Here is a 115,343-nt window from a genome sequence, read left to right on the forward strand (position 1 = left end):
TGCTGCACCCCAAATACCTAATGAAGGTATCAGGAAATAGTAGCTTAGTAATGCGCCAATCGCACCAATTATAGTAGCGTAGAGTTGATACTTTGTTTTGTTAGCATACATATAGCCTAGTTTAAAGAAATCACCATAAGCCTGTATGAGATAAGCAAGGGTGATGAGTGGGATAAACATGGATGCAATATGAAAGCTTTCATGGGCCATTATTGATATCACCATGGGTGAAAACAGACCAATGCCGAGCATTACTGTGCAGACACAAGCAAATATTAGGTAAAAATGATCGTTAAAAAAACTGTTGCTTCGTTGCTCTTTAACTGCGCGGTAGGCTAGTGGTTCCCACGCCATGGATAATGGACTCCATGACACTAGAAGTACAAGAAATCCAAATTTATAAGCCAAGGCATACACTCCTACGGCACTTAAATCCAGGTAATGATGTATAAAGAATCGATCTGAATAGGCAATAATAAATTCAATGCCTGCTCCCAGTGCAATGGGTAAGCTGAATGATACGATAAATTTAGCAATATTTAAGTTAGGTTTGAATTGATAATTCTTGATGATATAGAAGGCCTGAAGAAGGATAAGTGTTAGCCCTGTGAGCACTGAAGAATAAATAAATCCGATAACACCCAACTTTAAAATAGCAATAAAATAAATATTTAAGGATATTTGCAGGGTTAGTTTTATCATGCTGAATATCAAGTAGTTTTTAGCTTTTTCGGAAGCACGTAAAATAGCAAAAAACACTTCGCTGAGAATCATTGAAAATAGACTAAGAACAAAAATTTGCAGCATCAGCGTATAGTCAGCCGTTCCCAAAAGTTTGATAGAAAGACTGGTAGCACTAAAGTAAAGAATACCCATGCCAATAGCTGACGATATTATGCCCATTAGATATGCGGTAGTGACAATGGCGGAACGATCATGTTTTTCTTGAAATAACCGGATGATTGAAGGTGCCAGTCGCAGACCAATAATCAGGGCGACTACATCGATGATCATGCTTAATATTTCAATAAGGCCATAGTCTTTTGGTGTAAGGAACTGCGTATAAATTGGCAGCATTAAAAAACTTGCGGCACTTCTTGCGTATATGGCTATGGCATAAAGAGAACTGTTTTTTAACATGATTACGCCGTGCCCATATAAACGTGTTTTGACAATTGCTGTGTCATATACGCGGTTGTGAATTTTTCTGGCAAAGCAACTTGTCCAGATTCAGTCGTTTTGTGAATAGCATCAAGACATTTATTGACGAAATTTTCATCCAAAGAAATACACTTCGTCAGCTTCAGCTCGTTAAACGGTTGAATATCACGAGTGATCATTGGTTTTCCTAATGCCAAAGATTCAAGTAGAATCATTGGCAGGCCTTCATGATCGGATAACAACATAAGTAAATCCATTTGCTTAATAAAGGGATAGATATTGTCAATGTGTCCATGCAGATGAACAGTATTATTAAGTTTTTTATCGTTAATAGCCTGCTTTATTGCTGGCTTTTCAGGTCCATCGCCAAATAGGTGAAAGTGAATGTCTGTGGTAGCGCCTGCTGCTATATCTAAAATTAAATCAATACGCTTTAATGAAACAAAACGACCAAAAAAACCAACATTTATAGCATTACTTTGAGTAATAGGAGCAATGGACTGCAATGACTCTCGCTGAATGTTGTCGACATTAACGGCATTATAGATCACCGACTGAGGCATGCTGTTTAGTGGCCAAATTAAAGATTCTTTTAATTGTGGAGCGACTAAAACTAAATGCTGCTGCAAGAGTTTTCCGGTGATTGCATCGATAACTCTAAGTATTTTGGTTTTTAAATGACTGGTATGTTCCGGTGCACCATGAAGGGTTCTAACGCATCGGGCTTTGGTACTAAAGAAGTTTGCCAGACTGCCAACAATATTCTCTTTGGTTCTATGGGTGTGAATAATATCCGGTTTGTAGTGCATAAAAAGCTTGGTTAAGCTTTTTATGATACTAAAAAATGAATGTTCAGACTCATCAATGATGTGAATTTTGATGCAATTGTCAGCCAGGCGTTGAGACAATACACCAGCGTTTAACAAGCAAACAATAACCTGATGCTCTTTATTCAGCTCAAGCAGAAGATTATAAGCTTGCACTTCTGCGCCAGCCCATAAGTCACCGGATAAAATATGCAGGATTTTCTGTGGCATCATTGCGATAGTTGTTGCTCGGTCATTCCATGATTAGTGGTTGCTAGTGTATAATATTCAGCGATTTTACTAAAGTCCTTATTGGATTAACTCACTGTTTTGAGAAGTATTTTTATATGAATAAAATGCTCAAGGGAATGATAAAAGCCGGTATGGTTGAGCTGGGTGCTCGCTATGGCCAGCATCGAAAGAAAGACACCACACCACGTCTATGGATTATGATGTACCATCGTGTATTGCCCGAGACAGACTCTCAATATGCTATTGAAGAGCCCGGTATGATGGTCACGCCGGAAACACTGGATATGCATTTTTCTGTGCTAAAGCAAGAGTTTACGCTAATTTCATTACGTGAATGGCTTGAGCGTGTACAAGCTGACAGGCCTTTACCTGAAAAAGCCTGTGCGATCACGTTTGATGATGGATGGCTCGATAACTATCAATACGCTTATCCGATTATCCAACAGCATCAGGTGCCAATAACTTTGTACGCAGTGTCTGATATGATCGGTACCCATCAAACGTTCTGGCCTAATCGGTTAGCGAAAATTTTGACAAGCTCAAATCAACAGCTGCAACAGCTGGATTGGTTAAGACCATTGCTTCGCGATCTCGATGGGCAGCAAGCAACGAGTAATGAGTACACGGCCAGTGTTATTTACCAGATGAAATCGTTTCAAGATGACCAACTGCTCAACTGGCTTGATGAAGCAGAAAATACGCTGGGTATTAGCGAGCCAGAATCTCCAGTGCTGATGAATTGGTCACAACTGTCAGAAATGTCGCAAAATGAATTAATCGACATTGGTGCTCATACCTGTCGGCATTTGCGTCTTTCAGCTCAGTTACCCTTGGCGGTAGCAGAAAGTGAAATAGTTAAGAGCAAGCAGCAATTAGAGCAGCAATTGGAACAACCCGTTGAGTTATTTTGCTATCCGAATGGTGACTTTACCGACAAAGTCACGGAGATAGTTTCCCAGCATTACCAGTCAGCCGTGACGACTCATCGGGGCATCAATAGGCTCAGCTCATTATCACCTTATCGACTCGACAGAATTGGTTTGCACAACGATATTAGCAATACACCGAAAAAGTTACTGGCGCGAATTGGTATGGGCTTTTAAGGTAAATGTTTAATGATGTGTGGGCCAATAACGTTAGCGACAGAAACGGGTAGTTTTTGCCAAGCCTGAATAAGCATCTGATATTTACGATTACTGTGATTTAATTGCGGCAAAGCCTGGTTATTATTCAATAAATAATACCAATACAGTTGTGTTGGCTGTGCTCCCCACTGCTTTTTAAATTTAAGCGTTCCGGCATCTTTTGAAGATCGTCCAAAATCGAAGGTTTTCAAACCGGACTCAATGGAGTGGCTTAAAATGTTCCAATATAAAAACATATTAATGCCTATACGATTATAATCTCGGACGGTAGAAGCCCAGGGGATTTCCCTAATGCCGTTATGATCAACAAGAAAGCCAGCACCTGCGGGTTGATCATTCACATACGCCATGGCAATTGAAACTTTTTCCGGAAATTGTTTCAGTATATTGTTAAAGAAATTTTTATTGTAGACGGGTGTGCCTAAATCTCGCATGTTTCGGGCAAATACATCGTAAAAGTCTTGTAACAGCTCTTGCTTGCCAATTTTGAAATGCGCACCTTCTCGTATCGGACGCTTAACTTGTGCACGCCGTTTAGAGCCTATGGCTTTCCATAACGCCTCTGGTTCATCAGGAAGGTCGAGAAGCATAGTGATTTTATCGGTTCGGCATCTATCTTGTTCAAGTAGTGGATTATTTTCTGAGGAGAGTGAGTGTCTTAACTCAACATGCTTTGCATTAAGAGATTGTTGTAAATCCACAGCTTTTTGTACCAGCATTTGCTCGGCTTCAACTGTTTTAGCACAAACGCCGCCGTAATTAAAAAAAGGTACGCTAGTGAGATAATTTCCAAATAGCGCGCTTTTTTGCTGTACCAGAGGAAGAATGCCCTGCCATTGATTATTGGCATCGACGACGTAGAAATAATAACAGTTATGACCAAAACTTTTTTCAATGATGGTTTTCCAGCCTGTTAAAAGATAAACAGGAGCGCCTTGCTCAATCACAAACTGATCCCATTGAGCGTTTATATCTGAAGTGTAAGGTTTAATATAAAGTGTCATATTTAAAACTGAACTGGTCTTGATTGTAATGATTCGACGTTTAACGTATTGATGTATTGCTGCATGGTTGTGAAGCTAAATTGACTCAACAGTTTTTGCAGTCGTACAGCGCATTGATCCAGATTATTGTAATGCCTAAATTTTGAAAACCAGCTTACGTCTACTTTGGGCTGATCCGGATCTATCTCCCATGGATGTAAATAAAATATAAAGGGATTATTCTGCTTTACCCGTCTGTTATAAAACCAGCGTGACAGCCAGTAGGGGTAGAGTCTAAAGTAACCGCCTCCGGCAATCGGCAATGTTTGCCCTAAAATAGACTCGGTAGACAGTGGCAGCTCTAATAAAGTATTGCCAGAAGCCGTACGAATAAAATAGGGCTCTGTTGGGGTATTTGGTATGCCATAGCGATCATGCACTATAGGAAAAATACTTGAGTCATACTGGAAGCCAGCTTCAGCCAGAATATCCAGTGCCCAGAGTGACTTTCGTGTGACTGAATAGCTGGCTGCTCGATATCCTAAAACAGGTTTACCTATTGCGTCTTCCAGCAATGATTTACTTTTTAAGGTTTCTGCTTTAAATACAGCCGGAGTCTGCTGATAAATCAATTGATGGCTAAAGCCATGGCTGGCGACCTCATGGCCGCGTTTATCGATTTCTTTCACCAGCTCCGGATAACGCTCGGCAACCCAGCCAAGAACAAAGTGCGTTACTTTCACATTGTGTTGATCAAAAATATCCAATAGCTTATGAGTGTTTTGTTCAACGCGAGTGGGTATAGAAGACCAGTCGTTATAATCGATTGATTCTGCGAGAGCTGCTACTTGAAAATAATCTTCGACATCAACTGTCATGACGTTTTGCATGGGGCTATAGTCCTTTACAACGCTTTATCGTGATATTATATCAGAATAAATACAGCAACAGCTATTAGAGAAACCAACCTTGCAAGGAAGATTAATATGTTGTCGGCATTACGCCCGGTAGGTGAGCGCTTTCCACTGCGTTTTGCCGCTAGTGATGAAAATGAATTGGGAAATATTCCCGATTATCAATTTCATGGTTTTGCCAGTGGTACTCAAGCACTAGCGGCGGCTATTCTTCATGTGCGTAAGCAGCGAGCAGATTGCACTGAGCCAGAAGTTATTATTCCAGCTTATACATGCCCTGATGTGGTTAGTGCTTGTGTTCGTGCCAAGGTTAAACCCGTATTGGTTGATTTTGCTGAAAATTCCACACAGTATGACTTAGCCAGCTTAAAGCAACGAGTAACCGACCAGACGATAGCGATTATAGCGATTAATTTTTTAGGTATACCCATTGATATACCTGAGTTAAGAAATGTAATAGGTTCTAAAAATATTGTTGTTATTGAAGATAGTGCTCAATATTTTCCCCGTGATATAACAAAACATGATTGGCAGGGTGATCTGGTAACCTTGTCATTTGGTCGAGGAAAGCCGCTTAACTTATTTTATGGCGGCGCTGTGCTAAGTCATTCAACTGTTTCGTTTGATACAGGCTTTGATTTTTCTGAAAATATGTTGAGTCGCCAAAAGTTTGCCTTTAAGCACCGACTTTACAATACACTAATGCATCCAGGACTTTATTTCTGGATCACACAACTTCCCGGCCTAACAATTGGTCAAACGCACTATCAAACCTGTTCGCTTATTGAATCAATGAATTCTGATGCTCTGGCTGCTTTAATCGAACGCATCAAAGAGTATAAAACGACAGAGTGTAATACAAAGGTTCTCGACTGGGCAAAAGCCATATCATTTAACGGTCAATTAATAAGTCATCGTTCCTATAAGTATTTAAGGTTGCCGTTTCTTGTGGATGATGCTGCTAAGCTGGAGTTTTGTGAGTCAAAATCTGAATTTTCAAAACTTGGACTCAGTCGAATGTACCGTAAAATCTTGCCGGAGTTTGATGATATTCCTTTAGACTTGGGTAACTCTAAAGACTATCCAAATGCTCTAAGCTTTTCTCGCAGGCTTTTTACTTTACCTGTTCATGGCGATGTAAAGTCACATCACTTAAAAAAAGTGGAGCAGTTACTGAAGAAAATGTAGCGGACGATTAAAAAATAGTGTTATGAACATATTCAAAACTTAAAATAATCGCTTCGCTGTTGATATTGGTTCTATTTCCATTAAAGAAGTATTGAAAGGCATCGCGCTTCACATATTGTAACGATGTATTAAACGCTGGCGAAAATTGGTGTGAAACTGTAAATACGTGTTGTTTCACATAATTTTCATTTACCACTGATATACCTGGTTCTGCGTCCAGTTCATCCTGGGTAAAAAAGCTGGAAATTCTGGTTTGAGCGTTTTGAATGCTGCTTGATCCTAGTGCCATTTGTATGAGCAAGCCTTTATTTCTGGTTACTTCCTGAGATGGGATAAAAACACCCTTGAGCTGACTTTCAAAATAACTGGTAGTAATACCAAACCGTCCCATGGTGATATCATATTGCATACCACCGCCTTCTGCTGTTTGCGCTTGTGATATGGAGTCATTTTGTTGGTTTACAAAAATTTCACCGGTGGTGCGATCAAGAGTAAATAAGCTGGCGACACCTTTATTGAGCTGGAGCCTTAGACGTTGTTGAGTATTAATTTGTCGATTAAGAATTAATTGGCCATTTTCATCTTCATACTGTCTGCCTAACAGATCCTTCACTCTAGAGTTACCGATTTCCAGATTGATTGTTGTGGTTTCGGTTTCACCTTGCCAGGAGGCAATAATGTCATACTGAAAATAATCGGAGTTTTCCAAATTATTTTCATCTTTAAAGTCGGTATCTTTCTTTTGAAAACGCAGTTGTAGAGTATTATTGCTATTTAGCTTATTAGAGAGTGAAAATAACGCTTGTTGCTCTTCTCTGGATGCATCCTGTAAACGAAAAGTGGGGACGTCACTGTCCACCGAAAATTTTGCATGTTGATAATCAAAGCCAAACTGAGTTTTGCCCGATAATCGTATAAAGTGATTACCAAAAATAGCGGAAGTCGATGCTTCTCTTTGATTGTTAACTTCTTGTGCTTGAAAGCGGTTAATTGGGACTTGGGATATATCGCTAAAAACGCCAACGGAAGAGTTAATATCAGTAAAAAAATAACGACTGGTTAAGGCAAGTTCGTATTGAGTTTCGGAACTTAAGTTTTCAGGCGTGTAGTAAAAGCGACTGATCGATGAGTCTATATCGAGCTCAAAATTTCTATAATTATTTTCTTCAAGCTCAAAGCGAAACAATGACTCGTAGAGATTTCCTTCTGTTCCATTGTTTAATTGGGATATATTAGTGCTAGTTCCGCCAGAAAGACCCAGGCCAACTTCAATGTTAGACGCTAAAATATCCGTTTGGCTGAAGCCAAGAGCTAGTATTAAAAAGTACTTTTTCATCGTCTTCAAAAGTTATTCAGCACCAGGCCAGACAGTTTTTCTGCACCAATAAGCACAGAGGCTTTTAGTATTTGTTCTTCGGAGCATCCACCGTAAGGGACAACTAAAATAACCTGATCGCATAGCTCTGCGAGAATTCTGGCTTCTGCTGATTCTAAAATGCTTGGTGCATTTATAATAGGAAAGCGATCTGGATAACGATTAACCAGCTCATGAATAAGCGATTGCATTTTATCTGAGGTAAAATATTCAGCTGCATTTTCTCGAACAGTACCACTGGGTACGACACCCAGTCGTGCGATCCCCGACTTATGAAGAACGGTACCCGAGTCGAGCTCATCAGATTCCAGATAATCGATAAGACCTTGCTTCCCTGACATATCAAACGTTGAATTTAAACCTGGATCATCGATATTGGCCTCAATTAACATAGATGTTTTTGCTTCATCGAGCGCAAAGGTAGCGGCTAAATTTGCGCTCACCAACATCGCTTCTTTATCCGGCACAACAGGAGTAACCATTGTGACAAAATTTTCTTTTTTGGTTGTGGATAATAATCGAGTCCGCAAGTTTCTATAGTGGTTCAGTGTTTTTTGATCACTCATGGTGCTGTAGATCAGCCTGCGAGCGGTTAATTCAGCTTTTGTAAAACGTTCTGGTTGATCGATATTTGCGATACTGCGGCGTGACGATGATAGCTGATTCGGATCGTGCTTTTTTTGCGGTACAGGAGGTAAATCCAAATCATCGGCTAAGTCTTTGTGTGCGTCATCATCGCCTTTTTTGTCGGCAATCGATTTAAGAAACGCTTTTTCTACAGTGCTCATAATTTACCCTTGAGTTCGCAAATAGATTGCGGCGGCATAAATACTCCATACTGCAATCAAAGAGATGGCCATGGTTGTTATTTTGGCGGTTAATAGCGACTTGTCTTTAATCGTTTTTAACGTAGATACATTGGCTAAAACTGGGATATCAAATACTTTTTGTATGGTAAGTTCAGTTCTTACTTTCTGGTCAAGAAGTGTAAGACCATAAATAATGGCAATTGGGATAGCCAGGCTTAAAACCAGTCCAGCTAAAATAATGTGTGAAAAGTGCAATCCTTTTGGCGTTACAGGAACCGAAGCTGGCTCTTGAACTTTTAAAGTTAGGCCCTGATTCTGTAAATCTATATTCATAGAGATACGAGCGTTTTCACGCTGATTAAGTAAGTTTTGGTAGTATCGCTGATTAACTTCATAATCTCGTGTTAACTCAGCTATTTCAGCTTCAACGGAGCTGATTTTATCCAGTGTCTGACGCTCGTTATCCATTAATGATAACAACTGTCTTTGACGGGCTTTGAGAGACGCCACTGTATTTTCTACCGTTGAAATTTGTGAGCGAATAAACTGAGCCGTTTCGCCTGTTGGTTTTGATACTGAGGAAGTGCTTTGTTCGGCATTGCGGCGTTGAACTTCAAGATCCACCTGTTTTTGTAAGTCCGCAATTTGACCTTTGAGTTGAATAATATCAGGGTAGGTGTCGTGATAATTTAATTTTAATTCAGCTAACCTGGATTCAAGTGCGGCAATACGTTCATTCAACTGGTTTTCACGGGCTATACTGGCTTGATCAGTAAAACTGGCTTTACCAGCAAGCTGGCTTTGATAATTGCTGAGAGAGGATTCCGCGGTCGATAAATCAAGTTCGACCGTTTCAAGCTCTCTTTTTAATTCAATCAGGCGTTCTGTTGCATTTTGTTTGGCTGTGCTTGAAGCATCAATATTTTTTGAACGAAACTCTTTTATTGCGCTTTCGGCTTGTTTTAATTTTTCTTGATATGATTTTGCTTGGGTATCAATAAAATCAAAAGCATCGCGACTTTCTTTTCGTTTAGTCGTGATACTGTCTTCAATAAAAATATCGGTCATTAACTGTGTTGTTTGATAGGCTTTAATCGGATCTTTATTGGTATAGGCAATCTCAATTATATTCTCACCGGTGTTTTTAATGGATGTTGCGCTACTAAGCCGCTGCCCCATTGATTCAATGTCTTCAGAAGTTATTTCACCATCAACCAGATGTTGCCAAGTTTCGGATTCCAACAGTTTGCGAATGGTTCGTTGGCTAAAAATAATTTTTTTCGCCATTGCAGCCCGGCTTTCAACTCGAGTTGTTTCTGCGGTGCCTTCCATTAACGGACGTAGGATATTTTGTTGATCGACAAGCACAGAGCTTGAAGAGGTGTACACTTTTGGCCAAAACCATGCTGCTGCTAAAAACAGCAGTGAGGTGGTGACATAAATAGCAATAACCAGTCGTCGGCGTATCCAGACTTCTTTTTGAATAATGCGTACGATGGAGAGAGTTTCTGGGTTCATGTTTATCGTCCGATGATTTAAAAAACGCGTTCGGGTATGGAAAGGATATCACCCGGCTGTAATGCGTAGTTGGTGGACATATCGCCTTCGCTTAAAATATCCGTTAAATTAATTTGATAGGCTTTAACGTCATTGCCTGTGCGCCGAAATAATTTTGCACTGGCGCCTGCGGCAAACTCATTCAGTCCACCGGCTTCTAGAACCGCATCCAGCACGGTCATACCTTGTCGGAAATTCATAGAAACAGGAAGTCTTACAGCGCCTGTTACTCGTATACGAGACAAAAACTCATGACTGTTAAGTTGTTGAAGAATTACCGATACTTGGGGGTCTCGAATAAAGCGAGAAAGTTTGCTGGTGATTTCTGAGGCGACAACGTCAGGTGCTCGACCACCAGCGACCACTTCGCCCACCAACGGCACCGAAATTTTGCCATCAGGGCGTACCGGAACGACAATTGAAAGATCGGGGTTTTTCCATACATTGACTGAGACAACATCGTCAACACCAATGTAATATTGTTCGACCAGCATTTGGTTTTTGTCTACATTGGGCAGAGTGGAGGGTAAATTCACCGCTTTTGAGCCGCACCCGACCAATAGCAACGAAAATAAAACAGCCAACAGTTTCATATCAATTTCCTTATGTACCATGCAATGGCTTATGCACTTCTCTAACGAAGTATAGCTTTAAATACAAGTAAGATGTAGATGCTGGAGAGTAAAACGAAGCAACAAAGGAAAGTGATTCACTTGCCAGATACCATTCTTTGTAACTCCATTTACACGCTTAGATATCTACAAAAGCGATGCATAATGCTACTTGATTCACTCATTTTCTGTCAATAGAGCTGTTTGAATCTTAACCGAAAAGTGAGTGAGATATGTCTTAAATTTGGGTGAGCCAGATGTCGGTCGGTAAGCGTTCCGTTTACAGCCGTCCGTGTTAGCTGCAAATCAGACAACTTCGATTGCTTATGACTGGGTCTTTTCAGCCACAAACTCAACTAATGAGCCAACGGTTTCAAATATTTCAGCCGTTAAATCATCGTCTTCTGCGGTAAATCCAAAGGTTTCTTCCAGGCCTGTGATCACAGAAACAATCGCCATAGAATCAAACTCGGGGAAGTTTCCAAGTAAAGGCGTATCGTGGGTTAGCTCATCGACTGTTAAGTCGAGTGACAAAGTCTCGATGAGTTGCTGCCTGACAGTCTGTGAAATGTTAATCGAGCTCATAAGCAAGTCTTCTACCAAATTTGGCGCGATTCTATCAGTTACCGCCGTGCTTTGCACTTTCCAATTATCCCTTGCGGTCATATTCCACATATGTAGGACTAAATAACCGAAGGATTGTTGGTGGCTATTCCATTCGTGCCACTTTTTTCTTAATCTAGGGGTTCTATGACCCTGCAGGAGTTTATCGGTGAGCTTTCAAAACACTTCGTTTGATAAAGAAAAAATTAAGATTGTATTGTTGGAAGGTATACATGCCAGTGCGGAGAAAGTGTTTCGTTCAGCCGGTTACACCAATATAGTGACAGCCAGTAAGTCGTTGCCGAAAGACGAGCTGGAGCAAACGTTAGAAGATGCCCGGTTTTTAGGTATACGCTCGCGTACACAAGTGACCGATGCATTGCTTGAAAAAGCACCAAAATTGGCGGCCATAGGGTGTTTTTGCATTGGAACGAATCAGGTGGACTTGCAAGCGACTAAACTGCGCGGCATACCGGTATTCAATGCGCCATTTGCAAACACTCGCAGTGTTGCCGAGTTGGTATTGGCCGAGATGATTCTACTACTTCGAGGCGTGCCACAAAAAAATGCCGCTGCTCATCGGGGCGAGTGGTTAAAGTCAGCGGCGGACTCCTATGAAACCCGCGGCAAAACATTGGGTATTGTGGGATACGGCCACATAGGGACACAAATTGGTATTCTTGCAGAAAATCTGGGCATGAATGTTCAATATTTTGATATTGAAACCAAATTGGCGCTGGGCAATGCTCAGGCGGCCGAGAGTTATCATGCATTACTGGCCAGTTCCGATGTGGTGACCTTTCATGTACCCGAAACACCACAAACCAAAAACATGATGGACGCCGAAGCTTTTGCGCAGCTTAAGCCGGGCGCTATATTAATTAACGCGTCGCGCGGTACGGTGGTGGATATTGATTGCCTTGCCCAGGCACTTGAAACCAAGCAGGTAGCCGGGGCGGCCATTGACGTGTTTCCTGTGGAGCCTAAGTCAAACCAGGACGAGTTTGAATCGCCATTGCGCCAGTTTGATAATGTGATTCTGACACCCCATGTAGGCGGCAGTACCATGGAAGCGCAAGCCAATATTGGTATTGAGGTGAGTGAAAAACTGGCGAAGTACAGTGATAATGGTTCAACCTTATCCTCCGTTAACTTTCCGGAAGTGGCTTTGCCATCGCACGAAGGCAAGCATCGAATCTGTCATATTCACCGCAATGTTCCGGGGATACTGGCCAAAATCAACGACATCTTTTCATCCAACTCGGTGAATATTTCTGCGCAGTTTTTGCAAACCATCGACAGTGTGGGTTACGTGGTGACCGATATTGATCAGTCGTCCAGCTTAAAAGCATTTGAAGAGTTAAAGACAATAGAAGGCACGATAAAAACTAGGATTTTGTACTAGAGTGGCGATGAGTTGCGAGTAACGAGTTTCTAGTTTCGAGTAAAAAAAACGCCAAGCACTGCTTGACGTGTATAAATCGGTGAGAAACTATATTTTCGCAACTCGCAACTCGCAACTCGCAACTCGCAACTCGCAACTCGCAACTCGCAACTCGCAACTCGCAACTCGCAACTCGCAACTCGCAACTCGCAACTCAGCAAGTCATGGTTTTCACGCCGCCTTTGCTAGCTATCAGTAATACATCAGCGCCACGAGCGGCAAATAAGCCATTGGTCACCACGCCAACGATTTGATTGATTTTTTGCTCGAGTGCAATCGGCTGGATGATATCGAGATTATGAACATCAAGAATGTGATTGCCATTATCGGTGACAACGCCTTGTCGATACACAGGATCGCCGCCCAGTTTAACCAATTCACGGGCAACGTGAGAGCGGGCCATAGGAATAACTTCAACCGGTAACGGAAAATTACCCAGTTTTTTGACCAGCTTGGATTCATCGGCAATGCAGATAAAGCGTTCCGCCACTGCCGCAATAATTTTTTCACGTGTCAGCGCTGCACCACCGCCTTTGATAAGCTCAAGTAAGTGGTTACTTTCATCAGCGCCGTCAATATATACTGGCAGACGATCAATTGCGGTTAACTCAAAAACTGGAATACCGTGCTGTTTAAGGCGCTCGGTGGAAGCGTCTGAACTGGATACGGCACCTTTAATAAGATGTTTTTTCTGAGCTAAGGCATCAATAAAAAAATTCACCGTTGAACCAGTGCCTACGCCAACAATTTCATCTTCTTCTATGTATTGCACCGCTTGTTCGGCAGCAAGCTGTTTCAGTTCATCTTGGGTCATGGGCTGGCCTTAAATTGGTTAAGTGAGTGATCATTGTTTTAAAGAACCAGTGTTGCTTACTGGATCAACGAGTTGTACATATTATAACGGCTTTGCGGGTTTAGTTTTACCTTTCTTATTGATTTGCTCGGACTTATCTGGCTACTCCAGCGACAGAATATATCGCCACTGATCAACACTGACTGGCATTATCGACAATCGCGAACCCTTCCGGGTTAATGCAAAGTCACTGTCCAACAAAAACGCTTGTTGTTTCAGTTCAGACAGGGGTATTTCACGTTTTAATGCTCGATGGAAGGCCACATCCACCATATACCAGCGGGGCGACTCGGGTGTTGATTTGGCGTCAAAATATTTTGAGTGGGCATCAAACGCAGTGTGATCCGGGTAGCCATCACTGACAATATCTACCACACCTACTATGGCCGGTACTTTGCAACTCGAATGATAGAAAAACGCTTGATCGCCTTTTTTTATATCGTCCCGCAGCATGTTTCTTACCTGATAATTACGTACGCCATCCCAGTGTTCCGTTTGGTTGGGGCGTGATTGCAAGTCATTCAGGCTGAACGCATCAGGTTCGGATTTTAATAGCCAGTAATTCATGGGTTTCCCCTGTGAGCGAATACATAGACATTTTGTTGGTTATTTCTTCAGGTTATTATAACAAGGTATGAATTTTTATGGATATTGACCATTTTTAGTGCTTGCAAAGGCTATACAACTCATTGTACAGTAACTGCCCACTGAGCACTGTTTGAACAAAAACAAGGTGTTATAAGGCGTTAAGCTTTTATAGAACCAATAGTCATCAGGTTTAGTGACTAGGGATAAACAACAATGTAAGGGAGCTCGAGTAAATCAATAATAAAAACCCAAGTTAAGGGTTTGGAGAGCACCATGAAGAAAAAGCCAGACATACTGGTTGTTCTGGCGGCAATTTTGGGGTTGGGCATTGCAGTTTCCAGCGTTGGTCATTCAAATGATAATAATCAAAAAAATGCCAAGCAGAAAAATGTTCACGTCGCCAATATAGACCAGTAATTAAAAAGATGTACCCCGCGCAGTCGCGGGGTTTTTTATGTCTGCTCAACCGGATTAATTTCAATCAAGCAATAGTTTAATTTGCAAACAACTTTATATTTCCTTTTAACGGTTAAGTCACAAGTCTTTTGATTAACTGGCAATGAGTTGTCGGCTGTAGCGTCCAAAAACCTTTTTACCAATACTTGCCAATAGGCAACACGCCAGTAACGCAATGGCACCACGAGCAAACCAGAGCCCTAAACTGGAAGGAACCTTTTGATCACCAATAATGATTTCGATTACAACGAAGAAATAAATGTGACAGAAAAAAATGGTAAAGCTGTATTGCGCGAGCGTATCCAGCAGTCGACCATTCAGGTTTGGAAATCTTCGCAGTAAGCCAATAACCAGAAAACACATAAAGAGTTTTTGTAATAACTGAAAATCAAACCAGCCTTTTTCACTACTGTAGGCGGTTTTCGTCACCAGTGAGCCGTGGTAATGACTGAATAAAAACTGACTCATTATTAATACTGTTACTAGAGTCAGCAATACCCACCAATATTTTTCAAACCAGGGCTCAATTTGTGTTTTGTATTGTGAAATAAACATGCCGGTTATGAATACCGGGATAAAATAAAACACCTGCCGCATGACATCGACAATCGGTACCGGACTGCGATGGATAAACCATGCCAGAGCAAACATCGGCAACAATACCCAATAATGAGAAGGTTTTTGTAGTATCCAGGCGAGAAATGGAGCCAGAGATACAATTACCAAAATCATTGGCATAAACCATAATGCGTAATTGACATGGGCACCGCCCAGGGCATAGTGCATCAAAACTTGTTCCAGCAAGTTGCCCGATTGAAATACTTCCAACTCGCTGTAAGTGGGGGCAATCAAAACCGTAAAGGCGATAGCCGGTGCCGATAATATAATGTAAGGAATTAACAGATTTTTGAATTTTGACTTGTAGTATTGTGAATGGCTTTGTCTTCCGTGTAAGTGCTGAAATAAATACCCGGATATAAATACAAATAATACCGTTCCATTACTCAGTATGTCCTGAAGCAAATAAAACAATGTTTGATTGTTTGACCAATCGAATTGAAAATAGAGTGCATGTCCAAACACGATAAACGCAATGGCAATGCCTCTAAAAGAGTGAATGTACTCGAGCTTCATCGGTATCCCTACCTAACATTGAAAAATCGTCAGCGATGGTAATGGATAGTGGGTAGCCTGTAAAGAAAACGGTAAGTCATTTGGTGGCGTATTGATGTGAGTTTGAACGGCAATAAAAGTCAGGCTGACTTTTTCGTCAATTAAATAATTGATAAATGTGGCGGCTCAATTTATTCCACAGAGTTAACGCGCTGGCGTATTAAATTCAAATATCTTCTCGGAAGTTACCACCGCATCCAATGGAATGTCCCATTGTTCTGTCGGCAGCTCACTAACCTGTTGCTCGGGGTGGGCAATACCCACAAATAGTGGGCGTTTGTTTTTATGAATTAAATGTTCAAACGTACGATCGTAAAATCCGCCGCCCATTCCCAGGCGACCGCCTTTGTTATCAAATGCGACCAGAGGAAATAACACCAGATTTAACTGGCTGGCACGGCAGTTCAGTTGCGGCGTATTGTTGGGTTCAGGGATATTGTACCGATTTGGCTGCAATTTGGTGCTGCGGTGGTAGGGAGCAAACCACAATCGATTGGGAGGTAAGGGACGTAATACCGGTAGAAAGGTTTGTTTTTGTAGATGCCAGCAGTGTTTTATTAATGGATCCAATGATAACTCGCCATCCTGAGCCAGATACATCGCTAACCGATCGGCGGATTGAAAGACTGACCATTGTTTTAGATTGTCGCAAAGTTGGTTGGCGCGATCAGTCTGCACTTGCTGAGTCAGTTGATGGCGAGCCTGACGCATTTTATTGCGCAGCTGGGATTTTTTATTGGCCTGCAGAGTCAGCGAATCAATGGTTGTCATAACTTTTCAATCAGGTAGCGTTTCAATCAGGTAGCGTTTCAAGTCATTGACGAAAAAGACATTGTATTGCAAATATTAAGGTACGGTATTGCTATTTAGAATAAGACTAATAAAAGTCATTCAAACCAAAGTTTAAATTAAATAACGACAGATGATAAATGAGAACAGTCTTCATTTCTGAATTATGGTGAGAAATTTAAAGTGCGCTACCCGGAATGCCGTTGCAGGTATTGGCCCTAGAACCCATGGCTCTAGGTGGGTGTCTTGGTATTGGATCAGGCTTTCCGGTACATGCCGGACTTGCACAACACCAATAACTGCCCGACTCCCTGATACAGTATTATCGGCTCAAGGACGTTCTCCGCTTGCGAACACCCCAGGCAGCACTCGGTCCTGTTAACCTAAATCAACAGGCCTGTGTCTATGTTAACTCTAACTGGCTGTCGGATGCCAACACTTCTTCAATACGATATTTAAGTTGTGATAAGCGGGAGCTATCGGCCGATGAAGTGTTTTTATCATCGTTTAATAACTCAAATGCGAGATTGAGGGCGGCCATAACCGCAATGCGTTCGGTACCAACGACACGGCCGCTGTCGCGAATTTCTTTCATACGACCATCGAGAAAACGCGCGGCGTTCATCAGCTGATCGCGTTGTTCAATGGGGCTGGAAAACTGATACTCGCGTTCAAGTATGCGCAATGTAACGGAATTTTTGTCTTGGCTCATGGCAGACTACTCCATGGTTTTCAGTCGAGTAACGATGGACTCGATCTTTTCGGTGGCCAGCTTGTTCTTTTCAAGCAGGCGTGCGCGGTCGGCGATCAGCTCGTCTTGTTTCACTTTCAGCGAGCGGTTTTCCTGCTGAATTTGATGAAACCTTTCTAAAAGCTGGTCAACGCGCCCTTCAAGTTGAGAAATTTCTGAGTTTTCCATAGCAAGCTGTTGTTTTTTCTAATGGTTTAAATATAGAGCCACGGGCAGTTCGGGTCAATGATATAATCGCATCTCAACGCAGAAGAGTGGCAAAAAGAGACGAATAATATTTATGATTGGTGAGCAATTACTTACTTTTGACGACTTGGAAGACATATTGGCCGAACATGAGTGCGAAACTCAGGCGAGTGAGTTTCAGGGTATGATCTGTGGTTTATTTGCCGGTGGTCTGGGCAACGACGGTAAAAGCTGGAAGTCGCCTGTGATGCAGCACCTGAACGAAGGTAAGCTGTTTCCTGCCCCTGTTATGTCACAGCTGGATGACTACATTCAATTTCTCGGTGAACAGCTTGAAAAGGATATTTTTGAGCTCGATTTGTCCATGCCGCCCGAAACAGCATCCATTGAAGAGCGACTTAACAGTATTTGTCAGTGGAGTCAGGGATTTTTGCTGGGTTATGGTATGCAACTGGGGAATCAGAAGCTTAACAGTGAGGAACTCGACGAAGCGCTGGAAGATCTGATGGAGATTTCACAGGTGGATCTGGCTGTTGAAGAAACCGAAGAGATGGAACAAGCTTTGTATACGGTTATTGAACACGTTAGAGTTACGTCGCAAGTGATTTATCTGGAAACCCGTGGTCAACTGCAGGCCGCGTTGCAACAAATGCAATCCAGTAAACAATCCATTCATTAACTTTATAATCCTCAATCTGTTGGGAGTCAGTTGTGATCACTAAGCAAGAATTTGCCCGTCGCCGCCATAATTTAATGCAAACAATGGAACAAGGCAGCATCGCCATAGTGGCCTCATCTCAGGAGCTGGTTCGCAGTCGCGATACCCATTTTATGTTTCGTCAGGACAGTGACTTTCACTATCTGTGTGGTTTTCCGGAGCCTAATGCCGTTCTGGCGTTAATACCCGGTCGCGAACATGGCGAGTTTGTGCTGTTTTGTAATGATAAAGATCCTCAGCAGGAAACCTGGCATGGTCGGCGTATTGGGCCTGAAGCCGCCTGTGAAAAATACGGCGCGGATGATGCTTTTCCAATTGATGATATCGATGAAATATTGCCCGGAATGATGGAAGGGCGCCATCGTATTTATTATGAAATGGGCAAGAATACCGGACTCGATAATCAGATTATGAGTTGGGTGAATAAAATTCGATCGCAGGTGAAAAAAGGCGCTCAGCCTCCCGGTGAATTTATCGATTTGCGCCATGCGTTGCATGATATGCGACTGATTAAATCGGCGGCGGAACAGAAGTTAATGAAACAATCCGCGGAGATTGCCGCAGATGCTCATAAACGGGCCATGCAAGTGTGTAAACCGGGCATGACCGAGCTGGAAATTGAAGCTGAACTGCATTACGAATTTACCCGTCAGGGCGCTCGTTTTCCGGCCTACTCTTCGATTGTTGCCAGTGGTGATAACGCCTGCATTCTGCACTACACCGAAAATCAGAGTAAATTAAAAAATGGCGAAATGTTGTTAATTGATGCAGGCGCCGAGTATCAGGGGTATGCCTCGGATATCACACGAACCTTCCCCATTAATGGCAAGTTTACCCCGGCACAGAAAGAGCTGTATAACTTGGTACTGGAAGCACAACTTGCCGCCATTGAAACCGTAAAGCCGGGCAATCACTGGATGCAGCCTCATGAAGCCGCGGTGGATGTATTAACTGAAGGTATGATCGGGCTTGGTATACTGGAAGGCGACAAGCAAACACTGATCGAGCAGGAAGCCTACAAACAGTATTATATGCATAAAACCGGTCACTGGATTGGGCTTGATGTTCACGATGTGGGCGATTACAGCATTGATGGTGAACCCAGAATGCTGGAGTCCGGAATGGTGTTGACGGTGGAGCCGGCCATCTATATTCCAAAAGACGATGAGGCGGTTGCTAAAAAATACCGCGGTACCGGTATTCGAATCGAAGACGATATTGTGGTCACCTCAGACGGGCATGAAGTCCTGAGTGCGGGAGTGGTAAAAACCGTTGAAGAAATTGAAACCCTTATGTCTATGAGTGCCTAAGTCAGTCGCAATGGTTTGCAGAGAGTACAGAATGTATCAAGAGCCTTATAGCCGTTGAATAGTTCCAGAGTTAAAGATTTCTTGAGTTAAAGTATCGTAGGGTATGGATAAGGAAAACAGTGTGCAGACCGATAACAAGGTTGAACAGCCAACACATTTAGTCGATACAACACATTACGATGTGATCATTGTTGGTGGCGGCATGATTGGTGCCAGTATGGCTCTGGCGCTATCGACTGTTCAGTCACATCAAGACGACCAGTTTCAAGGCGATCAGGCACTGTCCATTGCCATGGTGGATGCGGTAGCGTTTCAGCAGTCGCCTTCTCCCAGTTTTGATGATCGCAGTGTCGCGCTGTCCTACGGATCAAAAAAAATATTCGAAACATTGGGTATCTGGTCGCAACTGTCGAGCGTGTCTGAACCCATCGAGCATATTCATGTGTCAGACAAAGGGCATATGGGGATGTGTCGGCTGCATGCAGAAGACTATGAGCAAGAGGCCCTTGGGTATGTGGTAGAAAACCGGGCGCTTGGTCAGGTTTTGCATCAGCAGTTGACGCAACGAGGCATCGACATTATTGCGCCCGCCGAAGTGGTTGCTCTGGATCATAAACAGCACAGCCAAAATACAAAGCTATCTATTATCACGTTAAAACAGCAACAACAAAGGGTTCAATTATCCAGCCCGTTAATCATTGCTGCCGATGGTGCTCAGTCACCAATGGCAACACGGTTAAACATTGCAAAGCAGCGGTTCGATTACCCGCAAATGGCGGCAATCTGCAATATAAAAACCTCACAGCTTTTAAGTGGTTGGGCGTTTGAACGTTTTACCGATACAGGACCTCTGGCACTGTTACCTTTATCGAAAAACCGCTATTCGGTGGTCTGGACCTTTTCTGCCGAACAACGCCAGTCGATGGAAAGCATGGACGATGAATGTTTTAAAGCGGCGTTGCAACAACGTTTTGGTTATCGGGCGGGCATTATCGAGCAGGTGGGTAAGCGGATCATTTATCCTCTGAGTCTGCAAAAATTACAGCGCGGTTATCGGCACAATACCGTGTTTATTGGTAACGCTTTGCACAGTGGGCATCCGGTGGCCGGACAAGGTTTTAATTTGGGCTTACGTGATGTGGCACAGCTCGCAGAAACCATTGCTCTGGCTCGGCATTATAATCTTCCTCTGGCTGATCAAACTCTTCTGGAATATTTCTGGCGACAAAGGCAGAAAGACATTGATGAAACACTGGCCATAACCGATGCCCTGGCGCACCTGTTCGCCAATCGCAATCGTTTGCTGGTACTGGCCCGAAACTTAAGTTTGAAATGGCTGGATATTATTAAGCCGGCAAAACACCGGTTTGCGGAAAAAGCCATGGGACTGCGAAACGATATGCCAATGCTGGCAAGGGGATTAGCACTAAGTAATATTCATAAAATGCCGGTGCCCGAAGTTTTAAATAGCTTAATCACCCAAAGCCAATTGTCATCGCTTAACCAGGATCATAAAAAGGAGTCTTGCCTTGGTGCATAAAGTGGATGTGATGATCAACGGTGGCGGTATGGTTGGATTGGCGCTGGCTAACTTATTACCCGAGTCAGTCTCAGTGTTGGTGATTGAGCCTTTTCCGTCGAAGTCGGTAGACGATTGCTTAACCGACTTGGCTGATCAGTTTGATTGCCGTGTTAGTGCTATTTCAAAAAAGTCTCAACAGATTTTGGAAAAAACTCAAGCCTGGCAAGCAATACCCGAACAGCGCATAACGCCTTATCAGAATATGAATGTGTGGGAGGCCAATGGCAGCGCTTCATTGCAATTCAGCGCGCAGCAGATTGCAGCGGAAAATCTGGGCAGCATTGTTGAAAATAAATTATTGAGAGCGGCGTTAATGCAACAGGCGAACAAACGTTCCGGGCTTACGGTGATGCCTTCTAAAGTTACGTCATTTGAAAGAACCGATTCAAAGGTTCTGGCCGAGCTTGAAACGGGTGATCGGATTGAGGCCTCATTGATGGTTGGCGCTGATGGTGCTTTGTCAAAAACGCGGGACGCATTTAATTTTGAAACCAGTGAACAGGATTACCAACAGTTGGCATTGGTGGCTAATATTGAAACGGAACATCCTCATCAGTTCACCGCATGGCAACGTTTTTTAACCAGTGGCCCCATAGCTTACTTGCCTTTGCCAGATACAAAACAATGTTCCATTGTCTGGTCGGCCAGTCAGTCATTGGCGAGCGAACTATTGGCGTTACCAGAAGCAAAAATGCAATCACGCATTGCCGCAGCGCTGGATTATCGTTTAGGCAAAGTTCGATTGCTTACACAATGTCAGTCCTTTCCATTGGTTGCTCGCCACAGCCACCAATATTTGCAGCCACGAGTGGCGTTAATTGGTGACGCTGCACACACCATTCATCCGCTTGCAGGACAGGGTGTTAATTTGGGCTTTGCCGATGCCGCGCAACTGGCGGAGCAAATCAGTCAATTACACCGTAATAATAAAGACATAGGATTACTGCTGAATTTACGACCTTTTGAACGGGCAAGAAAAGCCGATAATCATCTGACACAAAAAGCCATGACCGCACTTAACTGGGTCTATCAACAACAACACCCAGTCATTGTGCTAGCAAGAAACCTGGGTGTTAGTACGATTAATAACAGTCCGGTATTAAAAAATCAGTTAGTTAAACAGGCGATGGGTCTATAGCGATACTTGTGTAGTGAAAACACTGAAGCGAATACTCATAAGTGATAAATCGGAAACGTCAGCTCAGAAATAATAGTTCTGAAATGATTGTTCTGTAATGATAGCTCTGAAATAATTGTTCTAAAAGACGCTAAGGAAGGTGAGCATTGTGTTAAACAATACAAACAAACTTGATAAGCAAAACATTTCAACCGAAGACTTAGCAAGACGCAAGCAAATGATCGGGCTGATATTATTAGGATTATTATTGTTGCTCTCGGTTATTGCTCTAGCTGTAATGGGTAAGTTGGCACAAGATCCGAATTACCACTTGTTTTCAGACAGTGTTATTTATTTCTCAATTCCCAATGCACTGAATGTTTTGTCGAATATACCTTTTGTACTGGTCGGTGCGATTGGAGTAATTTTACTGTTAAAAAATTCAAAACAACGTCGGATCGCACAAAGTAATCGATTAGGTTATTTAATTTTCTTTGCCGGAATTTTTATGGTCGGCCTAGGATCGGCTTACTATCATTGGGGTCCGAATAATCAAACATTGGTGTGGGACAGGTTGCCCATGACCATTGGATTTATGGCGCTTTACTCTGTAATTGTTACTGAGTTTGTGTCAGAAAAACTGGGGCGAATATTATTGTTGCCACTGTTGGTGTTGGGTATTTTTTCCGTTCTTTACTGGTATGTTACCGAGCTCAATGGCGTGGGCGATTTGCGCTACTATATTGTTGTTCAGTTTTTTCCTATTTTAACCATACCTGTCATATTAATATTTTTTCACAGTGAATACTCAGGTAAAGCCGGTTATTGGTTATTGATTGCATTTTACGCCCTATCCAAAGTGTTTGAATATTACGACAAGGAAACTCACGATGCGTTTGTGTATTTGAGTGGTCACAGCATTAAACATATTCTATCGGCATTGGGGATAGCATTGCTGTTAAAAGCATACTCTAATCTTACTGCTAAAGAACAATAGCATTGTTGTTCTTGTCAGGGGTTAAGCACAATTTGCTTGCGATAAGGTTCTCTATTTGAGATTATTGGTCTGATAAGGTTATAAATTAACCAGTTTAAGCCATACTTAATATTGATTTTATTCAATCAATTTAAGACGAATTAATCCACGAGGAGCCCCTCATTATCGTAGCGGACTTTTTTGCAAAGCTTAGGGTCATTGTGTTGGCAGGGTTAATCGTTTCTTTGTCGAACGCTTCTCTGGCCCAACAGATGCCAAATGCAGATTTGTCTTCAGAACTGAACACAGCGCTTGAGGAACATGAAAACTCTCCTGATCAGTTGGCGCAATCACTTAAGTTTATTTACGCAAAAGCGATTCTTGATAATAATCTTTATATTGCCGAACAAGCATTATATTTAAGAGCTTTAAACCTACTCTATGCTCAACAATTTGATGAGTATCAAAACTGGCTGGCGGTGTATAAAAGTTTTTACCGACAGCATAACAATGCAAAAACCAAATTTTATATTGAGAAGTTAGAGCTAACCCGACTGTTTTATCAACTGGATTCTCTATCGTTAATTCAACGTGGGGAAGCCCTGTTGCAAGAATACAATGTACAAGATCTTTCAGAAAAGACGGATCAGGGCGAGCTTAGCATTCATATAACCGATATTGCTGATGTAATAAACTTCATAGGCTTGGCGGAGCAGGACTTGGGCAGTTACGACAGTGCAATTGAGCGATTTACCAATGCACTGGAGATATATGAAAGGAGTGGCGATAAAGAAAAAGTAGCGGTTGTTTATGGCAATATTGCAACGGTTAATGCAGCGATTGGCGATTTAGACACGGCTATGGAATACAATGAAAAATCGATAGAAATAAGTCTGGTAGAAGAGTCTATTTATGGTTACTTCCAGAATATGGCAAACCAAGCGAGCTACAATATTTCAAAAAAGAACATATCTTCCGATGGTGAAAGTAAAAAATTCTATCGCAATCAGGCTGAATCCATTTTACTCGACGTAAAAAATGATGATCGACTAGAACAGTATCCTCGAATTAAAAGCGATATTCTTTACTGGCTGACGTACTTATATCTTGATGATGGCAATTTAACATTAGGTGAAAGCTATTTATCGGATCTTTATAAAAGCATTGAGAACAGAGGTGAGCAAGGATACTTAAAACAAGTTAAAGAACTGGAAGCTTACTTGTTGTTAGAAAAAGGTAATTTTAACAAAGCATTGGATATTTATCAGGATGCTCTTAGCTTTTATCTGGATAACAAAAAGTACGATAAAGCGCTTGTGACCTTGCAAGATTTAATATGGGCCACTGAAAGACAGCAAGATCATGAGAAAAGTATCGACTATCTTAAGCAGTATGTCGATCTTATGGGGCAGGTGTTCAATGAAAAGCGCGCTCAAGTACTGGCGGTTGAGCAAGAAAAAAATAACGCCAAATTAAGAGAGCATAAGATTGCTTTGCTGGCGGAACAAAATAGAAGCGCAGAACTGAAAATTGCGAATAGAAACTTATGGTTAAAAATGTCCAGTGTTATTGCTGTTCTTATTATTTTGATTATCTGGTTACGATTACGGGTTAAGCATAAATTATCTGAGCAATACCAGAAAATGAGTTATAAAGATGCGTTAACCAATGTAGGTAATCGATTGTTTTTTCATGAGCATATTGAGCGTGAGCTGGCAAAAGTTTTAAGAGCGCGCGATCGTCAGTCGGATCAACGGTTGGCGCTGATAATTCTGGATATCGATCATTTTAAAGCGTTTAATGACCAATACGGTCACGATGCTGGCGACAGAGTGTTGATAGAGTTTGCAGCACGGTTAAATAGTTCTATCAGGGAAACCGATTTGCTAGCGAGATGGGGTGGAGAAGAATTTGTTATTGCTGGGAATGTTAGCAATCAGCAGGAAACATCAAACTACATAAACCGAATACTAACTGCTATTAATTCGAAGCCATTTTATATTGCGGGAAAAAAACACTCAATCAGCTGCTCCATAGGCGCTGTTGCTTATCCGTTCTTTACTGAAGCGGAAAAAGAGCCAAAATGGACATCTTTATTAACTCTGGCGGACTTCGCTTTATATCGGGCAAAAAATACAGGCAGAAACCGCTGGTGTTTATTTGAAAATACTGGCATTAAACAGCACGATAGTTTACAGGCGATAATTGATCAAAAGGTAAGCGTGGAGCAGGCTTTATTAAGTAAACAGATCACAGCTATTGAGTCAGAGTGAATCAATCCAGTCTGCTTAATCTAAAGTAGACTTTTAACCATTCATTTTTCCTATAAGTTATGCACAATATTATTTTTATTGAAACTATTGTTAGATATAATGCTGAAGGGAAAAGTTAAGATAAGTATCAAGGTAACTATTTAAAATAGCTATCACTTTGCAAATCTATCAAGAAAAAATATCAATCAAGGACAGAGTTAATATGTCAGGCAACACCCTCCCGTTTTCAATTACCGACTTGGCGATCGACTATTGCCCAGCGGATCCGGACAAGCCAACATTTGTGTTTGTTCATGGGAATACACAAAACAGCAGTTGTGGCGAAGGGCTGATTAAGTTTTTTGCTGAACGCGATCACAGTACTCTTTGTTATGATCTGCCCGGCCACGGCCGTTCAGCACCCGCGCCAGATCATTACCATTTTAATGATTTAATCCAATTGAATGCCGAACTACTGGCACATTATTCATTGCAATCGCCCATATTAGGTGGCCACTCTCTTGGTGGAATGATTCAGGCTGCTGCTGTAGCGAATGATTTAGTTCAGGCCAGATCATTGATTCTGTGCGGATCACTGGATCAAAATCCTCTTGATGCCATGCAAGTATTTAATCGCGAGCAAGCGCAGAGTATGGCCCTGTATCTGGATGACTATATGAATTCTGGCTCGGTGTTGTATAAGCGTCAAAAATATTATGATTACTTTGCAAACCGTCATCTGGACGATGCATTTTTAGAGATTATTAATCGTCGTTACAATCAGCCCCATGCCAGTAACAATAATCTATCGACACTGACCGGCTTTACCGTAAGAGAAAAGCTTTGTCAGAAAGAGATTCCTATTTTGGTGATCCACGGTGAAGATGAAACGGTGATCCCAAAACCCCTTGTGGAAATCATGAGTGAGCATTATAAAACCATGCAGATTGAATGGTTGACGGGTGGTGGCCACAATGCATTTTTCCAACAGGCTGAGCAAACCGAAGCAATTTTAAAAAAACATTATGAGCGATTAACTTAATCGTTCTTTAAGCTTTGCCTCACAATTCCATCGAAAATCCACTTGTCATCGATAACTGTTTTACTTATCTTAAATTTATCATCCGTGCTAAAAAAAGGCTGCCCGAAGGCAGCCAAAGTGTTGGAGTACACACTGAAAACAGATAAGGAGATTATGGTTGGTGAGGTGAAGAGTCTACTTTTGCGACTGGCTTTATCAGCCGAAGAATTTTTTCAAAGGGTGTTAGCACTATGGCATTGCCGCTGAGTACCAGTATAAAACCTAAAATGGTCGACTGATGCCAAACAAATCCTTCGTAAAGCGTACTGAATACCACTGCCACCAATGGGAATAACACGATTACATAGCTGGCTTTTTCTGGCCCAATGTTTTGAAACAACATAAAGTAGCAGGCAAAGGCAAACACGGTTCCGAACAGTGATAAATACAATAATGACACCCAATAACTGGTCTGGCTGGCAAAAGTAAATTCTGAACCATTGATTAAGGCATAAATTAATAAGGCAATGGTTCCGTATAACATGCCCCATGTGTTGCCCTGGATCACCGAAATTTTATTTGCGGTATTGCGGACACTGACCATATTACCTAGAGAAGCCAGAAAGGTACCAAACAGGGTAAGCATTAAACCAATTATGGCGGTACTTGAAATGTTGAAGTCTTGTAAATCTTGCCAGAACAAAGCAATGATCCCGATAATACCGAGCAGGGCGCCTATAATAATTCTCCCTGCTATTGGTTTACCAAAAAAGATTCGGGTATTAACGATATTCATTAACAGTAAGGTTGAAAAGGCGATGGATGTCATGGCCGATGTCAGGTAGTTTTGTGCCCAGTAGAGCACAAGGTAATTCATACTGAAATTCAGCAGGCCAAGTAAAAATATAAAACTGTGATTTCTTAATGACAGTGCAAGTGGAACTTTTTTCCACCAGCAAAATCCCCACATAAGTATTGCCGCCAGAGCAAAGCGATAAAATAAAGAAATCTCTACCGCCACTTCGCCAAGCTGAAACTCAATGGCAAACCAGGTGGTGCCCCAAATTAAAACCGTTGTCAGGTACAGCAAAGTGTTTTTCATAATGAAAACTCATTCTGGTTTCAGCCAGTCATTAATTTTTCGATTTATTTTATGGCAGTGATTGAGTATGTAAGTGATTAAGCCACTAATCGATGATAGAGGTATAGTGTAGAGATTTTCTGTTTATATAACATATACAGAAAAATAAAAATGTAACCTATACAGATTGGCGTTATACTTAGACGTAATAAGTTAACCTGTAATGTAATGAGATGCGATTATGTCCTTTGCCGTTGAACGGGAAACCGAAGATTTTCTATACCAGCAGGTAATAAACCTGATCCGGGATATGAAAGCCCAACAAACACTACGGCCCGGTGATAAGCTGCCATCACTGCGCGGCTTGGCTGATAAATTAAAAGTCAGTGTGCCTACGGTAAAACAGGGCTATCAGGAACTGGAACGGCTCGGCGATATTGAAGCAAGGCCAAAATCCGGCTATTACCTGAAAGCTGCATCGTCCGATCATCATCCGCCGAAACGCATACGTCTGGCGCGTCAGCCGGTAAAAGTTAAGCGCCAGTCTTTAATTGAACAGGTTTACGACGCTATTCATACCCCAGGCGTGTTGCCACTTGGCATTGCCAATCCGGTTGCAGCGTTCCCCTCGGATAAAACCTTAGCGCGAACCATGCGCCGGGTAATGGCGATGGCCGGTACGCAGGCCATCAGTTACGGCCCCATGGATGGCTTTGCCCCATTAAAACGACAATTGGCCTATCGATATCTGGATTTTGGTTTAAAAGTGGATCCTGATGATCTGGTGATCACCAATGGCGCGCAGGAGGCTCTGGCCATTGCACTACAATGCGTTGCCAAGGCAGGTGATGTAATTGCCGTGGAGTCGCCCTGTTATTTTGGCATATTAGAGCTTATTGAAAGCCTGGGTATGATGGCCTATGAAATTCCGGTTTGTCCCGACGATGGTATCTGGATAGAGGATCTGGAAAAAGCCATTGAACAACAGTCGATAACCGCCTGTGTTTTTTCGACCGCCATCAGCAATCCTATGGGCAGCTGTATGCCCGATGAAAACCGGCAGAAAGTGGTGGAGATCCTTGAACAAAAGAATATTCCATTGATTGAAGATGATGTTTACAGCGATCTGTATTTTACCGATAAACGTTGTATTCCTGCGCAGGGTTATTCAAAAAAAGGACTGGTGATCACTTGCGCCTCTTTCTCAAAAACTGCCGCACCCGGTTATCGGGTTGGCTGGATGATAACTTCCAGGTACAACGACAGCGCCCGGCGCTATAAACGGGCATTGTCGTGTTCTTCATCGCTCATTAATCAGTGGACGTTATCGGAGTTTATTGCCAGTGGTGATTACGATCGTAATATGGTCAAGCTGCGTCGAACCTTATGTTGTAATAAGGAGAGAATGATTGCGAGCATCAAGCGTTACTTTCCAAACGAGATTCGTGTCAGCGACCCCCAGGGAGGTGGTGTGCTCTGGATAGAGTTACCAGGCGGCTGCGATACGGTCAATTTATTTCATCAGGCATTATCGAAAAATATCAGTATTGCTCCGGGCGCTATATTTTCACCAACCAATAAATACTCACGTTGTTTTCGAATCAGCTTTGGTCTGCAGTGGAGTAATGAATTAGACATGGCCATTAAAACCTTAGGTGGATTGACAAAGCAGCTTATACAAGAGTCGAAAAATTGATTGGTCATGGTTTTGATGTGCCACTAAATGATGAATTTGATTCTAAAACTTTAACTATGAATGTTTATTATGGAATTTTTGGGTCCAATCGGTAAATTCTTCAAAAGGCATGGCTTTGGTAAAGTGGTAGCCCTGAATAAAATGACAGCCCAGTTGATTCACAATCTCCAACTGCCCTTTTTTTTCTATGCCTTCGGCAATCACTTTTTTATTAAGCGACTTGCCTAGGTTAACAATGGCTTTGGTTATAATTTTATCATCGTCTTCATCATCAATATCCGATATAAACGAACGATCCACTTTAAGTGTTGATACAGGAAATTGCTTTAAATAGGACAGCGACGAATATCCCGTACCGAAATCATCGATCGCAATATCAACGCCCAGCTGATCCAGCATGGTCAATCTTTCAATCACGTCTTCGCCAATTTCCATTAAGGTTGTTTCTGTGATTTCCAGTGTGACATGTTTGTGATTAAGTTGAATGGAAGCAATGGCTTTGCTGACAATGGGGATTAAGTTTTCATCACGAAACTGCAGAGGAGATAAATTAACGGTGACGCCAGTATCTTTCAGTTGCTCGATGGTTTGCCACTGTTTGCAATCGCGACACGCTTGCTGCAGTACCCATTCGCCAATGGTGATAATCATGGAGTTTTTTTCGGCCGCAGGAATAAACATTGCTGGTGGCAGTAATCCTTTTTTGGGGTGTTGCCAGCGAATTAAAGCTTCAGCCTTAACGACTCGACCGGATTCGGTATCGATAATAGGTTGATAATGCAGTACAAACTGATTGGAATCGATGGCCAGTTGCAGCTCGGTTTGCAATTGCTTGGTTTGTGTCAGTTCCAGCTCGAAAACAGGATCATAATATCGGTAGGTGCTGCGGCCGCCCCGTTTAGATTTGTACATGGCCAGATCGGCACTTTTTAATAAAGCTTCTGGTGAAATGCCATCGTGCGGATAAATGGCAATACCAATACTAACTCCGGTATTTATTTGATGGCAATCCAGTTCCAATGGCTCGGCAAGTTCTTCAATTAATCGTTCGGCAATATTGGCTGAACCTTCCGCAATATTATTGAACTCGGCAATAATGACAAATTCATCACCGCCGAGTCGAGCAATCATATCGATGTCTCTTAAACTTTTTTGTAGTCTGCGAGCGGTTACTTTTAATAAAGTATCACCGGTTGTATGGCCGAGTGTGTCATTCACTTCCTTGAAGTTATCAAGATCAAGCAGCAATACCGCAAACTGTGCTTGTTCACGTCTGGCGTATTGAATTTTATCGGACAGAGCCATATTAAATTTAACACGGTTAGCCAGTCCTGTTAATGGATCGTGTTGCGCCATGGCAATCAGTTCTTCTTCGATGGATTTACGACTTAGTGCGTATCGAATGGAGCGCTCTAACATAGAGGCACTGAGCTCTTGCTTTATCAGGTAATCCATAGCGCCTGATTTCGTAGCTTCCAGATCAATCTTGTGATCATCAAGACCTGTAAGCAATATTACAGCGTTGACCACAAACGTACTGGAAGTAATTTCTTTGGTTAGATCCAGTCCATTTTGTTGACCGAGATAATAATCAATCAAATAGATATCGTAACTGGATTGGGCAATAAATTGTTGTGCCTTTTCATAGGTGTCTGCCCAAGTGATGACGATATTACCGTCATAAGCCTGATCAAGATAAGACTCGACTAACACATAGTCATCTTCATCGTCCTCGACCAGTAATAGCTGAATGACTTGTGAGTTGTCTTTTTGTGTTGCTGGTGACGTCATGAGTTTTCGGGAAGTTTCACTATTTTAAACCAATAATTCGAAAGCTGTTTGACTAAATCAACCAGTTTTTCAAAAGTTACTGGCTTGGCGATGTAGGAGCTTGCGCCCAAGTTATAACTTTTGAATATGTCTTCTTCATGCTTCGAGGTAGTTAAAATAACTATGGGGATGTGACGAAGGTTGGGAGTATCTTTAATATCTTTTAGTGCCTCTCTACCATCTTTGCGTGGCATGTTTAAATCTAGCAATATAATGTCTGGCAACTCCTTGTCATGCAGTTTTTTATAGTCACCTTGACGATTTAAAAAGTCCATGAGTTGTTGACCGTCCTCGGTAAAACTTATGTCATTTATTAAATTAGCTTCAGCGATGGCATCTTCAAACAGCAGCCGATCGTCAGGATCATCATCACACATATGGATGTGGATTAAGTTTTCCGAACGTTCCATTGACTTACAAATCCTCTCTATTCCATTGTATTGGTAACTCGATAATAAACTCGGCGCCCTCACCGGGCTGGCTAATAACATCAATGGTTCCGCCATGTCGTTCAACAATTTTCCGACAAATGGCTAGACCAATTCCTGTGCCTTCGTATTGGCTGCGGGCGTGCAGTCGCTGAAATACTTCAAAAATGCGATCCGCGTATTTGGGATCGAAACCAATACCATTGTCTTTGACATAGATACAAACCTTAGAGTTATCTTGACTAAGTTTAGACCAAATGTTGACAATGTGCTGCTTATCTTGTTGTCGAAATTTGATGGCATTACCCACCAAGTTTTGCAGTAATTGACGAAACTGTCCTTCATCAACGCTGAGCTCTGGTAAAGGTTCTCGCTTAATGAGGGTGTTAGATTGTTCAATTGCGACTTCAAGATCAGAGAGCACACCATCAAGAATGTTATCGATAGACTGTTGGGTAAAAGGGCGCCCTCGTGTAGCTACTCGAGAGAAAGCCAGCAAATCGCTGATTAATTGACTCATTCTGCTGGCAGCCTGCTGCATTCTACTCAAATAGTCGAAGCTTTTGTCGTCCAGTTTATCGGCCATCCGTTCTGCAAGCCGATCGCCAAAGGCCTGAACCTTTCGTAAGGGTTCCTGTAAATCGTGGGAAGCAACGTAAGCAAATTTTTCCAGCTCACTATTGCTACGTTTTAGTTCAACTTCTTGTTTTTTCAGGCGACTTTCAGTGAGCCGTCTTACTTTTATTTCCTGATTAAGCTGCTCAGTTTGCCGTTTAATGCCGGACGACATTTTATGAAAATGTCGTGCCAGTACGCCCAGCTCATCATGACGCTGAACAGGAAGAGCACCAACTTGTTGAATATCGCCAAATTGTTTCATGCTATTGAGTAATTGTTTTACTGGTTGTGCTAGCGTCCGCATCATTAAGAAGGCTGTGGCACCAGCAATAAGCGCAATAATAAAGCCAGTGGTTAACAAGCTGATATTAATGTTCTGTGTAATTTCATCAATTTCTTGATATGGCTGAACAAGTGCCAGAAGCATATATCTATGTGGATTAAGCGAATCAAAAAAAACCTGTTCCGTTACTATAGCCATTTTTTGTTTATCGGTTTTGTAAACCGTTTCTCGATTGATTTGTTTGGGAACAGTAATCAGTGCTTCGCTATCCGTAAAATCCTGTTGTAGGGTGTACTGGGCTTTGTCTTTAAATTCAAAAGAAAAAGTTTGTTCGTTATCAGGATGGTGAAAGTAATAACCATCAGAGCGTAATGCGTAAAACTGTTTAGGAGGCGTAATAATTTGTGTCAGCTGATGAAACATTTGCGTGACATCCATGCTGATAATTATAAAGCCATGTAACTTTTGTTTATGAAAAATTGGTGCAACCGCCCGTAATGTGGCTGTTTTAGGTTCGCTAATAACACCAAATTCACGGTTTAATGACAACTCAGATAACAATGTTTGGTTGGGTTTTAATGATAATGCATTTTGAATATAGCCGCGGTGAATTTTTTCCTGCAGTTGATCATCAGGCAACTGTATAACACTATTATTTTGTCGTCTTATCACCAGCAACTCTTTGGCACTGGGTAAATTGGTGCCTTTTTGATAGCGAACATAACGTACTTTAAAGTAGTGTGAGTTAGCGGCCAGAATTTGGTTGAACAACACCGTAAGGCTTTCTTTCCATTCTTCTTGTTCAATTAAACTTAAAAAACTATCGATATTATTGTTATTGGCAACCACGCTTTTTATCAGTCGCGAGTTGGCGATTATATGGGCGTCTTCAGTGAGTTGTTTGATGTCTTTGTTCAGACTGCTGGAAATAAAGGATAAGCTCTGGTGCAACTCGTTGTATTTTTGATTGGTCAGTTGATCGGTCAGTTGAAAGGAAACAACTACCACTGTGGTTAACGAGGTAATCGTTACCAGTAAAAGGGTTAAGGATAAAAATTTACTTTTTAGGCTCCAGTTGAATTCCATGGCTGCGGTTTTGTGTCTATATTTTTATAGTCAGGTTAATGAGCGCAGCATCATGGTTTGATATTTAGCCTGAGCACTGCGAGACAGATAGTATTTAACACTTTGATAAGTATAGATTAATTTATCTATCCCGCTAGTTTAGTATTTATAGAGCTTAGGGTTTGCTTTTTTTCTTAAAAATATTACGACTGTCGGCTTCTAAATCTTCTTTTGGAGCGCCTTGTTGAATAAGAGCCTTAAACTGTTTAAATTCATTACTGTGAGGGGGCATGCCCGCCAGTTTTAATATTTCATCCAGTCCTTGGCGACGGTACTGTATAAAGCTTTCTATAATTTTATCCCAATCATCACCTGTGGCTTTTTCAATGGCTAATACTGCGTAAAGATCGGCCACCGATAACTCCAGGTTCATACGCGATCTCATGATTTTTTTTTCAGATACTTTGAATTGTTTTGCCAGTTCTTTTACTGCCTGCATCTGATCTTTACGGGCGACATAGTCAATATTGACCAACCATCGATCAATCTGTTTGTCGCCCGTGTTAAAGTTGGCTGCGAAGGTTAAAGGACTGAATAAACATAGCAAAATAAAAGAAAAAATAAGTTGTTTCATGTGTAAATCTCCACTTTTGACCGTTCCATTAAAACATAAAGTCAGGTTTTAGGTTGTTGTTTATATTGCCATTTATGGCTGCAAAGGTTTGTGAACGCCTTGGCAAGGGTGTTACCTTTGCGGCCGCTTAGGTACTAATTACCAAATTGGTGAATAAAAAGTCACCTTTCCGGTGTGAAACACGTATAATACGCGCCTCGAAATTTATGAGAGAAGTCCTGTGATAGAGAAGTTAAGAAATATAGCCATTATAGCCCACGTTGACCATGGTAAAACCACGCTGGTTGATAAGTTACTGCAGCAGTCCGGAACCTTGTCGGATCGTGCTGAGCCAACCGAGCGAGTAATGGATTCCAACGATTTGGAAAAAGAACGTGGTATTACCATTTTGGCTAAAAACACCGCCATCAGCTGGAGCGATTATCGTATCAATATCGTTGATACGCCGGGACACGCCGACTTTGGTGGTGAAGTGGAACGCATTATGTCGATGGTTGATTCGGTACTGTTACTGGTTGATGCGGTTGACGGTCCCATGCCACAAACGCGTTTTGTGACCCAAAAAGCTTTTGCACAGGGCTTAAAGCCAATCGTTGTGATCAATAAAATTGATCGACCCGGTGCGCGTCCTGACTGGGTTATGGATCAGGTTTTCGATTTATTCGATCGTCTGGGTGCCACTGATGAGCAGTTGGACTTTCCGGTTATTTACGCCTCGGCATTAAATGGATTTGCCTGTGATGATCCAGAAACCACTGAAGGCGATATGACGCCATTGTTTCAGGCGATTGTCGATATTGTTGAACCACCAGCGGTGGATTTGGACGGCCCGTTCCAGATGCAAGTCTCTCAGCTTGATTACTCAAGCTATGTGGGCGCGATTGCGATTGGCCGAATTAAGCGCGGACGCGTTAAACCGAATCAGCAGGTCACTATTATTAATCGTGACGGCGATACCCGAAAAGGCAAAGTAGGTCAGGTTCTTGGTTACATGGGACTTGAGCGCTCAGAGGTAACTGAAGCCACTGCTGGCGATATTGTCGCCATCACCGGTATTGATGCACCAAAAATTTCTGATACCTTTTGTGCGCAGGATGCGGTTGAAGCATTGCCTGCTCTGACGGTTGATGAGCCTACCGTCACCATGACGTTTCAGGTCAACACCTCGCCGTTTGCTGGTAAAGAAGGAAAGTTTCTAACCTCACGTCAAATTCTTGAGCGTCTGGAGCAGGAGCTTATCCACAACGTTGCATTACGCGTTGAGCAAACCGATGATCCGGATAAATTCAAAGTATCGGGTCGTGGTGAGTTGCATTTATCGGTACTGATCGAAAACATGCGACGGGAAGGATTTGAGCTTGCGGTTTCGCGACCAGAAGTAATTATGCGCGAAATCGATGGCGTATTAATGGAACCTTATGAAAATTTAACCATCGATATAGAAGAAGTGCACCAGGGTTCCATTATGGAAAAACTGGGTGAGCGCAAAGCAGAAATGCAAAACATGGTGCCGGATGGCAAAGGTCGAATTCGTCTCGACTTTATTATTCCATCGCGCGGATTAATCGGTTTTCAAACCGAGTTTTTAACCGCAACGTCGGGCTCGGGTTTGATATATCACACCTTTGAACGTTACGACGTGGCTATTCCGGGTGCGTTGGCACAGCGCCATAATGGTGTCTTGATCAGTAATGGTCAGGGTAAAGCCTTGAGTTACGCTCTGTTTGCACTGCAGGAACGTGGCCGATTATTCCTTGGCCATGGTCTTGAAGTGTATGAAGGTATGGTGCTGGGTATCCACTCTCGCGATAACGACTTAACGGTAAACCCATTAAAAGGTAAGCAGTTAACCAACGTTCGTGCCGCTGGTACTGATGAGAATCTGGTATTAACGCCGCCGATTGTGTATACCTTAGAACAGGCACTTGAATTTATTGATGATGATGAACTGGTTGAAGTGACGCCGAGCAGTATTCGTATCCGTAAGAAGTGGTTAAAGGAGCACGAACGCAAACGCGCCTCACGTCAGTCATCTTAAAGGAGAAACTATGACGTTATTTGGCAAGCAATTGAGTACTGCGAACACTAAAACCGGCTTAGGTCTTAAAGCGGGGTTCAGTGTGTTAGTGAGTTTGACACTGTTTGCCTGTGCCAGCGACTCTTCGGTGACACCGCTTAATGTGACTCGCATGTTGTTTGGCTATATCGAACCGCCAAAAGCGGAGTCGGTTATGACGTCATTAAGAAAAGAATACAATCGCTGTATGGCGATTGATGATTCTCGAAATTGTGTGCAGCTGGCCTACGATCAGGTTCGGGTGACTCAGGGGCTGGATCCCAAAGCCATCCCAGAAGGTTATGTTATCGTGGTTCAGGAAGAGATCGAAAATCCTAAACCATCCAGCGAGCAATCTTCAGACAGTCAGTAATTTCATAGAATCAAAAAAAACCGGCCAGGGAGGCCGGTAATTGTGTCAATATTTGCAGGTAGGAGATTGACACTACACATTTTAGGGACTGAACAAATAATAATCTGTAAGCCTGTCGTGCAATTCCTTGTAAGACAAGTTCCATTCTTTTCATATAAATCTCGTATTTATGCAGACCTCCATTTCATTCTCTGGTTTTTATCGATCAAGTTCACATAGTGAGATATTTTGTTCGGGATCCGCTATTTGCGAGATTTGCGTGCTAACATTAGTGAAACGCTTTAAGGCATTGTCACATCAACGATTGATACGCACACAGAGTGTTATGGAGAGATATGCAGCTCTTATACCCGGAAATTAAAGCCTATGCCAAGCATCATATGGATGTTGGACACGGCCATGAAATCTACTACGAAGAAAGTGGCTCCGAAGATGGTACTCCGGTTGTTTATGTGCACGGAGGACCGGGGACAGGGTCGGTCAGTTATCACCGTCGTTTTTTTGATCCTGAAAAATACCGCATTATTTTAATTGACCAGCGCGGCTGTGGCTTATCGAAAGCAAAAAATCCTTTAGCGCAAAACACCACCGAACATCTGTTGGATGACATGGAAGCCATTCGCGAAAAATTAGGAATTAATCGTTGGGTTGTATTTGGCGGCGGCTGGGGCGCAACCTTATCGTTGTTGTACGCACAAAAATATCCGGAGCGTGCTCTGGGGCTAATACTGCACAGTGTGTTTCTGGGACGTCAGCAAGATATCGACTGGATATTTGAAACCGGTGTTCCAAGGCTGGTGCCCGATTACTGGGAAGAGTTCACCCAGTCGCTGCACGCCAGTGATACCAAAAATCTGCTTAAAGTATTTTCTGATCGACTGGAAGGCGACGATGATCTGGCCCGTATGTCGGCGGCAAAGAGTTGGGCCGTCTGGTATGCGCGCAGTAGCCTGTTGCATCATTCCAGTGCCTGGCTTAAGCGTTTTAATGATCCCCATGTTGCCAGTACCACTGCCCGGATCCAGGCGCATTATTTTCGTCATGATTGTTTTATTGAGCCGAATCAGGTGTTGCAACATTGTGAGCAGTTAAGCGATGTGCCCGGCATTATTGTGCATGGGCGATTCGATTTACTTTGCCCGCTCGACTGTTCCTGGTTATTGCAACAGGCCTGGCCGGAGGCCGAACTTCACATCATTCGTGACGCTTGTCACGCCAACCTTGATCCTGGCATAACCGACGCCCTGGTTCGTGCCGCTAAAGAAATGCATAAAATAGTGACCCATGATTGCTCTGATTCAGCGAGTGACTAACGCCGACGTCGTGGTAGACGGAGAAACGGTAGGTGCCATCGACCAAGGGATAATGGCACTAATTGGTGTGGAAAAGGGCGATTCGGAAGCGCAAATAAAACGCTTATCGGAACGATTGCTCGGTTATCGTATTTTTTCTGACGCTGAAGGTAAAATGAATTTAAATTTACAACAGATCGGTGGCGGCTTGTTATTGGTACCACAGTTCACTCTGGCGGCTTCAACTGAAAAAGGTATGCGTCCCAGTTTTAGCTCTGCGGCAACGCCAGATGTGGGTCAGCAGCGTTTTGAACAGTTTGTTGAAGTCTGTCGGGCGAAACATAATCCGGTCGCTACGGGCGTATTTGGTGCCGATATGCAGGTGACTCTGTGCAATGATGGCCCGGTTACTTTCTGGTTACAGGTGGATCCTTAGCGCTAGTTAAATAGTGCTAGAAGAGATCAAAGTATACTGATTAGGGTTTCATTTGTTTGAGATAGCTTCTATATATTTTGAACGGTGGTTTAAATAACCTCCGTCCGTTCAAACAATACTATTAATTATAAAAAAATTTATTTGTCAGGAGATTGTATTATGTCGCTACCGGCACAATATGATGTGTTACTCAGTGGCGAGCTGAGTCAGGAAAAAGCTGAGGTTGTTGCTGCACTGTCTAAGTTATTTAAAAAAAGTGAGCAGCAGATAGATGCATTGCTGAATAAAGCGCCGGTTGCCGTGAAAAAAAATGTTGAAGAAACCGTGGCGCAACAATATAAGCAAGCGATTGAAAAGCGTGGCGCTTTGGTGATCCTTGAGCAACAAAAAAATGCGCTGCATGACAGCTGGAGCCTTGAGCCTACCGACGAAGAAGCTGAAAAAAGTGTAACTGGAAAAGCGTCCTACGTTGCAAAGGATATTGAGTCAGATTTTCAAGCCGCTCCACAGCGGTCATCCGCATCCGTTTCCGATGAAGAACACGTCAGTGCCCATTCAGAGCATACGTCTTTACCCGATGAGTCTTTTGAGTCTGATAATGACGACATAGTCTCGAAAAAAGACGACCTAGAATCGAATAGTGACAGCATAAGTGCGGATAACGATCCTCATCATGAATCTGACGAAGCTGAGTCGTCAGGCTGGAAGTCAAAAATAAAAGGTTTGTTTAATAAAGACTAGAAGACTGCTCAAAAGTAGCGAGCGAAGGTGAGACAAGGCAGGTTCGAGAAAGCAGTGTTTACACACAGTAAAAAAATATTTTGAGTCGAAGTTTAACGCTGTATCATCACAGCCATTTTTGACATAGCTTCTAATACAATCTGAAGAAGTCAGATTACTCTAAAGATTCACATCTAAAGAACTTTCATAAAACAACTATCATATTGGCTAAAGCAGCATATTTTAAGTGCTGCTTTAGTTATCTGTTTTATTCCTGAGTTGCTTTTGTCGGGGCACTTTGTTGCTCCACCAGGTTAGCCAGTTGTTGATAACTGTAATTGGTTTGACCTTCCATTGAAAATTTAAATAAGGGCAACAGTGAACGCCAAAACAAACCTTTGGGTTTAACGGTGTTGTTCGACACAATAAGTGTTTTATCTTGTTGTTGCTTAAAGTGAATATCCACTTCGTTAACAAGCATTTCGTTTTCTAAGGTAAAGGAAAACTGCTTACCGGGTACAATGGTATTGACGGTTTCAAGCATTTCCATTTCTTCTCCGTTATGAATCATGACCAACTTCCACTGACTGCCCTCGGTCATTGGCGCGCCTTTCACTGGCTCAAACCGAATAAAACCGGGTAACCACTTGGCGGTATTACTCGGATCGCTAAAAACAGCGAAGGTTGTGTTTCGATCTGCATTGACCAAGGTTTCTGTTTGGTAATCAAATTCTTCTATAAAAGCACCAATGCTAAAGAAAATTAAAATCAGCGCCGTCAAAACCTGTATGGTTCGAATTATTTTTTTCATAAGTTACACTCGATATTATTATAATATTTTTTGTAAAAACGGTTGTTTACTAAGGTGTTTGTCCTCTTAGTTCAAATACCTTGTTAAACAGATAGTTTGATGTTGCTTTATCAGCCGGTACAGGCTCGGCAATGGTAAAACGAATTTTTGACCAGAATCTTCGCGGAATGGTCCCCATGGCAGGACCATCTTTGCGACTGAAAAAACTGCCCCACAAACCGCTTAATGCCATGGGAACAACCGGTACCGGTGTGCGCTGAATAATCTTATCAATACCGCCTCTAAACGGAAGCATATCACCGGTTGATGTAATTTTTCCTTCGGGGAATATACACACCACTTCCCCTTCCTCCAGATATTCGGCAACTTTATCAAACGCTTGATTCATTAGCTCGGGGTTTTCTTTAGCCGATGCTATGGGTATCGCCTTGGCAGTTCTAAAAATAAAGCTGAGAATCGGTGTTTTAAAAATCCGGTGATCCATAACAAAGCGAACCGGGCGACGACAACACCCAGCGATTATTAACGCGTCCATAAAGCTGACATGGTTGCAGACCAGAACACAGGCTCCCTCTTCAGGAATTTTATCCAGTCCTTTCAGTTTTATGCGGTAAAGGGTATTAACCATAATCCACACCAGAAAGCGCATAATAAATTCTGGTACCAGAGTAAAAATGTAAATTGCAACAATTACATTTAAAACGCCAGTGATTAAAATGATCTCTGGCACAGTGACATTGAAAGAAATTAATATCATCGCCATAGTGCCAGATAAAACCATGAAAAATGCATTTAGAATATTATTCCCGGCGATGACACGTGAAAGGTATTGACGATCACATCGCTGTTGGATCAAGGCGTATAACGGCACAATAAACAAGCCGCCAAATGCACCTATAAGACTGGCATCAATTAATACGCGCCAGTTGCTCCAGTGTTGCAAAAACTCTGATGCGGATAACTCAGGTAATGCGCCTGTTGCATGATTGGCAAAAAATAAATCTATACTAAACAGTGTCATTCCAAAGGCGCCTAAAGGCACCAATCCTATTTCAACTTTTCGACCAGACAATCGTTCACAAATAAGTGAGCCAATACCAATGCCTAATGAAAAGAAGGTCAGAAGCAACGTAGTAACACTTTCTTCTCCACCCAAGGTGTGTTTGGCGTATGTGGGTATTTGCGCCAGTATGGTGGCGCCAAAAAACCAGAACCATGAAATACCCAGTACCGACAGAAATACCGTTCGGTTTTTGGTCATAAATGAAAAGGTACGCCAAGTTTCAGTAACAGGGTTCCAGTTAATTGTCAGTTGAGGGGCAACGGCTTCTGCACTTGGAATACGTCGTGCACTTAAATAACCTGTAATAGCAATGGCAACAATAACTATGCAAACAATAGCGGGTCCAAAATTATCAATGGCAATTAAATTACCACCGACAATAGTGCCAATCAGTATGGCTAAAAAGGTCCCCATCTCAATTAAAGCATTACCGCCTACCAGCTCTTTTTCTTGTAGATACTGCGGAAGTATGCCGTATTTAATTGGGCCAAACAGAGTTGATTGAAGTCCCATCAAAAATAAAATAAGCAATAAAAATGGAATGCTTTGTAAATAAAAGCCAACACACGCCAGTAGCATAATGCCTATTTCTAATAGCTTTATTCGCCGAATGGCCAGAAACTTAGGGTATTTTTCTGCCAGTTGTCCACTGGTAGCAGAAAAGAGAAAGAAGGGTAAAATAAATATAATTGCCGATAGGTTTATCAGTAATCCTACATCTTCGGCAGCACCACTGGAGAGTTGATAGGCAAACAAAATAAATAAAGCATTTTTATAAACATTATCATTAAATGCGCCCAGTGCCTGGGTAATAAAAAAAGGTGAGAATCGTTTTTGTTTTAATAATTGAAACTGACTGCCAGACATAGCTTCTCCAAATAGCTAATGCGTAGTTAAATTATAAGACCTATGTAGAGGTTAATAGTTTTAGGATTTTTTTACCGCGCTTAAATCCACAGGCCAATCAAAAAAAGTTGCGCTGTTCAGTGTGGTAATTGCCGCAATAATTTCGTGATCAATATTGCGCGCTTCTGCTACTCGGCGGCAAACTTCTGGGAGATAGCAAGGTTCATTACGATTGGATTTGGCTTTAATGGTTTTCGGCATTAAAAAGGGCGCATCGGTTTCTATCATTAATCGATCATTCGGGATCAATTCGATAGCATCAAGCAGCGACTGATTTCGCCGGTCGTCACAAATCCAGCCAGTAATGCCTATGTACATATCCAGCTCAAGATAGGCTTGCAGTTGTTCTTCGTCGCCAGTAAAGCAGTGCAATAACATTTTATTCAGCTTGGCTTTGTACTGGTGCAATATGCTGACCATTTCGTTATGGGCATCGCGTTCGTGCAGGTAAACCGGTAATTGATGTTTGCAGGCCAGCTCAAGCTGGGTGGTAAATACATTTATTTGTTGATTGGGCTCAGAATAATTACGGTTAAAGTCGAGGCCGCATTCACCAACGGCAACCACAAAAGGGGATGCGTAGAGAGACTCCATCATCTGCCATTTTTCATCGTCCATTTCCTTGGCATCGTGTGGGTGGCAGCCGACGGTACAGCGCAAATGCATCGGATATTTTTCGCAAAGTTCAACGGCGCGTTTGGAGTGATCAAGATCGGTACCTGCCAGCACCATACGAGACACGCCCGCATCTATGGCGCGTTGTATAACTTCATCACTGTCTTTGCTAAATCGGCTGTTGGTCAGGTTGACGCAAATATCCGTCCAGATATTCATGCAGGAGTCCCCTGTTTTATTATTGTGGTGCAACGCTGCACTGGCGCAACAAATATTCGCCCTGTCTGCAGCTCTATATCCATTAAGCAGTAGCTCACTGCTATTGAAGCACTGCCCAGTCCATGCTGCAAGTAAAAACTCGGTATTGAGTAGGCTCAGTTAGCTATTGCTGCAGTAGAGTGGAATTTGCGCATGATTGCCCTGCCAGTGGCTGATGTCGTAATGCAGGTAATCACCATCGTCTGACCATTGGTGCAGGCCGTTATTGGTAAGAGCTTTAAAATGCAGTGATGGACTGACGAGCTGATACTGGTCACTTTGCTGCAGGTGGGTAAGGTAAAGACTGGTTAGCTTGTTTGATTGACTCGAAAGCGTCGCTTTAAAACGCACAGTCACCGGATAAGGGCAGCGATTGATAAAGGAGATGCTATTGGTTAATAGAGAATCGCTATCCGGCAAGGATGTTGATTGAATGTATTGATGATGAGCAAATGGGTAGCTCGCCGCCATAGCAATTTTATCCAGTGCAGATAGCTTTAGTGTGGGCTCCAAATCGTGCGATCGGTCTTCGAGCCATTTTGCCTCGGTGGGGTAATTCATAATAGAGTGATCATCATAGGGGAACCACCAGCTGGTGTGCGCATCAAGCGGACGATTGACAGACTCACAACGAGATTTGGCATCGCTTACTTCGTCGCTTAAACGTTGCTGACAACTGACTTGTTGTTGCTTCAGCCAGTGATTACCGTAAGGCCAGTGTGGGTGGCGGTACTCGTGTTCGAAACCCAGTACATGACCAAGTTCGTGCAGCGCAATACGGTTTTTGTAATCATCAGAAAGGTGACTGGAAGCCAAACTATTGAGATACATGGTGGCTGTATTGTCATGGATATCGCTGTGAGCACCAAAACGGGTGCCATCGTAACGGCTAAAGGAAATACGTAGGTGACTGCCATTGTCTGGTTTTTGCCGAGTAAATCGAAAGGAAATATTGCCAAACCGGCTCCAGGTTGTCGCCGCACGCTTAACAATATGTTGCATGTCAGGTGTGCCGTCGAGAAACCACACGGTGAGTGTTGAGCCATTGGGCCATCGTTTGTCTGGCGTTATCACCGCTGCTGACAGGGGCAGAAAACAGGCGGTGATAATAAGAAAAAGCAACTTGCGCATTAACAGCCGATTTATTGGGTAATGAAACGAATTAACGTAGAATATACCATTCTTTTTTAAACTGTGAGATTGAACCATGCAACAAACGCCTGTCATTGCGCCATCCATATTATCTGCTGACTTCGCCAGACTGGGTGAAGAAGTTGAAACTGTCCTTGCCGCCGGTGCTGACTGGGTGCACTTTGATGTGATGGACAATCACTACGTACCCAATTTAACCATTGGCCCCATGGTGTGCCAGGCATTGCGTGATTACGGTATCAAGGCGCCCATCGATGTGCATCTGATGGTAAAGCCAGTGGACAGAATTATTCCTGACTTTGCCAAAGCAGGTGCCAGTTATATCTCTTTTCACCCGGAAGCTTCGGAACATGTGGATCGCACCATTCAGTTGATCCACGATAATGGATGTAAAGCGGGTCTGGTTTTAAATCCGGCGACCTCATTAAATCATCTTGAGTATGTGCTCGATAAACTGGATATGGTGTTGCTGATGTCGGTGAATCCCGGTTTTGGTGGGCAATCGTTTATTCCGCATACGCTGGATAAATTGCGCCAGGTACGCGCGCTTATTGATCAATCGGGGCGTGATATTCGATTAGAAATTGATGGCGGCGTTAAAGCCGATAACATTGCCGATATCGCTGCCGCCGGTGCCGATACTTTTGTTGCGGGTTCCGCTATTTTTAACGCCGATGATTATCAGTCAACCATCCAAACCATGCGCTCAGAAATTGCAAAATCGCAAACTGCATAATTACAAAACGCATCGTTACAAGTTGGATAATTACAAGTTCGATAGTTATATTGGATAGCTTCAAACCATATAGTTAAGCTTTTATAAGCCACATGCAATTGACAAGCAAACGAACAACACGTCAATTGCATCGGTTGCTGCCCGTCTGAGCGTGAGATAGCCATGTTGTTGATGATCGACAATTACGATTCGTTTACTTTTAATCTGGTGCAATATTTCCAGCAGTTAAAGGCCGAGATAAAAGTAGTACGAAACGATCAAGCATCGCTGCAACAAATTGAGCAATGGGCGCCGGAAAAAATTGTGATTTCACCCGGCCCCTGCAGTCCCGATCAAGCGGGTATTTCTTTATCGGTGATCGGTGAGTTTGCCGGAAAAATCCCTATACTCGGCGTTTGTTTGGGGCATCAGGCCATTGCCCAACATTATGGTGCTTCGATTGTCCGTGCTGATGAAGTGATGCACGGTAAAACATCCGATATCCACCACACATCAACGGGCGTTTTTCGTGGTTTAAGCAATCCATTCAAAGCCACACGTTATCACTCACTGGTGATTGATAACGATACACTGCCAGATTGCTTTGATGTCACCGCTTGGAGTATTTGCCAGCAAACAGGCGACAGAAATTTAAATAAAAACAATAAACATCAAACCTATATTATGGGCATCAAACATAAAACGCTGCAGCTTGAAGGCGTACAGTTTCACCCTGAATCGATATTAAGTGAGCATGGACACCAGTTGTTGCAGAATTTTTTGGGGTATTAAGGATTTGTTGTCACGCTTTAAATATAAGCGCATGTTTGTAGTGTTAGTAGGGTGCGCATTTTGCGCACCACTAGCAACTACCATCGTTTCTTTCGCGTCCAAAGCCAAATGCCACTAATCGCCATCAGTAAAAATAAAATCGCGGCGGCATCCATAACCCAGGGGCCTAAAGGGCTAAACAGTCGGCCTTTGTGAATGTCGATTAATACCCGCTCCCAATTTAATGCCTGCCCACGAATGTTTTGTTGTAATGTTTGCCAATGTGACTCTGGCAGTTTAACGTTGGTTATCCATTCAGGGGCTTTAAAAAAGTTAATACTATTAAAACTATCAAAGTTCTCAGAAGCCGCAAACATTCCGCGATTGGTTCCTATAATGAGCTGCTCCCCTTCTACGGCTATTCCGTTTACGGTACCAATTTTTTCTTTAGGAAGAGATTTCTGATCAATTAACTCTCCGTTCAGAGTAAATAAGAACAGTGAACTGGATGTTACTGCCACAATAAAATTATTTAAAGCTGCAGCTCCTTTTAAGCCGCTAATATTATTGTTCGAAACCTGATGATTAAAGTATAAAGAACCTTCTGAGGCAGTAATGTAATCTGCTCCTACGACAAAGCTGTTGTAATCCTGTGGTGGCTTAATATTATATTGGTTGAGCAGCCATTCATTTTTCACATAAGATTTCGATAAACCGAGTGATTCAGCATTGTTTAAAATCAGTTCGGTAAGCGTCAATATAACCAGTAAAAAAACGCAGATAATTGCGATCAAACGATAGAGGGGACTTAATAACCTTTTCGTTTCAGGATGTTGTTCTTGCGGATTTTTTTTCATTTAAGATCCTTGTTGCTTATTATTCGAAACCAAGAAGTATTAGGAACATGGTATTTTGAGTATAAAGCAATTGAGAACTATATTATTAATCGAGTTGATGAGTGGTGTTGGGAGGTGCTGAATCCTGATGAACTTTTTTATGAGAAAACATGGAATATAATTTTTTTCCCGAAGCTTTTAAAGGATTCCAATATAAACCGGTCAGTGTGTCGTGCTCGGTAAAGTTTTTCCCGACACCAAAACGTATACGCCCACAGCCATGAGCAAGCACTAATGTTCCGGCCATTCGATCCCAAATCGCCAGTGCTGATCCCAGGTTGCGATCAAAATGTTTGGGGTTGTCACTGTGATGGATCTGGTGTTGCGCCGGACTGATAAACCAGTGTTCCCATCGTTTTCCCCAGGATAACCAGATATGTGAATGACGTAAGTTTGAACCCATCACATTAAAAACAAAAACAAAAATATTGGCTCCGGCAAGTTCAATAACCGACAGTTGTGTGCCAAATAAATAAAAGCCAATTCCAACCGCAACGCCCTGAGCGACCGCCAGCCGACAGGCAAACAGATAGTTTTCAATGGGGTGAGATCGATAAATGGTTAGTGGGGTAAGCACTTTTGCCGAATGGTGGACTTTGTGGATCTCCCAGAGAAACGGAACTTTGTGCAATAAAAAATGCAATATAAATCGCGACAGATCATCCAGAACAAACAGCAGCACAGTAAAGCTGCTCATTACGATCCATGTTGTTTCCGATATGGGGACAATTGGGCCAAACGCCCACTCAAGCACTTCGGTAAGCGCCAGAGCAATGGGCACCATGGTTAAAATTACCGGGGCCAGCAAAACTCCGCGTATGATTCTGTTGACCACCAATAAAACATAATCCTGACGCGCCGATGGTGCCCACCAAATTTTTCGGGGAAACAGAAACTTTATAAATCCGCGAAAGGAAGATGATTCTTTTCGAAGCAGGTAAACCACCAGAGCCAGTACTAATGCGCCTATCAGGTAGAGGGCAAAAATACGCTGACCTGCGTCAAATAGATATTGACTCAGCTCATAAAGGCTATTGCTCAAAGGTTCAAATATTGACATGGTGACTCAAGTGGCGATTAAAGCTCATGGTTAGTTTAATACCAGCTCGCTCTATTCGCCACATTTGTATTTTGCAAAGTATAAATAATGCGTTACCAGCGGTATTTATAGCCCATAAACCATTGTTGTGGTTTATTCGGTCTTGCGCCATAGGGGCGTCGGCTGACTATGGTCTTTTCATCGAACACATTGTCCAGCTTAAAATAAAGACTGCCGGAATTGATAAAATCATAGGCTGCAGAAATATCGGTGATCCACATAGGTTCGGTACTAACGCCAGACAATGTCACACCATCGCCTGCGGCTTCATAGAGTTCACTGGTATAGCGTGCCAGTAGATTGATGCGCCATTGATTGGCTTCCATTCCGGCAGTGAGTGTGAGCTGATTTTCCGGCATATACGGAATCGGATCGCCGGCGTCTACTTCACCCCACATGGCATAATCGGAGTTAAAGGCTTCTTCAAACTCTGCATTATTATAGGTGTAAATTACCGAGAACGGCATATCGAAGTCTGAGCTGATCGATAGACGATCAGAATAACTTAACTCAACGCCACTGACTTTAGCGTTGCCTGAGTTGAACTCTTGATCAAGGATGTTAATACAATTGGATGCAGTTGAGGCGGTGCAGCTTTCTTTCAGGTTTTCGAAATCGCTGAGGAAACCGACGATTTCAAAGCGGGTGCCATTATTAGCGAAACGATAGCCCAGTTCTGTATTAACACTTTCTTCAATAGCTATTTCAGGAGACTGTTGTGGACTGGTTGGAATAAAGCCACGATGAACGCCGGCAAACACGCCCGAGTTGTTATCGATGGAGTAGAAAGTACTGACGCCGGGCAGCCATACTTCGGTGGTTTTCTTTAACCAGTCGAGTTCCTTACCTTCCAGATTATTCTGGTAATAGCTGTCAATTAATTCACCACGAACACCCAGAGTCAGCTCCCATTGATCCCAGGCCAGTGTGTCCTGCAAATACAATGACCAGGCTTCGGCGCGTTCGGTATTGGCCGTCGTCAACTGCACCGGGTTGCCAGTGCTCACCAGGTTACCGGATACCATGTTAAAGCTTTGCTCGGTATGAAAGCGCTGAATTTCGTCTTCATGAAAGCGTACACCCACTTTAAAATGATGTTCCCATCCCCAGAGGTCACTTTGCCAGCTCGCATCCGATTGAATACCTTGCGAATAAAATTCGCGATCGTTGGTGCCAATTAATAATTGTTCGTAACTTTCTTCACTGTCTCTCTGTCCTGATAACACTTCATAATAAATGGCGTTGAAGCTATCGGTTGGCGATTGAAGAATTTGTTGTAATGAACGTCTTGTTGCCGGATTTTTTTGGTTATTGAAATTATTCAGTTTGCGCCAGGCGCGTTCAAAGTTATTGCGATAAACCCTTGTAATCACATCAAAGCTATCACCGGATAAAAAATGATTTACTTGAAACTGATTATGCGTCCAGTCCATTTGACCTAATTGAGAGGCGGCGTAACGTCGATAGGGATTGGCTGCAAAATCTTGATCGGTTAATCCGAGATAGGTTTCATCGGACAGCTCATCGCTGTAGCCCAATTTAATTTCGATAACTTGGTTGTAGTCGTGAGAATCAAGGTTATAGCGAAGCTTGCCAATAAAATCGTTTTTGCTGAATCCAGTACCTTTCGAATAATCACCACCACCATCAAGTTGTTTGAAACCATCGCTGTTTACGGTTAACCCTTCGAGTAATACACCGAAGTTTCCACTGGACTCGTTTATGTAGGCGTGGCCTTTTTGATAACCGTCGGCACCGACGGCAACATCAACCATGCCTTCGTCGTAGGCGCTAACCTGACGGGTTTGTAAGTTTAATGTACCTGCTACTGTATTCGGCCCATATAAAATAGCCGCAGGCCCTTTAAAAACTTCGACATTACTTAGTCGACTCACCATGGGAAAATAATAGGCGGCTGGTGCCGAATAAGGCGCAGGGCCAATTAAGATACCGTCTTCTAAAATATTGATTTTTTTACTTCGTTCGGGCGTTACACCACGAAAGCCAATGTTTGGTCGTAAGCCAAAGCCGTCTTCCTCACGAATGTTGACACCGGGAACTTGCGCTAAAATTTGATGTATATCGTCGTACTCAAATTTTTCCAGTTGTTGTTCGTCAATCACTGTTGCCGATCCGGCTTCGGTATTTAACCCTTTGGCTTTGCCGACAATCAGCATTCGTTCACTGTATTTGTCTGATTTTTTTTCGTCGCCTTTTTGCTCTTGCGACAGACCCGTTGTTGCTATTACTACCACAGCGGTAAGTAAACTTGTGCGAGAGAAAGTTGTGTTCGTTTTTATCATAAATTTGACCGGTTAAGGCACCCTAAATAAAACGTTAAATAAGATTGTTTTGCGCAATAATTATTTGCAGTGTTGAGCTTTTAATCGTTATCACCCGCCGATGTTGCTGGCAATTCTAGCGCTAACTGATTAATAAAATCGGTTTTCAGCTGATCGGTAATGGCTTTTACTTTACGATGTGTTTCACGAACCTGAGCATCGTTATTTTGAAGCGTCAAAGACAAGTTTTGCTGATAGGCTTCGACGTCTGCAATGGCTGCATCTATCGCTGTTCGCATATTGTTGGCTGTCATAGTCGCGCCTTCTTCAATCAGGTAATCATCAAAGCCGGTGGTGTCTTCTGAGTTGTTGACTTCGCCGGTGAATAAGCTTTTTAAACTGATCAGGTTGTTGCGGATATGCTCAAGAGATTGATAGGCAAATTGTGATTCAAGATCTTGTGGGCAAAGTGACTGCTGACAATCGTTTTCAAACAGCCCAAGTGGAACGCCCAGTTTGCCATCTTTAGTGACGCTGTCGATATAAAACATAGCGTCTGATACGCGATTAACCGCTTCGTGCGCATTGGCAAAGTCACTGCCCGGCTCATTGGCGGCGTTCAACAATGAGGCGGCATAACCATTGGCGCCATCCCATGCATTGAGTAATATTTGTGAACTTTGGCCAATGTCGCTGGCAACTTCTGTCGCAAATTCACAGCGTTGTTGTCTGCGTTCTGCACTGGTTAAATTATCCCAGCCATCAGGGGCGGTTGTTGAAGAGCAGGAGTGTTCAAGGTTTTCATTAAATAACAGATATTCCAGAGCATCGAGGCCGCGACGGGTAGCAACCCGGTTGGCAATGTTGTAGGGCTCGCCGTTAATGCTTCCTTGATTAAAGTAAACAACATCTTGATCCACGGCGCAGGTACTGGTGACGGGCCAGGAATAAATCTGATTGCGTAACAGGCTCTGATTTTCAATTAACGGCCCCAGTTGCATCACTTCTATTTTTTGCCATTGTTCCATGGAGTTGTGCCAGGATTGTTGTGCCGCCGCTAATTCATTATCGCGTTCTGCCGCAGTGGCTGAACCATTATTAAATGACGTTTCTACGCTGCAGTATTGATCAACGGCCAGGTGAAGTTGGTTGGCGAGCGTTTCAAAATTTAAATAGGCTGGCGTAATTACATTATTGGTCAGATTCGACAAAAGTGCGGTTTCATTGAATGTTGTTGTTCCGCCATTGTTGCCACCTCCGGAATTGAAATCTTCACCGGCAGTACTTTGTACACTATCACTGCAGGCACTGAGTATTAGTGCTGATGAAACAGCAACGGTAATCGATTGTAAAAACTTGCTTGTATTCATTTTTGATGCGATCCAATTAGCTAAAACTTTGAAAAAACGACCCATTATCAACACGCAAAAAGGCTAAGTGTTACCACTTAACCTTTTTGCGTTCATCTGTGGCTTTCCGTTAGAAAGCTCAAACGAGATTTACCAGTTAGCAACGTGCTCGCTATCAAAACCATAAGCGGCTTCTAAAATATCTCTCGCTTGTAGCAAGTCGGCTTTGTATTGTTCTAAATCCGCTTCGGGACTTACAACAGGAGCGTCTTGCATCAGAGTGTGTAGCAATGCGTAGTCTTGATCGGTTAATGGTGAGAACCGGTTAAACTGAAGGTTAAGCGCAAAGCCTTTCATTTCTGACCAGTGTTTTGCCAGATCATCGTAGTTGAAGTCTGCTGTTTCTAAAGCATTTAAGTCTGCCAGTGTGTCATTGATGTAATGAACCACAGTTGCAGAAATCGATTTTTCCCAGTACTCAACCACAATGTCTCGTTGTGCAAGTAGATCATTCATTTGCGCATCGGTCAGTTCGCTACCAATGTTGTCGTTAATGATCTTACGGCCTGCTAACAGTGCATTGAAAGCGGTTGTGGAATAGTCGGTTGGGCTGGTGTGTGATGCGGTACCGCGATCACGTTTCGCAGCGTTGACCGAGTTACCAAAGTTAACTTCTGATAGCAGATCAAACAATCCATCATTGTTGCTGTCATGGCGTCCTGAACTGTATGCATCACGACCGCCTTTGCCGGCAATTTCATCGTCAGTGTATTCAAGATAGTCACGAGCGGCACCAAAGTAACCGTAACCTTCATCCCACTGATGTTCCAGAGTTGTGTAGTCTTTGTCTGCCGGAATGTTGGTGGTTCTTAGGCCTTTGCTGTCAGTATCATTGTCCAGGTAATCATCAACACCTTGCGAAAAGGCAACGGCGCCCAGTAAAAACTTCTGGATCAACTGTTTTAAATCACGGCCATCTTCGGTCAGGTAAATTTTGGTGATTGGGTTGCCATTGAAGTCATTGCGGGTATTACCGTTGATGTAAACTTCGGCATTATCGGCAAGCATACCAAAGAAGATTTGAACCAGACCGTGTGGTGTGGTTGAACCCTTAGCACCCCAACCTTCAAACTCGCCATTGTTCCAGTCTTTATGTTGACCGAGTGCATCATTACCGGCAATTTTACCGTTCAAGTCTTTACTTGAGTTAGATAATTGACGCAAGTTGCTTTGCTCAGACGCTTCAATAAAATCAACCGCAAAGGTATCGGCAATAAGATCATACTCTTCATCTGAAATTTGATAGAAAGAGTTTAGCTTGTCCATTACTGCCTGGCGGGTGGTTAATGCGCCCGTTTCCAGATCAGTCTGAAGTTCACCACCGATGTACTGATTTAATTCGGCAATTAGCACATGACGTGTGATCTGACCCGAGTAAGAAACAGAAGAAACGTTATCGTTATTGAAGAACTTATAGGTATCCAATAAATCATTAACGGCGATTGAAACAGTTTTGCTAAAGCTGGCGCCACTGTTGTCCGTTACAGTCAAACTAACGTCTACATCGGTTGTTTTCTCAAAGTTTAAAGCAACATCGTCTTTAAGTTTTAGAGAGGAGCCAGAAATTTCAAAGTCTTCATGGCTGGTTGTAAAAGTAAAGGTATCGTTGGCATTAACATCCACGGCTGAAAGGGTGCCAATGGTTGCGCCTGCACTGTTTTCGTCAACTGAAGTAGCTGAAAGCTGAATATCGGTAGGAGCACTGTTGCCTTCACTGGAAGAGCCACCGCATCCGGTTAAAACAAATAGACTTGCCGCCACTGCAGAAGCGACTAATTGCTTGCTATTTAGGTGTTTCATTACGAGTTCCTGGTTAATTTATATTCTAGTTGAGCTGTGGATGCGAATAATAGATCAGTTGCAAATGAAAATCAATCTTATTAGCATTTGTGTTAAGGGCTTCTGATTATCGGGATGGCTCGTGTCTGCATTGGGAGTTTATCTGTAATAAATCACATCAAAATCAATAGGATATATTAACCAGGAGATTCAGTTTAGATATTAAATAGGCTCGCTCAATCCATTAACTATTTAGTTATTATTCGTAGCTATATCTCGTAATTATATGAATTAGTGATGGAGTTAAAGGTTGCTGGTATGTATTTGGAGCTCTTTGTAAGTGGAATGATCAGGGACAGATAATAAAGTTGAATATTATCGAGTTCAGATAGGTAGTATTGGAAAGTGGTGAATGGAGTGGCGTAACCGGTAGATATTTGGCGCTCGCTTAGCGAGCACCAAAGATCACCATGGTTTTACCTTTCACATGAATATGACCTTGCTCTTCGAGCACTTTTAATACTCGGCCAACCATTTCACGGGAACAGCCAACAATGCGTCCGAGTTCCTGACGGGTAATTTTAATTTGCATGCCGTCCGGGTGGGTCATGGCATCGGGTTCTTTGCATAAGTCGAGTAACGTGCGCGCAACTCGGCCAGTCACATCCATAAATGCCAGGTCGCCAACTTTCTGGCTGGTATTACGTAATCGTAATGCCATTTGACCGGAGAGACGCATCAGGATTTCAGGATTTTCTGCCGCCAGTTGCTGAAATTTAGGGTAGCCCACTTCAGCTATTTCGCTTTCAGCTTTGGCTTTAACCCAGGCACTACGAACATCCTGGCCGTCGAATAACCCCATTTCACCGAAGAAATCGCCAGCATTTAAATAGGCCAGTACTAACTCGCGACCATCGTTGTCTTCAATGACAACACTGACTGAACCTTCAAGAATAAAGTAAAGGGATTCGGACTTGTCGCCCTGATAAATGATGGTGCTTTTGGCAGGGTAACGTCTCCTATGGCAGTGAGAAATAAACCACTCCATAGTTTCATCTTTGGCAATAAATCGGGGTAGTGACATACAAAATGCCTTTTCTTTGAATTGTCAGTTGTTCGAACAAGCTGTATTAACTTTAGCATAAAGTTGATATTCGGGTGTAGATATAATTAAATCAACAGCTTACCTAACTGTATTAAATATCTGTATTGGAGATGCGAAGTGAAGGCAAAAGTAGAGTGGCAGGGTAATTTAAATTTTTTAGGGCACAGTGACTCGGGCCGTCAGTTAGCACTCAGTGGTGATGGCGAGCATCTATCACCCATGGAGGTTGTGTTGCAGGCCGTTGGTGGGTGTTCATCAATCGATGTGGTGATGATTTTGCAAAAAGCACGGCAAGATGTCACCGACTGCTATTGCGAACTGGAAGCGGAACGAGCGGAAACGGATCCAAAAGTGTTTACCCGAATTAAGGCGCATTACGTGATCAGTGGCAATAACTTATCAGAAAAGCAGGTAAAACGGGCGTGTGATCTGTCTATGGAGAAGTACTGCTCTGTGTCTTTAATGCTTAAAGGCAATGTTGATATTGAGCACAGTTTTGAAATACGAGACAGTGCGTCTTAAAATTGAATGCAAATGTATGCATTCTGTATATGCATGTAAATAGCTCCAAGGGCTTTTAATGAAAATGTTAGCTCAGTGCGGATAAATAGGCATATGACTGTTGAAAATCAATTGTTGACAATGTGTATTCAATTGAATACACTTGTTTTCAAGCAAGCTTGCAAAAAAGACGGAGTCATACAATGACGGGCCGAACGGTTCCATTAAGTGTCCGTGTGTCTCATGACGATGCTGATTTTTTAGCGTCGTTGGAAATAGAAGGCGCCGAGTCACCCAGTGAAAAACTACGCGCTTTGATCACTGAAGCGCGGCGGAGGCAAGATTCTGTAGGCGGTTTTTCGGAAGCTCAGTTGGAGCTTCGGCGATTAATTCAGCCATTGATTGAGAAAGTGCAGGATTTTGAAGCCAACAACGAAGAGTATTCTCAGCTACTGCATTTGGGGCTGGAATGGATCCCTGAAGCAATGGCTGAACTGGTTGCTCAACGCTTTAAGCTGACTGGTGAAGCGGAATCTGAGCAAATGCAGCAACTGGAACGTCGAGTCACAGACAGAGTGTTTCGGTTAATCGAAGGATTTTTACGCTTGGCAGTGACACAGGACTGCGAAGGTTATGATCCTCAAGTCGTGCAAAAACGGCTACCAAAAATTCGCCAACTCATTGAGCTGATGCGAATTATGGAGCAAAACACGCCGACCTGAGGATAGCGCAATAACAGTGTTGCGTACCAAAAAGGGAGGAGTGTTTTATGGTGGGTTTAGTCGTTTTTGTCTTATCGTTACTGGTGTTCCCAGAGCAAGCTACCGATATCTGTGCAGTTGCGGCGGTTATTTATTCGTTATTTCAAGGCGGTTCTTTTCTGGTTTCCTGGCACCTGGGGAAAAATAACAAAACCATTCGGAATTATCGTCGGGCGCTTTAAGCGCTCGTTATCGCGCCTAAAATCAAACTTCAGTCTATTATTCTGAATAACCTATCCTACAATTTAATAAATCAAGCACGGAATAAATCGACACAGTGTGGTTTTAGTCGCTTTCACTAATAAGCATCTTGCACAAAGTGTTATACGGTCAATGACACGCTAAAAATGATAGTGCCATCTGACATAAACAAATTACGAAGGAGAATCTTAATGAGTCAATCAAACAAAAAACTGTATCTGGGCATTAAAGGTTCCGTTGTTTGTCTGGAGCAAAAAACGGGCGAGGTTATCTGGTCGAAACATTTAAAGTCCAGCTCTGCGATCACCAACATCTATATTGAAGACAATTTTATTTTTGCCTACTCAGGCGGTCATTTATTTTGTTTAACGACCGATAGGGGTGACATCGTTTGGGAAAATAAATTAAAGGGAATGGGGTATGGCAGCTGTATTATTGCCAGTGACTCACAGGCGGCGTCGGTAATTGCTGCCAACCAGGCTCAAGCTGCCTCAGCGGGTGCGGTTGCCGCTTCAGTTGCTGCCACCAGTGTGGCTACTTAGTAATTTAAAAGAAAAGGATAAAATAATAAGAGTTCGGTCAGGCCGATAGTCAGCACTGCGTTAGACAATAGTGTGAGTGATAACTATTTGATAGAAAACTGTTTGAGCGGATAACTGTATTCTCAAATAACTGTATTCTCGACAACTGAATTCTCGATAATAGAACTAGCGCGAGAATAAACAAGCGAACTAGAGATAATAAACGGTTTTGGTCATCACTTTTGACATTAAGCTCATGGCGCTTTTTACGGTATCGGGTAACTCAGTGCCTCCCGCTTCTAAGGCTGCGGTTGCGTGCTCTTGTTCATCGGTTTTCATTACCGATAATATTTCACGTGAACGTTGATCTTCTTTGGGGAGTTGATGCAAGTGCTTATCGAGATGTTTAACCACTTGTCGCTCGGTCTCGGCAACGAAACCCAAACTCCAGCGGTCACCCGCAAGTCCTGCCAGAGCTCCTAAACTAAAGGAGCCTGCGTACCAAAGCGGATTTAAAAAGCTGGTATGGGTATTGAGCTCATCGAGACGTTGATGGCACCAGTGCAGATGATCGTTTTCTTCTTTCGCTGACTGTTCCATTTTTTCTCTAACTTCGGGAAGTTTGGCGGTAATGGCCTGACCCTGATATAACGCCTGTGCACAGACTTCGCCGCAATGGTTGATCCGCATCATACCAGCAACACGGCGTTGCTCATCGGCGCTAAGGTTGGTGGGCTCGATGTTCGCAGCCGGTGATGGGCGGTTGGTGGTTTGGTAGCCACCAGCCAGAGTTCTCAGTGCATTATCAGCACTGGCGCATAGAGAATCGATAAAACTTAGTTTTCGCATACAGTATTCTTTGGGCATTTACATCGAATTTGGTAGTCTTACACAATTATAATAGAGCCTGTGTATCTTTGGGGATTAATTTTGCTGCTCTGCCATTTTTCAACAAATACAAATTGTGCAGCAAATATGTCGATGTTGTCCAGCGGGTTCGTTTAAGCAGTTATCAGGTAGTATATTCAATGAATGGAAAAAGCGATCGTCACGATCTGGAAATTCTAATTAAGTCACGCAATCCGATTATCGGCATTGAAACGCACGAAGAAAATCGTGCTGTTAATCTTTTATCAGAAATCGCCCGCGATTTTAATAAGCCTTTATTCACCTGGGACGTGGTGGATGGGTTAAAGCGTTCCGAGTTGCTGGATGATTTTGATGCACTGACCGAAACACAAACGCCAGAGCATATGTTAAAACATATTATTTCAGTGCCGCGGCCTTCTATTTATGCGTTGTGCGATTTTCATCCCTACATTGAGGATGCCCCACAAGTTGTACGACTGCTAAAAGAAGTGGTATTGAAACAGGCTGAACTGGGCCACACCATTGTCTTTATTTCTCATCAGCTGTCGATCCCGGAAGAAATCAAACGCTTTGTATCGAGGTTTGATATGGCGCTACCAGGCAAAGAACAGCTGGACGCATTGATCCGCAAAGAAGCCAAAGTATGGTCACAACGTAATGGTCAGAAAGTCAGAACTGACAGTCGTACTTTGCAAAGATTGATTAATAATTTACAAGGTTTAACCTTATCCGATGCCAAGCGTTTGATCCGAAATGTGATCAACGATGATGGTGCAATTACCGAAGACGAGCTGCCTGCGATCAATAAAGCAAAGTTTGAACTGTTAAATATGGAAGGCGTGCTGAGTTTTGAGTACGAAACGTCTAAGTTTGCTGAAGTGGGTGGCTTGTATAATTTAAAGCGCTGGTTAAAACAACGGGAAGTTGTGTTTCATCGGCGGGATGAAATCGATCTTGATCCTCCGAAAGGGCTAATGTTGGTGGGTGTTCAAGGTGGCGGTAAAAGTTTGGCGGCTAAAGCGGTAGCGGGCATGTGGAGTGTGCCATTATTACGGCTCGACTTTGGCACTTTATACAATAAATATCACGGAGAAACTGAGCGCAATTTACGCGAAGCACTCAATATGGCCGAGCTTATGGCGCCTTGTGTGTTGTGGTTTGATGAAATAGAAAAAGGTATCTCGACACAAAACAATGACGGAGGTACTTCGCAACGAGTTTTAGGTACTCTGTTAACCTGGATGGCAGAAAATGATAAGCCAGTGTTTGTCGTATCAACTGCAAACGATATTTCACGGTTACCGCCAGAACTGATTCGTAAGGGACGTCTGGATGAAATATTTTTTGTCGATCTGCCCGATGTGAATTCTCGTAAAGAAATTTTTGCCATTCATCTGGAAAAACGAAAGTTAAATTCAGCACAGTTTGATCTTGAAAAGCTGGCATTGTCCTGTGAAGGCTTTACCGGTTCTGAAATTGAACAGGCGATAGTTTCTGGTTTGTATCACAGTTATGGCCAAGATAAAAAACTCACAACCGCTATCATTCTTGATGAAATTAAAAACACACGACCCTTGTCGGTTGTTATGGCTGAAAAGCTGAGTGAATTACGGCAGTGGGCGGCTGGTCGAACGATTTCTGCCAATTAACCGCTTAATCAGTCGAGTTAAAAAATATAACGACTATTACATATAATGAATACTCTATAATCTACTCTAAAGGGAGCGAGAAACATGAAGTTATTTTATTCCACGGCTTCGCCTTATGCGCGAACCACTCAGGTGGTTTTGCGTGAAGTTGGCTTATCGCCGGAAAAGCATGAAGTCGCAACGCACCCATTTAATAATGAGTCGGCATTTATTGCGGCAAATCCTCTGGCTAAAGTGCCTTGTCTGGTGCTTGACAATAACCAGTCCATTTACGACAGTGAAGTCATTGGCCAGTATCTGGATAAGACATTTAACGGGGGTAAGTTGTGGCAACTTTTGGCGGAAGACTGGTCATTAAGAACCGTTTATTCTCATGTGTCTGGCCTGCTCGATATATGCGTGGCTTTGCGACAGGAAAAAATGCGTGAAGAAGAAGGCAATCGATCCGAATTCTGGTGGGACCGATTTGTCGCTGGTTTAGACAGAGGTTTGATCGAGCTCAATAAAATGATCGCTGAATTTCCAGAATCATTTTCATTACTGCATATTAATACCATTTGTCTGCTCGATTATTTGTCCTTTCGGCACCCAGAAATAAACTGGCGTCAGCATCAATCGTTAGAAGATTTTTATCAGCGTTTTTCGGGACGGGAAAGTTTCTTAAGCACCCAACCAAAAGCATAATGAAGCAGTGGAAATAGAGCGACACTCTTTCTATTTTGATTAGGCTGATTAAAATAGAAAGAGCGTGAGAGATAATAATTTAACGTTATTTTTTGACCCAACGACCATTCACTTCAATATAATGACCGGACTGAGTTTTCTCGATGGCTTTTTTACCGGCGATCAATTCAACTTTACTTAAATCGATATTGCGTGAGTTGGCCACTTCCTGATACTTCTGCTTGCGCTTGGCGTTAACATCATCAACCAGACGACGCACATCACTGGGGGCATTGTTAACCACAAGTCCAAGATAGCCGTTACTCTTTTCGCCAATTAAACCTTCTGCCTTTGCGCTGTCAAGATTGGCCGCCCAGGCAGAAGCCATGGTTAACGTTAGCAGGGCAACAGTGAACGAAATAAAACGACGAACGGAACGAGTCAGATTATTTTTTTGAGATAAATACATTAAACGGTTCATCATTGAGCTCCTAAAATAAATCATCATCACTAAGAATATCTTCTACATCTTTTTCAACTTTGATTCTAATTTCGTGTTTAATATTTAAGTTGATTTCCAGGGGTTTATCGCCCGACTCCAGTCGAATGGTCGGGTTGCAAGCGGTCAGCAATGATAAGGCTATCAATGCGGTAACCGATGCGGCATAAAGTTGTTTCATGGATTATCCTCCAGTGAGCCCGTTATGTTCTATTTCGATCAGGTCTATTACATCAGGTCTATTTCGCTCAGGCTAATCTAGACCAATTTAACTCAATTGTTATTAACACAGCCTGAATGCAGCAGTGTTTGATCCAGCTTTTTAATATTCTCTTTGCCTAATAGTAGCAGATAGAACAGATTAACATTAGATTGTGGTTGATAGTTAATATTAAACACCTGATGGCTGTTTTTCCCAATATCCGGGTTATGACCTTCCAGCCTGATTTTAAAGTCGAAGCCGCAGGGGCCTCCGCTGATTAAATTGGCATTCATCACTCGATAATGAAAGTTTTGCAAAGTAATATTCGCAATATTGGAAACCGTCTCCTGGGTTAATTCTATTTTTTTGCCCTGGGGTAAATATTCAATAACGCCATTTTCGGATGAGAGCAGACCTTTTTCAAAATTCAAATAACCGTCTTTAAAATGAAATGGCAGATCACCATTTAAGAATCCGGTCATTGCCAGTTCGGGTTTATCCATAATACGACTTATTTTTTTAAGACTGATGTGATTGACATTAAGTGTACCGCTAACCTGATTAAGCGGCTTGTACTGTTTTAAGCTCTGTAGCGACAATGAGCCATCCAGTAGCTTCGAGTCGAGCGTTAACTGTTTTATTTTTATCGGATCGCTTAACCAGAAGTCACTACTAAATTGATGTTGTTGCTGATCCAGTCCCTGGTAATCCAAATCGGCACTGAGAATTAATTGAAACTTATTCCAGGGAGAGAATGAATCTTCATTAATTGGATTGTCTTGTATCAGATCCTGGTTGTTTTCGGAGCTTGATGGTGCTTGCCAGATAAGTTTTAGCATAATATCTGAAAGCTTGGTGCCAGAAAGCGTAATGGAGTTGTCGCTGGATTTTATGGAGCCTGCTAACTGAATTGCTTCGTCTGCAGTCGATGTATTGAATGCCCATTGTCCATTTAACGATGTATTCAAACTTAATTGGTTGGTGTGATTAAGGGTTAAATTATTAATCAATTTTCCTGGTTTTTTCTGTAAGCGTTTTAATAAAGGTTTTATTTGTTTTATGTCCGCTTGAAAATTGGTATGAAAATTCATTTTTGATGGCGTTAATTTTCCGCTAAGGTCACCATTCATAGCAATAACGCTTCGATTTGAAGTCGTAGTTTGAGTGACGGGTTTTTCAGTATCCTCAACAGGCAGCCATTTTAACGAAAACTGTTGGTTTGAAAGGTCGAGCGATGCTTCTATATCGTTATGAATTTCTGACTGCCACTTCGAAAGCTCAATCAATTTATTACTTTTAATGGTTAACTGACGCAACTGATTTAATAGTTGAGCTACGGTTGGATTAGTGTCTTCAGGTAACCATGACAATTTGTTTGAAGAATTAGGCGCTGTAAAAGTATTAACGTCGGAAAATTTAATATCGGTTTTCCAGGTAGGGTGTAACGATATTAAATGAGCGGTTGTTGGTGTTGGTTTTTTTATCGACAAAGTATCGATCATGATCGGCTGTGATTTTAAATTAAGAAGATGCCATTGATCTTGTTGTTTGTGAAGCTCAAAGGTGGCGTCAGCGGTAATTTTATCAATGTTGATATCCTTTAACAGCGAGCTGAGTCTATCATCCAGACTGATCAACTGGAGTGCCAGTTGATGTTGTGAAGCGGTTGACATGTCCAGTGGTATATCGCTTTTAATTGTTAACCTATGCTTATCTTCTATTGTTAAAGTAGTATTAATATTTATTCGATTATCGACCAGTTGAAATTCATTAAGCTCAATGCGAAAGTTCAGGGAAGAGGGTTTTATAGCAAGTTTTAACTTCGAGGTATCCAGATTGCCGGTAATGCTTGATTCAGCTGCATGCCAATGGCTTTCTTTACGGATGTTTATGTCGCCATTTATTGAGTTTAAAGCAATGTTATCTGTTTCGATGGCTGCCTTTTGCAACGACAGCTTGGTTTCCAGATTGATGATATCCAGTAGATTGGCCTGTATATTTGGGTTAGCGTTCGATGATGTGTTTAAATTTAACGCCCCGTCAAACGATAAGTCGATCATCCCGGAAAGCTGTTGAGTAAGTGTTTTATTCTTGTCCGGATCATTGGATATCGGATTTTCTGTTATCAATAAACTATTGAGTTGCTTTAGATCTATACGATTAAGCTGTCCGTTGATGGTCAGTGTCTGCTTGTCTTTGCTTATAAAATTTAGTTTACCTGAAAAATCTCTGTCAGAATTGAGATTAAAACTTCCTTGTAATTCATGGTCATTATGTATCAGTGAACCCGTTAATGTCATTTCAGGGTATGCGTGATATTGTTTGCCCGACTTGTTTTGATCGCTAAGCTCTTTTTGGTCACTTACTTTTTCTAGAATACGAATATTTTTTTGAACGGTTGCTTGTAACTTTTCTATGGTTATTTTAGGTAAGCTTTGTAACAGACTTGCTGGATTAAATGCTTGCTGGTTGTTTATATCATTATAATTGCTGGAGTCTTTTGAAAACGCTTTATTTAATGCTTGCGGTTGTTGCACTAATAAATCGGCTGAATCTAATTGAATGGCTTGCAATGAAAAAGGTATCCAGTTAAATATCAACTGAGTATTTTGCAGTTCCAGACGGTTACTTGTCTGTTCAATGCTAACTTTTTCAATATTAACCTGTTCGATGATAACTTTTTCGATGAATATGCCCTGAAAGTCAGGCCGTTTAATAACGAGTTGGCTGAGTTTGGTATCCGCGGGAAGTTGTTGCTGAATGATGTAACGGGCGATTGATGGGAAAAAAGCGTAACTGGCGATTAAGCTCGCTGTTAAAAGTATAATTATTATGAGTAATAATTTTTTCATGATTGACATAATAAAAGGGCCACATAAGTGGCCCGGTATATTTTATTGTTCACGTGCTATGGCTCGATGACCAATGTCGGTTCTCATATACATATTGTCCCAGGATATTTTTTCAGCTCTTTGATAAGCGACTTTTTGTGCGTCGGTTACCGTGTCGGCTAATCCCACCACACACAATACGCGGCCACCGGAAGTTACCACCTTATCGTCTTGCAGCTTTGTGCCAGCATGAAAAACTTTACTGTTGTCAATATTATCATCCAGTCCGCTAATTTCGTCACCTTTATTATAACTGTTAGGGTAACCGCCGGCGGCCAACACAACACCCAGTGCCGCGCGAGGATCCCAGTCGCAACTGGCGCTATCCAGTTTGCCATTAATTGCGGTTAAACACAGTTTAACCAGATCCGATTGCATGCGGCTCATAATGGGCTGAGTTTCCGGATCACCAAAGCGGCAATTGTATTCAAGTACTTTAGGCGTTCCATTTTTATCTATCATTAATCCGGCGTATAAAAAACCAGTGTAGGGATGGCCTTCGGCAGCCATGCCTTTTACGGTTGGCCAGATAACTTCTTTCATGGCACGGTCGTGCAGTTCTTGTGTAACCACGGGTGCCGGTGAATAAGCGCCCATACCGCCCGTGTTGGGGCCGGTATCGCCATTGTCTCGTGCTTTATGATCTTGCGACGTTGCCAGTGGCAGCACGTGTTCGCCATCGACCATCACGATAAAACTGGCCTCTTCACCTTGTAAAAACTCTTCGATGACCACTCGTGAGCCGGCGTCACCAAATTTGTTGCCTTCTAGCATGTCGTCAATGGCATCGAACGCCTGTTGTTCGGTTTCTGCGATGATCACACCTTTACCTGCGGCCAGACCGTCGGCCTTAATGACAATGGGTGTGCCTTGTTCGCGAACGTAATCTTTTGCAGCCTGAATGTCGGTAAAGTTGCCGTAAGCTGCAGTGGGAATGTTATGACGCGCCAAAAAGTCTTTGGTGAAAGCTTTTGAGCCTTCCAGTTGCGCGGCGCCTTTGGTTGGGCCAAAGATGTTAAGACCGGCTTCACGAAACGCATCCACTACACCAATAACCAAAGGGGCTTCTGGACCAACAATGGTCAGTTCAACGTTATTGTTTTTGGCAAACTCGATCAGTGCCGGTATATCTTCAACACCAATGTTAACGTTTTCAAGTTTTGGCTCGGTTGCCGTACCGGCGTTACCCGGTGCTACAAAGACTTTATTGACCGACTGGTTTTGCGCCGCTTTCCAGCCCAGTGCATGTTCACGACCACCACTACCAATAATTAATACATTCATAAATTTGCTCTCTTAATTTTCGGGTTGTCGTTAATCGCGATAGCTATCCACGGTTGGGCAGCTGCACATCAAGTTTCGATCACCAAACACATCGTCAATGCGATTAACCGTAGGCCAGAATTTGCTGGTTAATTGTTGCTCTAACGGGAAACAGGCATCTTTAATGCTGTAGTTTCGATCCCAGTTGGCAACATCCACTTGTGTGTGGGGGGCAAATCTTAGTGGATTATGATCTTTGTCCATTTCACCGCTGGCAATCTGATTGATTTCCTGCTTGATGGTGATCATGGTTTCAATAAAGCGATCCAGTTCTGCTTGCGACTCACTTTCCGTGGGCTCAATCATCAGGGTACCGGCTACCGGAAAGCTCATGGTGGGTGAGTGGAAGCCAAAGTCCATCAGACGCTTGGCGATATCGACTTCGGTTATGCCAGTGTCGGCTTTAATTTGACGTAAATCGATAATGCACTCATGCGCCACGCGATCGTTACGTCCGGTGTAAAGTACCGGATAATGTTCGCCGAGTTTTTTTGCCAGATAATTCGCATTTAACAGGGCATTCTCTGTGGCATGACGTAATCCTTCGCCACCCATCATGGCAATGTACATCCAGCTGATGGGTAAAATAGAAGCGCTGCCGTAAGGCGCTGCGGCTACCGCACCATTGCCTTCGTTGGTATCTTCGATGGTTCGAACTGTGTGGTTGGGTAAAAAGGGCGCCAGATGGGATTTTACACCAATCGGTCCCATGCCCGGGCCACCACCACCATGAGGAATGCAGAAGGTTTTGTGCAGGTTAAGATGCGACACGTCGGAACCTATGTAGCCGGGTGCAGTAATGCCCACCTGAGCGTTCATATTGGCACCGTCCATATACACCTGACCGCCGTGCTGATGCACTATGTCGCAAATGTCTTTAATGGATTCTTCGTACACGCCGTGGGTGGACGGGTAGGTCACCATTATGGCGGCCAGATTATCGGATAATTCTTGCGCTTTGTTTTTCAGGTCGTCCATGTCGACGTTGCCTTTATCGTCGCAATTTACCACGACCACTTTCATATTCGCCATTTGTGCACTGGCCGGATTAGTGCCGTGCGCAGAACTTGGGATCAGACAGATATTACGATGGCCTTCGCCACGACTTTCGTGGTACTTCATGATGGCTAACAAGCCTGCGTATTCACCTTGAGCCCCTGAGTTGGGTTGCATGGAAATATTATCGTAACCGGTGATGGTAATTAACCAGTCTCCCAGTTCTTTGATCATTTGATCGTATCCCTTTGTTTGCGCTTTGGGTGCAAACGGGTGCATGTTGGCAAATTCTGGCCAGGACACAGGGATCATTTCGGAGGTTGCATTGAGTTTCATGGTGCAGGAGCCAAGCGCAATCATCGAGTGAGTCAGTGAAATGTCCTTGTTTTCCAGACGTTTCAAATACCGCAGCATTTCAGTTTCGGAATGGTAGCTGTTAAATACCGGGTGGGTTAAAAATTCTGTTTGGCGTTGCAACTCGGCCGGAATGCTGCTGATATTTTGTTTCATCAACTGCTCATCGGCTTGCAGCATATCGATGGATTGATCGGCGCCAGTAATCACTTTTACCAGCTGAGCTATATCGTCTTTTGTGGTGGTTTCATCAATAGCAGCACCGAGTTGATTGTTGCCGTCGTTGCGTAAATTGATGCCGGCGGCTAATGCCCGTTTAATCACGCTATCGGCGTCATCCACGGTAAAGGTCAGGGTGTCGAACCAATGTTGATTGACCAGTGCAATTTTGTTCGCTTTAAGTTGTTCGGCTAACAAGGTGGTCAGACGATTGATGCGTGTGGCAATACGCTTAAGACCTTCGGGGCCATGGTACACCGCATAAAACGACGCCATATTGGCCAGTAGTACCTGTGCGGTACAGATGTTAGACGTGGCTTTTTCACGGCGTATGTGTTGCTCGCGAGTCTGCATTGCCATTCGCAGCGCCTGATTGTCACGGGTGTCTTTTGACACACCAATGATGCGACCGGGAATAGAACGTTTGTAAGCGTCACGGGTGGCAAAGAAAGCGGCATGAGGACCACCAAAACCCATTGGCACGCCAAATCGTTGCGCGGAACCCAGCACCACATCGGCGCCCATTTCGCCAGGTGACTTCAATAACACCAGACTCATTAAGTCGGCCGCTACCGCAACTATGGCTTTCTTTTCATGCAGTTGGGCAATCAGAGATTCTAATGATTCTATGTTGCCGTGCTTGTCGGGGTATTGCAAAAAGGCACCAAACACATCGTGATTTGCGGCATCAGAGGCCGGGCCATAAATCAGTTCAAAACCAAAATAAGCCGCGCGCTCTTGCATCACATCAATGGTTTGTGGGAAGGCATTTTCATCAATAAAAAACAGATTGGACTTTTTGTTTTTTGACACACGTTTTGCCAAAGACATGGCTTCGGCTGCCGCAGTTGCTTCGTCCAGTAATGAAGCACTGGCCAGTTCCAGACCGGTTAGATCGATGGTGACCTGTTGAAAATTAATGATGGCTTCCAGACGACCCTGTGCGCCTTCTGGCTGATAGGGAGTATAAGCGGTGTACCAACCCGGATTTTCCAGAACATTTCTTAAAATAACCGTCGGCGTTTTTACATTGTAGTAGCCCATACCAATATAGGACTTATTGACGGTGTTTTGCTTCGCCAGAGATTTCAGGTAATTGAGCGAGTCTTGCTCACTGCGCGCTGTCGGGAGAGCTAACGCTTCCGGTAACTGGATTTTTTTCGGTACCGTCTGTTCGATCAGTTCATCAAGCGAGTTAAGCCCCAGTGCTTTTAGCATGGCTTGTTGCTCTGCTTCACTCGGCCCTATGTGGCGTCGAACAAATTCCTGGTGGTTTTCCAGTTGCGTTATAGACTGTGGATTGGTCTGACTCATTACATCTTCCCGTTTATTGTCGGCACACAGGCCGCTTACTCATAACAAAATCATAGCCAGCAACCGCTGATGCTGAATTGATTTCTGATCAATATTTCTGGCTTATAAAAACAAAAGCCTCAACAGCACATGTCGAGGCTTAAGAACATTGCTTATGTCCGGTTACTCGTCGGCAATGGATTCTGCGTAGGCATCGGCATCCAGCAATTCATTGATGTCGCCATCATTGCTGGGCTGAATGCGGAACATCCAGCCGTCACCGTAACTGTCGGTGTTAACGGTTTCTGGCGCATCTTCAAGGTTATCGTTAATTTCGATAATGGTGCCGGAAACAGGGGCATAAATGTCAGATGCCGCTTTTACCGATTCAACCACCGCGACTTCATCACCGGCAGCCACTTCGGCGTCCATTTCTGGCAACTCAACGTAAACAACGTCGCCAAGTAACTCTTGTGCGTGATCGCTAATACCAACAACAACGCTGCCGTCGTCTTCTAGTCGTGCCCACTCATGGCTGGACGCGTACTTTAATTCGCTTGGAATATCGCTCATGTGACTAATCCTCGTTTCCTGAATGATTCTAATTTCAAACTATCTAATTTTAACGTAATTTTTAAATTTTTCTGAACAATAGTAAGGTGATCGACAATTGGGATCGCCCTGCTATTTAACCCATCTAGATCAGTGGTTTGCCATTGCGAACGAAACAGGCTTTTACCACTTTAGCGGGCACTTGCTTACCACGCATCTCAACCATAACCTGCTCGCCCGCGGTTTTTGGTATACGAGCAAATGCGATGCTTTTCTTTAAGGTCGGTGACATGGTGCCGCTGGTGGTTTCACCAATGCTGCCGTCTTCACAAATGACTTTCATATGCGCGCGCATCACGCCTTTGCCTTCGAGTACCAGCCCGGCCAGCTTGTTTTTAACGCCATCGGCTTTTTGTTGCTCGAGGGCTTTGCGGCCAATAAAGTCACGATCAGCGGGTTCCCAGGTGATGGTCCAGCCCATATTGGCTTCCAGTGGTGATACGGTTTCATCCATATCCTGACCATAAAGGTTCATGCCCGCTTCCAGACGCAAAGTATCTCGCGCGCCAAGCCCACAGGGCTTAACACCTGCGTCTAACAGAGCGTTCCAGAAAGTGTCCACCTGAGCCAGTGGTACCATAATTTCGTAGCCGTCTTCGCCGGTGTAACCGGTACGGGCGATAAACAGTCCGTCACTTTCTACGGCAAAGAATACGCCTATGTCTTTGCTGGCCTGCTTTTGCGCGTCGGTAAATACCGATTGTGTTTTGGCAATGGCATTGGGACCTTGTACCGCAAGCATGGCGTAATCCGGATTATGGGCGACCTTGACGTCAAAATCTTGAGCCTGCTTTTCCATCCAGGCCAGATCTTTTTCTCGGGTGGAGGCGTTAACCACAACTCGGTAAAAGGTATCGTCGATATAGTAAGTGATTAGGTCGTCGATCACACCACCGTCTTCATTCAGCATGCCGCTGTAAAGGGCTTTTCCAGATTCGGTTAATTTGGCGATATCGTTTGCCAGTAATTTTCGGAGGTAAGGTTTGGCGTCGGCGCCGGTGACATCGACAATGGTCATGTGTGACACATCAAACATACCAGCATCGGTACGAACGGTTTGATGTTCATCGATTTGTGAACCGTAGTTGATGGGCATGTCCCATCCGCCAAAGTCCACCATTTTAGCGCCAGCATCAATATGGTGCTGATAAAAAGGAGTCTTTAAACCCATGTATACCTTCCTGACTTTGTGTGCATTGAGCGCAAATGGTTAGCCCAATTTTAATGTAATTATCTTATGCTTAAATTTTGAGCGCGAATTATACCTGTCACACCAGCATTAACAAATCGGATTTTAATGATTTAAACAAATTGCTGATAACTGAAAGCCATAAGCCTGTGAAATATTCACTCAGGTAAGAGCGAAAGGTAAACACGCTCTAATTTTTGTGCCAGTTGTATAAGCTTTAGTGATGCCAATAATTGCTTTTAAAGTAAACGCTAATGACTCGCAGGATCAGAACCTTGTTGATCGTGGCCGGCATTGGCAAAAATCTGTTCGATATCAATACTGTCAAAGGCGTATTCGGTCTGGCAGAACTCACAGTTCATGGTGATCTTGCCATTTTCGGCTAGCATCTCGTTAAGTTCATCTCTTGGCACCAAGGTTAACGATGCGAGAGATTTTTGGCGACTGCATCCGCATTGATATTCTATAGGCTTGGCTGGGTAAAGGCGCAGTGGATCCTGATGAAACAGACGGTGCAGAACCGTCTCGGCATTCAGCGATAAGGCTTCTTCGGGTTTCAGGGTTTGTGCCAGTTGAGACAAATGTTCAAATCCGCTGATGTCTTCCGAAGGGTTATCGTTATAACCGTCATTTGAACCTCTTGTTGCAGGCATGGCCTGAAGCATTAATCCTACGGCAGTCTCCTGATTGCTGAACAACCAGATGCGGGTGGCCAGCTGTTCCGACTGATTGAAGTAATCCTCCAAATTAGCTGCAAGGGACGATTGATGCATCGGAACAATTCCCTGATAGCGTTTGCCCTGTTCCGGTTCGATGGTGAGCGCCATTTGAGCACCGGGCATCAACTGTTTTAAATCGTCACAGTTTGCCAGCGTCTGTTCGTTTGCCTGTTCGTTATAACGCGCCACGCCACGAAACTGGTGATTGTGATTGGCCTGAACCAGCAACAGGGAAAGATCGCCGCCGCTTTGAGCTTGCAGTGACAAGCGGCCTTCGAACTTGATGGTTTCAATCATCAGATTGGTCGCCAGTGCGGCTTCGAACAGCTGTTGTTTAACCGCTGCTGGGTATTGATGTCCCTGTTGCAGAGCCTGTAAACCATCGGTTAACTGGATCCACTGGCCGCGAACGGCATGTTCTTCAAATAAAAATCGGATGATGTGATCTTTGGTGTCTGCGGCATTGGTCATCGCTGTCTGGTGATCCTTTTACGTTAAGGTCGAAGTCGTAATAGTGTTTTGCAAATATCTATCTGGTTAACTGTCAGGTATTGCCAAGGTCGCTATTTTACTCGTTTGTGTTGATCCTTTTAAAGCGATGAATTTGTCGACGTTGCTTTTTATCCGGTTTTCCTTGTGGGGCAACAATGCCGGCGGCTTTTCTGAGTTCTCTGGCCTGCTCGCGTTTTTCAAGACTTTCGGGCGTTTCGGAATAGAGTGTCTGGGCAATTTTAGCCGGACCGCGTTTGTCGGAAAGCTGCTCGATAACAATTTCCCGCTCATCGGCACCAAGTCTTAATGTCAGGTGCACTTGCCGCTGAACAATGCGCCCCGGTTTAACCCGCTGCCCGTCGTAGTGGACTTTGCCTCCTTCAATGGCGGCTTTTGCCAGCGCACGGGTTTTGTAAAATCGTGCCGCCCATAGCCATTTGTCGAGTCTTACCTGAAGTTCGTCTTGCATAATTAAGCGTTAACCTTGGTTGCTGGGCTTCTGGAGCGAAAGATAAACACGCTCTAGTATTTAGACATCTATTAGTAGACGTAGTAGTTTGCATAGGCTTTTAATTTTACCGGGCTACGCCTTTGGTCTCAAAAGGAATCTCAAATGGACTCTCATACCGATCTTAAAGCGGCTGTTAAGATGATCGCAAAACACATTCATATCCAAACACTGTCATATCCATTTAATAGATAATGACTAATGTGTAGCGTTTTTAAGCTTTGCGGCACTTTTAGGCTTGCGTTAACTCTAATGATCGAATGATTATATGATTTTGTGAATACTACCCAGTTTAAAAAGGAGATCCAGAGTATTTTTTGGTATGCTTGCGTGTTTACGCCAATTGGGTGAACCTTGAGGTTCGCTAACAGGTGTTTGGCAAAGCGTCTGGATCGTCGCTGGCAATTACAATAACTATAATGATAACAATGCCTTAGCCAATAATTTAACGGTTAGGTTAGGAATACTGAACAACATGCAAGTAAATGCAGCATTATTGAATCGACTGAACAAACCGGATCCCTGGATCAAGCTGGCCAGCGCTGCGTTGTTGGCTATTGCTTTGTATTTGTTGGCAAAACTGGTTTGGCTATGGGTTGATGCGTTTACCGCAGACTATAAAATTCCACCCATGGCGGCTAAACCGTCTTCCCAGCAAAGCACCCAGGCCAGTCAGGTATCCGTTGATGCGATAGTTAACAAACATTTGTTTGGTGATGTGAATGCGGCTCCGGTGCAGCAGGAAGTGCAACAGGTTGAGGCCGAAGAAACCCGGTTGCCACTTAAGTTACGCGGTATATATGCCTCGACCAATGATAAGCGCGCCAGTGCAATTATTGAAGCTGGTGGTGGTCAACAGGATGTGTATTTTCTCGGTGATAAAATAAACGGTGGCCGTGGCGCAGTTTTGCATCAGGTGCAGCCTACCAAAGTTATTTTGAATCGAAACGGTCAGCTGGAATCTCTGACACTTGAGCAGGAAGAATCTGCGTTCAGTGTTGAAGAAGAGCGAACGACGGCCATTGAGTCACGTGCGCCAGCGGCTAAAGCCGGTAACCTTGTGGTGGATAATCCTCGAGTGACACGGGAATTAAATGAAATTCGCGATAAACTGCAATCGGATCCGGCCAGTTTAAAAGATTTGATGCGGTGGCAGCCGGTCATGGAAAACGGTGTATTGCAAGGTGTTAAAATTTCACCGGGAAAAGCGCGTCGATTGTTCCATGAATTAAAACTGCGTCGAAATGATGTGGTGACCAATATTAACGGTATTCCATTGAATGATCCGTCGCAACTGTTAATGTTGCAACAAAACTTAACCGATGCGACGGAAATTAGCTTAACACTGTTACGAGACGGCCAATCGCAAGATTTAACCGTACGTTTAGACGGTGGCGATTCGCCCGATTTACGTGGTGGACGACGAGAAGAACGATAAAAAATTATCCGGACCGGGTAGTGTAAAAACACGGTCAGGTTTGAATTGTTGAACAGGTATTTATATGAAGTCGAGTTTTAGGGACCAACCCATGTTGAAACAGTGCCTTGTGGCTCTTTTATTGCTGGCCTTTGTGCCTGCATCCTGGGCTGCCAAAGCCACGGTGAATTTAAAAGACACCGACATAAAAGTGTTTATTGAAACCGTTAGCCGGTTAACCGGCAAAACCATTATTCTCAGCGATCGCGTAAAGGGTAAAAAGGTTAATGTGATTTCACAAACCCCGCTGAATGAAGAAGAAATATGGGGCCTGTTTTTAAGTGTTTTAAAGCTGAATGATTTTGGTGTGGTTGAGCAGGGTAACATCGTAAAAGTGATTCAGGATCAGGAAGTCAAACAAGACGCCACCCGAGTGGATGATGGAACCCTGGATGCGCCTGCCGATGAGCAGGTTACCCGCGTGATCAAAGTGGAAAACGTAAACGTCACGCAACTGATGCCAGTGTTGCGTCAGTTAAGCCCTCAAAAAATGCACATGGGGCAGATTCGAGCCACTAACGTTATTTTATTGCACGATTCAAAAGCCAACGTCGATCGTATTGTTAAAGTGATTGAACAAATTGATCATGAAAGCAACGAAGAAATTGAAGTGATTGAACTGCAGCACGCGGCAGCATCGGAAGTGGTGAATATTTTAGAGATGTTGCAAAAGCAGGATGCACAAAAAGATGTGGCGGCATCTGAGCCACGCTTTGTTGCCGATGAGCGTACCAACTCTATTTTACTCAGTGCCGAAAAACGCGATCGATTACGATTGAGAGCCTTGATTGCCCGGCTTGACAGTGAAAACAGTTCCGACGGCAACACCAAAGTTATTTATCTGAATTACGCCAAAGCCACAGAAGTGTCGCAATTGTTAGAAGGCGTTGGCGAGTCGATTGAAACCGACGATCCAAAAGTTAAGGCGCAAAAGCGAGCCTCCTCAAAACCTTATTCCATCAAAGCCCACGAAGACACCAACTCATTGGTGATCACGGCTCAGCCCGATATGTTGAAATCCTTTGAAGCGGTGATCCGTCAGCTGGATATTCGTCGCGCTCAGGTTCATGTTGAAGCAGTGATTGCCGAAGTCTCCGATGTGGGGTTAAAGCAACTGGGCGTGCAACTGTTATCGGTTGCCGGAGCTTTTACCAATTTTGGTAACACTGGCACTTCAATGGTTGGGGTTGGTCAGGGTATTGCTGCGCTTCGCGGTCAGGAAACCGGCGGTGAGTTTGTGCGCGATGAAGACGGTAACGTGTTTCAAAATCCGGTACGACGCAACGGTGATAATGGCGCGGCGCTGGCACAAGCATTATCGGGATCCCAGGGCGCAGTATTTGGCTTTGGTGAAACCGACTCAAACGGCGATCTGGAGTGGGGCGCATTAATTCAGGCGTTGGGTCGCGACACCGAATCAAATGTATTATCAACACCCAGTATTACCACGCTGGATAATGAAGAAGCATCCATCAGTGTTGGTCAGGAAGTGCCAATTGTGACCGGTAGTGCGCTTGGCAACAATAACTCCAATCCGTTTCAAACGGTTGATCGAAAAGATGTAGGCATCCAGTTAAAAATTACGCCATTAATTAACGAAGGTAACTCCGTACGTTTACAGATTGAACAGGAAGTCTCTTCCATTGCTGGTACAACAGGCGCCGACATTATTACCAATAAACGAAAAATCACCACCACGGTTCAAGTGAATGATGGTGGCATGGTGGTACTGGGTGGATTGATAGATGAAGATATACAAGAAAGTACGGAAAAGGTGCCCGTTTTAGGTGATATTCCATTGATTGGCAGTTTATTTTCGTCCAATCGAACCACCAAAACCAAACGTAATTTAATGGTATTTATTCGACCCAAAATTCTGCGCGATGACTCCAGCATTCATCAGCTCAGTTCGCGTAAATATAATTACATTCGCGGTAAACAGTTGGATATGCGCGCTAAAGGCGTTTCATTAATGAGTGATGAAGATACGCCATTATTGCCTGAATGGGATGACAGTCTGGCATTGCCTCCCTCATTTGAAGACAGCATGAAAAAGTCGGAGGACGATAGGTTTCCACTGATTCATTCCGATAAAAATCAGGCCGAAAAAGACAAAGCGGCGACTAAAGATGAGTCCTCGTCAGATAAAGAGAACACGGACAATGGCAACTGAGTTAGCGTCTGGCGAGCAAGACATTCTGGCGGATGAGGCCATGCAGCCCGCCATTGAATCGGATACTCTCGATAGCCCTGATCTGGTGAGTGATGAGGGCATTATTCACGCCCGTCTGCCGTTTGGTTTTGCCAGACGTCAGGGCATTGTTGTGATTGATGATAAGGCCGAGCCAGCACTGGTGATCACCCGTCATAATGTGTCTCGCGATGCGGTGATCGAAGTGCGCCGATTTCTTGATCGGGCCATGTCATTAAAAGCCGTCTCGGACGAAGAATTTGAACAGCATCTTGGCGCGGTTTATCAGAACGACAGTTCAGAAGCCATGCAGGCCATGGAAGACATTGGCGAAGAGATGGATCTGTTCCGGTTGGCCGAAGAGCTGCCAGAAACCGAAGACTTATTGGAAAATGAAGACGATGCGCCGATCATAAAGTTGATCAATGCGTTGTTGACCGAGGCGATCAAAGAAAGCGCTTCGGATATTCACATAGAAACCTTCGAAAAAGAATTAAAAGTCCGTTTTCGGATCGACGGTGTGTTGCGAGAAGTACTGTCACCGGGACGTAAGTTGGCGCCTTTATTGGTGTCGCGTATTAAAGTTATGGCGAAGTTAGACATCGCCGAAAAACGTATTCCGCAAGACGGCCGTATTGCCCTTCGCATTGCCAACCGCGCGGTGGATGTGCGGGTTTCAACCATGCCATCGAGCCATGGAGAGCGGGTGGTATTGCGATTACTCGACAAGCAGGCGGGTCGACTCGACTTTTCTCATCTGGGTATGCCGGAAAGTCTGATGAAGCAAATGAGCAATATTCTGCATAAACCCCACGGCATTATTTTGGTTACCGGCCCTACCGGTTCCGGTAAAACCACCACGCTTTACGCCGGTTTAACCATGTTAAACAGCAAACAACGTAATATTTTGACGGTGGAAGATCCGGTGGAATACCTGCTCGATGGCATTGGTCAGACACAGGTTAATACCAAAGTGGACATGACCTTTGCCCGTGGCCTGCGCGCTATTTTGCGTCAGGATCCCGATGTGGTGATGGTGGGTGAGATTCGAGATCTGGAAACCGCGCAAATTGCAGTGCAAGCATCATTAACCGGACATCTGGTGTTATCGACATTACACACCAACACGGCGGTTGGTGCTGTAACGCGGCTGGTGGACATGGGGGTCGAACCCTTCCTGTTATCTTCATCGATGCTTGGCGTATTGGCGCAACGACTGGTACGAACCTTATGCAAAGACTGTAAAGAAGGTTACATCGCGGATCAAAAAGAATGCGAACTGATGGGCTTTGATGTTGCAAATCCGCCAACCATTTATCGCGCAACCGGTTGTGAAGAATGTCGTCACCTGGGTTACAAAGGACGACAGGGATTATTTGAATTATTACTGGTGGATGATGAGATGCGCACCATGATCCATAACGGTGACAGTGAGCAGTCCATCGAGCGGCACGCGCGAAAGTTCAGTCCATCGATTCGCGTCGATGGGCGTGACCGTGTACTGGAAGGCATGACCACTGTTGAAGAAGTGCTTCGGGTAACTCGGGAAGACTGATGGCTGCATTTGAGTACACAGCGCTCGACGTAAAAGGGCGCCAGAAAAAAGGCATACTCGAAGGCGATACGCCGCGACAGATTCGTCAGAACCTGCGTGACAAAGGTTTGGCGCCTTTGAGCGTTGAAGCGGTAACCGAAAAACATCGAAAACAGCAATCGCGTAAGCCATTGTTTTCTGCGCCGGGTATGAGCGCCGCCGATCTGGCGTTGATCACCCGACAAATTGCTACCCTGATTAACGCCGCTATTCCGGTGGAAGAATCATTAAAAGCAGTGGCTGATCAGTGTGAAAAACCAAAACATCAAACCATTATGATGGGTGTTCGTTCCCGAGTGGTTGAAGGTCATATGTTGGCCGATGCGTTACGGGAATATCCGCGCGTGTTTGATGATCTTTATTGTTCAATGGTGGCGGCAGGAGAGAAGTCTGGTCATCTTGATTCGGTACTGGATCGACTCGCCGATTACACCGAACGCCGACAGGAAATGAAATCGAAAGTCTCTTCCGCCATGGCTTACCCTATGATTTTGGGTGTAGTGAGTTTTCTGGTGATCATCTTTTTATTGTCTTACGTAGTGCCAAAAATTGTCGAACAGTACCGCGATATGGGCGGCGAGTTGCCCGGCTTAACCCAGGCGCTCATTACCACCAGTGATTTTGTGATTGATAATGGTGTGTTTGTCGGGCTCGGAATTTTTGCCTTGATTGCTGGCTTCAAAACATTATTAAGAAATCCGAAACGCTTAAAGCGATGGCATCAGTCGATTTTAAAATTGCCGCTGTTTGGTCGCGTCAGCCGAAATGTAAATGCGGCGCGTTTTGCCCGTACCTTATCCATATTGAATTCCAGTTCGGTGCCTTTATTGGAAGCGTTAAAAATCTCCGGTGATGTAATGACCAACATTGAACTGAAAGAAGCGGTGCATGAAGCGACCTTTAAAGTTCGCGAAGGTACATCGCTTAAAGCGTCATTGCAGTCGACCGGACACTTCCCGCCGATGATGTTGCACATGATTGGCAGCGGTGAAGCTTCCGGTGAGCTGGATCGAATGCTGGAAAAAGCAGCCGACAATCAGGATCGACAATTCGAATCACTGGTGGGTGTGATCACCACCATGATTGGGCCGTTAATGATCCTGTTTATGGGTGGTTTTGTACTGACAATTGTACTGGCAATTTTATTACCCATATTCCAGATGAATCAATTGATGAGTGGTTAGTGCAACACGCTAGCAACAAATTTTTTCTATCGAATAGACGCTTTGTAACAAACAAAGCCATAACAATAAATGTTTGACCTAAATACTTTTTGGAGTAGATAAATGCGACAACAACGCGGTTTTTCCTTAATGGAAATTTTGATTGCCCTGGTTATCATCGGCATTCTGGGTGCTTTTGTATTGCAAAATTTTGGTGGTGAAGTAACCAAAGCTCGTTACACCAAATTAAAGGCCGACTTTCAAACCATAGAAAGTGCGTTAATGCGTTATTACAACGACAATGGTTTTTATCCGACCAGCGAGCAGGGATTACAGGCGTTAACACAAAAGCCGGAAAGCAATCCTGAGCCTAATAACTACCCTCGTAACGGTTATATTGCAAAAATGCAAAAAGATCCCTGGGGTAATGATTATCTTTACTTATCACCTGCGGAATATGGCGAAGGCGATTATGAAATTATTTCACTGGGCGCAGACGGTCAGGAAGGTGGACAAGATCAAAGTACCGATATTGCCAACTGGAATGTCGATGAAGTCATGGCTGCCATGAACGAAGAACAATAATTGATTGAGTCATGACTTTTCCGTTGCCCGCGAAAATTATTCAATCTTTTTTCACTTCTTCAGTGAGAAAGCCAGCGGTTGCTGGCTTTTCGTTAATTGAGGTATTGATTGCTCTGGTTATCGGCGCATTATTAATTTCGCTGGCGACTCTGGCTTTTGGCGATCCGAAAAAAGAAGAGTTGGAAAAGCAGGCATTTCGTTTATACGCATTAATAAAACAGGCGCAAGATGAAACATTATTGCGTGGTCTTGATATTGGTATTCGTATCGAGAAACAAAAATACTCTTTCTTATTGTACGACGCAGAGAACGATAAGTGGCTGCCAATAACCGACGATGATTTTTTTACCGAAAAAGAAATTCCCGAATCATTGGAAGTGAAAGTTGTGGTGGATGGCACCACGTTATTTTCTGAAGACGAGGATGATGTTGATATTTTCGAAGAAGACGTGGATATTTTCGAAGATGGTGATCAACCGAAAGTGGAACCACCACAAATTTATATTTTGTCGTCCGGTGAAATGAATGACTTTCACATTGCCATTGGCTGGACCGATGAAGATCCCCGATATTTTTTAATTACCGGAACCATGCTTGGCGAAGTTCAACTGGACGGACCCATGACGGGTAATTTACGCGATGAGGTTAACAGCGATGATCTGCCTGATCTCGACGTCTGAGCAATCGCGTTTAAACAATTCCCGAGTCAGTGGCTTTACTTTACTGGAAGTTTTGATTGCCATGGCGGTTCTGGCACTGGCGTTAATGGCCTTAAGCGGCTCAATGAATCAGGCAATAAAAAATCAAATCCACCATAAGGACACTACACTGGCGCATTATGTGGCCATGTATCATCTTGGGGATATGAGATTGGAAGAGCCCTTTCCTGAGCTTGGAACCACCCGTGGCGATATCGTTATGCTGAATCGTGAGTGGCGCTGGACTCAGTCAGTGTTAAAAACAACGGAAGAAAACTTACGCCGAATTGAAGTGTCGGTAGCGCGCAAGGAAGAACCCGATTATCAACTGTCAAAAATCATTGCGTTTGCCGGTAACAATAACGAGAAAAAAAACGGGACCAGGCGTTAATCGGTATGAAGCATTTTAATCGCCAAACGGCTTTTACACTGATTGAAGTTCTGATTGCGGTCGCTATCACGGCATTTATTGCGGTTTCGGCCTTTGCCATTATGAATCAGGCCATAGGCACCCAAGAAAGCGCAGAAAATAATGACGCCCGACTAGCAGAGTTGCAGCGGGCGATGAATCGTATTTCAATGGATCTGCAGCAACTGGCCGATCGGCAGGTTCGAAATCAATACGGCGATTTGATGCCAATGTTAATGGGTGATAAAAGTGCCGAAGATACCTACCTCAGTTTTACAAGGCAGGGCAAACGAAATCCGGCTAATTTACCGCGAACTGAAATGGAACGAGTCACTTACCGATTGGAAGAGGATCAGTTGATCCGTGAGCAATGGGTGGTACTGGACATTGTTTCCGAAGATCAAATTTTAAAACGCCCCATACTCGAAGGTGTGCTCAAGTTTGAAGTTGAGTTTTACAGTGAAGAACAGTGGGTCGACAGTTGGCCACAATCCGATATTGGTAATCTCGATAACAACGAGATTCGTACCATCAAGCCCGGCGCAGTAAAAATTACTCTTGAGCTGGACGATTTGGGCGAGTTAATCCAGATATACCCATTGGGGATTGGCTGATGCAACGGCAATCCGGCGTGACTCTTTTAATCGTTCTGGTCGTGGTGGCACTGGCGACCTTAGTGGCTGCGCAATTGATCGAGCACACAACATACAGTGAGCGCAGAACAACATTAATGTTAAGTCGCGATCAGGCTTACCAACTGGCACTGGGCGGCGAAGCGCTGGCCAGTTTGTGGCTGTCAAAAGGGTTTGATAAAGAAAGTGACACCGTGCATCTGAATCAACCCTGGGCAACCACACCGTTTCAATTTCCGATTGAAGGCGGCATGATTAACGGCACCGTTATTGATGCGCAAAGTTGTTTTAATCTTAACTCTTTGCACCCGGAAGCGGATGAAAATCAATCCTCAGGAGGCACACCTGCCCCGGGTAGTGGTGGTCCAAGAGTTGATCCAAATGCTGGAACAAGAACTGGTGGACAACCTCCCGGATTAAAAAAAGATAAAGATCATTTGTTGTTTGAACAACTGATAAATGAAGTGCTTAAACAGTCTGAAATCAGTGGTGTCACACCGGAATCACTCAGTGCACCGGTGATTGACTGGATCGATAATGATATACAGCCTTTAGGTATTGATGGCGCAGAAGATATGCTCTACACCGGTTTTGAGGTGCCCTACCGTACCGCTAACAGCCCTTTTGCAAGTGCCTCTGAACTGCGAGTGGTTAAAGGTTATTCTGCGAAAATTTATCGGGCAATGAAAGATTTGGTCTGTGTGCTGCCAGATATTAACGTCAATAAAATCAATGTGAATACGGTATTGCCGGAAAACGCTGCTGTGCTTGCGGCCGTTACCGGAATGAGCCTGAGCAATGCGCAGGAAATACTCGGTAATATACCCGAAGAAGGGTACGATATGAGTTCCTTTAAGCAGCAACTCGGTAATGATAATAGAATTGATACGTCGCGAATTGATTTTACCAGTCAACATTTTTTGATTAGCATTGAAGTGGATTTTAAAGGCGCTAAATTTCGCATGAAGTCTTTGGTAAAGCGAGAAAGCTCACAAGGTGATGCGCCGTTTCGTGTGGTAACACGATATTTTGGAGAGTTTTGATGAAGAACAGACTTTTTATTCAACTGCCGGATGATCCGCAGAGTGCATTACTCTGGGGTGAGTGGAACAGTGATGAGCAGCAGTGGAATGAACAAGGGGAAGTGTTAGCGGCAGATTTAATATCGCTTGCGGATAAGTCCGCAAAGTGTGAAACGCTGGTTATTGTGCCGTCCAGTAAAGTTAGCCGTAAATTGATCACCACCCCGGCAAAACAATTAAAGCAGATACAACGTGCCGTTCCCTATATGCTTGAAGATCAGCTGGCGAGTCCGGTTGATCAATTACACTTTGCATACGGAAAACGAAGTAAGTCAGGTGAAGTGGATGTACTCTGGACAACCCATCAGCAAATGGAACAATGGCTGGAGTGGTTTGAGCAGGCAGAAATTCATATTGATATCATGCTGAGCGAAAACGACCTGTTAAAACCAGCCACCGATGCCACCGAAATTATTTTAAATCAAAACTTTGCACTGGTTAATCAAATCGATGGCAAGCGTTGGAGTTGCCAGCGGGATCTTTTACCCATGCTATGGCAGGCATCAACAGAGAGCGAAGATTCAAACGCTACTGATAAAAAACAAGCCGGAAAAAAAGATACCGGAAAAAAAGAAATCGATAATAAGGATACGGCTAATAAAGGCGATTCAAGTAGTGATGTAAAAAATTCACTTGAACCAACCCTGGATGGATCAGATGAACATCAAAGCACCGATGACTTTGATATGCTGCGAATTTTCCATGTGGGTGAGCTGGAGTCTTACTGGCAAGACAATCAAAACGTAATTGCTCAGCCATTAACCGAATTTGAATTATTAAATATTTTTGCTCAAAACGTTCACAAGCAATCGATTAATTTATTGCAACAACAATACGCGCCGAAAAAAGAATCCAACTTGCAATGGATTAAATATCGTTCACTGGCCAAGGTTGCCGGATTTTCTTTTCTGATTTTTCTGGTGTATCAAGGTTCGCAATATTATGTGCTGGAGCAGGAGCGTAAAGTATTACGGCAACAAGCGGAACAAAACTTTCAAAAAGTCTTTGCCCGCAGACCTCGTGGCGGCAGTATTTTAGGCCAGGCAGAGCGACTCTTAAGTCGAGGTGGTGGTGAAGCTGAGCAGGGTGAGTTTTTAAAACTGCTTAATGCAACATCTGCAAAAATAGTTTCATTAGATAAAGTTAAGCCGACCAGCATTACCTTCGATGGTCGAAAAAGTGAACTTAGAGTGGATGTACTGGCACCCGATTATCAAACATTGAATAATTTTAAGTCATCATTAACGGAAGCAGGATTAATGGTTGATATGTCTTCTGCCAGTTCACAGGGCGATGCTTACTCAACGCGACTTATTATCAGGAGCGGCTCATGAATGCGTTAACCCAATGGTTCGAGCAATTGTCTGAAAAAGACAAAAAGGTTGTTCAAATTGCCACGCCAATTGCACTGGTTTTGGTTCTTATCTTTGCTGTGGTTTTACCGGTCAATAGTACCGTCAGTGAATTGAGAGCAGAGGTGGTCGATAATAAAAAAGCCACCATATTATTACAGACTGAAGCGCCACAAAATCAATCTGGTGGTGGCAAGCAATCTTTCTCCTCACTAACCAATGTGATCACCAGCACAACCCGACAGCATAACTTTCGACTGGAACGGTTTGAAGAAAAACGCAATGGCGAAATCAATGTCTGGTTCGATCAGATTGGCTTTGACAAAATGTTAAGCTGGTTAGCGCAACTGGAAAATCAATACGGTATTACCACATCCTATATATCCGTCAGTCAATCTGGCGAAACAGGCATGGTACGCGCCAATGTGCGTCTGATATCTGGCTAATACGCATAATAAGTTTATAAGATTTTTCGATTTGTTCTGGTTTCGGATAATAAGCAACCATGACTTTAGAAAATCTGAACATAAGTGAATGATTTATTAATGATGAATAAAAAAACGTATTTATACGCAATTGTATTTTTTCTTGTGATGCTGTTGTTGACTCTGCCCGCACGAACAGCACTGAGTTTAATTCCAGCCAGTAATAATTTTAGCATTGCTGGAGCCAGTGGAAGTATCTGGTCAGGGCACGCCGCCAGTATTCAGGTTAATCGTCAAACCTTGATGGACGTTAATTGGGGCATCAATCCAATCTGGTTACTCACCGGAAAATTAGGTGGTTCGGTTTCCGTTAATGATCCCGGTGTTACGGTTAATGGAGGCTGGAAAGTAGGCCTGGGTAATACGCTGTATCTTGATGATATGCAGATTCGTTTACCAGCGAAAAAAGTAGTGCCCTTGTTGCCGATGAAAGGCGTGGCTCTAGAAGGTGATTTTAGAATTGATATTGAACACCTGAGTTTTAATCAGCAACAAGGACCTCAAGATGTTGATGCAACACTCTACTGGCTTAAAAGTGCGGCTTCCATTGCTGGTCCAATTGTTAAACTTGGTAACTTTACATTAACGGCCAAGTCACAAGAGGATGGTCGCATTGAATTGTTAGTAAAACCCGGTAAAAACAAACTGGACGCACAGGGCAGCGCTATAGTGACCTGGCCAAACAGCATTGCACTGGATATATCAGTGACGGAAAATGTGCCGGATCAATTAAAGAGTACCGTGGCGTTTTTGAAAAAGGCCGATAATAACCGGCGCACACTTAAAATGACACTGCCACTTAATCGTAATGCGAGACGTTAATTAAACTATTCATATTGCCATGAAAACTGCCATAAACTGGAATGCCATTGATACCGTATTGCTCGATATGGACGGCACCATTTTGGATCTTCACTTTGATAACTATTTTTGGCTGACTTATTTACCCGAAAAGTTTGCTATCAAGCATAATATCTCTTTTGAGAGTGCCTTTGAAAAGTTATCTCAGCAGTTTAATACCTTAAGAGGAACGCTTAACTGGTATTGTCTTGATTATTGGACCGATACATTGCAAATGGATATTGTTGGCCTTAAAAAAAATATACAGCATAAAGTTGCGTTTCGACCTCAGGCACTTGCTTTCTTACAGTTTTTAAAACAACAGAATAAACAGGTATTTCTTGCCACCAATGCGCATCCTAGAAGTCTTGAAATTAAACAGTTGAATACTCGTTTTCATCAATATTTTGATGAATTAATTACATCTCATGAATTTGGTGCGCCAAAAGAACAACAGTCTTTTTGGCAGCAATTGCAGAAAAAAATAGAGTTTGATAATTATAAAACATTATTTATTGATGACAGTGTTGCCGTTTTAACATCCGCGCAGCAGTTTGGTATAGGGTACCTGCTTGGCATTGCGCAGCCCGACAGTCAGAAACCACCACAGTCAATGGCGCCTTTTGATGCCATTGAAAATTTTAACGACATAATGTTATGAATAGCATGGTGATTGAATGAACAAAAAGCCTGAAATCTTATCGGCGAAAGAAGTCGCTAAAACCCGGATTTTCAGAGTCGAAGAGTTGCAGTTAAAGTTTGCCAATGGTGAACACAGAACCTATGAGCGTTTAAAAGCTGGTGGCTCGGGTGCGGTTTTGATTGTTGCGATTAATGAAAAAAATGAGTTGTTGTTGATCCGAGAGTATTCGGCTGGCATAGATGCGTATGAACTGGCGTTACCGAAAGGATTGATTGACAAAAATGAAGCTGCCTTAGATGCCGCAAATCGCGAGTTAAAAGAAGAAGTGGGCTTTGGTGCAAGGGATCTGGTGGAGCTAAAAAAAATTACCTTAGCGCCTGGTTATTTAAGTCATAAAATGAGCATTGTGCTTGCCAGAGATCTTTATGTTGAAAAGTTGGAAGGCGATGAGCCCGAACCGATAGAAGTGGTGCCCATGCCGTTTGATGATATTGATGCGATAGTTGCACGAGATGACTTCACTGAAGCGCGCAGCATTGCCGCTCTGTATCTTGCTCGTCATTTCCTTAGTCAACAATAATTGCGAATAGCTGTCGTTTAAAATTGGCAGTTAAATTTGTGCAGTATCATAAGGCATAATATAAGCTTGGAATGGATTTTCATATCAGAAGTCAAACGAAACAACTCACATATAAAATACAATTGGTAATCAGTCTTAAGTTGAATCGCCAATAGCATTAACTTTCTAATGTGAAGTTTTAGTTTTACAGATTAACATTAATTAATAAGTATCAGGACAATCTATGAATTATCAGGATTTATTAACCCCCGTTATTGATATATCAAAACGGGCCGGTGCGGCGATTTTAGAGGTGTATCGAAAGGATGATTTTGATCAACGAATTAAATCAGATAATTCTCCATTAACCGAAGCGGATATGGCGTCTCATCGCTTGATTTGTCAGGCGCTGGAAAATTTAACTCCAGAAATTCCTGTATTATCGGAAGAAAGCAAAGGTATAACCTTTGATGAGCGAAAGTCCTGGGAAACCTACTGGTTGGTTGATCCACTCGATGGCACAAAAGAATTTATTGCACGCAACGATGAGTTCACCACCAATATTGCGTTGATACACGATGGTCGACCTGTGCTGGGTGTTATTTATGTGCCGGTGTTTGACACCTTGTATTACGCTGCGAAATATTTTGGTGCGAATAAACAGCAAGGTGATAAAGATGCGGAAAAAATTTCGGTACGCCCTGTTCCTGAGAAAAATAATGCTAAACATTACACAGTCGTCGGCAGCCGGCGGCATGGTATAGAAAAAGTTGAAAAACTCTGCGCGAAAATGCCATCATTTTCACTAACCAGCAAAGGCAGTTCGTTAAAAATGTGTCTGGTCGCAGAAGGCGAAGCGGATCTCTACCCTCGACTGGCGCCGACCTCCGAGTGGGATACCGGTGCTGCTCAAATTATTGTTGAAGAAGCCGGTGGCCAACTGGTAAAAACTGACTTTTCGGTATTGGAGTACAATACCAAGGAATCGTTATTAAACCCGCACTTTTTTGTATTGGGTGATGATAAAGAAGACTGGCAGTCACTACTGAGGGAATAGTCGACGGAGTCGCATAAATAATAGCTGAAACAATCAGTCCGATAAAAGAAACAAAGTAGCATCACCTGTCACTTGGTTTCGCTTGATTTTGATTGGTGTCAGCTAATAAGTGCAAGTTCCCGATAAAGCAGTGTTATGCTTTATCGGGGATCTTTGAGTGTTGACGTTGTTTTTGTTGCACCAGCCATAAGTTTGCATAATGCTCATCTTTATCCAGCAACTGTTGATGATTGCCCTGCTCTACAATTTCTCCTTGATGCAGCACAAATATTACATCGGCATCAACAATAGTTGACAGCCGATGAGCAATCATAACGCTGGTATGATTTTTCGATACTTCATTGATCGCTTTTAAAATATATTGTTCGGAATGGCTGTCGAGTGATGACGTCGCTTCATCAAATAATAATATGGGCGGTTTTTTCAAAATGGTTCTGGCAATGGCGACCCTTTGTTTTTCTCCACCAGATAATTTAAGACCACGCTCGCCCACCAATGTATCGACACCGTCTGGCAGTTGATCAATAAAGTCTTGTAAGTAGGCGTGTTGAATTGCATTTTGTATGTCTTGCTCGGTTGCCTTTACATTGCCATAGCGAATGTTATCACCGATGGTTGAGTTAAACAGCACCGTATCCTGTGGCACTATGCCAATGTGTTGGCGCAAACTTTGTTGCGTCACTTGATCAATGGGCGCACCATCTATTTCTATGGTGCCTTCAGTGGGATCGTAAAACCGATAGAGCAACTTCATCAATGTGGATTTACCTGCGCCACTGCTGCCAACAAAAGCTACTTTTTGCCCGGGTTTTATGGTCAGCGAAATATTTTTTAGAATGGGACGGTTTGATTTATAGTGAAAGGAAACTCGATTAAATTTAATTTCACCTTTGGTGACGGTTATGGGTTTTGCATCTTTGGCATCGGTTATTTTGGGTGCTTGTCGCAACAGTGAAAACATTTTTTCAATATTGGCCATGGAGCCTTTCATTTCACGGTAAACAAAACCTAAAAAATTCAGCGGCATAAATATTTGCATCATAAAGGCATTCACCATAACAAACTCACCTATGCTCATGCTGCCATCAATAATATGAAAACCCGTAAGCAACAACATTAATGTCATGGCAACGCCTACCACCAGCGCCTGTCCACCATTAAGCGCAAACAGTGATAAACGATTCTTTCGGCGGGCGGTTTCCCAGCTGGCCAAATCTTTATCGTATCGGTTGGCTTCGTATTGTTCGTTGTTAAAGTATTTGACGGTTTCGTAATTTAATAAACTGTCCACGGCTGCGGTGTTGGATTTTGAATCCGCTTCATTGGCTTCGCGCACATAACGCGTGCGCCATTCAGTGGCTTTAACGGTCCAACCCACATAGGCGACTATGGAACTGGCGATTATCACGGCAAACCAGGGATCGTATTTGAATAAAAATATTCCCAGCACCATAGAGACTTCGAGCACAATGGGTACAATATTGAACACCATAAAACGCAATAAGAAGCTGACACCGGACACTCCGCGCTCAATGTCTCGCGATAAACCACCGGTGCGGCGACTTAAATGAAAGTCCAGATCCAGTGAGTGCAGATGATTGAACACCGTTAAGCCAATGCGGCGCATGGCTCGTTCGGTGACACGACCAAACAGCGTATCGCGTAATTCACCAAACAACACGTTTGCCAATCGCAAACTGCCATAAGCAATGATTAATGCAATAGGTACGGCAATCATTTGCTGGGTTCCCGACTCCAGATCCAGCCCATCCACCACATTTTTTAAAATAAATGGCATACCAACACTGGCCACTTTTGCTGCCACCAGGCACAACATGGCGAGAAAAATACGGCCTTTAAATTCCAGCAGATAGGGGATCAGTTGCTTTAAAGTTGCCCAGCTGACTTGTTCATCAGCGCTGCTGTCGAAATGTCCGTGTCGCATAACTGCTCGTTTGTTAGTGGCTTTGAGAGAGCTATCTTACCCTATTAGTGTTGATGTTAAGAGGGGGATGATAAATTCAAATCGATAAATTAAAACTGACAAATGATTTTAGGTTGATTTCGGTATTATCTACAAGATATAGTATAAAAGCTTTGGTTTAGCCACAAGATGAATGATTATTGAGCAGACTCAATAACGTTTTGAAAGTGCGCTGCTAAGAGGGAATCTGGTGTGAATCCAGAACTGACGCGCAGCGGTAACAGAGAACGAGAGTAACAACCTTACTTAACACAGTAGGGTGAAACAGGCACTGCAACAATCGGTTGTGGGAAGCCGTTACTTGAGGCGTTTGGGTTTTACCTGAACAAGCTCTGAAGTCCGAAGACCTGCCAAAGTGATCAACACCTTCGCGATTTTGAGGTATTGAACACGTGGATCATGTTTGCGATTGATGCATTGTTAGAGATGTTTGGTTTATCTGTTTAAAAACAGCTGAACAATTAAGCCAATGTTCGATTGCACCAGAAGTCAGTGTTTTAACGTAAGAGATATTCATTGTGCCAATGATGCGCATAGTGATCTCTGGTCGGTCTTAAAAAGTGAAGGTAAGCGTCGTATCTATGCGACATCACCATTTATCTTTAAAGGACGCGAACCATGACTCAAACCTCCCATGACTTAGGAAACAAATTTCAGTCAGCTCAAGAGCATGCATCTCGAGAGCAATCGCCACAAACTCAATCATTCCATTCAAAATTATCCGAAACGGAAAGCGTTCGTTTGTCTTCGACTTTAAGTCGTATTCAAGTGATCAAACGTAACCATCAGGCAGTGACGTTTGATGCCAGTAAAATTGCATTGGCAATGACCAAAGCAATGCTTGCGGTTGAAGGTGATTCTGCATCGGGTTCAGCGCGTGTGCGTGAACTGGTAACGCAGATCACACAAGATATCGCGCAGCGTTTTGCCAGACAACTACCGGATGGTGGCACGGTGAATATTGAAGATATACAGGATCAGGTTGAGTTAGGATTAATGCGAAAGGGATTGCAAAAAGTAGCGCGGGCCTATGTGTTATATCGAGAACAACATGCGCAAAATCGTGCTGCAGAACTTAATAAGAAAGAATTTTATAAAAAAAGTCAGAACAAAAAAGATCGTTATGAAACAGATCAAGATAAAACAGCTCATGACTCTGAAACTGAATATGAAACTTTAAAAGTGCTGCTGGACGACGGTTCTGAAACGAGTTTATCGATGAAGTCGATAAAACTGCGTTTAGTTGAGGCCTGTGAGGGTTTCAGTGATGTATCTTCCGAATTGATTTTCACACAGGTAACGAATAATTTATTCTCGGGAATGAAATTGTCGGATGTTGATACCGCTCTAACTATGACAGTGCGGCCGATGATTGAGCAGGAACCGAATTATTCCTATGTTTGTGCGCAATTACTGAATCAAACTCTTAAGCAGCAAGTGGCGGGTGTTTTAGCGCTGGATCACAGCAGCGATAACTTATACCTCGAAGCTTTTACAGCGTTTATTCATCAGGGTGTGGAAAAACAATTGCTGGATCAGCAGCTACTTTCATTTGATTTAAATGAACTGGCGGTAGCGTTAAAGCCCGAGCGGGATCGTCAATTTACATATCTTGGATTACAAACATTATATGATCGCTATTTTATTCATCACCAGCAATCACGAATGGAATTACCGCAAGTTTTCTTTATGCGTGTTGCCATGGGACTGGCATTAAATGAAGACAATCCGACTAAGCGTGCCATTGAATTTTATAATGTGTTGTCATCATTTGATTATATGTGCTCGACGCCAACCTTATTTAACGCGGCCACTCAACGATCGCAATTATCAAGTTGTTATCTGACCACGGTAGATGATGATTTATCGAGTATTTATCAATCCGTAGCCGACAATGCCCAGTTGTCTAAATGGGCCGGTGGACTGGGTAATGACTGGACACCCGTTCGCTCACTCGGCGCGCATATTAAAGGCACCAATGGCGAGTCTCAAGGGGTTATTCCATTTTTAAAAGTGGTAAACGATACCGCAGTTGCGGTTAATCAGGGAGGTAAACGCAAAGGCGCGGTCTGTGCCTATCTGGAAACCTGGCATCTGGATATCGAAGATTTTCTTGAGCTTAGAAAAAATACCGGCGATGAGCGGCGGCGTACGCACGACATGAACTCGGCAAACTGGATCCCGGATTTATTTATGAAGCGGGTATTTAATGATGAGCAGTGGACATTGTTTTCGCCCAGCGATGTTCCTGATTTGCATGATTTGTACGGTGACGCTTTTGAAAAACGCTATCAGGCATATGAAGCCATGGTGGATCGAAAAGAGATTACCTTGTATCGCCGCCTGCCAGCAAAACAGTTATGGCAAAAAATGTTATCCATGCTATTTGAAACCGGTCACCCCTGGATAACTTTTAAAGATCCCTGCAACATTCGTTCGCCACAACAACATCAGGGAGTGGTGCATTCATCCAATTTATGTACCGAAATTACCCTGAATACCAACGCCGAAGAAATTGCCGTGTGTAATCTTGGGTCTATCAATTTACCGCAACATATGGAAGGTGGTGAACTTGATCATGCGCATTTGCAAGCGACCATTCAAACCGCCGTACGCATGCTTGATAATGTGGTTGATATAAATTTTTACCCGGTGGAAAAAGCTCGCCAGTCAAACATGAAACACCGACCAATAGGATTGGGTTTAATGGGCTTTCAAGATGCGCTCTATTTAAAACAAGTCCCTTATGCCAGTATCGAAGCGGTACAGTTTGCCGATCAGTCCATGGAGCTGATCAGTTACTTTGCTTTGGAAGCCTCCTCCGCTTTGGCGGAAGAGCGAGGCTGCTATCCAAGTTTTGAAGGTTCTTTATGGCAACAGGGGCTGTTGCCCATCGACTCATTGGAGCATCTACAAACACAACGGGGTGAAGAGTATTGCACTTTCGATACGGTCACGTCATTGGACTGGTCATCTTTAAGAGAAAAAATAAAACGATACGGAATGCGGAACTCAAATGTTCTGGCGATTGCGCCTACCGCAACCATTGCAAATATTGTTGGTGTTTCGCAGTCGATTGAACCCATGTATCAAAACCTTTATGTGAAGTCGAATTTATCCGGAGAGTTTACGGTATTGAATCATGCATTGGTTAACAGCCTTAAACAGCAGGATTTATGGGACAGTGTGATGATCAATGACCTGAAATATTTTGATGGATCTCTTCAACCCATTGAACGCATACCGGATGCGATCAAAGCGGTTTATGCTACGGCTTTTGAAATTGATTCCCGCTGGTTAATTGAAGCGGCCTCGCGGCGACAAAAATGGATCGATCAGGCGCAAAGTTTAAATTTATACATGGCCGAAGCATCGGGCAAAAAGCTGGATAATTTGTACAAGCTGGCCTGGTCTCGTGGATTAAAAACCACCTATTACTTACGATCGCTGGGGGCGACTCAGGCAGAAAAACTTACCGAACATTCTTCTAATAATCATTTTGAAATCAATAACCCATCGAACAATAACCAGGCACAAGTTTTTACTGGCAAGATTCAAACTGAAAATTCTCAGCCTGTGACGGAATCTGCTGTTTGTTCAATACTGGAACCCGACTGCGAAGCCTGCCAATAGGAGACTAATAATGAATACTTTAAACTGGGATGATCCATTGTCTATTGCCATTCAACCAGTAACACAAGCGGATAAAAAAATTCAGCAAGATTCATTTACTACAGATGAGCATTCGTCTACCGATGAACAAGACAATAACCAAAGAAACAATATTCCACCGGTTAATCCCGACGATAAGCGAGTGATCAATGGCATGACTGATGTGAATCAGTTGGCACCCTTTAAATACCCTTGGGCCTGGGAGTTCTTTTTAAATGGTAATAAAAATCACTGGACACCACTCGATATTAATATGACTCAGGATGTTCACGATTATCACCATAAACTGACAATAGAAGAAAAACACGTGTATGAAAATGTACTGGCGTATTTAACAACTTCGGATATTTTAGCCATGCGAAATATAGGACTGGCGGTGATGGAAAAAATGACCGCGCCTGAGTTACAAATTTATCAGGCGCGTCAGGTTTATGAAGAATCCTTGCATACCTGGACCTATCAACATTGCATTGAAACCATAGGACTGGATCAAAGTGAAATTTACAACCGATATCGGGTTATTCCGCAAATTCATCAAAAGATAAACATTGCCAATAAGAGACTTAATGCGGTGATGCGCTCCGATATTGATTTAAAAAATCGCGATGATCTGGAGTTGTTTGTAATGTCCTATTTATTTTTTGCTGCTGTATTTGAGGGCTGCTGGTTTTATAATGGTTTCAGTCCAATTTTTGCCCTGCAAAGACGAGGCTTAATGAAAGGCACTGGTGAGCAGCTGCAATACATAATGCGCGATGAGGTGTTGCATTGTGCTTTTGGTTTGCGTGTGGTTAAGCAGATACTGGAAGAAGAAAAGTTAACGCTCAATCCTGCTGCTGTCAATGATATGTGGCAGGAAGCAGAAGCCGCTGAAGCAAGTTATGCAAAGTTTTTGTTGCCAGAACCTATATTAGGTTACTCTGCTGAGGCGCACAGTGAGCAATTTCGGTTTTTAGCCAATCGCCGAGCAAAACAGTTAAAATTTGCAGAGCCCTTTAAAGGAGCCAAAAGTACCTTAAGCTGGCTAGATGAACAGGCGAACATGAGAAAAGAGAAAAACTTTTTTGAAACTCGTGTAACTGAATATCAAACGGGCGCAGCGTTACAGTGGTAAAATCTGTTCTCGATTAATTTTTCAAAACAGTTTTTCAGGTATCTGCCTTGCACCATAGTTTGAAAGATAATTTGAACGATAGTCTGATCGATAATGGCTTGAAACATAAAGGTTTGCAACTGCAATGCGTCAAGCCAGTCCACTATTTAAATATAACAAGGAAAACGAATGCAGCAAGAGTTAGACAGTAAAACCATGCAGCACCATAAACTTGTGTTGCCGGAACATATGAATCATCAGGGCAGCTTATTTGGTGGTTATTTATTAATGTGGATTGATGAAGTAGCCTACATGACGGCTAACTTGCATTTTCCGGGACATCGTTTTGTAACGATTGCGCTGGATAATGTAGAATTTAAGCATCGAATCGAATGCGGTGAGATAATCTGCTTTTTAGCCCTGCTGGAAAAGCAGGGAAACACCTCACTAACTTATCGAATAAGCGTTACAGGCACCCGCGAACAGTCAGATAAGTTATTATTTGAAACCAGAGTGTCCTTTGTTAGCGTCGATGATAAAGGTAAAAAGGTATTGCTTAAAATTTAGAGTGAATATACATTCGTCGCTGCTTCATTAACTTAACTGATTGAATCAAAAATAATAAACTTCAAAAATTTCTAAATCAGTCATTCCCGTTGTAAGCATCTTCTTGAGCTTGCAGCGCCTTTTTGCGACGGCGCTCTTTTATAAATTCCGGAACGAAGGGTTCGCCTTTAGCCCGGTCAAGCTCGATTATAGTGCGATCAATATGTGGTGCACCCATCATGGTGTTGGCGACCCAAGTTACAACCTCATTATTGGATGTGATACTGGAAATTAAATAGACCGCTTTAGGCTCTTTTCTTTTAACTCCTTTATAGTTTGTCACAAAGTAAAAGTCTGGTAAGTCATCCGCAATTTCTTTTAAGTTTTCGGGGTAGTGTAGGGTTGCTTGATAGTAAGTTTTCGTAGACTCATCGTGCCAAACAAAATACCCTTTCTTTGGGTACTTTTCTGGAAACATTGATGCTGACTTACCTCCATTTGCTAAACAACAACCAATAATGCCAGCAGGCACATGCATATAGTCATCATACACTGCAGTCCCTAAGTAAAAACGATCGGACTCTTCAGCACTAAATCCAAAAGTATAGTCAACAGGCTCTGAGCATGCGGTAGTGATGGCTATCAATAAAGCCAATAAAATTATTCGAAACATATTATGTGTTGGCCTCAAAAGGTTGGTTGTAGAATACTTCCCGTTGCTGGCTTTCAGCCTTATTTGCATTAAATGAAGTTTCTTTTGGAGTGATAGGTGAATGCGAATGATGAATATAATCTCGATACAATTGATGCATTGCGCTATCGTCGCCACCTTCTGCTTTAGCATAAATCTGTTGCAGCTGCGGTGAGATGCGATAGTCCAACTCAAATTGTGCCAATTGACTCATATCATTAAAAGGCACTGACTTTTCTAGCGCCTTTGAGTGCATTTTTTCCAGCGCAACAAAAGCCAGTTCTTTTTTAACAAAGCGCTTCCAGACGATATATACCGTCATCAAGCGTACATTATCACGAGCTTGGGTTTCGGTGTCGGCTTCCAGTTCCACCTTTCCGCCCAGAGCTGCTTTTTGTTGCTGCCAATAGTCTAACCGTTGCTGGACCCGTGCTAAGGCATGTTGCTTTGCTGAGTCTGAGTTACCTATCCAAGTGACTTGTTGTTGCTCCAGATAAATGGTTCGTTCAATATGCTCACCGCCATAACCGCCTCCAATATCGGAGTGAGCACCAGGTAATACTTCTTCGTTAAAATGCGGGGCGGGCAGTTTTCCTGCTTGGTTCTTAATGCTGCTAAGGGGGAAGTATTCTCGAAACTCATGGTAGGCCGTTAAGTGATACACCGACTTGGCGCTGGTCCAGCCAATATTCAGATTAAACCCCATATTGTCATCATCACCGGGCAGACCCATGGAACCCACGGTATCAAATAGGCCGCAAAATCGAATGGTTATCGTTAATTGTCCTTTCCTCCAGTAACCATTATTGGGCATCTTCTTCATTTGGTGCAAACGGTTAATAAAGGCTCTTGCCGTTGCGGCACCGCGACTAAATCCCATCACATCAAAATTACAGTTAACTCTTTTATAAGAGTCAAAGCGTTCTAGAAATAGTTTAAGCTTACTTAGAGCCTCTTCGATACGTGAATTAACATTCAATCCAAAGGCTTGTTCAATATTGGAGTATTCTGGTTTTTCTCCGACCTCACAGCTTAGTTGATCGTCATAAGTGCCAACGCCTTTAATATAGGCCGCACCGGTACCCTGAGTATCTTGCTGAGGATAAAGCTCAAACAACTTGGCTATATTGGTAGGTTCGTAATCATCATCGGCGCATTGCATATCCACTTGCCGGTTATTGCCGGTGCCATCAAAGAATACGCCAAATTGCAATTCCTTTACCGCTTCTACGGTAAACTCGATTTGCGACACCGCACTGCCTGCGGTTGCAGTGAGCTGATACTTGCCCGGCTCTAGCGATAAGGCCGCGTCCCAGTAGTGTCGTTGATCCTGCGCTAAAACAGGCACATCAATACGTTTTGCTCCTGAGCCAGGGCCGCGCCATTTAAGTTCGACAGAATCGTGATTGCTCACTGAGCCTTCAATCAGCACATTCCAACCGCTGGGTACGCGAACAAGGGTTCCTGCGGTTAGCCCTGTTGTTTGTGATACATGACTGTTAAAGCCGTACACTTGCCGGGGTTCTTTCTTTCCGGAATATTTAAACGCGATGGCAGCGGCGTCTTCGCCCGGTTGTACGGTATGTTCTGCGAATCGCATTTGTGTTTTGTTGGATTTTTCCAGTGTGATGATTTGGCCGTTATCGGGTGATAATAGAGTCACCGTTGGAATCGCTTGCGAGTGGGTAAACTCATTAATGGCACGAAAAAACTGGTTGGCGGCTTGTTGAGTGGCATCGCTGACAACATGGCCACTTGAAACAGTCTTGTTATTGTCTGACACCGCTTTAAGGGGTGCGAACCCAAGAGCTTTGTTATCGCTGTCGTACTGACGAAACCCAACTTGCTCCCACCGACCTTTGTTATAACACCAGAACTGGCACTGTTGGTCGTATCGAAACAATTCCCGTTTATCGCGGGGGATGTCGCACCAGGTTTGCCGTGTCAAACTCTGCCGGATCACATCGGGTAGCTGAGCTTTTCGATAGCCGCTCAGGGGTTTCGATTGGATAATTGCTTTTTGGCTAAGTTGTTCCGACTGCTCGCTGCGGGACTGCAGATGTTGAAAAAACTTGTCATCGTTATTGGTTATTAACTCCATGATTGAACACTTCCTTGCATCCTTACTGACAGGCGCAATCATACTTGCTGTTAAGAAGTGTTAAAAGCTGCAGCGGGTTAAGTTGAGAAATAGCGCACGAGATTCATTAATTTATTGGGTTGTTTTCATGGTGTGCCTCTTATTCATTTCATTGATGAACAATGTTGACTAAAGAACCAATGGCAAGTTCAGCGTTGAATCAAGCCCATCACGAAATTCAAAAGATATGGAGTAAGGCAGAAAGGTCAATGTTAGTTTGTGATTATCCTAGGTTATGGTCAATGCTAGGTAAAGTATGTACAAGGAATCTAATGTGATTATCGTCTTATAAGCAAACATAAAGTCATCAGTGATCCTTGGCTTTATCTAATAAAGTTTGTCGCTTAACACTGCTTATGATCACCGAGACGACAATAATCGCGCCGCCTGCTAATAACGCCATGATATTTATGTCGCTGCCCCAGATAAACAGGTTCACGAGTAACCCTGCGGGGATTAACGCATTATTCATGGTGGCCAGTTGACCAGTGTTTACCTGTTTGGTGCCGTAATTCCATAAAAAATAGCCCGCACCGGAGGCGATTAGCCCGAGCCATAATAAAACGCCTATTTCTGTGGCTGTGTCGGGCAGCTTATTAACATCGGCAAATAACAGGGCGGCAATAAGAGTGAGAATACTGGCGCCTATAAAGAAGAAAATAAAATGTTGTCGCTGCTGTTGAAAATCACCTATGGCGAGCCGCTTATAGGCGACCTGACCAAAGGCAAAGCAAAGGTTGGCCGACTGTATTAATAAAAACCCTATTAAGAAGTGCTCACTGACCGAATGATAACGAATAATTGCGGCGCCTATCACCGAAAGGATGGCAGCTAATAACCAGTGCAGGGTGAAGCGACGGTGAAATACCAGATCGTCAATCAGAGTGACGTAAATGGGTGTAAAAATGGTAAACAGCAGCACCTCGGCCACGGACAGGTACAAAAAGCTGTGATACAGAAACAGGTACATCAGACCAATTTGAATGGCACCAATCGCCATCAGTTTCAGCGCGTTTTTGCTTTGCAATGATCGAGGCTTTAAAAACGGGATAAACACAACCGTGGCCAATATCATTCGACTGAATACAGCAATGTATCCGTCAACTTCACCTGACAGATAAACACCAATCAGAGAAAAGCTGAATGCCCATAAAAAGGTAACCAGTATTAGCCAGTGCATTTGCGCGACTAGAGTTCTAAATAGGCGCGTAAACGGGCCAGGTTTTCATCGGCAAACTGATGAATTTTATTGCTTGGCGAATGATGCTGCTCCAGAGTTTGTAGATGAAACTCAATGCTGCACAAAATGTCGGCCAATAACTCGAGTGCCTGTTGTGTGGCAGGCTGTTTTAAGAAGTACTGTTCGACGGTGTCGATCAGCTCTTTTACCAGTGGCACCATGTTGTCGCTGTTGGTTTTTTTAATGTCGTCTACTGCACGGCCCAGCGAAGCTGGCATCGAATGCAGTAATTGAGGATCGTGATCTTGCTGGCTGTAATTTTCCAGTTGATTGATCACCAGTTGAATTTGCTTGCGGGCATTTTTACAGGCTTCAATTTGTTCCGGTGTTTGCGTTAATCGATTGAGATTGGTTTGATTGCCAGATCGTTCCACTTTTTGCTGGTTCAACAAGGTTTCTATTTTGGATAATACTTCGCTGGTAAATTGTCGATCTTTATCAGACAAGGGCGCCTGTTTGTTTAACGTCAGTTCCAGACGTTCGGCGGCTTCCTTAAGCGACATTTCCAAGCTCTCGTATTCCAGCACCGAAAATAAGCTGTGCATCTGTTTCAATTGATGGAACAGTTGCATCAGTTCATTTGATTTTGCAGCAAAGTCTTCGGCAATCAGATCCGTTTGAAGTTGCAGGATATCATCGAGAATAGTACCAAATAACGATTCGTAATCGCTTTCTTTTAAGCCTTTCAGCAATAAAAACTCTTGCGTCAGATTGCGCTCGGTTAGCCCGGTATTGGCAAGCTCAAAGTGTTGTCGCAATTGTTCGGTCAGTTTGTCGTCGGCATCCGACAGGCTCACCAGATAAAGCAGTTCAAAAGCCAGTTGTTCGGCTTTTTCGCGGGCTTTGTAATTGATGTTGTGATCCACCTGACCCAGCTCACGGATTTGCAGATCCAGCTTGGTCAGATGCTTAATTCGCTCGGGCGTCAACACCAGTCCACCGCTCTGGAAGGCTTCTAAGGCGCCTCGGGCAATCCACCATAGATTAGGCGCATTAGGGCTGCCGCATTGATTGTCGAGCCGCAACAGGGCGCGAGCGATCATGGACAGGCCGCCTTCGACATTGGTTTTACGGATCACCTCGATCAACCCCATTTGATACATTTGGCGCAGTCGGCGAGACGCTTTCACCACTTCGTAATCATCGAGCCGCTGTGATTTATTAATATCGTCACGAATTTTGCGGTGGTTTGCGCTAAAAAAGCTCGATTCGGCAAAGTGTGGCATCCCGGCAATGGAACGAAGTTCATTGATGGGTGTAAACAGTAGCTGAGGTAAGTCAAAGGGTTTGCTGCAGATAAAATCAATATAGCGCTCAAGTAATGACAGGCTGTAGATCACCGACTCAAGCCTTTGCTGGTCTTCATCGTTATAAGGATCGCTAAAGGTCTTTAAAACATTACAGATATCGCGTGTCAGCAGGCTGGCCGCTGGCAGCTCGATAAAAGTAAATACCCGGTTGAGTTGGTAAACACTGGCCCAGGCCGACTTTCTAGCTGAAGTAGGCTCTATATCCGAGTGGTATTTTTCCAGTGCTTCAATAGCAGTTTTAATCGACTCACGAATGTGTTCGGCGATTTGTGCAACCGAGGCAATTTGATCCTGATACGGCATAAATAAGCCAGTTCCCTATACAAATGAACAAGAAATAGTACCCAATTTTAATTAAAATTCAAACTGATACCGTTAGTCAGTAGACATTCTGGTTAAATACTCTGTGTTCAGGCTTAAGAGCACTGCTATAGCGCTCTTGAGGTTGTTCGGCTTAGTGGTTATCAAGCGACGGCATGAATGGTAGAGTAGCGCTCAATTTAATGAGGTTAATTAAGTCATACCAAGTTAAATGACAGAAGACTGAGTAATGGCCGGATCGTATATCGATTGTCGCGAAAGATTTGTGCCTCTGCCCGGCCATCATTGGATGTCCAGTTAGAAAAAGAGAATGTCCAGTTAGTAAAAGACTGATTAAGCTGTGGATTTGGCAGCGCATTCGGTTTAATGTTGAACTGTCCATTAGCCTCTGACGCTATTGGACTAAAAAGTAAACTCGCAATGGTAAAGCCGTGTATTTTTTGAATCAGTTATCGAATCTAATTGTTGAATACAAAGTTATCAGCTCATTGATCCTGATAATGATTGTATTGTTTAACCGTGAGCTGATTATAAAAGCGCTGCGAAATCGTGCCAAGCGCAAGAAAAAAGACAAACGTTCAACCATCAGTACGCTGCGCAATCTGACCAATTTTTTACTGTTTATTGTTATTTTTCTTATCTGGTCGGGTGAAATACAGAGCTTTGCCTTGTCCATTGCTGCGTTTATGGTGGCGATTGTTTTAGCAACACGGGAATACATTCAGTGTCTGTTAGGCTTTATCTATATTTCCAGTACCCGAGCTTTTGCCGTGGGAGACTGGATCCAGATAGACGGTGTGTTTGGTGAAGTGGCCAACAGAGACTGGCTAAAAGTCAACTTACTGGAAGTGGATGAACGCGGTTATGCCTATACCGGTAAGTCATTGTCAATTCCAAACAATCAGTTTGTTACCCACGCGGTTAAAAACTTAAATTATCTGCGACGTTACGCCAACCACTCATTCAGTGTGACTTTGCCACCGAAACTGAATGTGTTTTTATTCAAAGATAAAATTCTCGAAAAAGCGAATGAATACTGTGAGCCATTTAATGAAGTTGCCCATCGTTACAGTGTATTAATTGAAAAACGACTTGAGGTGACCATCAGTGGACCAGAGCCCGACTTACAGATAGCAACCAATGAATATGGTAATTTAGTGGTGTCGATCACTATATTTTGCCCAACGGAACTGGCGATAGAAATAGAGCAAAAGTTGACGAAAGATTTGATGGAATGCTGGTACACTGCAGAAAAACAGATAAGCCCTCCGGTGGCGCCTTAACTTAGCTCAAAAAACTTTAGACGTGAGCAATTTGAGTTTGATCGCGTCCCAGTTTTTTTGAGCGGTACAGTGCCTGATCGGTACGCTCCAGAATAATATTTTGCGGTTCTTCCTGAGCACTCGATACACCAATACTTACGGTGCATCTGACTGACTTGCCATTAACATGAAAAGTTGATTTTGAAAAGGCAACACGAATGCGTTCCGCAATATTAAACGCGACTTTCACATCATCGTTTTGAATAATTAGAGCAAATTCTTCGCCACCAATTCTTGCGGCCAAATCATTTTCACGAACCGTTTCATTTAGGATATCCGCTAGATTACGAATGACTTTATCGCCAGCCGGATGACCATAGGCATCATTAAATTGTTTAAAGTGATCGATATCCAATAAGACCAGACTGTAATGCAGATTTTTAGTGTGTAACTTTGCTAATTGCTCATCGAATGCCCGTCGGTTTGCCAGCCGAGTTAAACCATCGGTCATACTGATTTTTTTATAATGGCTTTCACTCACTTGTAATTGAGAACTTTGCTCTCTGAGTAGTTTGATGCGATAACCCAGTGCCAATGATAAAAGGATACTTTCCAGTGCTGCACCAATTAAAAGAGGTAATTCGACGGCTAGATTAAGAGTGACAAGACCTAGCCAGTAAAGCACCCATAAGAATCCACCAACAATGTAAACCGACCAGGCGTAGACAAAAATTTTGGCGGACAGACTGCCGTGATACCAGGCAATTATTGCCAGTGTCATGGCTATTAGGGGCGTTGGTCCGGCAATTAACAATGCAATATTCAAACTGAGGTTGCTTGGTAATACAAATGTTAGCAACGTTGCAACACCAAACAAGTACAGAAATATTCGAATATAACGGGAGAGTTTTGGTACATATTGAGGAAAGTTTATAAAGTAATATAGGAACACAGTCGCGATAAAAGCACTTAACATTGCAAAAATATTGAGAGCAGAATTGACAATGTCCCAGTTAAAGTTACCAAAAAGGCGAGCGTGACCGTGTGCAAAAAATTGGTAAATTAATGATGTAACAATTGCGCCTGAATAAAGATAATAGAGCTTGTCATTTAAAAAACTTCCGATAACAAGGTTGTATAATGCCATGACCAGTAAAATGCCGTAGCCGATGGCAAAAATTATATCGACCTGAGTATTATGGCTTTGAAAGTCAGCATTTTCTTTTACGTTCACTTGTAAATGCAGTCGATTACTGGCTTCTACCCGAAGGTAAATCGGTTGCTGTTTTAGTTCATTGAGCAGTGGAAAGCTGATAAATCGTGAGGGAGCGTATTTCGCATTGGAACCATATACTGCATCACTATTTATGGAACGCCAAATGCCATTAGGCAGTTGATAATAAAGCGTGGCATCACTGACACCACTGGAGGCAAGTTCCAGCCAAATGGGTGTGGTACGAGATTGCATAACATCCGAAAATGAAACTTTTAACCAGGCGACTTTTGGCAGCTCGCCAAACCAGAACCCATCATGGAACATATGTTCTCGTACCCATCCATTGCCAGAGGGTTGCCAGTTTTGGCTCCGACGAATCTCTGGAAAACGAGTAGCGGCAGCCACAGGAAACTGGTACGACAAAGAATAGGTGGCAGATCCATTCTCACTGATTTGATGCGAAACAGTATTTTTAACTAATGCAGAACTTATAGCTGTGCCAGATATTTGAAGCGAAGTGGAACCTGCCCCAAAACAGGGATTCAATAGTAGAACGCAAAGAGAGAGCAGCCAGGAAGATATAAATACTTTTTTGTCTGGCATTCAACAACCAACAATAAACAAAACCTGTTTCAAGTTTAGCAGTTCATGGTCAGTTTGCTGGAATTCTTTATTTATTGAGGAATATCGTTAAATTTGATGACCCGATTACGGCCTGTTTCTTTGGCGTGATAAAGGGACTTATCAGATTTCGCGATAAGGGACTCGAGATTATCGTTATGGTATTCAGTAACGCCCAGGCTAATGGTGATGCCATTTTCCACACCGGTTGCCCGCCAGGATTTACGTTCAACGCTTGAACGAATCCGCTCTGCCATGGCATAAGCTTCTTCAACTGAGACTTCTGGCAATAAGATAAAGAACTCTTCGCCACCGACCCGCCCAACGATATCCGCTTTACGAACCTGATCTTTTATCAGTTTTGATAGCTTTGTGAGTACTTTATCGCCCGTGGGGTGCCCGTAGGTATCGTTCACCTCTTTGAAGTGGTCTATATCGAGCATTATGGCGCTGAGTGTGGTTTGGTAACGTTGTGCTTTTTCGATGGCTTGAGAGGCCAGCTGATAGGTATGGTGTCGGTTAAATAGCTGGGTTAGATCGTCAATGGTGGCTTTTTCATACAACTGTTGTTCTTTACTCTTTCTCTCGGATAAATCACGTTCTATAAAAAGGTAGTGAGTGACGTGATCATCATCGCCGTATAAAGGCACCATTTTTAAATCTATCCAGTATTTTTTTCCCTGCTTATCGTAGTTAATGATTTCGGCGTCGATGGGCCAGCCATTGCTGAGCGCTTCTCTTATTTTAAAGCGGGTTTCTTCATTGGTGTCTTCACCTTGAAGCATTCGCGGGCTTTTTCCTATCACTTCGTCCCGCTCGTAACCAAAGTGTTGGATAAACGCTTCATTGACGTAAATAATGCGATTATTACCCGGGTCATCGCTATTCACCTCGGTGATCATAATGATATCGAGAGCGTTATCCACTGCCTGTTTAAATATGTTTTGCGGTAAGTCCAGTGTTTCAGGCATTTGAGATTTCATATTATTCATACGAGAACCTTTTTATACGACCACCTGCCGATTATGGAGCGGAATTGGACCCAATAATGCGTATTCCGCGCAGACGCTTTGTTAGAGAAATTACAAGTTTTCGGAAATTACCCGTTCAGTGGCAAAAAAGTGCGTCACCTGACCCGAGTCATCTTCCAGTGGAACAATATTGATATCGAGCCAAAGTGGATTACCCGATTTTGTGTAATTTAAAATGGTTGAGGTGAGGGGCTTTTTTTGCTTAAGAGATACTCGTATTTCCATTCGAGTCATTTTATCGGTTTGCTCGCCTTGCAGCATGCGCGGCGTTTTGCCAATCATTTCATCTTTGCTAAAACCAAAGGTGTCGCAAAAGGCCTGATTGACATAAACAATAGTTGAGCCGCCAACGTCTTCAAAGTTAGCTTCCATAATTAGAACAATATCGAGAGATTTTTCGATGGATTGCTTGAATAATTCGAGTGACAACTGGCTCATAATAGCAACTTCAGCACTGACAACACTAACGCTCATAATGTATAGGCAAGTGCGTTATTGTCAAGGCGCTAATATGAAACTTCGACCTGGTTCACATAAAGACTTATAGAAAGAGTTTGTGAAATATATTTTGGACAGTCAAAAAGACAAAAATATAGATGATTTTATAGCAGCAAGTTCTGTAGCACTTGTTTAGACTGATTTCTTCTCAATTTTTCCTCTATTAAACCGTTCGCTTGTAAGAGTCTGAAAAAGCTTTGTTATTCTGGCGTATTGTATTAAGTTTAAAGTAATAATTATTTGAGATATGGGGTTTTGTGCGACGAATTGTCACCCTGATTGGGATATTTATCGGCTCAATGAGCTTTGCTGCCAATGAACCAAAAGTAGTTCGGTTTGGCGGCTCGCCCATGCCTCCTCTGGTTCAGCCCAGCACCAGTGGGCAGTTGGAAGGGGTGATACCACCACTTATTGCAAAAATTGCCGAGCAACATAATTGGCAAGTGGAGTGGATCATGGACAACTGGTCGATGCAGCTCGACCGACTTCGTCAGCAAAAAATCGATGTGATGACCGGTATTGGCTATTCCGATGCGCGAGGGCGTGAATTTGATTTCTCCGAACAGAGTGTCCTGAATGTTTGGGGGCAGCTGTACACACAACCGAATATCTCCGCAAAAAACTTTCTCGATCTGGATCAGCGAAAAATCGCAGTGCTACGAAATGGTATTTCCGGTATTCGATTTGCCGAGTTATGCCGAAAGTTTGGCGTTGATTGCATTATCAAACCGATGAATTCTTACGATGATGTGTTTCGTGCCATTGACGATAAAAAAGTAGCCGCTGGCGTGGTAAACAGCCTTTATGGTTATGTCTATGAAAATCAATATAATGTGGCGCGATCGGATGTAATGTTTAATCCTTTTCCGGTGTTGTTTGCAACTAAAAAAGGACAAAATAAGGAATTGTTAAACGCCATCGATCAAACCTTATCGGAATGGAAAAAAGACAATAATTCGGTTTATTATAGTATTACCGATCAATGGGTGAATCGACAGACCAGTACCGAATTTCCTCAGTGGCTTACATACACTTTAGTCGCACTGGGTACCATATTATTAGTTACCCTGTTAATGATATTTTTACTGCGACGAGAAGTGCAACGGCGAACTCAGGAATTATCTTTGAGCGAAGCGCAATTAAAACAAATTATCAATCTGGTGCCTCATGCCATTTTTGCAACGGATGCAACCGGAAAAGTTATACTGGCTAATTTAGCCACTACCCGGGTATTCAATTTAACCACTCAAGAACTTAGGCAAAGTACCCGTGCGCAATTAATGCATCAGCAACCTTATCTGGAAGGACTGCTTGGTGATGATGAAAAAGTGATGGGGCGCCAGGTAGGAAATGTTAACCAGGAAGTGGAAGTCTGCAAAAAGTTTGGCGACTCACGGTTTTTTCAGTTGGCCAAAGTTCCCTTTGTTAGAAAGAAAAGTCATATCCCAGCAGTCGTGAGTGTAGCGGTTGATATCACCGAACAGAAACTTACTACCGAACGTATTGAGCACCTGGCAAAACACGATGAACTGACCGATTTGCCTAATCGCAGTTTATTAATGGACCGATTAGCTCAAGCCATGGCACTGTCGAAGCGACATCATCGAATTGGTGCTGTGGTGTTTGTGGATCTGGATCTGTTTAAAAATGTAAACGACACACTGGGGCACTCTGTGGGCGATGTTTTATTGCAGGTGACTGCAGCCAGAATACGTAAACATTGTCGTGAGTCTGATACCGTGGCGCGTTTTGGTGGCGACGAATACGTGGTGCTTCTTAGTGAGTTGGGTGAGACATTTGAAGAAGCAAAAACTAATGCACTACTAATCGCTCGAAAAATTCGCAAAGAGGTGATCAAAGAAACCATTATTGGTCGACATGAAATTTCTATTTCTATCAGTCAGGGTATTGTCTTTTTTCCGTATGATGCAGAAGAAGGTGATGAAGCCATTAAACGGGCCGACTTGGCGATGTATCATGCAAAAAGTATGGGGCGAAATAAAATTGTTATATTCCATCAGAGTATGGAAGAAAGCATAAAGCGAAAAGAAAAACTTAAAGTTGAATTGCGGCAGGCCATTAATCAAAAGGATTTATTTTTGGTTTATCAGCCACAGTTTGATACCCGCACCAACAGTTTTCGGGGATGTGAAGCATTGGTTCGTTGGGATCATCGGCAGGAACATATCATCTTTCCGTTGGAGTTTATTCCCATTGCAGAAGAATCCGGCAGTATTATTGATCTTGGTGAATATGTATTAAATGAAGCCTGTGAGCAGGCCATGCAATGGCGTGATCAGTTTAAGCAAGATTTTTACGTCACCATTAATTTATCAGCAAAACAAATAGCCCATAAATCTCTGATTCCATACATCGATAAAATGATAAAGCGAACTGGTATTCCAGTGGAGTTGATTGAGCTTGAAGTGACCGAAAGCATGTTGATGATGGATATGGATCGCGCTGTAGAAGTATTGAGTATTTTAAAAGCTAAAGGCATTAAAATTTCACTGGATGATTTTGGTACCGGGTATTCATCTTTGTCCTACTTGAAAAAACTGCCACTCGATAAACTGAAAATTGATAAATCCTTTGTTAATGATATTCCCGGCGATAAAGACAGTGAAGCGATAGCTAAAACCATTATTAGTATGGCCAACCAACTGGGACTTGAAGTGGTTGCCGAAGGAATAGAAAATGCTCGTCAGGTTAAGTTTTTTACCGAACATGGTTGTTATCTGTTCCAGGGGCATTATTTCTCACCACCTTGCCGTGCAAAAGAACTAATCAAACAGTTTGACAATATCATTCCTTTTGACAAAAGCAGTCTGCTGTCTTCTTAAATATGATCCTCTGAATATTATTTTCCGAATAGTAATTGTTGAGTATTTATCTTCGAATATTAATCTCCGAAAATAGATAAATGATCACCCTATTAAGTTTGCGGCTGGAAAAATCACGTTAAGTCTTGCACAATGCCTATCATTGTAAATCTACCAAAGAGTTAATATGTCGCTCAGTTATCCTCAACGCATTGTCTGTTTAACCGAAGAAACCACCGAAGCGCTTTATTTAATGGGTGAGCAAGATCGCATTGTTGGCGTTTCCGGTTATACGGTACGACCTGCCATAGCGCGTAAAGAAAAGCCGAAAGTCTCGGCGTTTACCAGTGCCAAAATCGACAAAATATTAGATCTCAAACCCGATCTGGTATTAGGTTTTTCCGATATGCAAGCCGATATCGCCGCAGAACTGGTAAGAGCCGGTGTAGAAGTGCATATATTTAATCAGCGCAGTATTCACGAAATTTTAACCATGTTACAAACGTTAGGGTCACTGATTGGAGAGCCTATAAAAGCCAACGCATTAATCGAGCAATTTGATGCGCATTTACATAAAATTAAACAGCAGGCCAGTGAACTAACTCATCGACCCAGAGTATATTTTGAAGAATGGTACGAGCCCCATATTTGTGGTATTCAGTGGGTGTCTGAACTGCTTGAGCTGGCTGGTGGCGAAGATTGCTTTGCGCACATGGCGAAAAATAGCCTGGGTAAAGATCGCATCATTGCTGACCATGCCGATATTATTAACGCACAGCCCGATATCATTATTGGTTCCTGGTGCGGTCGTAAATTTAAGGCAGAAAAAGTGAGAGAAAGAGAAGGTTGGCAAGACATTCCTGCAGTAAAAAATAATCAACTGTTTGAAATAAAGTCGGCCGATATTTTACAGCCCGGCCCTGCCTGCTTAACCGATGGTGTTAGCCAGTTGCACGATATTATCCGTCAGTGGGCAACGGATAAAAATTAGGTCTTTGTTATTATTCGCAATTAATTTTCAGTCATATCAAAAAGATTCCTAAGATTATGTTAGAAGCCATCTCAAAAATAGCGAACGAAGGTGAGACAAGGCAAATTTTGACGAGAAAGCACAGTTTACACGCAGTAAATGAGCATTTTGAGTCGAAATTTAACGCGGTATCATCAAGTGCAGCATTTTTGAGATAGCTTCTAGAAATAAGGCCTAACTGTGAATGCTGCATAAGGATCTTGCTGCCAATTCGTTAGAGGCAATGATTTGCAGTTACGAATGTACCTTTTGTATTACCTGTGTGAATGAGGTTTTAAACAATGTTTGCCCCAACTGTGGCGGCGGTTTTGTGACTCGTCCTATCAGACCAAAACAAGCCAGAAGAGATGGTGTCAGTCTTGAGCATCAACCGGCATCAATCAAACGAGTTAATACGCAGTACAGTAAGGATGAGTTAACCCGTTTTTCGGAAAAGTATAAGGACATAGCGCCCGTAGAGCGGTAAGTTTCACCAAACAGTGTGAAACTATTAAAATTTGATTATTTCTACCAATGGAATATGATTGTCTGGTCATTGCACAAAAAATGAGCGAGAAATGACATGGACACATCCAATTTCTTTGATTACTCCACTGAATCTTCAGTGACGTCTCAGGAAGGGCTTGTTTTGCTGAAAGATGCAACGGAGCAAGACTGGGACACGCTACTTTCCTTTACATCCACTCAGCGGTTTAAAGCTGGTGATTATCTTATAGTTGCTGGCGACGAAGCGGACTCTCTGTTTTTAATTGCCGAGGGGGAGCTGGAAGTTCTGATTTCCGTAGGGCGGAATAAAGCACAAAAACGGCTGACCATGATTACAGCAGGCTCGGTGATTGGTGAACAGTCATTTCTTGATGAGCAGCCTCGCTCTTTAACCTGTCGAGCGCATACCGACGGTGAGCTGTATCGACTTAACCGCTCCAATTTTATGGTGTTATCTGCAAAGCACCCGGCGTTGGCACGGAATCTTTTACTCGATCTGGGTAAAATAATATCGTTGCGATTACGACAAACAACGGAGTTTTTAGCACAGGGGAATCGTTAGTGAGTGACAAGGACGACATTGCTTTTCCAAATTATATGCAGCAAAAACGTTGGCTGCCGGTATGGTGCTGGCATCTGCTGCGTGTGGGCAGTTTTATTGCAATAGTGAGCTTTATTGCTTTGTGTTGGCATGAGCCAGAATTGGCACTGCTAATATTCTGGGGATTGCTGGTGCCTGTTTTACCGTTTGTTTTTTGGATGGTGCCCGGCATTTGGCGTAATCTCTGCCCGCTGGCTGCAACCAATCAGTTGCCCCGACTATTTCGTATAAGCCTGGAGTTAGAACTGCCAAAAGGACTAAGGCGCTACGCGACAGTGATCGGTATCGTATTATTATTTATAGCAGTACCTTTAAGAAAAATAATGTTAAACGATGACGCTTTTGCGCTCTCGGTTTTAATTCTTATGGCACTGGCATTGGCTTTATTAGGAGGAATAATATTTAAGGGAAAAAGTGGCTGGTGCGGAAGCTTTTGCCCATTATTGCCCGTGCAGCGCCTTTATGCGCAAACCCCCGCTGCATTTATTCCAAACAGTCATTGTCAGCCCTGCGTTGGTTGTACCCGTAATTGTTATGACTTTAATCCTAAAGTCGCCTACTTGGCCGATCTCTACGATAAAGATCCTGTGTATGGCGCGGATCGTAAATTCTTTGCCGGATTAATGCCCGGGCTAGTAGTTGCTTTTTTTACTATCGATTATTCGCAAGCAATGAGTTGGTGGGAGCTTTACTTACAGTTTGGTTTTTACTGTCTGGTGGGTATCGGCAGTTATCAAGTGCTGGAAACTTTTATTAAAGTATCGCCGCATAAAATTACAACCTTGTTTGCGATGATCAGCATCAATTTATTTTACTGGTTTTCGTTGCCGGTAATCTTTTCAAGCATAGAACAGCTTACTCATACGAATGTACCTGAGTGGGCATTATGGTCGGCACGAACAGCAATATTGTTGTTGGCCTTACAGTGGGTATTTCGAACATTTGAAAAAGAAAAAGTATTCTTATCACAGCTATTTGCATCGAATACGGTGAAGGTTGGTTCAAACAGCCCATTGACCCGAAAGCGTACTCAGCAAACCGATAATCCTGTGGTTGAAGTGAAACCAAGTGGTGTTCAACTGGTGGCGGAAAAGGGAACAAGTTTACTGGATTTATTAGAAAACAACGGCGAAAAAATTAATTCTGGCTGTCGAATGGGTGCTTGTGGCGCTGATCCGGTTGCGATACTTGAGGGGGAAGAAAATCTTTCAGAAAAAGGAGCCGAAGAGCAATCTACATTAGAACGGCTGGGGTATTTTAAACGTGTACGCATGGCATGCAGTGCTCAGGTGAATGGCAATGTTACCATTGATCTCGATCCTCAGGCGTCTGCCTCGCAACAAACACTGGTGCCAAAATTCAGTCTTGATAAATCGGTTAAGCATGTGGTGATTATTGGTAATGGAATCGCTGGCGTAACGGCTGCTGATTATTTACGTCGATTTCATCCAACTCTTAAAATTGATTTGATAGGCTCTGAAAAATACCCTCTCTATAATCGTATGGCGATTTCCAAATTAATTTATACCAGTAGCGGCATGCAGGGATTAATGTTGTTGCCAGAAGACTGGTATAAAGTGCGCATGATAGATAACTGGTTGAACACACGTGCCAAATCGATAGATCTAAAACAGAAGCTGGTTAAGTTAGCAACGGGTGAGCAGATTGAGTATGACAAGTTAATTTTAACGGCAGGCAGTGAAGCGAATTTACCCGACATTGATGGTTTCGGTTGTGATGGTTGTTTTTGTTTGCGCAGTGCAGACGATGCCATGAGCATTCGGGATTATGTTCAAACCAAAGATACTAGGTTCGCAGTGGTAGCCGGAGGCGGTTTATTAGGGCTCGAAGCCGCCTATGCACTGCTGAAAATTGGATTGCGTGTGACCGTGCTGGAGCGATCCGAACATCTATTAAAACGCCAGCTCGATGCAACCGCCGCAAAAATTTTACATGAGTATCTGAGTGGGCTTGGTTTGCACATTCGTTATCAGTCTGAAGTGGCCAGTGTTTCGGGTGAAAATAGAGCAACAGATATTGTATTAAAAAATGGCGAAACAGAGCGCTGTGATTTGTTACTGGTAGCTGCCGGCATTGCGCCTAATACATCTTTGGCTGAAGAAGCTGGATTAAACACGCATCGTGGTGTCATTGTTGATTCTCAATTAAAAGCGGCTGCTGATATTTATGTGGCGGGTGATCTTGCTGAAATGGACTCTGCGCCCGGAGCGATCCCCGGGTTATGGACGGTTGCTGTTGAGCAAGGAAAAATTGCGGCTTTAAATGCATTGGGTGATCACAACGAATACCAGCATCAACCTCAGCCGACCGCATTAAAAGTGGTTGGTGTTGAGTTATTATCGATGGGCGATTTTGTTGGAAAAGATACCGATCAAGTCATTGCATTGGAACAGGATGGAAAATACCGAAAACTGGTGCTGCGTGAAGGCAATGTTATTGGTGCCATATTGCTCGGTTTTCCTGACTTAAAAAATACCGTCATTAAGTGGGTACTTGATCAGGTAAATGTTTCCGATAAGTTAGAGCAATTAGAAAAAGGTGAATGGGATTAATGAGTTTAAAAGAACCACTATAGATAAATTGGCTTGTTTATAATGGTTCTGGAAAAATGCTTACCGTAACTGCTTATCAATAAAATCCTGAAAACCCTGAACCACTTTTCGAGCTTCTGAGCTGGCACAAAGTTGTTCGCCGGCATCGGTGTTATTGCAGGAGACTTCAAGAATAATTTGTGTGTCGGCTTTTGACGGTAGCTTTGAAAACGCAATACCAATTTCGGTATCGGCTTTGGGGGCAGAGGTTAAAATGATGGTGTCGGTGACCACTTCCAGTCGGCCACTGGCGGTGGTTTGTGCGTACACCTGCGCCAGTTGCCAGATGTTTTTGCAGTATTCAACTTCATTACACGACATGACCATCATATTGGCCTGATTAGACTTGTCGCGGTTGTTTTTGAACTTATGCGCCATACGTTTGGCTTGCAGTTCTTTAAAGCGAATTAAGTCGCGCTCGAAATTGGCGACTATACTCTCGCGTTCTTGTTCAATAATGGTTTCATTACGTTCACGCTCAGCAATTTGCTTTTGAGTAGACGTAATGTTGTCTTTTAATTTTTGAGGGACTGGTTTACCGAGTCGCTCATAATCGGCCGCCCGTCTTTGTAAATCTTCAAGGGAAGCTTTCAGTAACTGTTGATCGTTATTATTGAGTTCCTGTCGCTGTTCAATGCCAAGCAATGCCGAGTCGCGTGCGCGCATAATATCTTCTGCAGAGCCGAACAGTCTTAACAGCTCGGCATCGCGTCGAATTTGCCGTTGTTGCTCACGCTGTTTACGCTTTTCTTCCAGTTGACGCTGTTTTTCTTCCTGCAGTTCGCCCAGTGTTTTTGCTGGCGGCACACTTTGAACTAACTGACCTTGTTCGTTGATGACATCGTAACCTTTGTTAACGGCTTCGGGTGTCAGTTGATCAATTAAAATGACTTGCCCTTCATCATTAACAAATCGGTAATACTTTTTGGCATGCGTTAAGGGGCTGAAAAGTGTAGCGACAACTAACAGCAGGCTTAGAGTGCGCAAGGGCTTGATCATTATATTTTTCATATAGTTACTTTAGCAGAATTTTATCCGGTTACACCGTAATTCGTTCTATATTCAGCAATTTTGTCGTTAAAAACAGAGAGTTGAGCGTCTGTTTTAATAAATTCTGCCAAGTCCGTCAAATTTACAATGCCGTAAACGGGTATTTTGTAATCTCGTTCGACTTCCTGGATTGCCGATAGTTGGCCTTGGCCTTTTTCCTGACGGTCGAGCGCTACCAATACACCGGCGGGTTCGGCACCGTGTGACTGTATGATATCTATGGATTCACGAATCGCAGTTCCGGCGGTTATTACGTCATCCACAATCATTACCCTGCCTTTTAATGGTGCGCCCACAAGGCTACCACCTTCACCATGGGCTTTGGCTTCTTTGCGATTGTAACAAACCGGATAGTCTTGCTTATGATTGGCGTAGAGTGCTGAACCGGTAACTGTCGCCAAGGGTATGCCTTTGTAGGCCGGGCCAAACAACATATCAAAGTTGGCGTTTTCGTTGATCAGCGTTTCAGCGTAATACTGACCCAGAAAGTGTAGGTCACGACCCGTTGAAAATAACCCGGCGTTGAAAAAATACGGGCTGGTGCGGCCTGATTTTAAGGTGAATTCACCAAATTTCAGGGCTTGCTTATCGATGGCCAGTTTTAAAAAGTCTTGTTGAGTTGTTGGCATAGTTTTTTTGCAATGTCGTTGATTAGTGTTGCTTAGGGTCATGGATTATAGCGAGTTTACCGGTAAACGTCAGGCATTTGCCGTTTAACCGGCCACGGTTGTTTTTTAGTTGAGGTAATGAATACATTAACAGCCGTTTATGATGATCGGGTCTGTTTCTGCTGAACAAGATAATTGGTGATGCTGATAAACTGTTCCGGTGTTAGCTCTTCGGCACGGGCTTTCATGGATATATCCAGTGCTGCAAAGTCAGCTTCATTAAGAAAGCTTTTTAAACTGTTGCGCAGGGTTTTGCGGCGTAGACTAAAAGCCCCTGTGACCACTTTATTCATTAACTCGACATCGGTTGGAATAATCTCGTGCGGCTGTTTAGGTGTCAGTCGTATGATTGCTGAGTCTACCTTGGGTGGCGGATTAAATGCGCCGGGTTTTACAATAAACATCAACTCCGGCTTGGCGTAATACTGCGCCATGATGCTGAGCCTGCCATAGCTTTTGGTGCCCGGTACCGCAACAAGCCTTTGCACCACTTCTTTTTGTAGCATGAAGTGCATATCCTTTATCACTTCAATTTGCTGAAACAGGTGGAACATCAATGGGGTGGAAATATTGTAAGGCAGATTACCAATGACTCGCAGCGATTGCGGCTTATCCGCAAACTCGGTGAAATCGATATTCAGTGCGTCTGACTCGATAACGTCGAGATCACCATCGCCAAGGCAGAACATTTTTAACTTGGGGATGACTTCTCTGTCCAATTCGATAACGCGCATGGCTCCGGCTTTTTTTAATACTGGCTGGGTCAGTGCACCTGGGCCTGGGCCAATTTCTATCAGGTTATCCCCTGACTTGGGATTGATGCAGGCAACGATACGATCGATCACCGTAGGATCGTGTAAAAAATTTTGACCGAAGCGTTTTTTAGCTTTGTGATGTATGGGTTTCATAGTGTTCCCGTTAAAGAAAGACCTTTGTATAAAAGCCTTCTTTGAATAAAAGAAAGATCTTATTAAAAGTCCGTTCTTAGAATCGAATTAGCCATCGAAATATTTTTGAAATGGCTTCCAGTATTGATTCGCTTAAAGTCTCATTTGTTAATGATTGCGCTGGATCGATTGCAGCGCAAATCGAATGGCGTAATCCATGCTGCTGCCGGAAGCATTAAAATCTTTAGCAATATCAAGCGCTGTGCCGTGATCCACCGAGGTACGAATGTAGGGAAGCCCTAATGTTACATTGGCACACTCGCCGAAACTGGCGTATTTGATCACCGGTAAGCCTTGATCGTGATACATGGCCAAAAATAAATCTGTATCTGCCAGGTTGGCTTTTGAAAAAGCCGTATCGGCCGGATAAGGACCTGTGATCACGGCCTGCTTTGTTTTGTAGGCGTTAAGAGCCGGTATTATAGTCGTCAGCTCCTCAGTGCCCAGATGCCCCTGTTCACCAGCATGAGGGTTTAGACCCAGAACTTTGATATTGGGCTGTTTGATATTTAACTGCTGTAGACCATCAACAATAATATCCAGCACCTGATGCAGGGTCGCCTGATCGATTGCACCTGCAACCTTGTTCAGCGGTAAGTGAGTGGTAACCAGAGCTACGTTCATCACATCACTGGCGAGCATCATTACCACTTTGTCACATTGGCTTTGTTGGGCGAAAAATTCAGTGTGGCCGGTAAAAGGGATGTTGGCATCATTGATAATGCCCTTATGCACAGGAGCGGTAACAATGGCATCAATCTGTTTGTTATACGCTAAGTTGTGCGCCTGTTGCAGCAGATTGATAACATATTCGGCGTTCTGAGGGCTCGGCTGACCGAGCGTGGCGGGTTCTGATAATTCGCTGTGAAGTACTTGAATCTGCCCAGGTTGATGGGCCTGCAGTTGTGACAGGTCTTCAATGACAGTTATCGTGTTGCCCAGTTGCCCTTGTTGGTTAACGTCACTTATCCAGTGAGCGTCACCGAGCACCACTATGTTGGCATCGTGCGCCTGTTGTAATGCTTTCAGGGTCACTTCAATACCAACGCCCGAGGGCTCACCACTGGTTATGACGATGGTTGGGCGTTGGTTGGTCACTGCTGAATAGGTTCCGTTATTTCTCGTCGTTGGAAATAAGAACTTCTACGTAAGAGGTATCGCGCATTTCACGCAGCCAGCTTTCAACTTCTTCGTCGAATTTACGCGACTGTAAAATGCGTGCGGCACGATCCCGTTTTAATTCATCGGTCTGATCGGCGTCACGTCGGCCCAATACTTCAACGATGTGCCAGCCAAATTGAGTTTTAATTGGTTCACTGATTTGGTTCAGAGGTAATGTTTCCACTGCTTCTTTAAATGGACCAACAAATTTATCCGGTTTGCTCCAGCCCAATTTGCCTCCTTCACGAGCTGATCCTTTGTCGTCGGAATGCTCTTTCGCTAACTCGGCAAAGTCGGCGCCGTCTTTTAATTGTTGATGCAAATTTTCAATAAGTGCCTTCGACGCTGCTTCATCACGGATAGCGTTAGGCATTAATAAAATATGACGGGCATCTACCTGTTGAACAATGTGTTTTAACTCGCCCTTTTTATCCAGCAGTTTGATGATATGGAAGCCACTGCCACTGCGCAGAGGATCGCTGATGCCACCAATTTCAAGATTTTTAGCCGGACCGGCAAACAAGGTTGGTAATTGTGGTGCCGGACGCCAGCCAAAGTCACCACCTTGCAGTGCTTCCTGACCTGCCGAATGTCGTATTGCCAGACCGGAAAAGTCGGCACCGTTACGTAACTGTCTGATCAGATCCTGAACTTTTTCGCGCGCTTCCTGAATAGACGCTTGATCACCAGAGTCTTTAATTGGGATTAAAATATGCCCCAGATGATATTGCACATTCTGTGCGCCTTCGGCATCGATCAATTTAACCAGATTGTCGATTTCGCGTTCGCTGATATTAATGCGGCGAGAAACCTGGCCATTGCGGACCCGAGCTACTTTAATTTCATTGCGCAAATCCTCGCGAAACAGTTCCCAGTTCACATCGTCTTTGATCATCGACTGACGTAACTGCTCAATGGTCATATTGTTGTTTTTGGCGATATCTGCCAATGCTGCATTCAACTCCTGCTCACTGATGCGAACACCCGCTCGATTGGCCATTTGCAATTGCAGTGAATCAACAATCATGCGGTCAAGAACCTGCTCCTGCAAAATTTCCATGGGCGGCATGGGCTGATTTTTTTCTTTCAACTGACGAGCAATGGCTTTCATGCGACGT

102 protein-coding genes, 1 other RNA gene and 1 riboswitch (2 of these 104 cut by a window edge) are annotated in these 115,343 nt (G+C 43.3%); of the genes, 49 read left to right on the forward strand and 54 right to left on the reverse strand.

Annotation, left to right across the window (positions count from 1 at the left end; all coding sequences use genetic code 11):
• Positions 1-1,140: the 5' portion of an oligosaccharide flippase family protein gene (locus C8D97_RS02600; protein ID WP_109761786.1), read on the reverse strand. 306 nt of this gene lie to the left of the window's left edge; only the first 1,140 of its 1,446 coding nucleotides appear in the window; its start codon is at positions 1,138-1,140; its stop codon lies off the left edge, out of view.
• A gap of 2 nt (positions 1,141-1,142) precedes the next feature.
• Complete coding sequence (locus tag C8D97_RS02605) at positions 1,143-2,201, reverse strand: glycosyltransferase (RefSeq protein WP_109761787.1); 1,059 nt, start codon at positions 2,199-2,201, stop codon at positions 1,143-1,145.
• Between the two features lie 113 nt (positions 2,202-2,314).
• Here C8D97_RS02605 and C8D97_RS02610 point away from each other — a divergent pair, with 113 nt between their 5' ends.
• Complete coding sequence (locus C8D97_RS02610; RefSeq protein ID WP_210204830.1) at positions 2,315-3,322, forward strand: polysaccharide deacetylase family protein; 1,008 nt, start codon at positions 2,315-2,317, stop codon at positions 3,320-3,322.
• Here C8D97_RS02610 and C8D97_RS02615 read toward each other — a convergent pair.
• Together C8D97_RS02615 and C8D97_RS02620 are read right to left on the reverse strand one after the other, a co-directional pair.
• Complete coding sequence (locus C8D97_RS02615) at positions 3,319-4,368, reverse strand: FemAB family XrtA/PEP-CTERM system-associated protein (protein WP_109761788.1); 1,050 nt, start codon at positions 4,366-4,368, stop codon at positions 3,319-3,321. The genes C8D97_RS02610 and C8D97_RS02615 overlap by 4 nt on opposite strands.
• Positions 4,369-4,370: 2 nt before the next feature.
• Entirely contained in the window at positions 4,371-5,237 is an 867-nt protein-coding gene (locus C8D97_RS02620; RefSeq protein WP_109761789.1) for an XrtA system polysaccharide deacetylase, read from the reverse strand.
• Between the two features lie 96 nt (positions 5,238-5,333).
• Here C8D97_RS02620 and C8D97_RS02625 point away from each other — a divergent pair, with 96 nt between their 5' ends.
• Entirely contained in the window at positions 5,334-6,449 is a 1,116-nt protein-coding gene (locus C8D97_RS02625) for a DegT/DnrJ/EryC1/StrS family aminotransferase (RefSeq protein WP_109761790.1), read from the forward strand.
• A 7-nt stretch (positions 6,450-6,456) separates the two neighbouring features.
• Here the strand turns inward: C8D97_RS02625 and C8D97_RS02630 are convergent, their stop codons facing one another.
• The 5 genes from C8D97_RS02630 to C8D97_RS02650 form a co-directional block, all read right to left on the reverse strand.
• Positions 6,457-7,785 (reverse strand): hypothetical protein, encoded by a 1,329-nt coding sequence (locus C8D97_RS02630; RefSeq protein WP_109761791.1) that lies wholly within the window; start codon positions 7,783-7,785, stop codon positions 6,457-6,459.
• 5 nt (positions 7,786-7,790) lie between these two features.
• Positions 7,791-8,612, reverse strand: coding sequence for a P-loop NTPase family protein (locus C8D97_RS02635; protein ID WP_109761792.1), 822 nt, complete (start codon positions 8,610-8,612; stop codon positions 7,791-7,793).
• 3 nt (positions 8,613-8,615) lie between these two features.
• The gene (locus C8D97_RS02640) at positions 8,616-10,151 is read right to left on the reverse strand and encodes an XrtA system polysaccharide chain length determinant (protein ID WP_109761793.1); all 1,536 of its coding nucleotides are present in this window, start codon (positions 10,149-10,151) and stop codon (positions 8,616-8,618) included.
• 17 nt (positions 10,152-10,168) lie between these two features.
• Positions 10,169-10,783, reverse strand: coding sequence for an XrtA/PEP-CTERM system exopolysaccharide export protein (locus C8D97_RS02645; RefSeq protein WP_109761794.1), 615 nt, complete (start codon positions 10,781-10,783; stop codon positions 10,169-10,171).
• A 342-nt stretch (positions 10,784-11,125) separates the two neighbouring features.
• Positions 11,126-11,386: an acyl carrier protein gene (locus C8D97_RS02650; protein ID WP_109762207.1), complete on the reverse strand. Its 261-nt coding sequence runs from the start codon at positions 11,384-11,386 to the stop codon at positions 11,126-11,128.
• A gap of 187 nt (positions 11,387-11,573) precedes the next feature.
• Here C8D97_RS02650 and serA point away from each other — a divergent pair, with 187 nt between their 5' ends.
• A complete protein-coding gene (gene serA, locus C8D97_RS02655) occupies positions 11,574-12,809 on the forward strand; it encodes a phosphoglycerate dehydrogenase (RefSeq protein WP_109761795.1) in 1,236 nt (411 codons plus the stop codon).
• Positions 12,810-13,002: 193 nt separating this feature from the next.
• On the opposite strand, the gene rpiA is transcribed toward serA, so the two are convergent.
• Together rpiA and C8D97_RS02665 are read right to left on the reverse strand one after the other, a co-directional pair.
• The gene (gene rpiA / locus C8D97_RS02660) at positions 13,003-13,662 is read right to left on the reverse strand and encodes a ribose-5-phosphate isomerase RpiA (RefSeq protein ID WP_109761796.1); all 660 of its coding nucleotides are present in this window, start codon (positions 13,660-13,662) and stop codon (positions 13,003-13,005) included.
• A gap of 141 nt (positions 13,663-13,803) precedes the next feature.
• A complete protein-coding gene (locus C8D97_RS02665) occupies positions 13,804-14,268 on the reverse strand; it encodes an EVE domain-containing protein (protein WP_109761797.1) in 465 nt (154 codons plus the stop codon).
• A gap of 294 nt (positions 14,269-14,562) precedes the next feature.
• Between C8D97_RS02665 and C8D97_RS18080 the strand changes: the two genes are divergently transcribed.
• The gene (locus C8D97_RS18080; RefSeq protein WP_170115111.1) at positions 14,563-14,706 is read left to right on the forward strand and encodes a hypothetical protein; all 144 of its coding nucleotides are present in this window, start codon (positions 14,563-14,565) and stop codon (positions 14,704-14,706) included.
• A 132-nt stretch (positions 14,707-14,838) separates the two neighbouring features.
• Here C8D97_RS18080 and C8D97_RS02670 read toward each other — a convergent pair whose 3' ends face one another.
• The 5 genes from C8D97_RS02670 to C8D97_RS02690 all read right to left on the reverse strand — a co-directional run bounded on the left by C8D97_RS02670 (position 14,839) and on the right by C8D97_RS02690 (position 17,626).
• Complete coding sequence (locus C8D97_RS02670) at positions 14,839-15,879, reverse strand: acyltransferase family protein (protein ID WP_109761798.1); 1,041 nt, start codon at positions 15,877-15,879, stop codon at positions 14,839-14,841.
• Between the two features lie 183 nt (positions 15,880-16,062).
• On the reverse strand, positions 16,063-16,689 hold the full coding sequence (locus C8D97_RS02675; RefSeq protein WP_109761799.1) for a 5-formyltetrahydrofolate cyclo-ligase: 627 nt from the start codon (positions 16,687-16,689) through the stop codon (positions 16,063-16,065).
• Between the two features lie 203 nt (positions 16,690-16,892).
• A non-coding RNA gene (ssrS, locus tag C8D97_RS02680) (6S RNA) lies at positions 16,893-17,075 on the reverse strand.
• A 35-nt stretch (positions 17,076-17,110) separates the two neighbouring features.
• The gene (locus C8D97_RS02685; RefSeq protein ID WP_109761800.1) at positions 17,111-17,419 is read right to left on the reverse strand and encodes a cell division protein ZapA; all 309 of its coding nucleotides are present in this window, start codon (positions 17,417-17,419) and stop codon (positions 17,111-17,113) included.
• Positions 17,420-17,425: 6 nt separating this feature from the next.
• Positions 17,426-17,626, reverse strand: a complete 201-nt coding sequence (locus C8D97_RS02690; RefSeq protein ID WP_109761801.1) for a TIGR02449 family protein — start codon at positions 17,624-17,626, stop codon at positions 17,426-17,428.
• 112 nt (positions 17,627-17,738) lie between these two features.
• Between C8D97_RS02690 and C8D97_RS02695 the strand changes: the two genes are divergently transcribed.
• The 7 genes from C8D97_RS02695 (at position 17,739) to C8D97_RS02725 (ending at position 26,641) form a co-directional block, all read left to right on the forward strand.
• Entirely contained in the window at positions 17,739-18,323 is a 585-nt protein-coding gene (locus C8D97_RS02695) for a UPF0149 family protein (RefSeq protein WP_109761802.1), read from the forward strand.
• A gap of 32 nt (positions 18,324-18,355) precedes the next feature.
• Positions 18,356-19,672: a Xaa-Pro aminopeptidase gene (gene pepP, locus C8D97_RS02700; protein ID WP_245411382.1), complete on the forward strand. Its 1,317-nt coding sequence runs from the start codon at positions 18,356-18,358 to the stop codon at positions 19,670-19,672.
• 103 nt (positions 19,673-19,775) lie between these two features.
• Positions 19,776-21,212 (forward strand): 2-octaprenyl-6-methoxyphenyl hydroxylase, encoded by a 1,437-nt coding sequence (gene ubiH, locus C8D97_RS02705; protein ID WP_109761803.1) that lies wholly within the window; start codon positions 19,776-19,778, stop codon positions 21,210-21,212.
• A complete protein-coding gene (locus tag C8D97_RS02710; protein WP_245411388.1) occupies positions 21,205-22,392 on the forward strand; it encodes a UbiH/UbiF/VisC/COQ6 family ubiquinone biosynthesis hydroxylase in 1,188 nt (395 codons plus the stop codon). The genes ubiH and C8D97_RS02710 overlap by 8 nt, the downstream gene beginning before the upstream one ends.
• A gap of 148 nt (positions 22,393-22,540) precedes the next feature.
• Positions 22,541-23,368, forward strand: a complete 828-nt coding sequence (locus C8D97_RS02715) for a ceramidase domain-containing protein (RefSeq protein WP_210204831.1) — start codon at positions 22,541-22,543, stop codon at positions 23,366-23,368.
• A 251-nt stretch (positions 23,369-23,619) separates the two neighbouring features.
• Positions 23,620-25,620 carry a tetratricopeptide repeat-containing diguanylate cyclase gene (locus C8D97_RS02720; RefSeq protein ID WP_109761805.1) on the forward strand — a complete coding sequence of 667 codons (2,001 nt, stop codon included), beginning with the start codon at positions 23,620-23,622 and terminating at the stop codon, positions 25,618-25,620.
• 202 nt (positions 25,621-25,822) lie between these two features.
• The gene (locus C8D97_RS02725; protein WP_109761806.1) at positions 25,823-26,641 is read left to right on the forward strand and encodes an alpha/beta fold hydrolase; all 819 of its coding nucleotides are present in this window, start codon (positions 25,823-25,825) and stop codon (positions 26,639-26,641) included.
• Between the two features lie 151 nt (positions 26,642-26,792).
• On the opposite strand, the gene C8D97_RS02730 is transcribed toward C8D97_RS02725, so the two are convergent.
• A complete protein-coding gene (locus C8D97_RS02730) occupies positions 26,793-27,722 on the reverse strand; it encodes a DMT family transporter (RefSeq protein WP_109761807.1) in 930 nt (309 codons plus the stop codon).
• A 220-nt stretch (positions 27,723-27,942) separates the two neighbouring features.
• Here C8D97_RS02730 and C8D97_RS02735 point away from each other — a divergent pair, with 220 nt between their 5' ends.
• Positions 27,943-29,397 carry an aminotransferase-like domain-containing protein gene (locus tag C8D97_RS02735; RefSeq protein ID WP_109761808.1) on the forward strand — a complete coding sequence of 485 codons (1,455 nt, stop codon included), beginning with the start codon at positions 27,943-27,945 and terminating at the stop codon, positions 29,395-29,397.
• 54 nt (positions 29,398-29,451) lie between these two features.
• On the opposite strand, the gene C8D97_RS02740 is transcribed toward C8D97_RS02735, so the two are convergent.
• The 4 genes from C8D97_RS02740 to C8D97_RS02755 all read right to left on the reverse strand — a co-directional run bounded on the left by C8D97_RS02740 (position 29,452) and on the right by C8D97_RS02755 (position 34,255).
• Positions 29,452-31,188, reverse strand: a complete 1,737-nt coding sequence (locus C8D97_RS02740) for a two-component system response regulator (RefSeq protein WP_109761809.1) — start codon at positions 31,186-31,188, stop codon at positions 29,452-29,454.
• Entirely contained in the window at positions 31,185-31,637 is a 453-nt protein-coding gene (locus C8D97_RS02745; RefSeq protein WP_109761810.1) for a response regulator, read from the reverse strand. Before C8D97_RS02745 ends, C8D97_RS02740 begins: the two co-directional genes overlap by 4 nt.
• Before the next feature lie 4 nt (positions 31,638-31,641).
• Positions 31,642-33,642, reverse strand: coding sequence for a sensor histidine kinase (locus tag C8D97_RS02750; protein WP_109761811.1), 2,001 nt, complete (start codon positions 33,640-33,642; stop codon positions 31,642-31,644).
• A 154-nt stretch (positions 33,643-33,796) separates the two neighbouring features.
• A complete protein-coding gene (locus C8D97_RS02755; protein WP_109761812.1) occupies positions 33,797-34,255 on the reverse strand; it encodes a hypothetical protein in 459 nt (152 codons plus the stop codon).
• A gap of 220 nt (positions 34,256-34,475) precedes the next feature.
• Between C8D97_RS02755 and typA the strand changes: the two genes are divergently transcribed.
• The 5 genes from typA to C8D97_RS02780 all read left to right on the forward strand — a co-directional run bounded on the left by typA (position 34,476) and on the right by C8D97_RS02780 (position 39,153).
• Positions 34,476-36,293, forward strand: coding sequence for a translational GTPase TypA (gene typA / locus C8D97_RS02760; protein WP_210204832.1), 1,818 nt, complete (start codon positions 34,476-34,478; stop codon positions 36,291-36,293).
• 10 nt (positions 36,294-36,303) lie between these two features.
• The gene (locus C8D97_RS02765; protein ID WP_109761814.1) at positions 36,304-36,684 is read left to right on the forward strand and encodes a hypothetical protein; all 381 of its coding nucleotides are present in this window, start codon (positions 36,304-36,306) and stop codon (positions 36,682-36,684) included.
• Between the two features lie 335 nt (positions 36,685-37,019).
• Positions 37,020-37,997, forward strand: coding sequence for a prolyl aminopeptidase (gene pip, locus C8D97_RS02770; protein ID WP_109761815.1), 978 nt, complete (start codon positions 37,020-37,022; stop codon positions 37,995-37,997).
• Positions 37,969-38,412: a D-aminoacyl-tRNA deacylase gene (dtd, locus tag C8D97_RS02775; RefSeq protein WP_109761816.1), complete on the forward strand. Its 444-nt coding sequence runs from the start codon at positions 37,969-37,971 to the stop codon at positions 38,410-38,412. Before pip ends, dtd begins: the two co-directional genes overlap by 29 nt.
• A 159-nt stretch (positions 38,413-38,571) precedes the next feature.
• A complete protein-coding gene (locus C8D97_RS02780; protein ID WP_109761817.1) occupies positions 38,572-39,153 on the forward strand; it encodes a hypothetical protein in 582 nt (193 codons plus the stop codon).
• Between the two features lie 247 nt (positions 39,154-39,400).
• Here C8D97_RS02780 and C8D97_RS02785 read toward each other — a convergent pair whose 3' ends face one another.
• The 4 genes from C8D97_RS02785 to C8D97_RS02800 form a co-directional block, all read right to left on the reverse strand.
• Positions 39,401-39,943, reverse strand: a complete 543-nt coding sequence (locus tag C8D97_RS02785; protein WP_109761818.1) for an SRPBCC family protein — start codon at positions 39,941-39,943, stop codon at positions 39,401-39,403.
• Positions 39,944-39,992: 49 nt separating this feature from the next.
• Positions 39,993-41,873 (reverse strand): MFS transporter, encoded by a 1,881-nt coding sequence (locus C8D97_RS02790; RefSeq protein WP_109761819.1) that lies wholly within the window; start codon positions 41,871-41,873, stop codon positions 39,993-39,995.
• Positions 41,874-41,933: 60 nt separating this feature from the next.
• On the reverse strand, positions 41,934-42,746 hold the full coding sequence (locus C8D97_RS02795; protein WP_109761820.1) for a TatD family hydrolase: 813 nt from the start codon (positions 42,744-42,746) through the stop codon (positions 41,934-41,936).
• A gap of 159 nt (positions 42,747-42,905) precedes the next feature.
• The gene (locus tag C8D97_RS02800; protein ID WP_109761821.1) at positions 42,906-43,994 is read right to left on the reverse strand and encodes a zinc metalloprotease; all 1,089 of its coding nucleotides are present in this window, start codon (positions 43,992-43,994) and stop codon (positions 42,906-42,908) included.
• Here C8D97_RS02800 and rpe point away from each other — a divergent pair.
• Together rpe and C8D97_RS02810 are read left to right on the forward strand one after the other, a co-directional pair.
• A complete protein-coding gene (rpe, locus tag C8D97_RS02805; protein ID WP_109761822.1) occupies positions 43,993-44,673 on the forward strand; it encodes a ribulose-phosphate 3-epimerase in 681 nt (226 codons plus the stop codon). The genes C8D97_RS02800 and rpe overlap by 2 nt on opposite strands.
• Before the next feature lie 162 nt (positions 44,674-44,835).
• Positions 44,836-45,444 (forward strand): anthranilate synthase component II, encoded by a 609-nt coding sequence (locus C8D97_RS02810; RefSeq protein ID WP_109761823.1) that lies wholly within the window; start codon positions 44,836-44,838, stop codon positions 45,442-45,444.
• A gap of 77 nt (positions 45,445-45,521) precedes the next feature.
• Here C8D97_RS02810 and C8D97_RS02815 read toward each other — a convergent pair whose 3' ends face one another.
• The 6 genes from C8D97_RS02815 to crp form a co-directional block, all read right to left on the reverse strand.
• Positions 45,522-46,280: a PepSY domain-containing protein gene (locus tag C8D97_RS02815; RefSeq protein WP_109761824.1), complete on the reverse strand. Its 759-nt coding sequence runs from the start codon at positions 46,278-46,280 to the stop codon at positions 45,522-45,524.
• An 85-nt stretch (positions 46,281-46,365) separates the two neighbouring features.
• Positions 46,366-47,379: a sterol desaturase family protein gene (locus C8D97_RS02820; RefSeq protein ID WP_170115112.1), complete on the reverse strand. Its 1,014-nt coding sequence runs from the start codon at positions 47,377-47,379 to the stop codon at positions 46,366-46,368.
• A 92-nt stretch (positions 47,380-47,471) separates the two neighbouring features.
• The gene (locus C8D97_RS02825) at positions 47,472-49,721 is read right to left on the reverse strand and encodes a TonB-dependent receptor family protein (protein WP_109761825.1); all 2,250 of its coding nucleotides are present in this window, start codon (positions 49,719-49,721) and stop codon (positions 47,472-47,474) included.
• An 80-nt stretch (positions 49,722-49,801) separates the two neighbouring features.
• Entirely contained in the window at positions 49,802-51,070 is a 1,269-nt protein-coding gene (locus C8D97_RS02830; protein ID WP_170115113.1) for an imelysin family protein, read from the reverse strand.
• 129 nt (positions 51,071-51,199) lie between these two features.
• On the reverse strand, positions 51,200-52,909 hold the full coding sequence (locus tag C8D97_RS02835; RefSeq protein WP_109761827.1) for a DUF4856 domain-containing protein: 1,710 nt from the start codon (positions 52,907-52,909) through the stop codon (positions 51,200-51,202).
• A 427-nt stretch (positions 52,910-53,336) separates the two neighbouring features.
• Positions 53,337-53,972 carry a cAMP-activated global transcriptional regulator CRP gene (gene crp / locus C8D97_RS02840; RefSeq protein ID WP_109761828.1) on the reverse strand — a complete coding sequence of 212 codons (636 nt, stop codon included), beginning with the start codon at positions 53,970-53,972 and terminating at the stop codon, positions 53,337-53,339.
• Positions 53,973-54,110: 138 nt separating this feature from the next.
• On the opposite strand from crp, the gene C8D97_RS02845 reads away from it, so the two are divergent.
• The 4 genes from C8D97_RS02845 to C8D97_RS02855 all read left to right on the forward strand — a co-directional run bounded on the left by C8D97_RS02845 (position 54,111) and on the right by C8D97_RS02855 (position 55,998).
• The gene (locus tag C8D97_RS02845) at positions 54,111-54,515 is read left to right on the forward strand and encodes an OsmC family protein (RefSeq protein ID WP_109761829.1); all 405 of its coding nucleotides are present in this window, start codon (positions 54,111-54,113) and stop codon (positions 54,513-54,515) included.
• A gap of 182 nt (positions 54,516-54,697) precedes the next feature.
• Positions 54,698-55,216, forward strand: a complete 519-nt coding sequence (locus C8D97_RS02850; protein WP_109761830.1) for a hypothetical protein — start codon at positions 54,698-54,700, stop codon at positions 55,214-55,216.
• Positions 55,217-55,263: 47 nt separating this feature from the next.
• Entirely contained in the window at positions 55,264-55,437 is a 174-nt protein-coding gene (locus C8D97_RS18085; protein ID WP_170115114.1) for a hypothetical protein, read from the forward strand.
• Positions 55,438-55,647: 210 nt separating this feature from the next.
• Entirely contained in the window at positions 55,648-55,998 is a 351-nt protein-coding gene (locus C8D97_RS02855) for an outer membrane protein assembly factor BamB family protein (protein WP_109761831.1), read from the forward strand.
• Between the two features lie 189 nt (positions 55,999-56,187).
• Here C8D97_RS02855 and coq7 read toward each other — a convergent pair whose 3' ends face one another.
• Positions 56,188-56,826 (reverse strand): 2-polyprenyl-3-methyl-6-methoxy-1,4-benzoquinone monooxygenase, encoded by a 639-nt coding sequence (coq7, locus tag C8D97_RS02860; RefSeq protein WP_109761832.1) that lies wholly within the window; start codon positions 56,824-56,826, stop codon positions 56,188-56,190.
• Between the two features lie 179 nt (positions 56,827-57,005).
• Here coq7 and C8D97_RS02865 point away from each other — a divergent pair, with 179 nt between their 5' ends.
• Both C8D97_RS02865 and C8D97_RS02870 read left to right on the forward strand, forming a co-directional pair.
• Positions 57,006-58,496, forward strand: coding sequence for an AAA family ATPase (locus C8D97_RS02865; RefSeq protein ID WP_109761833.1), 1,491 nt, complete (start codon positions 57,006-57,008; stop codon positions 58,494-58,496).
• An 84-nt stretch (positions 58,497-58,580) separates the two neighbouring features.
• Positions 58,581-59,180 (forward strand): glutathione S-transferase family protein, encoded by a 600-nt coding sequence (locus C8D97_RS02870; protein ID WP_109761834.1) that lies wholly within the window; start codon positions 58,581-58,583, stop codon positions 59,178-59,180.
• Positions 59,181-59,265: 85 nt separating this feature from the next.
• On the opposite strand, the gene C8D97_RS02875 is transcribed toward C8D97_RS02870, so the two are convergent.
• The 9 genes from C8D97_RS02875 to hslR form a co-directional block, all read right to left on the reverse strand.
• Entirely contained in the window at positions 59,266-59,643 is a 378-nt protein-coding gene (locus tag C8D97_RS02875) for a YdbL family probable chaperone protein (RefSeq protein WP_245411383.1), read from the reverse strand.
• A 7-nt stretch (positions 59,644-59,650) separates the two neighbouring features.
• Positions 59,651-59,839, reverse strand: coding sequence for a YnbE family lipoprotein (locus C8D97_RS02880; RefSeq protein ID WP_109761835.1), 189 nt, complete (start codon positions 59,837-59,839; stop codon positions 59,651-59,653).
• 92 nt (positions 59,840-59,931) lie between these two features.
• Positions 59,932-62,721, reverse strand: coding sequence for an intermembrane phospholipid transport protein YdbH family protein (locus tag C8D97_RS02885; RefSeq protein ID WP_109761836.1), 2,790 nt, complete (start codon positions 62,719-62,721; stop codon positions 59,932-59,934).
• A gap of 33 nt (positions 62,722-62,754) precedes the next feature.
• Positions 62,755-64,035 carry a phosphoribosylamine--glycine ligase gene (gene purD, locus C8D97_RS02890; protein ID WP_109761837.1) on the reverse strand — a complete coding sequence of 427 codons (1,281 nt, stop codon included), beginning with the start codon at positions 64,033-64,035 and terminating at the stop codon, positions 62,755-62,757.
• A gap of 30 nt (positions 64,036-64,065) precedes the next feature.
• The gene (gcvP, locus tag C8D97_RS02895; RefSeq protein WP_109761838.1) at positions 64,066-66,957 is read right to left on the reverse strand and encodes an aminomethyl-transferring glycine dehydrogenase; all 2,892 of its coding nucleotides are present in this window, start codon (positions 66,955-66,957) and stop codon (positions 64,066-64,068) included.
• 162 nt (positions 66,958-67,119) lie between these two features.
• Positions 67,120-67,509: a glycine cleavage system protein GcvH gene (gcvH, locus tag C8D97_RS02900; protein WP_109761839.1), complete on the reverse strand. Its 390-nt coding sequence runs from the start codon at positions 67,507-67,509 to the stop codon at positions 67,120-67,122.
• 124 nt (positions 67,510-67,633) lie between these two features.
• Complete coding sequence (gcvT, locus tag C8D97_RS02905) at positions 67,634-68,719, reverse strand: glycine cleavage system aminomethyltransferase GcvT (protein WP_109761840.1); 1,086 nt, start codon at positions 68,717-68,719, stop codon at positions 67,634-67,636.
• Between the two features lie 269 nt (positions 68,720-68,988).
• Positions 68,989-69,927, reverse strand: a complete 939-nt coding sequence (gene hslO / locus C8D97_RS02910; RefSeq protein WP_109761841.1) for an Hsp33 family molecular chaperone HslO — start codon at positions 69,925-69,927, stop codon at positions 68,989-68,991.
• Between the two features lie 97 nt (positions 69,928-70,024).
• Positions 70,025-70,417: a ribosome-associated heat shock protein Hsp15 gene (gene hslR, locus C8D97_RS02915; RefSeq protein ID WP_109761842.1), complete on the reverse strand. Its 393-nt coding sequence runs from the start codon at positions 70,415-70,417 to the stop codon at positions 70,025-70,027.
• 514 nt (positions 70,418-70,931) lie between these two features.
• On the opposite strand from hslR, the gene gspC reads away from it, so the two are divergent.
• The 15 genes from gspC to cysQ all read left to right on the forward strand — a co-directional run bounded on the left by gspC (position 70,932) and on the right by cysQ (position 85,223).
• On the forward strand, positions 70,932-71,894 hold the full coding sequence (gspC, locus tag C8D97_RS02920) for a type II secretion system protein GspC (protein ID WP_109761843.1): 963 nt from the start codon (positions 70,932-70,934) through the stop codon (positions 71,892-71,894).
• A gap of 91 nt (positions 71,895-71,985) precedes the next feature.
• Complete coding sequence (gene gspD / locus C8D97_RS02925; RefSeq protein WP_170115115.1) at positions 71,986-74,106, forward strand: type II secretion system secretin GspD; 2,121 nt, start codon at positions 71,986-71,988, stop codon at positions 74,104-74,106.
• On the forward strand, positions 74,096-75,679 hold the full coding sequence (gspE, locus tag C8D97_RS02930; RefSeq protein WP_280951645.1) for a type II secretion system ATPase GspE: 1,584 nt from the start codon (positions 74,096-74,098) through the stop codon (positions 75,677-75,679). The genes gspD and gspE overlap by 11 nt, the downstream gene beginning before the upstream one ends.
• The gene (gspF, locus tag C8D97_RS02935) at positions 75,679-76,902 is read left to right on the forward strand and encodes a type II secretion system inner membrane protein GspF (protein WP_109761845.1); all 1,224 of its coding nucleotides are present in this window, start codon (positions 75,679-75,681) and stop codon (positions 76,900-76,902) included. Before gspE ends, gspF begins: the two co-directional genes overlap by 1 nt.
• Positions 76,903-77,004: 102 nt before the next feature.
• Positions 77,005-77,466 carry a type II secretion system major pseudopilin GspG gene (gspG, locus tag C8D97_RS02940; protein ID WP_109761846.1) on the forward strand — a complete coding sequence of 154 codons (462 nt, stop codon included), beginning with the start codon at positions 77,005-77,007 and terminating at the stop codon, positions 77,464-77,466.
• An 11-nt stretch (positions 77,467-77,477) separates the two neighbouring features.
• Positions 77,478-78,146, forward strand: coding sequence for a type II secretion system minor pseudopilin GspH (gene gspH / locus C8D97_RS02945; protein WP_109761847.1), 669 nt, complete (start codon positions 77,478-77,480; stop codon positions 78,144-78,146).
• Positions 78,121-78,555 (forward strand): type II secretion system minor pseudopilin GspI, encoded by a 435-nt coding sequence (gene gspI / locus C8D97_RS02950; RefSeq protein ID WP_170115116.1) that lies wholly within the window; start codon positions 78,121-78,123, stop codon positions 78,553-78,555. Before gspH ends, gspI begins: the two co-directional genes overlap by 26 nt.
• Positions 78,556-78,560: 5 nt before the next feature.
• Complete coding sequence (gene gspJ / locus C8D97_RS02955) at positions 78,561-79,187, forward strand: type II secretion system minor pseudopilin GspJ (RefSeq protein WP_109761849.1); 627 nt, start codon at positions 78,561-78,563, stop codon at positions 79,185-79,187.
• Positions 79,187-80,248, forward strand: a complete 1,062-nt coding sequence (gene gspK / locus C8D97_RS02960; protein ID WP_109761850.1) for a type II secretion system minor pseudopilin GspK — start codon at positions 79,187-79,189, stop codon at positions 80,246-80,248. The genes gspJ and gspK overlap by 1 nt, the downstream gene beginning before the upstream one ends.
• Positions 80,248-81,621, forward strand: a complete 1,374-nt coding sequence (gene gspL / locus C8D97_RS02965; RefSeq protein ID WP_109761851.1) for a type II secretion system protein GspL — start codon at positions 80,248-80,250, stop codon at positions 81,619-81,621. The genes gspK and gspL overlap by 1 nt, the downstream gene beginning before the upstream one ends.
• Positions 81,618-82,085 (forward strand): type II secretion system protein GspM, encoded by a 468-nt coding sequence (gene gspM, locus C8D97_RS02970; RefSeq protein ID WP_109761852.1) that lies wholly within the window; start codon positions 81,618-81,620, stop codon positions 82,083-82,085. Before gspL ends, gspM begins: the two co-directional genes overlap by 4 nt.
• 99 nt (positions 82,086-82,184) lie before the next feature.
• Positions 82,185-82,946 carry a type II secretion system protein N gene (locus C8D97_RS02975; RefSeq protein ID WP_109761853.1) on the forward strand — a complete coding sequence of 254 codons (762 nt, stop codon included), beginning with the start codon at positions 82,185-82,187 and terminating at the stop codon, positions 82,944-82,946.
• 19 nt (positions 82,947-82,965) lie between these two features.
• Positions 82,966-83,625, forward strand: coding sequence for a GMP/IMP nucleotidase (gene yrfG / locus C8D97_RS02980; protein ID WP_109761854.1), 660 nt, complete (start codon positions 82,966-82,968; stop codon positions 83,623-83,625).
• A gap of 16 nt (positions 83,626-83,641) precedes the next feature.
• Entirely contained in the window at positions 83,642-84,187 is a 546-nt protein-coding gene (gene nudE / locus C8D97_RS02985) for an ADP compounds hydrolase NudE (RefSeq protein WP_109761855.1), read from the forward strand.
• Between the two features lie 223 nt (positions 84,188-84,410).
• Positions 84,411-85,223, forward strand: coding sequence for a 3'(2'),5'-bisphosphate nucleotidase CysQ (gene cysQ / locus C8D97_RS02990; RefSeq protein WP_109761856.1), 813 nt, complete (start codon positions 84,411-84,413; stop codon positions 85,221-85,223).
• 133 nt (positions 85,224-85,356) lie between these two features.
• Here cysQ and C8D97_RS02995 read toward each other — a convergent pair whose 3' ends face one another.
• On the reverse strand, positions 85,357-87,168 hold the full coding sequence (locus tag C8D97_RS02995) for an ABCB family ABC transporter ATP-binding protein/permease (protein WP_109761857.1): 1,812 nt from the start codon (positions 87,166-87,168) through the stop codon (positions 85,357-85,359).
• A 187-nt stretch (positions 87,169-87,355) separates the two neighbouring features.
• Positions 87,356-87,573, forward strand: a riboswitch (cobalamin riboswitch).
• 252 nt (positions 87,574-87,825) lie between these two features.
• Here C8D97_RS02995 and C8D97_RS03000 point away from each other — a divergent pair.
• The 3 genes from C8D97_RS03000 to C8D97_RS03010 all read left to right on the forward strand — a co-directional run bounded on the left by C8D97_RS03000 (position 87,826) and on the right by C8D97_RS03010 (position 92,539).
• On the forward strand, positions 87,826-90,840 hold the full coding sequence (locus C8D97_RS03000; RefSeq protein WP_109761858.1) for a ribonucleoside-diphosphate reductase subunit alpha: 3,015 nt from the start codon (positions 87,826-87,828) through the stop codon (positions 90,838-90,840).
• A 10-nt stretch (positions 90,841-90,850) separates the two neighbouring features.
• On the forward strand, positions 90,851-91,993 hold the full coding sequence (locus C8D97_RS03005) for a ribonucleotide-diphosphate reductase subunit beta (RefSeq protein ID WP_109761859.1): 1,143 nt from the start codon (positions 90,851-90,853) through the stop codon (positions 91,991-91,993).
• 168 nt (positions 91,994-92,161) lie between these two features.
• Positions 92,162-92,539, forward strand: a complete 378-nt coding sequence (locus C8D97_RS03010) for an acyl-CoA thioesterase (protein ID WP_210204833.1) — start codon at positions 92,162-92,164, stop codon at positions 92,537-92,539.
• A gap of 76 nt (positions 92,540-92,615) precedes the next feature.
• Here the strand turns inward: C8D97_RS03010 and C8D97_RS03015 are convergent, their stop codons facing one another.
• From C8D97_RS03015 to C8D97_RS03030, 4 genes are all read right to left on the reverse strand, one after another.
• The gene (locus C8D97_RS03015) at positions 92,616-93,191 is read right to left on the reverse strand and encodes a hypothetical protein (protein ID WP_109761860.1); all 576 of its coding nucleotides are present in this window, start codon (positions 93,189-93,191) and stop codon (positions 92,616-92,618) included.
• Position 93,192: 1 nt separating this feature from the next.
• The gene (locus tag C8D97_RS03020; RefSeq protein ID WP_170115117.1) at positions 93,193-95,310 is read right to left on the reverse strand and encodes a T6SS phospholipase effector Tle1-like catalytic domain-containing protein; all 2,118 of its coding nucleotides are present in this window, start codon (positions 95,308-95,310) and stop codon (positions 93,193-93,195) included.
• Between the two features lie 346 nt (positions 95,311-95,656).
• Positions 95,657-96,529, reverse strand: a complete 873-nt coding sequence (locus C8D97_RS03025) for a DMT family transporter (RefSeq protein ID WP_109761862.1) — start codon at positions 96,527-96,529, stop codon at positions 95,657-95,659.
• Positions 96,530-96,537: 8 nt separating this feature from the next.
• Entirely contained in the window at positions 96,538-98,202 is a 1,665-nt protein-coding gene (locus C8D97_RS03030; RefSeq protein WP_109761863.1) for a FimL-related protein, read from the reverse strand.
• Positions 98,203-98,660: 458 nt separating this feature from the next.
• On the opposite strand from C8D97_RS03030, the gene C8D97_RS03035 reads away from it, so the two are divergent.
• The gene (locus C8D97_RS03035) at positions 98,661-99,503 is read left to right on the forward strand and encodes a mechanosensitive ion channel family protein (RefSeq protein WP_109761864.1); all 843 of its coding nucleotides are present in this window, start codon (positions 98,661-98,663) and stop codon (positions 99,501-99,503) included.
• A gap of 16 nt (positions 99,504-99,519) precedes the next feature.
• On the opposite strand, the gene C8D97_RS03040 is transcribed toward C8D97_RS03035, so the two are convergent.
• From C8D97_RS03040 to C8D97_RS03050, 3 genes are all read right to left on the reverse strand, one after another.
• The gene (locus C8D97_RS03040; RefSeq protein ID WP_109761865.1) at positions 99,520-101,301 is read right to left on the reverse strand and encodes a GGDEF domain-containing protein; all 1,782 of its coding nucleotides are present in this window, start codon (positions 101,299-101,301) and stop codon (positions 99,520-99,522) included.
• Positions 101,302-101,372: 71 nt separating this feature from the next.
• A complete protein-coding gene (locus tag C8D97_RS03045) occupies positions 101,373-102,311 on the reverse strand; it encodes a GGDEF domain-containing protein (RefSeq protein WP_109761866.1) in 939 nt (312 codons plus the stop codon).
• 90 nt (positions 102,312-102,401) lie between these two features.
• Entirely contained in the window at positions 102,402-102,824 is a 423-nt protein-coding gene (locus C8D97_RS03050) for a PAS domain-containing protein (protein WP_109761867.1), read from the reverse strand.
• Between the two features lie 281 nt (positions 102,825-103,105).
• On the opposite strand from C8D97_RS03050, the gene C8D97_RS03055 reads away from it, so the two are divergent.
• The 5 genes from C8D97_RS03055 to C8D97_RS03075 all read left to right on the forward strand — a co-directional run bounded on the left by C8D97_RS03055 (position 103,106) and on the right by C8D97_RS03075 (position 110,360).
• Positions 103,106-105,691 carry an EAL domain-containing protein gene (locus C8D97_RS03055; RefSeq protein ID WP_109761868.1) on the forward strand — a complete coding sequence of 862 codons (2,586 nt, stop codon included), beginning with the start codon at positions 103,106-103,108 and terminating at the stop codon, positions 105,689-105,691.
• Between the two features lie 166 nt (positions 105,692-105,857).
• Complete coding sequence (locus tag C8D97_RS03060; protein ID WP_109761869.1) at positions 105,858-106,661, forward strand: cobalamin-binding protein; 804 nt, start codon at positions 105,858-105,860, stop codon at positions 106,659-106,661.
• A gap of 223 nt (positions 106,662-106,884) precedes the next feature.
• Positions 106,885-107,166 (forward strand): DUF1272 domain-containing protein, encoded by a 282-nt coding sequence (locus C8D97_RS03065; RefSeq protein WP_245411384.1) that lies wholly within the window; start codon positions 106,885-106,887, stop codon positions 107,164-107,166.
• Positions 107,167-107,262: 96 nt separating this feature from the next.
• Positions 107,263-107,748, forward strand: a complete 486-nt coding sequence (locus C8D97_RS03070; RefSeq protein ID WP_109761870.1) for a cyclic nucleotide-binding domain-containing protein — start codon at positions 107,263-107,265, stop codon at positions 107,746-107,748.
• The gene (locus tag C8D97_RS03075; protein WP_109761871.1) at positions 107,748-110,360 is read left to right on the forward strand and encodes an FAD-dependent oxidoreductase; all 2,613 of its coding nucleotides are present in this window, start codon (positions 107,748-107,750) and stop codon (positions 110,358-110,360) included. Before C8D97_RS03070 ends, C8D97_RS03075 begins: the two co-directional genes overlap by 1 nt.
• Positions 110,361-110,420: 60 nt before the next feature.
• On the opposite strand, the gene C8D97_RS03080 is transcribed toward C8D97_RS03075, so the two are convergent.
• The 5 genes from C8D97_RS03080 to surA all read right to left on the reverse strand — a co-directional run.
• Positions 110,421-111,410, reverse strand: a complete 990-nt coding sequence (locus tag C8D97_RS03080; RefSeq protein ID WP_109761872.1) for a hypothetical protein — start codon at positions 111,408-111,410, stop codon at positions 110,421-110,423.
• A gap of 20 nt (positions 111,411-111,430) precedes the next feature.
• Positions 111,431-112,078, reverse strand: a complete 648-nt coding sequence (gene pyrE / locus C8D97_RS03085) for an orotate phosphoribosyltransferase (protein ID WP_109761873.1) — start codon at positions 112,076-112,078, stop codon at positions 111,431-111,433.
• A gap of 137 nt (positions 112,079-112,215) precedes the next feature.
• Positions 112,216-113,025 carry a 16S rRNA (adenine(1518)-N(6)/adenine(1519)-N(6))-dimethyltransferase RsmA gene (rsmA, locus tag C8D97_RS03090; RefSeq protein ID WP_109761874.1) on the reverse strand — a complete coding sequence of 270 codons (810 nt, stop codon included), beginning with the start codon at positions 113,023-113,025 and terminating at the stop codon, positions 112,216-112,218.
• 147 nt (positions 113,026-113,172) lie between these two features.
• The gene (pdxA, locus tag C8D97_RS03095) at positions 113,173-114,162 is read right to left on the reverse strand and encodes a 4-hydroxythreonine-4-phosphate dehydrogenase PdxA (protein WP_245411385.1); all 990 of its coding nucleotides are present in this window, start codon (positions 114,160-114,162) and stop codon (positions 113,173-113,175) included.
• A 16-nt stretch (positions 114,163-114,178) separates the two neighbouring features.
• Positions 114,179-115,343, reverse strand: partial view of a peptidylprolyl isomerase SurA gene (gene surA, locus C8D97_RS03100; protein ID WP_109761875.1) — the 3' portion only. It continues 131 nt past the right edge of the window; 1,165 of the gene's 1,296 nt are visible here — the last part of the coding sequence; its start codon lies beyond the right edge, outside the window; its stop codon occupies positions 114,179-114,181.

Source organism: Pleionea mediterranea (genome assembly GCF_003148745.1).
Lineage (GTDB): Bacteria > Pseudomonadota > Gammaproteobacteria > Enterobacterales > Kangiellaceae > Pleionea > Pleionea mediterranea.

Excerpts from the sequence above, each read along its gene's own strand:
- C8D97_RS02695 (WP_109761802.1), top strand. The coding sequence starts at position 17,739 with ATGATTGGTGAGCAATTACTTACTTTTGACGACTTGGAAGACATATTG.
- C8D97_RS02725 (WP_109761806.1), top strand. The coding sequence starts at position 25,823 with ATGTCAGGCAACACCCTCCCGTTTTCAATTACCGACTTGGCGATCGAC.
- C8D97_RS03015 (WP_109761860.1), bottom strand. The coding sequence starts at position 93,191 with ATGTTTCGAATAATTTTATTGGCTTTATTGATAGCCATCACTACCGCA.
- gspF (WP_109761845.1), top strand. The coding sequence starts at position 75,679 with ATGGCTGCATTTGAGTACACAGCGCTCGACGTAAAAGGGCGCCAGAAA.
- C8D97_RS02755 (WP_109761812.1), bottom strand. The coding sequence starts at position 34,255 with ATGAAACAACTTATTTTTTCTTTTATTTTGCTATGTTTATTCAGTCCT.
- C8D97_RS02995 (WP_109761857.1), bottom strand. The coding sequence starts at position 87,168 with ATGCGACACGGACATTTCGACAGCAGCGCTGATGAACAAGTCAGCTGG.
- C8D97_RS02830 (WP_170115113.1), bottom strand. The coding sequence starts at position 51,070 with ATGAATACAAGCAAGTTTTTACAATCGATTACCGTTGCTGTTTCATCA.
- C8D97_RS03005 (WP_109761859.1), top strand. The coding sequence starts at position 90,851 with ATGAATACTTTAAACTGGGATGATCCATTGTCTATTGCCATTCAACCA.
- C8D97_RS02865 (WP_109761833.1), top strand. The coding sequence starts at position 57,006 with ATGAATGGAAAAAGCGATCGTCACGATCTGGAAATTCTAATTAAGTCA.
- pyrE (WP_109761873.1), bottom strand. The coding sequence starts at position 112,078 with ATGCCAACAACTCAACAAGACTTTTTAAAACTGGCCATCGATAAGCAA.
- C8D97_RS02735 (WP_109761808.1), top strand. The coding sequence starts at position 27,943 with ATGTCCTTTGCCGTTGAACGGGAAACCGAAGATTTTCTATACCAGCAG.
- C8D97_RS02650 (WP_109762207.1), bottom strand. The coding sequence starts at position 11,386 with ATGAGCTCGATTAACATTTCACAGACTGTCAGGCAGCAACTCATCGAG.
- C8D97_RS02645 (WP_109761794.1), bottom strand. The coding sequence starts at position 10,783 with ATGAAACTGTTGGCTGTTTTATTTTCGTTGCTATTGGTCGGGTGCGGC.
- C8D97_RS02780 (WP_109761817.1), top strand. The coding sequence starts at position 38,572 with ATGTCGCTACCGGCACAATATGATGTGTTACTCAGTGGCGAGCTGAGT.
- C8D97_RS18080 (WP_170115111.1), top strand. The coding sequence starts at position 14,563 with ATGAAGAAAAAGCCAGACATACTGGTTGTTCTGGCGGCAATTTTGGGG.
- C8D97_RS02870 (WP_109761834.1), top strand. The coding sequence starts at position 58,581 with ATGAAGTTATTTTATTCCACGGCTTCGCCTTATGCGCGAACCACTCAG.
- C8D97_RS02795 (WP_109761820.1), bottom strand. The coding sequence starts at position 42,746 with ATGAATATCTGGACGGATATTTGCGTCAACCTGACCAACAGCCGATTT.
- C8D97_RS02825 (WP_109761825.1), bottom strand. The coding sequence starts at position 49,721 with ATGATAAAAACGAACACAACTTTCTCTCGCACAAGTTTACTTACCGCT.
- gcvP (WP_109761838.1), bottom strand. The coding sequence starts at position 66,957 with ATGAGTCAGACCAATCCACAGTCTATAACGCAACTGGAAAACCACCAG.
- hslR (WP_109761842.1), bottom strand. The coding sequence starts at position 70,417 with ATGCAAGACGAACTTCAGGTAAGACTCGACAAATGGCTATGGGCGGCA.
- C8D97_RS02685 (WP_109761800.1), bottom strand. The coding sequence starts at position 17,419 with ATGAGCCAAGACAAAAATTCCGTTACATTGCGCATACTTGAACGCGAG.
- C8D97_RS02665 (WP_109761797.1), bottom strand. The coding sequence starts at position 14,268 with ATGAATTACTGGCTATTAAAATCCGAACCTGATGCGTTCAGCCTGAAT.
- C8D97_RS02875 (WP_245411383.1), bottom strand. The coding sequence starts at position 59,643 with ATGATGAACCGTTTAATGTATTTATCTCAAAAAAATAATCTGACTCGT.
- gcvT (WP_109761840.1), bottom strand. The coding sequence starts at position 68,719 with ATGGGTTTAAAGACTCCTTTTTATCAGCACCATATTGATGCTGGCGCT.
- rpe (WP_109761822.1), top strand. The coding sequence starts at position 43,993 with ATGCAACAAACGCCTGTCATTGCGCCATCCATATTATCTGCTGACTTC.
- C8D97_RS03060 (WP_109761869.1), top strand. The coding sequence starts at position 105,858 with ATGTCGCTCAGTTATCCTCAACGCATTGTCTGTTTAACCGAAGAAACC.
- C8D97_RS02625 (WP_109761790.1), top strand. The coding sequence starts at position 5,334 with ATGTTGTCGGCATTACGCCCGGTAGGTGAGCGCTTTCCACTGCGTTTT.
- gspK (WP_109761850.1), top strand. The coding sequence starts at position 79,187 with ATGCAACGGCAATCCGGCGTGACTCTTTTAATCGTTCTGGTCGTGGTG.
- C8D97_RS03020 (WP_170115117.1), bottom strand. The coding sequence starts at position 95,310 with ATGGAGTTAATAACCAATAACGATGACAAGTTTTTTCAACATCTGCAG.
- C8D97_RS02765 (WP_109761814.1), top strand. The coding sequence starts at position 36,304 with ATGACGTTATTTGGCAAGCAATTGAGTACTGCGAACACTAAAACCGGC.
- gspI (WP_170115116.1), top strand. The coding sequence starts at position 78,121 with ATGATCTGCCTGATCTCGACGTCTGAGCAATCGCGTTTAAACAATTCC.
- cysQ (WP_109761856.1), top strand. The coding sequence starts at position 84,411 with ATGAATTATCAGGATTTATTAACCCCCGTTATTGATATATCAAAACGG.
- C8D97_RS02855 (WP_109761831.1), top strand. The coding sequence starts at position 55,648 with ATGAGTCAATCAAACAAAAAACTGTATCTGGGCATTAAAGGTTCCGTT.
- gspG (WP_109761846.1), top strand. The coding sequence starts at position 77,005 with ATGCGACAACAACGCGGTTTTTCCTTAATGGAAATTTTGATTGCCCTG.
- C8D97_RS02670 (WP_109761798.1), bottom strand. The coding sequence starts at position 15,879 with ATGAAGCTCGAGTACATTCACTCTTTTAGAGGCATTGCCATTGCGTTT.
- C8D97_RS02640 (WP_109761793.1), bottom strand. The coding sequence starts at position 10,151 with ATGAACCCAGAAACTCTCTCCATCGTACGCATTATTCAAAAAGAAGTC.
- C8D97_RS03045 (WP_109761866.1), bottom strand. The coding sequence starts at position 102,311 with ATGAATAATATGAAATCTCAAATGCCTGAAACACTGGACTTACCGCAA.
- yrfG (WP_109761854.1), top strand. The coding sequence starts at position 82,966 with ATGAAAACTGCCATAAACTGGAATGCCATTGATACCGTATTGCTCGAT.
- C8D97_RS02885 (WP_109761836.1), bottom strand. The coding sequence starts at position 62,721 with ATGTCAATCATGAAAAAATTATTACTCATAATAATTATACTTTTAACA.
- C8D97_RS02690 (WP_109761801.1), bottom strand. The coding sequence starts at position 17,626 with ATGGAAAACTCAGAAATTTCTCAACTTGAAGGGCGCGTTGACCAGCTT.
- C8D97_RS03040 (WP_109761865.1), bottom strand. The coding sequence starts at position 101,301 with ATGCCAGACAAAAAAGTATTTATATCTTCCTGGCTGCTCTCTCTTTGC.
- C8D97_RS02820 (WP_170115112.1), bottom strand. The coding sequence starts at position 47,379 with ATGTCAATATTTGAACCTTTGAGCAATAGCCTTTATGAGCTGAGTCAA.
- C8D97_RS02610 (WP_210204830.1), top strand. The coding sequence starts at position 2,315 with ATGAATAAAATGCTCAAGGGAATGATAAAAGCCGGTATGGTTGAGCTG.
- coq7 (WP_109761832.1), bottom strand. The coding sequence starts at position 56,826 with ATGCGAAAACTAAGTTTTATCGATTCTCTATGCGCCAGTGCTGATAAT.
- C8D97_RS03070 (WP_109761870.1), top strand. The coding sequence starts at position 107,263 with ATGGACACATCCAATTTCTTTGATTACTCCACTGAATCTTCAGTGACG.
- C8D97_RS03030 (WP_109761863.1), bottom strand. The coding sequence starts at position 98,202 with ATGCCGTATCAGGATCAAATTGCCTCGGTTGCACAAATCGCCGAACAC.
- pip (WP_109761815.1), top strand. The coding sequence starts at position 37,020 with ATGCAGCTCTTATACCCGGAAATTAAAGCCTATGCCAAGCATCATATG.
- C8D97_RS02790 (WP_109761819.1), bottom strand. The coding sequence starts at position 41,873 with ATGTCTGGCAGTCAGTTTCAATTATTAAAACAAAAACGATTCTCACCT.
- hslO (WP_109761841.1), bottom strand. The coding sequence starts at position 69,927 with ATGACCAATGCCGCAGACACCAAAGATCACATCATCCGATTTTTATTT.
- C8D97_RS02800 (WP_109761821.1), bottom strand. The coding sequence starts at position 43,994 with ATGGTTCAATCTCACAGTTTAAAAAAGAATGGTATATTCTACGTTAAT.
- crp (WP_109761828.1), bottom strand. The coding sequence starts at position 53,972 with ATGTCACTACCCCGATTTATTGCCAAAGATGAAACTATGGAGTGGTTT.
- C8D97_RS03000 (WP_109761858.1), top strand. The coding sequence starts at position 87,826 with ATGACTCAAACCTCCCATGACTTAGGAAACAAATTTCAGTCAGCTCAA.
- C8D97_RS03065 (WP_245411384.1), top strand. The coding sequence starts at position 106,885 with ATGCTGCATAAGGATCTTGCTGCCAATTCGTTAGAGGCAATGATTTGC.
- gspD (WP_170115115.1), top strand. The coding sequence starts at position 71,986 with ATGTTGAAACAGTGCCTTGTGGCTCTTTTATTGCTGGCCTTTGTGCCT.
- C8D97_RS02630 (WP_109761791.1), bottom strand. The coding sequence starts at position 7,785 with ATGAAAAAGTACTTTTTAATACTAGCTCTTGGCTTCAGCCAAACGGAT.
- C8D97_RS03080 (WP_109761872.1), bottom strand. The coding sequence starts at position 111,410 with ATGAAAAATATAATGATCAAGCCCTTGCGCACTCTAAGCCTGCTGTTA.
- nudE (WP_109761855.1), top strand. The coding sequence starts at position 83,642 with ATGAACAAAAAGCCTGAAATCTTATCGGCGAAAGAAGTCGCTAAAACC.
- C8D97_RS02850 (WP_109761830.1), top strand. The coding sequence starts at position 54,698 with ATGACGGGCCGAACGGTTCCATTAAGTGTCCGTGTGTCTCATGACGAT.
- gcvH (WP_109761839.1), bottom strand. The coding sequence starts at position 67,509 with ATGAGCGATATTCCAAGCGAATTAAAGTACGCGTCCAGCCATGAGTGG.
- C8D97_RS02730 (WP_109761807.1), bottom strand. The coding sequence starts at position 27,722 with ATGAAAAACACTTTGCTGTACCTGACAACGGTTTTAATTTGGGGCACC.
- rpiA (WP_109761796.1), bottom strand. The coding sequence starts at position 13,662 with ATGACCCAAGATGAACTGAAACAGCTTGCTGCCGAACAAGCGGTGCAA.
- C8D97_RS02835 (WP_109761827.1), bottom strand. The coding sequence starts at position 52,909 with ATGAAACACCTAAATAGCAAGCAATTAGTCGCTTCTGCAGTGGCGGCA.
- dtd (WP_109761816.1), top strand. The coding sequence starts at position 37,969 with ATGATTGCTCTGATTCAGCGAGTGACTAACGCCGACGTCGTGGTAGAC.
- C8D97_RS02615 (WP_109761788.1), bottom strand. The coding sequence starts at position 4,368 with ATGACACTTTATATTAAACCTTACACTTCAGATATAAACGCTCAATGG.
- C8D97_RS02810 (WP_109761823.1), top strand. The coding sequence starts at position 44,836 with ATGTTGTTGATGATCGACAATTACGATTCGTTTACTTTTAATCTGGTG.
- C8D97_RS02815 (WP_109761824.1), bottom strand. The coding sequence starts at position 46,280 with ATGAAAAAAAATCCGCAAGAACAACATCCTGAAACGAAAAGGTTATTA.
- C8D97_RS02620 (WP_109761789.1), bottom strand. The coding sequence starts at position 5,237 with ATGCAAAACGTCATGACAGTTGATGTCGAAGATTATTTTCAAGTAGCA.
- gspC (WP_109761843.1), top strand. The coding sequence starts at position 70,932 with ATGCAAGTAAATGCAGCATTATTGAATCGACTGAACAAACCGGATCCC.
- gspL (WP_109761851.1), top strand. The coding sequence starts at position 80,248 with ATGAAGAACAGACTTTTTATTCAACTGCCGGATGATCCGCAGAGTGCA.
- ubiH (WP_109761803.1), top strand. The coding sequence starts at position 19,776 with ATGGATAAGGAAAACAGTGTGCAGACCGATAACAAGGTTGAACAGCCA.
- C8D97_RS02740 (WP_109761809.1), bottom strand. The coding sequence starts at position 31,188 with ATGACGTCACCAGCAACACAAAAAGACAACTCACAAGTCATTCAGCTA.
- C8D97_RS02750 (WP_109761811.1), bottom strand. The coding sequence starts at position 33,642 with ATGGAATTCAACTGGAGCCTAAAAAGTAAATTTTTATCCTTAACCCTT.
- gspH (WP_109761847.1), top strand. The coding sequence starts at position 77,478 with ATGACTTTTCCGTTGCCCGCGAAAATTATTCAATCTTTTTTCACTTCT.
- C8D97_RS02880 (WP_109761835.1), bottom strand. The coding sequence starts at position 59,839 with ATGAAACAACTTTATGCCGCATCGGTTACCGCATTGATAGCCTTATCA.
- purD (WP_109761837.1), bottom strand. The coding sequence starts at position 64,035 with ATGAATGTATTAATTATTGGTAGTGGTGGTCGTGAACATGCACTGGGC.
- C8D97_RS03010 (WP_210204833.1), top strand. The coding sequence starts at position 92,162 with ATGCAGCAAGAGTTAGACAGTAAAACCATGCAGCACCATAAACTTGTG.
- C8D97_RS02975 (WP_109761853.1), top strand. The coding sequence starts at position 82,185 with ATGATGAATAAAAAAACGTATTTATACGCAATTGTATTTTTTCTTGTG.
- C8D97_RS03025 (WP_109761862.1), bottom strand. The coding sequence starts at position 96,529 with ATGCACTGGCTAATACTGGTTACCTTTTTATGGGCATTCAGCTTTTCT.
- C8D97_RS02675 (WP_109761799.1), bottom strand. The coding sequence starts at position 16,689 with ATGACAACCATTGATTCGCTGACTCTGCAGGCCAATAAAAAATCCCAG.
- C8D97_RS18085 (WP_170115114.1), top strand. The coding sequence starts at position 55,264 with ATGGTGGGTTTAGTCGTTTTTGTCTTATCGTTACTGGTGTTCCCAGAG.
- rsmA (WP_109761874.1), bottom strand. The coding sequence starts at position 113,025 with ATGAAACCCATACATCACAAAGCTAAAAAACGCTTCGGTCAAAATTTT.
- C8D97_RS02605 (WP_109761787.1), bottom strand. The coding sequence starts at position 2,201 with ATGATGCCACAGAAAATCCTGCATATTTTATCCGGTGACTTATGGGCT.
- C8D97_RS02720 (WP_109761805.1), top strand. The coding sequence starts at position 23,620 with ATGCCAAATGCAGATTTGTCTTCAGAACTGAACACAGCGCTTGAGGAA.
- C8D97_RS02635 (WP_109761792.1), bottom strand. The coding sequence starts at position 8,612 with ATGAGCACTGTAGAAAAAGCGTTTCTTAAATCGATTGCCGACAAAAAA.
- gspM (WP_109761852.1), top strand. The coding sequence starts at position 81,618 with ATGAATGCGTTAACCCAATGGTTCGAGCAATTGTCTGAAAAAGACAAA.
- C8D97_RS03050 (WP_109761867.1), bottom strand. The coding sequence starts at position 102,824 with ATGAGCGTTAGTGTTGTCAGTGCTGAAGTTGCTATTATGAGCCAGTTG.
- gspE (WP_280951645.1), top strand. The coding sequence starts at position 74,096 with ATGGCAACTGAGTTAGCGTCTGGCGAGCAAGACATTCTGGCGGATGAG.
- C8D97_RS02745 (WP_109761810.1), bottom strand. The coding sequence starts at position 31,637 with ATGGAACGTTCGGAAAACTTAATCCACATCCATATGTGTGATGATGAT.
- C8D97_RS02785 (WP_109761818.1), bottom strand. The coding sequence starts at position 39,943 with ATGAAAAAAATAATTCGAACCATACAGGTTTTGACGGCGCTGATTTTA.
- gspJ (WP_109761849.1), top strand. The coding sequence starts at position 78,561 with ATGAAGCATTTTAATCGCCAAACGGCTTTTACACTGATTGAAGTTCTG.